Source organism: Vibrio hepatarius (assembly GCF_011806575.1).
Taxonomy (GTDB): Bacteria; Pseudomonadota; Gammaproteobacteria; order Enterobacterales; family Vibrionaceae; genus Vibrio; species Vibrio hepatarius_A.
Map to the genome: position 1 here is coordinate 115,343 of NZ_JAATOO010000005.1, position 108,356 is coordinate 223,698.

Below are 108,356 nucleotides of genomic sequence, written 5' to 3' on the forward strand. Positions count from 1 at the left end.
CTCTTTTGCTCAAATCCCGCAAGAATTGCTTGGCATGATTGGAATTAATGACCTTTCACAAACCGAGCTTCTTGTCGTCATTTCAATCGCATTTTTCATTGGCTGCATGTTTGTCGACCCAATTGTAGTGATGCTGATTTTGATCCCTATCTTCGCCCCGGTGATTAAATCTTCCGGCCTCGACCCAGTATTGGTCGGTACTATCGTCACCCTGCAAGCCGCAATCGGCTCTGCAACACCGCCGTTTGGCTGTGACATTTTTACCGCGATTGCCGTGTTTAAACGCCCTTATGTCGAAGTCATTCGAGGTACACCACCCTTTGTTTTCATATTGCTTTTGGTTTCCGTGATGCTGATTTTCTTCCCGTCAATTTCATTAGCACTGCGCGATCTTGCATTCCGCTAATCGTATTTTGAAACAGGCTGGGGATAGAAGCTAGGCTACATAGCTCTATTGATGCTGACTGGTGAATGGTTAATTCCATCGGTCAGCTTTATTAAGGCGTGTTCTGATGAGGTAAGTAAAAACACAAGTGTCTCGCTGAGCGCTTGGTAAAAGTTTAGTCACATATTCAATCTTTGATACTGAGTTGCATATAAATAAATATATGGAAATTAAGCTACAAGACATATACTTAAACCAATAGAGAATGTTACAAAATGGTTATTGTTATGTGCACAATATTTTCAGGACAAGATCCTGCGAACTACGAAATGTGTTCGCGTTCCATTCGCTTAGCAGGGCATTCAACCAGCGTGAGATTGGAAAGACAGTACTGGCAGATCATCGATCACATCGCCGATTCCCAAGGCATGAACACGGGCAAGTTCTTGACTACCTTATACGATGAGGCGCTTGATATTAACGGTGAGGTATCCAATTTTGCCTCTCTGCTACGATGCAGCTGTGTGTTATATCTCAGTGAATCGCACCAATAGCTTTGAGTGCGTTCATTTTAAAAGCTCGTCAAACAAGACCAGAATAATGAAACACTCCCGCCTTTAGATTAACATTTTCATTACATGTGGTATTCATATACCACCCCTCTCCGGCTTCCCAGAGTTACTATCTCTACAACATTACAGCTGGGAGCTACCTATGGCCAAACTCATTCACTCAATGATTCGAGTATTTGACGTAAATCGATCGATTGCGTTTTACAAAGATGCACTCGATTTAGACGTCGCACAAAGCTTCGAATTTGAAAGCTTCTCTCTTATCTATTTGAGGAACTCAAGCAGCGACTTTGAACTTGAGCTCACCTACAACCACGATAACTCCGATCACTATACACATGGTTCGGGATACGGACATATTGCGGTTTGCGTCGATGATCTTGCGTCAACGCACCAAAGACTCGTCGAACTCAATATGCATCCTACTGACATTAAGAGCATGGCTTATCAAGAGACACCGATGGCTAAGTTCTTTTTCCTCACCGACCCTGATGGATACAAAATCGAATTCTTAGAGCGATTGGGACGCTTCCAATAGAAGAAGTGCTCACTACCAACAAAGACTCTAGAACGTTGAATGTAAGGATAACGATATGAATAAGCTAACCCCCAATTATTCACGACGGAAAATTCTCAAAATGGGCGTTTTAACTGCAACCGCTGCTTACGCCTACTCGGTTTCCGGTATCTCACTGATGGGTAAATCTTGGGCGCTGACCGTGACATCGCTTAGCGAAGCCACTGCAACTTCATTGCTGCAAGTTTGCCGCTCAATCTACCCTCACCCCCAACTGGAGGACTTGTTCTACGCTGCGAGTGTAGAAAGCATCGACTCCAGCATTGCAAACAACCCAGAAATGCGCAAAGCATTGGAAGACGGGATTTCTGCGCTAATCAAAGCGGCGGGTGGCGATTGGACCAGCATCAACGCGGCGAAACAAACCGAATTACTGCAGCACGTTGCCTCCGAGCCATTTTTTCAGGCTATTCGCGGCAATATGGTGGTGTCTTTCTATGATAATCCCAACATCTGGCCCAAGTTTGGCTATGAAGGCCCCTCGTTCAGCAAAGGTGGCTACTTACATCGTGGCTTTGACGATATTGACTGGCTACCAGAAGCTAACAAGGAGAGTTGATTATGACTAAGCAGTTTGAATTATCTGATAGTAGCGTTATTGTGGTCATCGGTTCCGGTGCAGGTGGCGGGACGTTAAGTAATGAACTGGCGCAAAAAGGCGTCAATGTTGTGTGCCTCGAAGCAGGTTCTCGCCTCGACTACACCAAAGACTTTGAAAACAATGAATGGAAAATGTTTGGCAAAGAAGCATGGCTGGAGCCGCGTACCACCAGCGGCTCTTGGGAAGTAGCGCGAGACTTCCCTAACTTGCCAGCTTGGATTTGTAAAACCGTGGGTGGGTCGACCTTACATTGGGCGGGTGCTAGCCTACGTTTCCAAGAACACGAGTTTCGTGCAAAAACCATGTATGGTCATATTGAAGGCGCTCGGTTGCTTGATTGGCCATTAACACTTGCCGAGCTGGAACCTTATTATAAAAAAGCTGAGTTTAAAATGGGTGTAACCCGCACTCACGATATTCCAGGACTACCGGGCAATAATAACTTCAAAGTACTGCAAGCTGGTGCAACTAAGCTGGGGTACAAGGAAGTACACACCGGAAGAATGGCGATCAATTCTCAACCCCGTGATGGCCGAGCGTCATGCCAACAACTTGGCTTCTGCTTTCAAGGTTGTCGAATGGGCGCGAAGTGGTCGACTCTGTACACCGAAATCCCTAAAGCAGAGGCGACGGGGCATTTTGAACTGCGCCCGAACAGCCATGTACTTAAGATAACGCACGACAGTTCAGGCAAAGTAGACGGCGTTCTCTACGCCGATGAAAACGGCAACCAGCAACATCAAAAGGCAAGAGTTGTTTGTCTTGCGGGTAACTCCATTGAAAGTCCACGTGTCTTATTAAACTCAGCGTCTGCCATGTACCCTAACGGACTTGCAAATAGTTCAGGTGAAGTAGGGAAAAACTACATGCGCCATGTGACGGGTTCCGTGTACGGTGAGTTCGAAAATCCGGTTCACATGTACCGAGGTACCACCATGGCCGGCATAATAAGCGACGAAGCCAAACATGATCCGTCACGCGGTTTTGTCGGTGGCTACGAAATGGAAACTCTTTCATTGGGACTTCCATTCATGGCTGCATTCTTACGACCGGGAGCATGGGGACAAGACTTTGCTGAAGATATGGAAGCTTACGAGCGTATGGCAGGTATGTGGATTGTCGGTGAAGATATGCCTCGATCCAGTAACCAAGTCACATTAAATAGCGATGTGAAAGATAATTTCGGTTTACCCGTACCAAACGTGCACTACGATGATCATTCAAATGACATTGCGATGCGTAATCATGCTTATCAACAAGGTGAGGCGATTTACAAAGCGGTAGGTGCCGTTAAAGTCAATCGCGTTGTGCCCTATCCTTCAACGCATAACCTCGGGACCAATCGCATGAGCGCTAAGCCACAAGAAGGGGTCGTTAACAAATGGGGACAATCCCACGACATCGATAACCTCTTTATATCCGATGGTAGTGTTTTCACCACTAGTGCGGCTGAAAACCCAACACTCACCATCGTTGCACTTGCCATACGACAAGCGGAATATATCGCCGACTCGATGAACAAGCGCTTAATTTAGCGCGCTATAGATATGCCCGCCAAAAGACGCCTCAGCGGCGTCTTTTTTATTTGTGTAAGTGAGTAACTACTCACTCCGTCTGTCTTGTCTCCATTGGCTGGGCGACTTTCCCGTCCAACTGCGAAAATGACGACTGAACACCGCGGTTTCTGCATAGCCCAATTGCAAGGCGATATCGGTAATACTCTGGAGATTCTCACTTAAGCGCTGCTCTGCAAAATCCTGGCGCACTTGCTGTAAGATCTGTCGATAACTCGTACCCTGCTGCTTTAGCTTGCTCTGCAACATTCTAGGGTGTAAATCCAGCGCTCTGGCAACGCGCTCGACACTGCATTCTCCAGTCGATAGCAAACGCCCAATCATATTCGCTGCTTGGTCACTGAGATTATTGGGATAGCGGGTTTGCAAGTATTTGAGGTGCTGTTGAAAATGGCGGTCTAGTGCGTCTTCGTCTTGGTGATTCTTAGCGTTGAGCAGGCTGGCTTTGAGTAAGATGCCGTCAAACTTATCGCCAAAACGCAGCTTGTTCTGTTGAGCGAACTCGCTCTGCTCCACTTCAAGAGCCGCGTGTTGAGTCAGATGCAGCGCAAAGTGACTCGCTTCAATATCGAGTAAACTCGCGACAAACATCGCCAAATGAGACACGCTCAATTGCATCAGTTGCGCGGTGCCACGTTCACTATTCACATCAATATTAAGCGATACCCGCACCCAGTCATCTTGTGGGGTGACAGATAACGTTACGCCTGACGAATGCAAATAGAGAAAGTCATTCACCTGCGCGAAAGCCTCACCGACGGTTTCTGCGCGCGAAACCAGAATCGGTAATTCTCCCAAACTTTGCACACTTTGTCGTTGAGTCAGCAGCGCACCAAACAATGGCTGCTCGCAACGAACGGCGGCTTCTTCCAGTAATTCAGCCAACTTAGGGTAAGCGAGATAGGTGTCGGGATCGCGAAATTGCGCCGCAGACAGCCCGACGGCAGCCATAATCTCAACCGGATTCTGCCCTAATTCGGAAACCAAGCTATCAAATTTATCGGCAGCGCCACTTCGTACGATATGCATGTCTCGATTTTCAAATGTTAACAAGTTGTAAATCGCAATATATCAAATTTACTTCGCAAAAGGTCAAGTGAGTATCAATGAGTTGATCTAAGTTACATTTTGTTAACAACGACACATGAATGAGAAGCTGTATGGAACTTATCAATAAAACTGCGATTGTCACTGGCGCTGCGGGTGGCATTGGCCAAGCCATTATTCACAAACTGCTGGAACAGGGCGCGAAAGTACTCGCTGTCGACATTTCCCCACAATCACTGGATATGTACCAAGACTTCGATGCGGCTCAACTGCGAACATTTGTTGCGGACGTCACCGACTACCAAGAAGTGGAAGCCATGGTCGAGCATGCGGTCGAACAGTTCGGCACGCTCGATATCATGATCAACAACGCGGGTATAGGCGCTCCAAAACCTCTGCTAGACCACGACCCAATCGCCGACTTTGAACCCATCACTAAGGTCAACCAAAACGGTGTTTACTACGGCATTCTCGCTGCTGGGCGACAATTCCAAGCACAAGGCACACCGGGCGTGATCCTCAATACATCTTCTGTTTACGCGCAAATGGCAGCCGAGATGACCTTTAGCTACAACGTCAGCAAAGCGGCGGTCGATATGATGACCAAATGCGCTGCGTTGGAGCTAGCACCGCTTGGTATCCGTGTCTGCGCCGTCGCACCAGGACGTGTGGATACCGCAATGTTAAGGCAATACGACGAAATCGGCCTGTGGAATCACATCCGCAAAGAGCAGATGCGCCAAACCTTCACTCAACCAGAAGAGATCGCCAATGTGGTGACGTTTCTGGTCAGCGAGAAAGCCAACTGTATCAATGGCTGCACTGTCAGTGCGTCTGACGGCTTCGAGAATTTCAAATACCCACTCATGGGATAGGCGAATACGCAACATTACAGCAATAGCGAGGATGTAAGTTATGTCATTACCAGAAGTTATTCAGCATCAAGATTTCCTTTTAACGCTTAACACCAACGAAGAATCGCTCATCAAAGATGCGCTCCCGGGCGTGGATGTTTACCCACTGTTTCTCGACCCAGAAAACGGCACTTGGGTGATTCGCGCTAAATTTAAACCGGGCATCACTCTACCTAAGCACTTCCACACTGGCGTGGTGCATTTCTACACGCTGAGTGGCATGTGGCACTACCTAGAATATCCAGAGCAACCGCAAACGGCGGGCAGCTATCTTTATGAGCCAGGCGGTTCTATCCATACCTTCCATTGCCCAGAAGAATCAGGTGGTGCAGACGGTTTCATGGTGATTTCTGGTGCAAACATCAACTTTGATGAAGAGGGTAATTTCGTCAACATCATGGACGCGGGTTGGATTGAGCAAGTTGTTATTGCAACAGCAAAAGCACAAGGCTGTACTGCACGCTACATCAAACCGGGTGCGATTGCTGGCCTGAGTGACGAGCAGCCGGAGTAACCCCATGCAACAGATGAACAGTATCGTGATGCAGGATGGCAGTGTCCGCCTGCAGCAAATGGAGATCCCAAAACCCGCGGCAGGACAAGTGCTGGTCCGCAGCCTAGCCTGTGGCATTTGTGGCTCCGATCTACACATTACTCGTCACGCGGATGAAGTGTTTGAGGTATTCCACCAACTCGGGCTGATGCCTGATGAGGTGGATGACCACGCACAAGTGATGCTCGGACACGAATTCTGCGCGGAAATTGTTGAATACGGCGCTGAAACACAACAAACATTACCGATTGGTAGCCGAGTCACGTCTGTACCTTTGTTGCTCAGCCAAAATGGCGCGGGCGTAGGTGTGACTCCAGGAATCTATGGCGCATACTCGGAGTACTTCCTACTTGATGAAGCCCTACTGCTGCCGGTGCCAGATGGCGTGCCGTCTGAAGCTGCAGCTTTAGCCGAACCTCTGGCGGTCGGTTTGCATGCGGTCAATCGCAGCGACATCGAAACAGAAGAAACAGCACTGGTCGTCGGTTGTGGCCCTATTGGGCTGGCGGTAATTGCGGCGCTCAAACAACGCGGCGTGACCAATATTCTTGCGGTCGATCTGCAAGATGATAAGTTGCAGATCGCAAGCGAGTTTGGTGCGAATCGATTGATCAACCCGACTAAAGAAGACGAGATCGCCGTTGGTGAGCAGTACGCGATGAACTCACGTCTGGTCATTTACGAGTGTGTTGGAAAACACACCCTGATTGACGACTTCATGCGTCGCGCACCTGCTCAAGCACGAATCGTGATCTCCGGTATCCATACGACACCTGCAATCATTAACTACGCGTACGCAACAGTAAAAGAACTCGATTTGAGATTTTCTTACTACTACCTACCGCACGAGTTTGAGCATTGCCTTCAAGCGATTGCTGAACATAAGGTGCCGTGGCAGAAAATGCTCACCGCCAAAGTGGGAATAGACGGTGTCGAAGACGCGTTTCAACAGTTAATGACGCCAAATGATCACATCAAAGTCGTGATTGAACCGTGGCGCAGCGGTGCGTTGGAAGTCATTTAAAATAAGAACTTAAAAGTTTGGTGGAAGCCTCAACAATCGTATTTAAGTTGAGGCTTTTTTTTATAGTGCACAAACCGCAATTGTCGCACGCTCTTTTATTTGTTGAAAACCAAGAGAATATTGGGCGAACACCCAACGACAGGCAAAGCCAAATCACACAATAATTGGGATCTGAAAAGCGAACGTTGCACCACCAGTGAGGGTGAGTTCGATATCACGAACCATTTCGATTAAATATCCTGTGTCATCGACCTGATAGCCCTGCTCCTCCGCTTGCTGAAAAAGGCTGTCTATTGCGGCAATGAAAGCCACATCGGTGGCCAGGTATACGTCACAACAGAGGTAGTAGCCTTCAGGAACAAAATAATCGTATTGGTCGTTGCTGACCTGCCAGTCTCCAACAGTATATGTCATGTCTTTCCACTTTCGTTCCAGATCGGACACCGGCGTTGCACTCAGTATCCGAGTACTCTTTTTCCCATAGGTTTCAAACACCACATCCCAGTCAAAATCAGGTATCTGGCGTACTTTCATTCCTCGAGCCGGATACCAGACGAGTTCGGTCGGCATAGACTGCGCCAGTTGCTTTTCCAATGAGTGTTCTTTTCCGGGATGGGATAGTTTGTCCAATAACCGAGACGTCTCTGCTGGGGTCCCTGTCACAATTAAATGACGCAGGCTTTTGGCCGTCACGCCCAGTTCTCGTTTGAGCACTTTTGCCATCGCCTGAGATGAGGAGTAACCACATTGATAAGCGATATCAGCAATTTTCCGACAGTGATCGACATAGAGTAGATTCACGGCATATTGCAGCCTAACCCGGCTCAAGTACTGTCCCGGAGTTTCTTCGAAAAGCCGGCTAAATTGCCGGTGAAAGTGATATGGAGAAATCGCGCTTTTTTCTGCAATCTGCTCCCACGATAATCGCTCTTCCAATGAGTTATGCATCATTAGCAGAGCCACCTCAAACCGTTTTCGGTGGTGAGCCGGCAACGGTTCAAGCAGCGCTATTTCAGGGACCAGCGCATAGGGTTTATTCGCGGAGTCAGTCATAGTAGAAGTTAATATGTGTTGGTAACTTCTACTATGGCGATTGGAGTGGTTGAATGCAACTTGCCAAGTGTTAATCACACGACTGGCTCTGATTTCAGTTCAGACAGCACCTGCTTTTTATTGGTGTCTTGTTTACTCGCTGTAGATTGTCTATTACAGATACCCAAAAGAACAGGAATAAGAATCAGGGTGACCATGGTCGCAAACAACTCACCAAATACCAGAGAAACAGCGGCAGGTTTCAGATACTGAGCTTGTTCTGAGCTTTCACTCAACAATGGAAGAAGCCCGAAAACCGTCGTTATCGTGGTAAGAAAAATTGCTCTCATTCGAGTGGTTCCTGCCGTAATTAAAGCCTGATTGAGAGGTACTCCTTTGTGATACTCAGTATTAAAGCGGGTCATCAAAACCAGCGAGTCGTTAACGACAATACCCGTCATAGCCATCATGCCAAACATGGATAAAATACTGATAGGAAGCGACATCAGGTAATGCCCGAAGATAGCACCTGCAAATCCAAATGGGATTACCGCCATAATAATCAGCGGCTGCCAGTAAGACTTGAGAGGAATAGCCAATAGAATGTACACCAACAAAATGGTGAGAATCATCGCTGACTTAAACCCCTGCTGAACTTCTCCCATCTCTTCGAACTCACCACCCGCTCTAATGGTCACTCCGGGATAACGTTTTTCCAAAGTATCTAAGGTTTCACTCATAAGCGTCATGGTCGTTTCAGGAGACTGAACCGAACGATTCTGGTTCCAGTAAACATTGACCACCTGCTCGCGGTTACGGCGATACAGAACCTCAGGTACACGTTCCGTTTTCAATGTGGCGATGTCACCCAGAGAGACCGTTTTCCCATCTGGCAACATAATTGGCGAGTGGACGAGTTGTGCCTGCGTCATGCGCTCACTGACCGGATAACGGACAATCACCTTCGTTTCCTGCCCTTGTACCAGTAAGCGGTGAATTTCTCGTTGACCAAATGCATCACCGGCCAGTTGTGCTATCTGCTCCTGGGTTAATCCCAGTTGTCGGCCGTACGCATTGAGCGTAATGCGGATCTGCTCCTGACCACCTTTGCCATCATCGTATACATCAGCCACACCAGAAAGCTGTTTTAGCTTTTCTGCGACTTCTTTAGCTGCCAGTCTGGCCAGCTCGCGGTCAGCGGCAGAAATGGAGATGAAAGTTCCCCCGGCAGGCGCATCGGCCGCAGTAAACTGAACGGAATAAGCCCCTTCAATTGCGCCCGTCAGATTTCTCCAGTCCTTGGTTAGTTGGTTGCCGGGGAGAGCGGAAAGCGCTTCGCTGCTGAGTTCAGCCGTCACCTCTATTTCGCCATCACCATCGGACCAAGCAAGTAAATTGGTCAAAGGTTTCTCGGCGAGATTGTAATCCTGTTGCAGAGAGTGATTTAGCTGCAAAGCGGACTTCTCCAGTTTGTCTAATGTGTTTACCTGCAGAGGCAACGGCGCGCCATCTTCTAATGTCACTTTAGCCGTCACAAAGCGCCCCGGTATTTCAGGGAAGAGAGAACTGCGAATGGCTCCGGTTGACCACATTCCATAAGCAAGGAGGATAAAGGCGAAAAACCCAGACAAGGCAGCAAACTTATTGCACAAAGAGTACTGCAGCAATGGTCGGTAGAGCTTTTGATTAATCGTCTCCAAGCCCGACTGTGCCATCGTCTGGATACGGGCCAGCACGCTGGTTTTATTGCAACTGGTCTTCATCCCGGCAAGATGAGAAGGCAGGATAAACTTACTCTCAATAAGGGAGAAAAACAGAGCAAAAATAACGACGGCAGAAAAGCCAGCAAGTATCTTGGCGAAATCATTGTTTATCCAAAGCATCGGCGAAAACGCAGCGATGGTGGTCAAAACGCCGAATACAGTCGCGATAGATACCGAGTGAACCCCTTTCCATGCGGCCTCTTTAGGGTTTGATGTTTCCCTTCGCTTGGAATGAATGGCTTCCCCGACAACCACCGCGTCATCAACCAGAATGCCGAGTACCAGAATGAAACCAAACAGAGTGATATCGTTGATACTGTAGTTCATCACACTCATCGCACTGAACGTGCCGCACAGCGCAATGGGGATCCCTGCTGCAACCCAAAACGCGAGCTTAAGTTCAAGAAACAGCCCCAATATGATGACGACGATAAGCAGCCCCTGCCAAGCATTGTCACCTAGGCGGAAAAGCTGGTCTTCGATATACGGTGCCATGTCAGCCATGATGGAAAGAGAGACATCATCCGGCACGCGCATACGCTCTTTTGCTAGGGTCTCCTTTATTGCTTGGCTAATCCAGAGCAGGTTGTCAGATTGTCTGGTACTCACCATCAGAGCGATGGCCGTTTCGCCATTATTGCGAACAATGGCTTCGCTGTCCTGATAGCCTCTGCTTAGCGTGGCCAACTCTCCCAGTCGAACCGTCCCTGCCGGAGTCGATAGAATTTCCAACGCGCTGAGTTTGTTTAAGTCATCCGCATAGCCGTCACCGCGCAAAACCATACGTCCCTTAACACTTTTGAGCTCTCCGGTTCTTGCCTCCATTGATGACTGTTCAATCTTGAGTGCGAGTTGCTCTAGGCTTAAGCCGACATTACGAAGCTTATTGATATCAGGCTCTATCAACAGTAAAGGCTTACGGCTGCCCCAGTTGGATACCTTTGAGATCTTCGGGTGTTTTTTTAAGGCCAGTTCAATCTGGCGCGCGATAGGCTGCAGTTGACTGTCTTCTCTTGGGGACGACACAATCACAAATGCAGCCAGATTAGTAAACTCATCAAGAACAATCTGAGGACGCTCGGCCTGAGCGGGAAAGTCCCCAATGGCATTTACCTGATTTCTGACATCATCAAGCAGTTTATCCAGTTTGGCGTCTGCCGTTTTGCGAACCCGCACCGTCGCTAAACCAGCGACAGATTGGCTGGTAATCTGCTTGATCCCCCCAATGCCACTGATCGACTCTTCAATACGTTGAGTGATACTTTCATCAATCTGTTTTGCACTGCCCCCTGGGTAGGCGACATTGATAATCAAACTTGATGGTGCTATCTGCGGAAAGGATTCTATTCGTAGCTGCGCACAAGCCAGTACCCCGCTGATAATAATAGCGGCCATTAATAAGTTGGCACCAACGGGATTGTTAATAAACCATTTTGTCAGCCAGCTCATAATGGTTTCTCCCTATTTCCCTCATCTTGGGTAACGAGTTCAGGAGCCACCTGCAAGCCTGAAATCATCGAAAGCAGCGGGTAAATCACAACGCGCCTTTGACGATCTGGTTCGCTATTGAAAACGACATTGGCGAAAGATTTCGTCTCAGCTAACACACTGGTGCTCTCTAGTTGTAACTTGTTGTCATCATCAACCGTCCATATCTGATTGTCTCTGGTCAGAGCACTCAGAGGGACTTGCATGACCGAGTCACGCAAGGGCAGTGTGACCTCAACCGTTAGCTGCTGATTTGGCAATAATCTTGGCGATGTCTGGTAAGGATCTTTCACTACCAGTACAACTTGCCTCTGACGGCTGACGCTATCAACTTGTGGCTCAACATAGCGCACGCTTGCCGAACGTTTTTGCCCCTGTTTATCAATAACTTGGATCTGAGGTTGTTCCAGTGATGCTGATATTACCCCCCACTGTTGATCCGGGACGGGTACACGAACATCCAAACTCGCACTGTCAGCTAGCTGAAACAGTCTTTCTCCTTCCTCAAGCCGCTGTCCCGGGCTCACAGAACGACTCAAAACCACGGCATCAAAAGGGGCAACAATTGTGGCTTCTTTTAGGTACTGCTTTGCACTAAGCCAAGCTTTTTCAGCTTGCAGTAAATCCGCTTTTGCATAAGCGATTTGTGGCTCTCTTCTCGCATAGGCTGAACTATTTGTTTTCGATAACATTTTCAGCGCCACCGTTTGTTCATGCAGCTCGCGCTGAAAGTTAAGCTCTGCCTGTTTCATCAGGCTGTGCGCCTGAGCCAGTTGTGATGTCAGGTGTGTGGTATCCATCTGTGCCAATACTTCTCCCTGCTTGACCAGCGAACCCACCTTCGCATTTTGGTTTAACCAGTTTAGTTTGGCGCTGTTGGGGGATTTTATGTCGACTGGCCAGCGTGCGTAACTGGTACCTAATAGCGTAGTGACTGGCCTATACTCGTGCGGCGCAACCAAGACAATACTGACAGGTTGCTTGGTTTCAGTCTGAACGGTTGCTTTGACAGGCTCAGGCTCCGACATGACTACCAACCCGCCAGCACACACGATGAATCCCAGACCTAAAGCAATGGGCAGAAGTTTATTTATTCTCATTACTTACTCTCCGCACGTTGCTTTTCTGGCTCGGTTTGCCTGTTTAAACGCTGACTTATTTCTGTCAGGCGTGATAGCGTCTGTAAGGTGATCGGTAAAAGCACTGCCGCTTCTACAAATTCCAGTGAGTAAGTCACGACAGAAAAAATCTGTCCTGCGGTTGGATCAGGAACCAGTGTAGATAGCCAGAGGTTTGCGACAACGAACCCGAATAAAATTAGAAAAATCAATCCATACAAGATAGCTTCTGCATCAGAGATCAATATTTCACGACGTTTGATACGTTCGAGGTGGCGGCGAATGCCCCGGAAAGGGACAAGAGATAGAATAGTCACCTGCTGTTCCAGTCGACTATTTAAAAGACCATTTATACGAACAAAATAACCGTGAAACCAGGAATAGATGAGCATCATAATGATGCCAGCAATCACGGCGCTGATAGCAAGTTTTAGATGAAAGGCACCGAGAATAACCACAGAAGCAACCAGTTGAGTTGCTGCAGTCATCAAAGGTGGAGCGTCATTTTCAAGGAAATCGACCAGCTCTCGTGACATGTCTATTCTGGCATTTCGTACCGATATATTTTTCGGTGATGGGTGCTGATGACGCAGCTGATTATCAACGGCTTCTCCTACCTCAACACGAATATTTCCATATACACGAGTATCATAAAAACGACGTACAACAGAGACTAAGGTCAGTAGCGCCAGCACAATGGCCAGCCAATAGAGAGCCGTTAACGCTCCTGTCAGAAGACCATCAATGGCAAAGCCGATAAATAGAGGAAGCAGCACCATAAACACATTTTCAAGTGCAACCAGAAGCCAAGTAATGGCCACCTTCGCCTTGTTATCTTTCAGAATGGTCCTGACGGTAATTTCCGAACTTGCAAACAAAATAATTGCTCCGTTATGTCTATACGAAGAAATTATTCCATTTCTGAATCGTTAAAACGTGTCCCAGATTGCTGAAGTACTTTTACTCAAATTTGAAGATTGGCTCTGTTCATACCCGAGTCAGCCAACGCTTAGCTGGCTCATCTATGTCCGCGAGTGTGCTAGCAAGAACGATGATCTTTGGTTAGCATTTTAATCTAAGTGCTTAAACTGCAATGCCACCAGACGCTGATAGAGTTCGCAGCTTTGCATCAGTGACCGATGGTTACCAATATCCACTAATGCGCCGCCGTCTAATACGGCTATCTTATCTGCATGCTGGATAGTCGATAAACGATGCGCAATGATCAGTGTGGTTCGGCCTGCCATTAACGTTTCGAGTGCTTGCTGAACATGGTGTTCACTTTCGCTATCTAGTGCACTGGTCGCTTCATCAAGCAGTAGGATTTTTGGGTCTTTTAGAATGGCACGAGCAATCGCAATTCGCTGCTTCTGCCCGCCTGATAATCTCACGCCGCGCTCCCCCAAGAAACTACGATAGCCTTCGGGCAGTTTTTCAATAAACTCATGTGCATGCGCTTTTTTCGCGGCTTCGATAACTTGCTCGTCCGTGGCTTCTGGGTTGCCGTAGCGAATGTTGTGAAACACGTCGTGGCTGAATAACGCTGGCTGTTGTGGCACCAGTGCCATCTGCTGGCGAAGATCGTTTGGGTCGAACTGGCGAATATCAACGCCGCCAAGTAAAACTTGGCCTTGCTGTGGGTCGTAAAATCGTTGTAGTAGTTCGAAGAGTGTCGTTTTACCAGCCCCTGACGGGCCCACCAGCGCCAGTACTTTACCTTGCTCAGCGGTTAGGTTTAACGCCTTAATTGCAGGTTGGTCAGGGCGAGAAGGATAGTTGAAATTAACCGAGTTAAAGATAACCTCTGCGGGCATCGTTGCACTTATCGGTAAGCAGTTGTTTGGCGCACTAATATCGCTTTCTACTTGCAGGATCTCAATCAACCTTTCGGTTGCGCCTGCAGCTCTTTGCAGCTCACCCAGCACTTCAGAAATGGTCGCCGTGGAAGACGCAACCATAATGGCATAAAACACAAATGCTGCTAGGTCACCCGCAGACATTTTACCGTGAATAACATCACTGCCCCCAACCCAGAGCATGCCCGCAATGGCGCTAAACACAATCACAATCACCCCTGATATTAAAATCGCACGTTGCTTCACTCGCTGTCTACCCACCTCGAACGCTTTTTCCACCTCCACGGCAAAGGCGGCTTTTTCATGTTGCTCTGAGCTAAAGCTTTGTACCGTTTTAATGTGTTCTATCGCTTCACCTGCATAGCTGCCCACATCCGCCATTGAGTCTTGGCTTTGGCGAGAGAGTGCACGTACTCGTCGTCCATACACCAAAATGGGCACCAAAACGAATGGCACAGAAGCCAGTACAATCAACGTGAGCTTAAAGTTGGTGGCAAACAACATAATGATGGCGCCAATGCACATTAAGGCGCTGCGCATGGCCATAGAAAACGAGGAACCAATAATGCTCTGTAACAAAGTGGTGTCAGTGGTGAGGCGAGACATAATATCGCCACTACTGTGGGTTTCAAAATAACTAGGATGCAGCGAAATAACATGGTTAAACACGGCAAGGCGAATATCGGCGCTGACGCGTTCACCGACGGATGAAACAAGATAGAAGCGAAAGAAAGTACCGATAGCAATACACAGTGTGACGCCGACAATAAATTGAATCGCACTGGTCAGCTCTTGCAACGACTGCTGAGCAAACCCTTGGTCGATCAGCATGCGCACTCCATAGCCAACAGACAACGTCAAGCTTGCGGTCGCTACGAGTGCAACCAAGGCTGCGGTAACGCGCCACTTATAAGGTGAAACAAAGGTATTCAGTTTAAGAAGGATGCTGAGGTTTTTGTTATTTTTACTGCCCATGGGTGGTCCACAAACCTTTTATGATATTTGGAATAGTATGCCACTTTACCTAGTGCAACCAATAAAGAGTGACTTCCGATGAGCATTGTTATTGCAAAAGCACAAGGTTTTACCGCGCGCTACATCAAACCAGGTGCGATGCTGGCCTGAGTAACGAGCTAGCGGAGTAGCCACTTGCAACAGATCAACAGTATCGTAATGCAGGATGGCAGTGTCCGCCTGCAGCAGGTCGAATTCCCTAACCCCGCAGCGGGACAAGTGTTGGTGTCACTCCGGGTACTTATGGAGCTTACTCTGAGTACTTCCTACTTGATGAAGCATACTGCTACCTGTACCAGACGGAGTGCCGTCTGAGGCGGCGGTGTTAAAACGGCGTCGAAGACGCGTTTAAACAGTTGATGACGCCAAATGATCACATCAAAGTGGTGATCGAACCTCGGCGCAGTGGCGCGTTGGAAGTGATTTAAATTAAATCCATAGCGGATATATAAATTTAGTGGAAGCCCCAACAACGGTAATTAAGCTGGGGCTTTTTTTCAGTTCACAAATCCAAATGAACTGGTTTAGGAATCAAAACAACAGCATCTTAAATTAGACGCGGTTACTGTTTAGATTTCCACAGTTGACCTAAACGTAAAGGACCAGGTGTTGGGAAAACCCAAGACTGTGGCATTTTGTTGTCCACGTTGTTTAGGCTTTTGTTCACGATTACACCTTGGCTCAACGGCTCTACGGTACCAATCACATAAAAATTCTCTTGAGCAATATCAATAACCTGATCCATATACTTCTTCTGTTCCGATTCAGAAGAGGTATTCTCAATTTTCTTCCACAGTTCGAGTTGCTGTTTAATATGCTGTGGTGGCTCAACTCCGTTTGGATCTTGAGGGTTGATTGACCAAAGGTAGTAACCGAATGCCCATGTTGATTCAGTGCTGAAAGGAAGATAGTTGCGTGGATCATCAATGACGCCTTTACCACCTACACCTTTCAGTGGAATTAGGTCGTAGTTATTGGTTAACCGTTGGTTTGAAATGTGTTGTGAGTCGAGCAAGCGAATATCAAGAAAAACCCCAACATCTTTCCAGTGTGATTTTATCAACTCAAGTGAGTCAAAAGTGTCACCAACAAGTGTGGTATAAGTCAGTGCTTCTATGCGTAATCGTTTACCACTGGAGTCAAGTCGATACCCTTCTTCGTCTCTCTTATCCAGCCCTAGCTTATCAAGCAGTTCATTCGCTTTCTTTGGGTTGTAATCAGTGTATTGGGTCACCATACCCTTACGGTAGAATGGAGACCCGTCTGTTGGAGCCGCTTGATGTGGGTTTACAGTACCACCATAAACCGTTTCACTAATTTCATCGCGGTCTATTGCATGAGAGAGAGCAATACGAAACTCTTTGCTAGAAAACAGCTCGCGTTTGACTGGGTCCTTGTGACTTTGATTGAGCGCAATAACCAAGCTGCTGCTATCGGTGCTTGGTCGAAACTTATATTTATATCCCCCTTTCTCTGCATTTTCGATGAGCATCGGTCTATAGTTTGGGGAGCCGATATGCCTTGCTTGGTAATCAGTCAAACCTGCTGCTGCTCTTAGCGCCATCTCTTCTTTGTTTTCGCTAAAGCTAAATCGAACGAAATCCAGGTACGGAAGTTGGTTGCCTTCTGGATCAACTTGCCAGTAATACGGGTTTCTTTCATAGAGGGCATACTCAGCATTTGGACCTCTTGGAACCTTCACTTTCCATGCAGATAAGACTGGCTTATCGACGTTAGTCCAACCCTCTGTTACGTAGTGAGAGTTACATTTTGTTCCTGCATATTGGCGCCAAGAGTCAAAACCAGCTTCTTTTGCCAGATCGACGGCTCTTTGGTTAAAGGTTGGATAGAACTCTTTGCAGTAATGTTTCGGGTACATAGTAAACACTTCGCTGTCAACCGATGCGAGCGAGCGGATGAACATACCGTTTGGTTTCTTAAGTACTATTTTAAATGTGTAGTCATCCATTAATTCTATTCGTGCAGAATCATGCTTTGGCAAAGTCAATGGTCGAGGACCTGCGTATTCAGGATCGCCTAAAACATCGTTTACAAAAAAAGCGATATCGCGAGCGGTAAAGAGTTGACCGTCAGACCAACGTACTTTTTCACGCAGTTTTATCGTGAATTCGGTATTAGCGTCGTTTGCACTAAAATCTGTTGCTAGATTAGGCACAACTTTTGTGTAGCGACTATCAAAATTAAAGAGATTTTCGTAACCCAGAACTCGAATGCTGTGACCATTGTCAGTAGTCTGACCTAATAGATTTAGAGTGCCTCCATATTCTCCGACGGACTCAAAAGGGGTAACAATTAATGGATTGTCGGGGAGCCTTTGTTCAATAGAAGGAAGCTTACCCAGTTCAACGAGAACATCCAATTGGGGAGCTTGGTTGAAGGTAGAAGCATAAGCACTAACGGGCAGCGCTAAAATAATCGTAGGGATAGCGTTGATTTTCATTTTAAATTCCACTTTTTTGTTTCCTTATATGGAATGACATAGGTTTTATTGTTTAGGCAATTAGAATCTCAGATGTCATCTACCTCACAGGTTAAACAATTCATTTTTGATACGATATGTCTAAAATGATATTTTGTTTTGTTAATAGTGACACGGCGTTTTATTGATAGATATTAACTGGAGATTTAATGGAGAGGTGTTTTTATCGTCATTATCAACTTGATGGAAACTTGCATCGAATAGGGTGTGGAGAGTTCAATTGTTTAAATGAACAGTTAATCCAACATTTAGATATTAATACTCTGGACTACAGTTTAAGTATGATAGCTTCAGGCTCTTTGTGGTTTAAAGACCAAGATGGTCAAGTGAAAATTCTCAAAAAAGGGGATATATTCCAACGAAAACCGGGGTTAATGCACTCTACATGTGTTGTCCCAACAGAGGAGTATCGAGAGCAATTTTGTTTAATGTCTGGTGAGTTATATTCACATTTTAGTCAAATGGAATTAATTCCTAATGATCTTACTTTTCAAACAATGAACACACCAGAGAGCACCAAACAATTCAACCAATTAATTATTGCGCTGCAAAGTCACTCTCCGACCTGGTATAAAAAAGCCATGAACGCGATGCAAAACTGGTTGTTTTTACTTGATTCACAAAAGGTTGCGAAACATGAATCTACGGGTTATTGCAAACAAGCTTTAGCCAAAGAGGAATTACTCTCTAATTGGAGTAAGCCTATTCCCCTTATCGCGAAAGATATAGGGTTTAGCTATTCAGCATTTAGGAAATGGTTTAAACAAGAAGTGGGAATGACCCCGGGGAGTTTTAGGAAACTCAGTCGCATAAAGTTAGGATGCGATCTTTTGTTACAATCGGACACCTCCGTTACCTACGTCTCTGAGGCATTAGGCTACCCCGACATCTACAGTTTTAGTAAGCAGTTTAAGCAAGTTGTTGGATTAACTCCGTCTCAGTTTAAGCAAAAGCGCCGTTTCAATGGTGAAGGTTCTGCTCGTTAACGGATAACCCTCACCAAAACGTATGTCTACGCGAATAGGTTGATTGTCTTTAACTTCACATCTTGACGTGCAGATGTTACTTCAATGGTGACGTTTGCAGTTCTGACTAGAGGGAAACGAGCGATGGCCTTGTGACCAATAGAGTCGCCTCGGTAAACAACAATATCATTTCCGCCAGTGTATGGTGTGATCAATATCCGGTAGCTTTCTACTGCCTCTCCAAATTTAATATCTTCTTGCAATGCTACGCAATCAATAAGCTGAGGCTCAGCCAGTTGGCATTGCCATGAGTTATCTTTGCGACTAAAACGACTAATTGACGCTAGTGGAGAAGAAAACTTGTTTTGAATGCGCTGAGCGAATCCTTGTAGGCTGGTTACTTCTTCCTGGGGAAACAACCCTTGACGATTCGGTCCAACGTTAAGCAACATGTTCGCCCCACGACCTACGGAGTAATGATAAATCCCGACAAGCTCATCAGGTTGTTTCACTGTGTGTGCATTTTTTTCGCTATAGAACCAAGTTGAGTCGCGCATCATAAAATCACATTCTGCCGGTAACCACACGCCGTTTTCAGAAACCTTAATACGATTTTTAGTTTTGATAGAGAAATCAATTTCACTGATGGTATTAAAGCATGGGCTAGGGGCAATACCAGCTTCGTTTCCAATCCATCGATAATCTGGATCTCCCATATTGAACAACAGAATATTTGGCTGCATGTCTCTTATCGCCTTAGTAATACGGACCCAATCATACGTATGATTTTCCGAGCCACAGCCATCAAACCAAAGCATATCGATTTCACCATATCGACCATCAAGTAGCTCAGTCACTTGAGCAATAAAGTAATCATCATAGGCTTTTTCATCTTCATAAATTGGACAGTTGATATCCGCAGGTGAGTAATAAAGACCTACCTTGAGGTTATGTTTTCGACATGCATCAACGTATTGCCTAACAACATCTCCCTTGCCGTCCATCCATGGAGAGGACGCGACTGAATAATCAGTATACTTGCTCGGCCAATTCGCAAAACCATCATGATGCTTTGCGACAAAAACCATATAATTGGCTCCTGTATCAGATGCGACTTTTGCCCACTGGGCGCAATCTAGGTGCGTCGGATTAAATTCCGTGGGTGACATTTTGTCTTTCCCAAAGTCTTCTACACCTTCAAAAAACGTACGAATACCAAAATGAATGAAGATGCCTAGCTCCCAACTTTGGAACTCCAACTGTCTTTGTGTTGGCAGGTGTTTGTGCATTGTTTGTCCTTAAAGGTTTCCTAAATGTAGGGCAAAATTTAAGGAAACGGCATACATAAATAAATGTCAGATATGCCAATGAAATTTGTCAGAACTGATAAGAGCTTCTTCTATGTCTTAGCGACATGAAATGCTCCTAACTCCTGATCGCATAAAAAGATAAAATGAGTATCAAAACCTCACCATATTGATATCAACATCTTTATACCTACGAATTCTTGTCTCTTAGATTTCCACTAACTGTGGCTTTGTTTCCTAAATCAAGGAACTAAATCATCAACCTGTGATCGGATCAGCTAAGTTCACTCAAATACTCAAACCAATGGCTAAGCCTCGCTACAAAACAACCAATTGGAAACACTATAACCAAGCTTTAATTAATCGCGGCTCACTGACATTTTGGATTGATGAAGAGACCATTCAGCTATGGAAGCAAATCAAGCAGGGAAACCGTGGAAGACCTCGCTTGTTTAGTGACTTAGCCATTACGACGGCTCTTATGGTTAAGCGGGTATTTTCACTACCGTTGAGAGGTCTTCAAGGATTCATTAACTCTATTTTTAAGTTAGCTCAACTACCGTTGTCATACCCTCCTTATTCATGCATTAGCAAGCGAGCTAAAACGGTCAACGTCGCGTTAAAGACAAAAACTAAAGGAACAATCCAGCATTTAGCAATTGATGCGACAGGACTAAAGCTCTACGGTGAGGGCGAGTGGAAAGTCAAAAAGCATGGCACTGACGGGAAGCGTCGTGTCTGGTGAAAGTTACATTTAGCGGTCGATACAGACACGCATGAGATCATTGCCGCTGAGTTAAGTTTATTGAATGTGAGCGACGGTGAAGCGCTCCCTAATTTGCTCAAACAGACTCGCCGAAGAATCGTAGAGATATCTGGCGATAGTGCTTATGACACAAGGTTGTGCTACGAAGCCATTCGCATCAAACGAGCCGCCCCGCTCATTCCGCCAAGGGAAGGAGCTGTCTTCTGGGAACAAGGTTATCCTCGCAATCTAGCAGTCGGTTGCCAGAAGCTATATGGTTCAAACAAGCTCACAGAGCTAGGTATGCCTGAAACGATTATGATCGCCTAACAATTAGTCATGCTAGGCGCGTTTTTAATTGAACTCGAATTAGGAAACAAAGCCCAGCAAGATCTGTATTGTTTGGGCCCCATTCCAATTCAGAGTTGCTTATTGGCACTTTTACTATGGGAGCGTTTAGATAACTCCTTCTTATTCAACAGAAATTAGTATTTAGACAGTAATAAAGTCAAGTTTGATATTTAATTTATGAATAATGCTCAAGAGCTATCTCTTCAATCTCTTTTCTAAACCAGCGAATGGCTAGATCGTCATTTCTAGTCGGATGCCAATATAGACAGATATCATAGTCAATGTTTTCAAAGGGAAGTTGAACAGACTTAATAGAGAACAGATGCTTAAAAATATCGACATTAGTTTTATCAGCAAGACACACAAAGTCAGTTTTTCCAGCTAAGCATAGCGATTCAATTGCGCCACTGGTTACCACCCCTATTTTACGAGCATCAAAACCTTTGATTTGCGCGTCAGTAAATGTATTACTGTGCGTTCCCCATCTCGACACCGTGATGTGCTTCTCTGCAAAAAACTGTTGCTTCGTGATGCTACCTGTTTGAATCCTCGGGTGATTTTTCCGACAACACAAAACAAGCTTGTCTTGATAAATTTTCTTTTTATTTAGGGAGTTAACAGGGGCAATATCCATATCTATTAGAAAATCACATTCTTTATTTCTTAAACTTGCAACGATATCAGTCGATTCAATTTGTTGGATACCAATGACTATCAGAGGATATTCATGGCTAAATTTTTCTATGATTTTTGGCACCAGTGAATAATTAATGAATGAGTTGCAAGCAATCGAAAAACGATATGGTCGGGCGTGAGGATCAAAGGTAACGTTAGTCGAAAATGTGGAATTGAGAACATTCAGACCTTTAAGCAAAGAAGGATAAATCTGTTGTGCAAACAAGGTCGGTTCAACACCAGTTGCTGTTCTTACAACGAGCGGATCTTTATATTCATTTCTAAGTATTGATAGCGCCCGGCTTACTGTCGGTTGAGATACATTCATTCTCACCGCTACACGACTTAAGTTTTTTTCTTCGATAATAGCAATAAGTATTGGTAAAAGCTGGTAAGAAGTATTCATTTATCCTCCACATTATGCGCTCAGTATACCCCATTATTTAATAATTGAATAATGGTTATACGTTGCTCTGTTCTCCGTTTGAGACCACATTGTACGTGTATTGACCACTCAGGAGTTTTACCATGTTGATTACTTCAACCAAGAAGCGTGTATTTCTTATGTCGACCTTGGCCATGCTAGGTTCATCTACAGTTTGGGCTAGCGCAACGCAATATCAGTTCACAGCCGATGCGAAAGAGGCAAGCAGTTATACGAAGCAATCTAATGACGCCGTATATAAGAAATTGGATTTCAATAATAAGCAGGCATTTGAGGATGTCGACAGAGGATTTATTGCCCCTTTACCTGATGATGGATACATAAAAGGATTTGCGGATATTCCTGCGATGCAGTTTATGCAAGGTAAAGAAGCACCAGCTACTGTCAACCCAAGCTTATGGCGTCATGCTCAGTTAGTAAACAGAGGTGGTCTGTATGAAGTGTTACCTAATAAAATTTACCAAGTTCGTGGTAATGATATAACCAACTTAACCATCATTGAAACCGATGACGGTATTGTTTTATACGATATCGAATATTCACCCGAGACATTAAAAAAAGCGTATAAATTGTATGAGCAATATCGTGGTAAACGTCCACTGAAAGCGGTCATTGTGTCGCACTCACATACTGACCACTATGGCGGTATTACCGGTATTGTTGATCTTGGTTTAGCGTCCGAAAAAGATTTTGAGTCAGGTAAAGTTCCTGTTTATGTGCCTGAAGGTTTTATGAAGGACTCTGTTGGCGAAATGGTACTGTACGGAAACGTTATGAGCCGCCGCTCAATTTATCAGTACGGTTTAGTATTACCCAAGAACGAAAAAGGCTTTGTTACAAGCGCGTTGGGCCCACTTGTGGCTAATGGTACCAATGGCCTACCTAAGTACGTAAAAGAAATTACATACGATAATCAGGTTGTAAATATTGATGGTGTGAACTTTGATTTCTACCTCGTTCCAGGCAGTGAAGCACCATCAGAAATGGTATTTAATATTCCGGAATGGGGCGCAATTTCTATGGCAGAAGATGTGAACCATTTACAGCACAATATTTATTCAATGCGTGGAACAAAAACTCGTGATGCGGGGAAATGGGCGCAGTACATTCACGAAGCTATTGTGCGCTGGCAAGACAACGCTAATGTCATCTTCGGTCCACACACATGGCCAACGTGGGGCCAAGATAACGTTGTTAACTTTATGAAAAATCAACGCGATCTTTATAAAGCGATTAACGACCAGACTACGCGTTTAGCCAATTATGGTTATCGTCCTGATGAAATTGCTCAAAACATCGAAATACCAGATTCTATTATGAATCAATGGGATAACCGTGACTATTACGGTAATTTTAAAAACAATGTGATTGCAACTTACGTAAACAATTTAGGTTGGTTTGATGCAAACCCCGTAAGCATCGCAAAACATACTTATGCAGAAAGTGGTCAACGTTACGTTGAATCTTTCGGCGGTGAAGATGTTGTGGTTAATAAGGCGCTGGAATACTTTAAGAAAGGTGATTATGCGTTCACGGTACAATTGTTGAACCATATTGAGTCTTACAATAAAGATAACAAAAAAGCGAACTATCTGATGGCTGATGCGTTTGAGCAATTGGGTTACCAAGAAGAATCATCTTTAAAACGCAACTGGTATTTAACTGCAGCACAGGAACTTCGTTCTGACGATCTGTTACCTCAACCCGTTAACAGCGCAGGCCCGGACGTTCTTAATGCTCTACCTTCAAACTTAATGATGGATATGTTTGCAACACGTATCGTTCCACAAAAATCTGTCGATTATGGCCGTTTAGCATTCGTATTTAATGTCAATGGAGAGAGCTTCGGTGTTGAAATTGAAAACGGTGTCATGAATACCGCGAAAGATTATCAGCCGAAAGACAGTGTGGGTACAATCGAAACCAACAACGTCACGCTATTCTCTATCTTGAATGGTAAAACAACTATTGAAGATGCACAGAAAAACGGAAACTTGAAGCTTTCAGGTGATAAGGCTCTATTTGGCAACTTTATGTCTATGTTGGATGCTAACATTCCAAATACATTCAATTTAGTTCAACCAAGAATGAACTAATAAGAATAAATGCTTTTGAATATATGGGAGGGCGTTGTCCTCCCTTTGTTGTATTAGATTCATAGAAACTTTCCTAGACGATTTCTTTTAGCAGAGGTTATGTGACTCGATTATCGTACCCCACCCCGTATTGCCCATACCTATCTTTAAAACCTTACCAAGATTCTTTTATTGCAGTTGTTGGGATTGTAATTGTCCATTCTTGTAACTCACTGTTATTTCTTAAAATAGACACCTAGTCTTTATGCGGTGTTTACGTTGGCTTACTTTTACCGATGACTCTATTGCTCATATTTTGATGAGTACGTTAAATGATTACCAAACAATAAATACATAGATTGCATACCTCTAAATGAGCATGCATATGCGTATGAGTAATGGCTTTGATGTAAATAAGTCATTTTACTCATACATTGATTTCCATGATATTAGTGCGGTTATTGACCATCATAAGTTTTCATATGAAACAGGTTAATGCGCACAAAATCATGGGTGGTTGGCGCGTTTGATATGAGAATTAATCTATTAGAGGAACAATCTATGACTAAGCTAACCGATGACATCGTATTCCAGTCAGGAGGCAAGCTTCATAACCGAGTCGTAATGGCACCGATGACCATTCAATCTGCGTTTTTCGATGGTGGTGTAACCGATGAGATGATCAATTACTACGCTGCTCGCTCAGGTGATGCTGGTGCTGTCATCGTCGAAAGTGCGTTTGTTGAAAAATATGGCCGAGCATTCCCTGGTGCACTTGGTATCGATACTGATAGCAAAATAACGGGCTTAGGTAAGCTCGCTGAAGCAATTAAAGCCAAAGGCTCAAAGGCTATTTTGCAGATATACCATGCGGGACGTATGGCAAACCCAGAGTTCAACGGAGGACATCAACCTATCTCGGCCAGTCCAGTTGCAGCTTTGCGTGATAATGCGGAAACGCCATTGCAAATGACCCAAGAGCAAATCGAAGAGATGATTGAACGCTTTGGTGATGCCGTGAATCGAGCGATTCTTGCTGGTTTTGATGGTGTCGAAATTCATGGTGCAAACACTTACCTAATCCAGCAGTTTTTCTCTCCGCATTCAAACCGCCGAACCGACAAGTGGGGTGGAGATATTGAGAAACGCACGACTTTCCCATTAGCCGTACTCGCAAAAACAAAAGAAGTTGTTCATGCTCACGGTAAACCCGACTTTATTATCGGTTACCGATTCTCTCCAGAAGAGATTGAACAGCCAGGTATCCGCTTTGAAGACACTATGTACCTGTTAGATAAGCTTGCGACATGTGGCTTGGATTATTTGCATTTCTCTATGGGGAGTTGGTCACGTAACTCAATTGTGACCCCAGAAGACCTAGAGACGCTAATCGACAAGTACCGTCATCTGCAATCTAAGACTTTAGCGAAAGTGCCAGTGATTGGTGTTGGTGGAATTGCTCAGCGCAGTGATGCAGACAAAGCCATTGAACAAGGCTATGACATGGTAGCGGTGGGTAAAGGCTTCTTGGTTGAGCCAACTTGGGCAGATAAAGCGCTTAACAACGAGCCGTGTGCCGAGTTTGCAGACATCGCGCAACAAGAAGAGCTGAAAATCCCAACACCACTATGGGAAATCATGGACTATATGATTGTCGATAGTGCAGCCGAGGCTATGAAACACCAGCGAATTAAAGAGTTGCAGAGCGTACCTATCAAGTTTAATGCAGGTGAATACACTGCGTATGGCCGTGGTCATAACGATGACTTACCGGTGAAAGTCACCTTCTCTGAAGACAAAATCCTCAATATCTTTGTCGATTCATCAAAAGAATCTGATGGTATTGCAAACCCTGCATTTGAGCGCATCCCTCAACAAATTCTAGATGGTCAAACTCTAAACATTGATGTTATTTCAGGTGCAACAGTTAGTAGCCAAGCTGTGCTTGATGGTGTTGCAAACGCAGTTGATCTCGCTGGTGGTAACTCTGAAGCTTTACGCTGTAAGGCAAGAGAAGCGGTTGAGTGGTCAACAAAGACTATCGAAGAGACGGTTGATATTGTTGTTGTTGGCGGCGGCGGTGCGGGTTTAAGTGCAACATTAACCGCATTGGAAAAAGGAAAGTCGGTCATTTTACTTGAGAAGTTTCCTGCTATTGGCGGTAACACAGTACGTACCGGTGGCTGGGTAAACGCTGCTGAGCCAAAGTGGCAAGGTGATTTCGCTGCATTACCCGGTGAAAAAGAGACCTTAATGCAGCTGGCAAATACACCTGAGTCTGAATTTGTTGAAGAATATTTAGCAGACTTTAGAACGTTGAAGTCTCAGTTAGATGACTATTTTACGGATCTAGAGAAAGGTAAACCGTATCTATTCGATTCAGTTGAATTGCACCGTATTCAAACCTATCTGGGCGGTAAACGTACCGATCTAAATGGTGAAGCGATTTATGGTCAATATGATCTAGTAGAGACGTTAACGTCTCGTTCAATGGAATCGATTGATTGGCTAACTGTGAAGGGCATTGATTTTGACCGCAGTGTCGTTGAAATCCCAGTTGGAGCATTATGGCGTCGAGCACATAAACCAAAACGTCCGAAAGGTGTTGAGTTTGTTGACAAGCTATCAAAACGTATTCAGGAGCAGAACGGTCGAATTATCACTGATACTCGTGCGACTGATCTTATCATTGAAGATGGCAAAGTCGTTGGTATAAAAGCGGTACAGGCGGATGGTACAAAGCTTACTCTGCATGTGAATAATGGTGTGGTAATGGCGTCTGGCGGCTTCGGTGCAAATACGCAGATGATCAAGAAGTACAACACATATTGGAAAGACATTGCTGACGACATCAAAACGACTAACTCACCAGCACTAGTAGGTGACGGTATTGAGATTGGCGAAAAGGCGGGGGCAGAGCTAGTCGGTATGGGCTTTGTTCAGTTGATGCCAATTGGTGATCCAAAATCGGGCGCATTGCTGACGGGCTTGATCGTGCCACCTGAAAACTTTGTATTTGTTAACCAACAAGGTCAACGTTTCGTTGATGAGTGTGGTAGCCGAGATGTGTTATCTGAAGCCTTCTTCGATAACGGTGGTCTCGTTTATATGATTGCAGATGACAATATTCGTCAAACCGCAGCAAATACTTCAGATGACACTATCGAGCGAGAAATCAAAGAGGGAATCATTATTAAAGCGGACACCATTGAAGAGTTAGCAGAAAAAATTGGTGTACCTGCCGAAGCACTGTCGAACACCATCTCGCGATACAATCATTACGTAGATCAAGGGAGTGACCCTGAGTTTAATAAGAGTGCATTTGGCCTAAAAGTGGCTAAGGCTCCATTTTATGCGACACCACGTCAACCGTCAGTCCACCACACTATGGGCGGCTTGAAGATTGATATGCAGGCGCGTGTAATTGGTAAAGATGGAAATATTATCAAAGGCTTATACGCAGCAGGTGAAGTCGCAGGTGGTATTCATGCTGGTAACCGTTTAGGTGGCAACGCATTGATTGATATCTTCACCTATGGTCGTATTGCTGGTGAAAATGCAGCCAATCTTGTGTAACAGCATATCGGTACATTAGGCCAGACAGAGGGAAGCTTTGCTTCCCTCTTTATTCAACACTCAATGACGATATGACTATGAAAAGCTATAGCGCAAGATTCGAAATGATGGGGACCTTTATTGATTTGGTGGTTCACCATCAAAACGGTGAGCAGCTCATTAAAGATGCGTATATTCAATTAAAGGATTACGCGACTCGATTTACGGTAAATCAAGCAGATTCTGAGTTGATGCGCGTCAATCTTAACGCAGGTATAGCGCCTATCGTTGTTGCCCCCGATCTGTTTGAGCTTATTAAACTAGGTAAACATTATAGCGAAGATGTCAGTACCCCCTTCAATATTGCAATTGGCCCTTTGGTGAAAACGTGGCGTATTGGGTTCCAAGAAGCGACGGTACCGTCGCAAGATGTCATTAACGAAAAGCTGGCCTTAGTCGACCCAACTCAGATCATTTTGAATGAGCAAGAGCTCTCGGTGTTTCTAAGCCAAAAAGGAATGGAAATAGACTTAGGCTCGATTGCAAAAGGTTATTTTGCTGACCAAGTCATGCAAAGGCTGACAGAAGCTGGTGTGGATAACGGTTATATAAGCTTGGGAGGCAATGTGCTAACGATAGGACATTCACCAAACAACCCTAATAATGCGTGGAATGTGGGTATTCAGAATCCATTGTCCCAACGAGGGGATGTGATATGTATCGTACCGTTGCAAGGCATGTCGATGGTAACGTCTGGCATCAATGAACGTTTCTTTGAATCCAATGGTCAGCGTTATCACCACTTGCTGGATGGGAAAACGGGTATGCCGATTTCAACGGATATCGCAAGTCTAACGATTGTTTCTAAGAAATCCGTTGATGGAGAGATCTGGAGTACTGCCGGTTTTCTTCCTTCGGCTTCACAATCGATCAGCTATCTAAACACTATTGAAGGCATCGAGGCAGTTGTTATCTCGATACAAGGAGATGTGATGACCACGGATGGATTAATAGACCAACCTATTAATTCCACCCTACTCTTTGCTGCGTCGTGATATGGCCATGCTGATAACGCGATAATTGCTAATCTATCAAATGCTGCAACTCAGAAGTGTCCAACAACAACTTAGCTCGTTGTTAAAGAGCAATGCACCGTCAAGTCGACTTTCCCAAAGTGTCAGTTTGCGTATGATTCCGTACACTGACTTTGTTATTTAACTTATAAAGTTAACTGAACATAGCGGATTGCCGCCTTAAACGGTACTTCTTTCCGCGAGTACTTCTTTTAACGCGAACATGCCATTTAGCGCGGCGGGAAAGCCAGCGTATACCGCCATCTGTAAGACGACTTCTTTGACCTCGTCTTCACTACACCCGACATTCAGCGCCGCATTGAGATGAACTTTAAGCTGAGGCGCACAGTTCCCCAGTGCAGTTAATGCAGCAACGGTAGCAATTTCACGTGATTTTAAATCCAGTGCGGGGCGCGCATAAATGTCGCCAAACGGAAACTCAATCGTATATTTTGCTAAGTCGGGGCAAATATCTTGCAGGCTATTAATCACATTGTGCCCCGCCTCACCGTCAATCTTTGACAGCAATTCCAAACCCAAATCAAATCGAGAACGTTCCATCGGTGTACTCCTATCAGTCAATTTGAGTACACCTTACAAGTTAGAGTTCACTCTAAGTCAACGCACTTTTCCGTCTTTGTATAAATTAATTTTCTCTTCCAACGCGAGCAAATGTTGTTGCTGTTGTTCAATGTGCGCTTTGAGGCATTGTTGGTGAGACTCGAGTAACTGTTGTCTTTCCGATGTGGTTTTAGCCCCCTTTTCTCTTAACGCCGCGTACTGCAAGATGTTTTCCAGCGGCATCCCTGTCTCTTTTAGCCGCTTAATAAAGCTAACCCAATCGAGGTCTTTTTGCGTGTAAACCCGGTGTCCGCTTGAGTTACGTTGAACATTCTTTAGCAAGCCGATTTTCTCGTAGTACCGTAAGGTATGAGACGACAGTTCGACCATGCCAGAGAACTCTCTCATGTTCATTATTGTTTCCTAAGTTGAGTGTTGTACTAAGCGATATCGACAGCCAAACGTTTGAAATACCATAAGCGCGAGTTTTCTCATCGTTATTACTTCAAATCACTATCCCTGTTTTGGCTAATGAGGTTAGCAAAAGGTTTGGCGGTGATCCCGTGCAGTATTAAGCTCGCTAACACGGTCAAAGCAACCGTGAGCGCAACAAAATCACCGTTTTCAAGATTGGCATCGAGCAAAATAATGGTAAATACAATACTCGCTAAGCCACGTGGTCCAAACCATCCCATAAATAAACGTTGTTTGGCGGGGACATTGGTACCTAAGTAAGATAAATAAATCGGCAGCATTCTGACAAACGTCAAACTAAGTAGTGCGTAAACCAGCATAGATATCGTAAATTCACCGTATATTTCTCCCACCACCGCTGCACCAAACAGTATCCAAGTTAACATCGCGAGTAACTCAGCAATGCTTTCTGTCGTCAGTACTAACTCATGCGTGTGTTTATTCGCTAGATATCCAAATAACAAACCACCTGAGAATGAAGCGACATACCCACTACCATGTAAAGTTTGCGTCACGCCAAAGCAGCATAATGCGATAGCACCGACCGTCAGTTGTAGCCAAACCTCACTCAAGCCATTCTTTTTTGCACACCACTTAAGTAATGTCGCCCCTACATAGGCTATCGACAGACCCACAATCAGACCAATGCCAAGCTCTTCAACAAATATCGCCAGCGTTTCTAATGTGCTTAATGCTTCATGTGATTGGCTGGTTGCTATGGCAAGAAGTAGTAATAAAACGGGTACGCATAATCCGTCATTTAAGCCGCTTTCAACATTAAGCCCTTCACGAATTTCGGCAGGAACCTTTTGATTGGTGATCACCGCTTTCCCAAGCGCGGCATCCGTAGCCCCTAATATTGTCCCTAAAATGGCCGCTTCCAGTATAGACAACACGTCCAACAGTACCGCGGCAACAATGCAGCCGAGTAAAATGGCACCGGGCAACCCGATCAGTAACATACGTTTGGGATAGAACAACTTTTGTTTAAGCACTGCGATGTTGGAGTGTGCCGCGTCAGAAAATAAAATCAGAGCTAACGTAATATCCGCCAAGAACCGAAGGTCATTCGCGTCGGTCAATTCTCCAACGACATCAAGCCCTTTTGTACCAAGAATTAAACCGATCGTGACGTACACTATGGGGCCAGAAATGAATGAACTCTCAACACGCTTAGCAATCAAGGTATACAAAAAAACGATTCCGGCGAGTATGCCAATGAGTTTGTAGGTTTGTTCTAAATCCATTCTCTACGCTTCCTATACAAATAAGGAACGGGCACGTTAAACCCATGAACCAGTTGGAGGGGATAGTTGCAGTATGGATGCAATATGAAGGTTTTTGTGGCAAGTAGGTGTCTTCAGTACTCTAAACGATGCGAACTATTTATCTTTTTGGCTTAGAGTTGCACATTTGAGCCACAGCGGCGAGTAACGAGAATGGATGAACCTATCTAGAGTATCGTTCGCTGGCTAAAATCTTATCAACGACCTCGGACATTGATCTTACGAGTTGATTCTTACTCCGAGTTATTTTCTTTTGGTTTTATTCGCTAGCCCTTCAGTGATTTCTGGTTCAATCTTGTTGCCAACTCTGAGTTTAGACATCGCCGCTACGTTGCCAAGCAGCATCAACAGCGCCCCTAACAGAAGAGACCACTCAAACTGCTCGTTGTACAGCAAAACGCCGACTACCGCGATCGCGGGCAATCTGAAAAAGTCCATAATCACCACGCTAGTGACTTCAGCATACTGCATCGCCTTGGTCATACAAAAATGCGCAGATAGCGCCGTCACGCCAATTAAGATCAGCCAGCCCCACTGCGTATCGACTGGCATTTGCCAACTTGGCAACGCCAACACAAAACCGATAGGGAGCTGGATCACGCACATCATAAATAAGATCGTGAAAGGGTGTTCAGTGGCAGAGAGTGACTTGGTACACGCGTGAGAAATGGAATAACACATCGCAGCACCTAACACGATCAGCGAAGCGAGATTGACCACCTCAATACCCGGTTTGACGATGATGAAAACACCCAACAAACCAAACCCTATCGCGGCGAGTTTCGCTTTGGTTAACGCCTCACCTAAGAACAACCAAGCGATGATCGCTGTCCATAGTGGCACTGTGAACTCAAGTGCAAACACTTCCGCAAGCGGTAGCAAACCAATCCCCACAAACCAGCCATACTGCCCGGCATAATGAAATACATTACGCAATCCGTGCAGCCTGATTCGTCGAGTAAAAATATGTGCGGTTGTTCTTGTCGCCAACATCATTAATGAAATCGCGACTAAGCCGATAACACTGCGAAAGAACAACATCTGAAAGGTGCTGACTTCACCGCTGAGCTCGCGCGCGCCGATCGCCATCAGACAGAAAGACAGTAAAGTACCCAGCATCCATAATAGAGATTTGGTTACTTGATGCTTATTCGGGTTAAGCATATCGGCTTCGATACAACTTGACGTGCTCAAGACGGTATTCATCATCAAGCACTGCTTTCACTTCAGATTGGTCAAGCATTTCTGGTGGTTTGGCGTAGAGAAACACGTCTAGCTCTTTGCCAGATTGCAAACACGTAACCTTGATCGTTATCCTGCGATAGCCGTCTGGCTCATGGATACGCTCCAAGGCGTCCATCGCATCCAGCGCTTGGTCATCAACTTCAAATACTTGACCTTTGATTGGTTTTCCGTGCCCTTCATCCAGCACTAACCACGGAGAATGACGCTCTCCAACCAGATAAAGCGGGTAGCGTTGCTTGGTTTGAAAATCTCCCCCAACGCGAACACCTTTGTTGGTTTTAAAATTAGGGAACCCTTGCTTAAGAGTCCCGAATACAAACACTTTATGCACGAAACACTCCTTATTTCGAACGCATGATAAGGATATAGAGTAATCAGCGCTGCTTCATAAAAGCAACCGCTAAAAGGTTATCCCGCCCCGGAGTGAAGACCAGTAATAAGCAAGCCAACGTTTAGGTAATAAAGACTTTGAGTGAAACATATAACCTCGTTGTTACTGACATCCGAGCGAACGGTTTAATTGGTATACAGAATTAACCTATAGACTTGCTCACTAAAGTGCAACAAGTGGAAAAATTGAAATAAACCCGGCATGTTAGAAATGAGTCGAAATAAACGTCGAGGTTCTCGGTTCTATAGTACTAATTGAAAGCATTTTCGAGCGGTTTACCATGGTAACTTAGTTTGGAATGCACTGCTGTTTTGCTTGATAACAAGAAGACCTGCCAATGAAAAGTTCTATCGTTATCGACCATAAAGGTCGTAAATCTGTGATTAACCCATGTACAGAGCCGTGCCCCATCGAAAAAGGGATGCGCTTGATCGGCGGGAAATGGAAAGGGTCTTTAATCTATCAACTAAGAGACGGTCCCGTTCGCTTCAATGACCTTGTTCGCCTACTAGGCGGCGCGAGCAAAAAGATCATCGACCAGAGGCTTAAAGAACTTGAGAACGAAGGGATGGTCACAAGAAAAGTGCTTAGTGAACGTCCGCTAGCGGTTAGCTACGAGTTAACCGACTTTGGTAAAAGCGCGCTGAAAATCTTAGATGATTTACGTGTATGGTCTGAGACACACAATATTTAAATCAACAAATAAACGAGCCTGAAGACTTAACAGGCTCAAATCATAAGACACTAGTAATCAAAAGTACCACGGATCGGGTAGTGATTATTTGGGTCTCGAATCCACGCTAAGCCACGTGTTAGCGCACCAAGTTCCGGTCTGATAAACGGATTGTTAGCCAAGTCTACTACGTGTAAATCACCGTTTTCGTTTACCACAAACAAACTTGGTTCTGAGAAATTGTGGTCGGTCTCCTGCTCGGAGCGAGGCACCGAGATATACAAACCAAGCTCTTTCATTTGTTGCTCTGATAGACCGTATGCAATAGGAAAGCTGACGTCTAATTGCGTAACATGCTTCTGCAACTGCTGCTTTGAGTCCGCCGAGACAGCTAAGACTTCCACACCAGCATCTGAGAACGCCTGTTTGTAGCTTTCGATTTCATTAAGATATTTGGTACATAGTGGGCAATGCTTTCCGCGATAAACAAACACCGCCTGCCACAGTCCCTGCCCTTTCGGCTTTCCTAACGTTACCACCGAACCGTCGAGTAACGTCGCTTCAATATTGGGAAACTTGTCGCCTGCTTTTAATTTCGCTGAATGTGCCATACCCGCTCCTGAGTTAATAAAATGATGGCTGAACATCAACAATGTAAAAACACCACACGCAGCTTTCAAGTAGTTACCTTTTGGTAACCTAATGTTGAGGAGTTTTGGCGCTTCACTTGAAAACTCGTTTTTACTGAGACTGCTAGACTTTAATTAAATGCTTAGTAGTCACTTGGGAGGGAAAATGAGTTATCAGCATATTTTAGTCGCGGTGGATTTAACCGACGCTAGCCAAACCGTCATCAACCGGGCGATATCAATGGCCCAACAAAACAACAGCAAACTCTCGTTGATCTTTGTCGATGTCGACAGAGTGGTTCTGGAACCGAAAGATCAGCGGTCTTTCGAACAACAGTTAAAAGCGTTAGTAGAGCAAAGCCACTACCCCATTGAAGAGTCTTTAATTGTGGTCGGTGACTTGCACGTTAAACTGTCTGGAATGGTCAAAGAAATGGGCATCGACTTGGTCGTGTGCGGGCACCACCATAAATTATGGAGCCGCTTGTTTTCTACTGTACCGAAAGTCGCCAACGCAGTTGAAACCGATTTGTTGGTGGTGTATCTGAGTTGATGTTTGATTTGCAACGCGTGTTTACAGTGTAAAACATTGCAATGAACCAATCACCTAGCGACCAATGAAATAGCCGCGGAGTTAATGGGCACTTTACGGATAAGCTCGAAATAGAAAGAAACAAGCCGCTGACTCGCAGCGGCTGTTCCTGGGGAGGCGAAGACTCTCGTCTTCACACTTTGAAAAACGCTAACTCATCTCCTAATTGATTGGTCAACTTAGAGATTTCCTGATTCGATCGATTGGTATTGCCGATCCCTTTTAGGTTCTCTTGCACCAAGTGGTTGATCTCTTCAAGCTGCCTTGAGATATCTTGCGTTACTGCGTTTTGTTCTTCTGCGGCGGTGGCCACAATCGAGTTTACATCGGAGATGTCTCTAACTTTATTCGCGACATTTTCAAACGCTTCAATCAATTCTTGGGCCGCGGTTTGCGTCTCATCAATCAACTCAACGTTATGTGTCATAGACGAATCTGCTTTTTGTGACTGTTCTTGCAGCATAGAAATGATCGACTGAATATCGATGGTCGACTGCTGGGTTTTAGCTGCCAGTGCACGAACCTCATCCGCAACAACCGCAAAACCGCGCCCTTGCTCACCGGCCCTTGCGGCTTCAATCGCCGCGTTGAGTGCCAATAAGTTGGTTTGTTCTGAGATACCGTTAATCACATCAACGACAGAGCTGATTTTATCCGAGTACTCTCGCAGCTCGTTGACGATCGCTCTCGCTTCATAGATCGACTCGCTCACTCTCTGAGTGGTTGTATTAGACTTCTGCAATACTTCATTGCTGATTGCGATGATACTTGAGGCTTCTGACACCGACTCTTCAGCGCGAACCGCATTGACAGCCACATCTGAAGCGGTTGACGACAATTCTGTCGCAGCAGTCGCCACTTGCTCTACCGACGATAACTCCGCCTGAGAGTTTCGTTCGTTATTCGCAATCGACGTGGCAATGGCTTCCTGACTATCATGCAGGGCGTGCATATTATTATGACTACCAGTCACAAACTTTTGCAGCTTAGTCGAAAGCACAGACAACCTTTCACCGATGAGATCCAGCTCGTTGTTGGACTTCTTCCACTCACTATCTTTCACTTTACCGTTAGAGATATCTTCTAACCATGTCAAGAAATCTGGCAGACTACGCAGCTCTCGTTTGACCATAAATACAGAGACAAAAACCGCCAGCAACGCACTCGCAATTAGGATAATCCAACCATAAAAGTTCGCTTTGCTGAACGCTTGCTGAGAAAGGTCCAGCTCCGTTTTTGCCACGTCCAGCTGTAATTGAACTAGTTCAGATAACTCTACGCCCAAATCATCAATCATCTTGTAGAGTTCAATGATCAGTGTCTGGTCATCAATAGTGCCTGCCGTTCGCTTAGCGATAAGGGTTGGCAGAACTTTTTCCAGATTAGCGACCTTGTTATCGAGCACGGTTGCGAGTTCTTCTTCACGAGGCGTTAGCTGAGTGGCTAGGTATTGGTCTAGGATAACTCGCGCTTGTTTTACTGAGTCCTCAACTCCTGCAACGAAATCTTGGTACATGACCAGTCCAACATGCTGCTTGTTAGCGGCGTCAATGATGTTGATCGCGTACAAATCAGAGACTGATTTCAAAGAGGAGAGAGGAACTACTCGATCGACATAAACACTGTTGAAGCTATCCATGACAGCTTGAGAGGTAGAGATAGACTTAGCGTGATAGCCCAGCAGCACTGCAATAAAAAATGCAGGAATAATCAATAGCTTAATAGAAATACTTTTCATTTTTATTATTTACCAAAATAGTAATTAAATCATTTATTACCAGCGTTACCTTTCAACAAGAAAGATACATTCGGTTAACAACAACGTAGCACGTAGATACAGAAAAGTCTGTGAAATAGCGATGAACCCATCCATACACGATGAATATTAGAAATTCTAAAAACAATATTTACGCAAATAAATATTTACACAATACAACAGTAAGTTACTGCCAAAACACGCCATCTATGAGCAAGAAACCACTAATAAACCTCGAAACCTCATAAGCTTCACCAATGCTACAATAACCAGAACTTGCCAAAGAAAATAAACCGCACTACAGAATAAAAAACCAATAAAAAGAAAAAACTAAGAATTAAAAATTAAATTCACTTCAATACGAAATATTGATAACAGTACGCCTTTGTATGCATAAGAAATGAATATGACACCACACTCTTATAAGTAAATACTTTCGAACTTGCTAATATACAATAACACACATAACCAAAGAGAAGTGAGTGCGATTGGTGTTGACCAGATGGGTTTAGTTTGGGGTGAGAAACCAAAAAGCCGTTCTACAAAACAGACACTCTGTAGAACGGCTTTTAGATAGAATAGCAGTGAAATTACTGTTGTAGCTGCGCTTTCGCCGCTTCGACTTTCGAGAAATCAAGCCCTAGTTCGTTCACCGCTTCTTTGATAAGAGCAGGGTTTTGCATTACCTGCCCCATTAGCAATTGCAGCTTATCTTGAGGCAAACCCAGCTGGCTGATCGTCGCCATTGCCGCAAGTGGGTTTTGCGTCAACACTTCAAACAGTTCTTTAATTTGCTCATCGCTAATATTGTTTTCTTTTAACAGAGCTAAAATCGGGTTCATCATCTTTCCTTTTTAAACACACCATAAAACTGGACAGCAGTTTAGCATCAGCCTCGGCAAGATGGCACTCCCGCGTATATTTCTCACACTGATACTTTAGGGCAAAACAGAGGCATGGTAGAGGATTAATACCCACTACCCTCGGTTACCTTTGCCCTAAACAACATGAACACTAGCCTTTCTCAAAGCAATTATTGTGAAGTCCGGACATAGTCAACTAAATTTAGAGATGAACAACCGAATAGGTAAGTATCAGTGAGAGATTGGTTGTACGCGCTACCGAGCTGTAGATGACGTAGAAGTTCAGGTTCTTGGGCGTTGACCGACAAAGGAACGCAACATGAGTAAGAACGAGAAAAACAATCCGCAGGGCATCTATAAATACTATGAGAAGAACCCAGAATCTGCGGACGAAAAAGTCTTTGGACGCGTAAGTTACCCAGACCGACGCGGCTTTTTGAAAGGTGCTGGGTTAGCGACAATGGCCGCAGTGCTGGGTGGCGCAATACCTTTCCACCGCAATATGCCGGCTGGAATCGTCCCAGCGGCGTTTGCAGAAGGGCTCGATGATGTGATGATCGAAGGGAAAGACGACTTAACCGTTCTCAATGACCGGCCAATGAACGCTGAAACGCCCCCTCATCTACTCAACGATGACGTGACCCCAACTCGTCGTCACTTTATCCGCAACAACGGCATTCCACCAACGGAAGTAGACGCCGACAGCTGGACGCTGACCATCGATGGTTTGGTCGATAAACCAATGACGTTATCGATCGCCGATTTGAAGAAAAACTTCGAAGTGGTCGAGCAACAGCTGGTGGTCGAATGTGGTGGTAATGGCCGAGCATTCTTTGACCCTAAAGCCACTGGCAACCAGTGGACTTACGGTGCGGTTGCTTGCTCAAGCTGGACAGGGGTGAGGTTGGCTGACGTCCTACAAGCCGCCGGACTTAAAGTTGGCGCTATCTACACCGCACATTATGGCGCAGATAAGCACTTATCCGGTAAAGCCGATAAGCTGCCCATTTCTCGCGGTGTACCAATCGCAAAAGCATTGAGCAGTGAAAACCTCATCGCCTTTGCCCAAAATGGGGAGCCATTACACCCAATGAACGGCGCGCCTTTGCGTTTGGTTGTTCCCGGTTGGCCGGGTTCGTGCTCGCAAAAATGGCTGACACGGATTGAGATTCGCGATCAGATCCATGATGGTCCCAAAATGACGGGGACCTCTTATCGAGTCCCAAATCGACCAGTTGCACCCGGTGAAAAAGTGGCGACAGAAGATTTCGACATCATTGAACGCATGCCAGTGAAATCTTTGATTACCTCGCCACAAACGAATACTGAAGTGATGGGCAATGAAATCGCCGTTCGTGGCCACGCTTGGTCTGGCGACCGCAAAGTCGACAAAGTGCAGATCTCGATCGACTTTGGCGCCACTTGGATGGATGCCGATCTTGCAGCACCTGCCAATACAGGCGCGTGGCAAACATTCAACGCCAAAGTGAAATTCCCGCAGGCGGGGTATTACGAAGTTTGGGCGAAAGCGACCGACGACCAAGGTATCAGCCAGCCGTTTGCCATCGCTTGGAACCCGAAAGGTTACCTCAATAATACTTTTCACCGAATTGCACTGGTCGTTAAGGGGTGAGCATCGTGGGCACCAATCATCAATTAGGGCGGGTTATACCGCTCTCTTTTGTCGTTGCGATGTTGGTGAGCTTACCGAGCACTGCCGATGAGACGCTTATTCGAGCGGGCGAACAGCAAGCGATGGTGTGTAAAGCTTGTCACCAATTCGAATCGGATGGTGTCGCGGTTGTCGGCCCACCACTATGGGGAATCGCACAGCGTGATATCGCCAGTGCCAAAGGCTTCAATTATAGCGACGCGCTCAAAAAGCTCGACGGTAAATGGGATGCAAACAGGCTGGATGCTTTTCTCTTCGCGCCAAGCGAGTACGCACCAGGTACGAATATGGTGTTTCCCGGCATAAAAGACCCGGGAGCGCGCGCAGCGATCATCGCTTGGCTGGCAACAAAAAACCCTACTCCCGTAAATTGGATAACAGAATCGGCGGGCGCAGCGATTAAATCCGTAGGCGATGGAATATTAGCACCGGGAGAGAATATGGCTTTGGTCGCATCGGTGTGCTCGGCTTGCCACTCATTGCATTTGGTCGCCCAACAAGGGCTGAGCAAACAGAGGTGGGACGAAACGCTTAATTGGATGGTCGACGAGCAAGGTATGGATGAACTTAGTCCCGATGACCGCGAAGCGGTACTGGTCTACCTTTCGACCTATTATGGCATGTAGCGTAAGGGCATAGCATCACGCCCTAAACACCGTTGTTGGTTAACCTCGCCCATTAACTTTGCTAGAGTCTACCCAACATCAACTTAACCGTATTTTTCAGATGGAACAGATATATCTTGCAGGTGGCTGCCTTTGGGGCGTTCAGGAATTTCTCAAACACGTACCGGGCGTTATTTCAACCGAAGCGGGTCGCGCAAATGGCGTCACAAATACCACATCGAGCGACTACGATGGCTACGCGGAATGTGTAAGGGTTGAGTTTGACCCAAGCCAAGTGAATGTTGAGCACTTAGTCGACTATCTGTTTGAAATCATCGATCCCTACAGCGTAGACAAGCAAGGTAACGATGTCGGCAAGAAGTACCGCACTGGCGTTTACAGCACGAATCCTGCACACCTAGAACTTGTCAAACTGCATATTGCCGCAAGGAAAGACGCCGAGCGTATCGCGCTGGAAATCTTGCCACTGACAAACTACGTCAAGAGTGATGAAGAGCACCAGAACAGGCTAACGCTGCATCCAGAAGATCATAGCTACTGCCACCTGCCTCTAGACTTGCTGTACAAATACAAAAACCGCTCGTAACCCAGAGACAAGAAAGCCGCCAACAATTGGCGGCTTTCGCTTTTTGCTCAAACGATTTAAAACTCGTCATTCAAGTCAAGCGTGTTTGAACGCCCTTGCCCCGGGTATCAACTAACTGGGCTGTTATCCATACCGCAGAAGTAATCACCTCCCCCAATCAGGTCGCTGATTCTTCAATTCGGTTTGAGTTGGTTAGACATAACAAACACTAACAAAAATAACTATCATTTATATTTGCAATGTAAGACTAATCTTTTATAGTGGGCGAGTTGAAATAAAACTATGAAACCACTTCCTCAGATAACCAGTGGTAAGGAATGTCAACGAAGACACCCTAGCCTCTTATCTGACAAGCGGTGAAACGCGATATGAGCCCGTTACCTTTTTTTGAGCAATTGTTTGAACACGCACGACAAGTCACCCCCTACCTTGAAGGTACAGTGGCGCTATCGCCTACTCCCAACCAGACCGACTTACTCTATTTTGATCAGCCTTGCTCAGACACGATTCGAAAATTGTACGAAGAACTAAAACGTGCTCACCCTGAAGCGGGCGCGGCATACTGGTTGACCAGAACCTGGACGTTGCTTTGTTGGCAGCCAATCTACATTGCGTTTGTGGCGATTTATGCCTGTCGAGGCCTGCCTGAACTGCGTTCCATCGGGCAAATAGTGCAATCTAATTTTATCAGTGGCTTCCAGTTTACCGATACTGACTATCGTGAAGGAAAAAGAGAGCAGTTGATCAATGCTGCGGGCGAACAACTCAAGCAGTTGTTTGATTTTTATCGAGATGAGATGAATCAATGGGTGCGAGTGCGCCCGGGTTTCACCAACCATTTGTTTGCCGATGGTGTATTGGCTTGTTTGGTCAAACTCAGTCAACTAACACCAGAGCTGACTCGTGATGAGATACACGATCACGCGAAGTTGTGGCTCAGTGCCTGTGAGTTGCCCGAAAAACTGGCAGAGTCACTTAAAAGTGGCGACGATGACCGATCACTTAAACTCATTCGCACCAGTTGTTGCTTAGTTTATAAGTGCCAAGGTCGCAAACTGTGCGCAGACTGCCCTCGTCATCCCGACAATAAACAACCTAAACGCGCTGGGCGTTAAATTAGCAAACCACCGGCATAAATGCCTTGGCAGGCAAACGCAGAAAAGCCGCCGTCAAACAGCGGCTTTTATTCTCAATACACCATAATCGAACTCATACCGCGCATCGTCGCGTAATAGAGCCTAGTTCGGACGATATACTGACGACCTCGATGTAAGTGTACTTCGATTTTAGCGTTGTAATCATGTCCGCTATCGTCATCCCCTTCGATGTACTCTTCCACCCCGTCACGCAACTCAAACAGCACCATAACGGTATCCATTCTGCCGAACGTTTGTAGCGTGTACTTTCTTGTCATCGACGGGTTGATGATAAAGTCGACCTGCTCACCTGCGGCAATACTGAATCGCTGTGATTCAAATTCGCGCAGCTCGGCGACTGTCTCTTCCAGAGCCGGATACAACGCCTGAACGGTTTGGATATCGACAGGCGATAAACCACTGGCTGGGATGAGCGGTTTAATCTGATATTCAGCCGGACTTTCAATTAAACCCGCGGCAAAGCGATAGTGCATGATCGAGTCTTTGTCCCAAGCCGAACCATCCACCGTATTGGGCGCGATCTTTCTGATGATGTTCCAGTGGGTTTGCTCTCTTGACCAGTTGTTCGGCGGACCGCCCAAACTTTCGTAGACCTTTTCTTCATTCCACACGATTCCAGCGCGAGGATTTTGGTGTTCATGAGGAAAGCCCAACACGTGCCCGAGTTCGTGCAGTGCAGTGTCACGACCATATTCCGTAGTGAGGTCCCAGCCGTAGTTCGTGGTGCGCTCTTGCGGGTTTTTAGCGTGGTCAATACAATCTCGACCAACGTAAGACCACGAACCGTCATTCTGATCAAAACCAATCCTGATCATCGCTTCTTCTGGGTTTTGCACTTCTCGAAACTGCAAACCGATACCGCAGTTTTTCCACGTTGCAAACGCATCTCGAACCGCTTGCTCTTGTTCACTGCCACCACGCCAATGCGCCGGTTGTTTAAAGAAGTAATAAGTCAGTTGAGTACCGTTAACCCACATTCGGTCTAACTTGGCGATCAGTCGTTGTCGATGACCGTCGGATATATGTGCCAGACTCCGGACTTGAACTTCCGGAATAGTACAGCAACGCGCTTGGTCATCATCGGTATGAGTGTGCTTTTTCTCCCTAGCCATTTGCGTTCTCCTGTTGTTGGATTGGAGTCACTGGATAAGCAACTCCTTCACTATAAGAATAGGGAACAGCTCCACTTAGAGGGTTTCGCAAATATGCGAAATCTGGCGAATAGTACTTCAGTAAAGGTCAGACGTGTTTTATTCCGGGGGAAGTGAGCAAAGAGTAAATAACAGAGACAAAAAAGCACCCGTTTGTTCAGCAAGGCTATTGCTGACAGAACAAGGTGCTTATTCGAATGTTAAGATCAGGCGTTACAGCTTAGGGGCGCGTGACGGAAGAAAGACTTCACCCAACATACAACGAACGCTACCGCCACCGATGTTTTCTATCGTCTGCACGTTAAATGGCATTAAACGACCGTGACTAGAAAGCTGAGCAAGCTGCGCTGGCGAGAATGCATCGTAAGCAGATTGAGACATCGCGATCACTTTGTCCCCGTTAATCGTTTCAAGCTGGAGAATGTTGCCGCAGAACTGGTTCATTTGTTCTAGCGAGATCGAAATTACCTGCTTGTCTTTTGCTAGCGATTTCAGTACAAAACGACGCTCAAATTCCGGGATCACTTCATCACAAATCACGCAGAACCCTTCACCCACCGCCATCATCACGTTAGTGTGGTAAATCGGTTTACCCGAAGGTAGCGCTGTCTGGAAAGACACCACGCGCTCGTAACCAATGCGCTCCGCGTAATCTTCAAGTACTTCACGATCACAACGCTGAGAAAGCGCCGCGTAGATGGTACGGTTGATGTGATCCATCACCATCACACCTGTGCTTTCTAGGTGAGCATTAATATCGAGGTAAGACGTCAGTGAGTCCACCGATTTCACTTCGCGTCCGGCCGCTTCTAAAGCACTGCGCAGCGCGTCTGGCTTCACTTCGTGCTGGCGGTTGGTACACGCCATCGGGAAGGTGAATAATTCCCCTTCTGCGGTGGTGCTAAACCAGTTGTTTGGGAACACGGCGTCCGGCGTTTCAACGTCGCCAAGCGGGTAATCAAATACCACAACTTGCACACCAGCTTGACGCAATTCGCTCACCATAGTGGAAAACTCCTGCATCGCAAGCAAACGAATGTGCTCAGTGGTATCATTCACTTTGTGCTGAAATTCGTTGTCTTTTGCGGTTTCCGCGTTAAAAGCAAATTCTTTAGGTGGCACCATGATTACGCAGTTTGCGTTTTGCACCGTTTTTAATTGTTTTTCTGGTAATACTTGCTGTTTTAACATCGTGACAAACTCACTTTTCTCACTCAATGCAGCAAATTGTAGACATAATGTTAAATTAATATTTACTGAAGTTAACTACAATTTTCACCACTCAACAGTAAAAACAACTGCAAAAAAATCCTATAGAAGTAAAATTAACTGGAGTGATTGTTTAACAGTAGAGCTGACTGAATAGTATGCAAAGACACTGATATTCCACCAGTTACATTTTAATGACCAAACGTATACCATGGCATTCCCCCTTGCCATTTATGGATTAACACGCTCGTCTTAATAACACTCTGTTGTTTATTTGTGCGTTTAGGAAACAAGTATGTTTAAGAAATTTGAGGGATTTACTAAACCCTTCCCCGATGAAGAACCCACGCAGCCGCCAAGTGGCATTTTGGCCTTCTGTCGTTATTACACACGTGGGTTTGAAATTCCGCTGATCATCATGTCAATCATGTCGACCATCGTAGCGGTTGTCGAAGTCTCACTGTTTGGCGCAATGGGTAACTTGGTTGACTGGCTCTCCACCAGCAATCCGGAAACCTTCTGGCAAGAAAACAGCAGCCAACTGATCTTTTACGGCGTGCTGCTTGTGATCGTGATGCCGATTTTGGTGGTGGGATATTCGTTGCTGATCCACCAAACTCTGCTTGGCAACTACCCGATGTCTATCCGCTGGCTTGCGCACCGCTATTTGCTTAAGCAGAGCATTAACTTTTATCAGGATGACTTTGCAGGCCGCGTCGCGACGAAAGTGATGCAAACCTCGCTCGCGGTTCGAGAAACAGTAATGAAAACCATGGACGTGTTCGTCTATGTCTCAGTCTATTTCACTTCGATGGTGGTGTTGCTGGCGCAAGCTGACATCCGCTTGATGATCCCGATGCTTATTTGGCTAACTTGCTACGTCAGCATCCAGATCTACTTTGTCCCTAAGTTAAAGCGTGTGGCCTCTGAGCAAGCAGACGCCCGTTCTACCATGACCGGACGCATCGTTGATAGTTACACCAATATCGCAACGGTGAAGTTGTTCTCGCACAGCAAACGTGAAACCGATTACGCAGAAAAAGGCATGCGCGGCTTTCTTGATACGGTCTACCGCCAAATGCGTTTGGTTACAGGCTTTGACGTTGCGGTTGAAATCACCAACTACATTTTGGTGTTCTCAATTGGCGCATTGTCCGTCTACCTGTGGATGGATAACTCAATCAGCGTAGGTGCGATTGCCATCGCTATTGCACTGGCACTGCGTATCAATGGTATGTCGATGTGGATCATGTGGGAAGTCGGCGCGCTGTTTGAAAACATGGGGACCGTGGTTGATGGGATGAAAACGCTCGCAAAACCGGTGGATATCCAAGACAAACCTGGCGCGAAAGACCTCGTGGTGCGTGAAGGTGGTATCGAGTTCGATAATGTTAGCTTCCACTACGGCGACAAAACCAAAGGCGTGATCAGCAACCTAAACCTAAACATCAAACCCGGTGAGAAAGTCGGCTTGGTTGGTCGCTCTGGCGCGGGTAAATCCACCTTGGTTAACTTGTTGTTGCGCTTCCACGACGTAGAAGACGGCAAGATTAAGATTGATGGCCAAGTGATCTCTGACGTCACACAAGACTCGCTACGGGCGAAAATTGGTATGGTGACGCAAGATACTTCGCTGCTACACCGTTCAATTCGCGACAACATTCTTTACGGCAATCCAGACGCTACAGAGGAAGATTTGCTGCGCGCGACCAAACAGGCGCACGCCCATGAGTTTATCGAAACTCTCAGCGACCCATTCGGCAATACAGGTTACGACGCGCAAGTTGGTGAACGCGGGGTGAAACTCTCGGGTGGTCAGCGTCAGCGTATCGCGATCTCTCGTGTGCTCCTTAAAGATGCGCCGTTACTGATTTTGGATGAGGCCACCTCAGCATTAGATTCGGAAGTCGAAGCGGCCATTCAGGAAAGCTTAAACGAGTTGATGCAAGGCAAGACGGTCATCGCAATTGCGCATCGCTTGTCGACTATCGCCGCGATGGATCGCTTGATCGTGCTAGACAAAGGTGAAGTGGTTGAACAAGGCACTCACCAAGAACTTGTCCAAAGCAACGGCATCTACGCACAATTGTGGGCGCACCAGACCGGGGGGTTTATTGGCGATCAAGAAGACGCAAAACAAAGAGCCTAACTTTAGCCCTTTAAAAGCCAGTCATAAGTTGACTGGCTTTTTCATCTCAATAAAACAATCGGGGGATTCATCACCAAATTCTTCAGCGATCTTAATAAACTTTTGTTCTTGTTCAATAAATGCTCCAATAACTTCAGGGTCAAAATGCTGACCTTCACCCGCCATAATAATTTGCTTAGCGTCTTCATGCGTCATGGGATCTTTATATACCCTGCGACATCTCAACGCATCATAAACATCTGCCAACGCCATCAACCTTGCGCTCAATGGAATTGCATCACCATTATAACCATTAGGGTAACCTGAACCATTCCACTTCTCATGGTGACTATAGGCGATTTCCTTGGCGACGGTAATTAGCTCATTCTCTGCACCAGAAAGCTTCTCTGCTTTCTCCAACGCGAGTAAACCGAGAGTCGTATGCCTTTTCATGATTTCAAATTCTTCGTCGGTTAACTTGCCTGGTTTGAGTAAGATCGAGTCGACTATGCCAACTTTACCAATGTCGTGAAGCGGCGCAGCCTTAAAATACGTATCGATCATTTTTGGTGTCAGGAAGTCGCTGTAACGAGGTTTTTCAGCCAACTTTTCAGCCAAGAGTTTGACATAATGTTGAGTGCGCAAAATATGGTTGCCGGTTTCCGGGTCACGAGTTTCCGCCAAACTAGCGAGCGCAAACACCACCGCATCCTGCATTCTATCTAACTCAGAAGAGCGTTTTACTACCTGTTTCTCAAGGTAACCATTTTGATTGAGTAAGATATCTTTTGAACGTTTATTTTGCAGATGGGTTTTAACTCGCGAGCGCAGTAACGGAATACTCACGGGCTTATGTATGTAATCCGCGGCACCTAATTCAAAGCCTAGCTTCTCATCTTCTGGTGAGTTTTTTCCTGTCAGGAATACAACTGGAATATTACACGTATCACGGTCGGCTCTTACAGTTCGGATCACATCATACCCAGTCATATCAGGCATCACGATATCCAGCAAAATTAGATCGACATCAAACTGTTTCAGTATGCACAGTGCCATTTCACCACTTTTGGCCGCTTTTACATGGTAAAGATTTTTCAACCCTTGTGCCATAAAAGCGAGATTATCCGCAGAATCATCAACTATCAGTACAGTGCAATCACGTAAGTTTCCTGTAGGCATAAAAATATCCCAAAAAAGTTTATCTAATGATGAAAGTATGACTAGAGTTATTAGTAACTATTTATCAGTAATTAATCTTTAATAACTATAGACAATTTATTTCTACATTTGTCAGTAATTACTCATGGAAGATAAACTTTAGTGCTATCAATACGAACGTTATTCAAACTGCTGTTCCTCACCATGGGAATATGTGCTATTGCAATGTTCTTAGTGACGAACAAGGTCTCCGATCTGCGTATGCAAAGTCGCGCATACCAACATGACTTGCACAACTATTATCGGTTATCTCAAGAGCTCAAACAGAGCTCAGATCATTTAACCAAATTTGCACGAGCCTATGTAGTGACAAGCGACGATTACTGGGAAGAACTGTTTAACTTGGTACTGGCTATTCGCAATGGTGACATCCCTACCCCAAGCGGAAATGAATACGAGTACTGGGATTTAGTCGCAAATTCAGCGGCTCATAAGCCGGATGTCAATCAACCTCAAGGGGTACCGCTGTTAGTTCGGCTCAGAGAGTCCGGTATTAGTGAAGCGGAGTTTCTTGAGCTTAAAGGAGCACTTACGCTCTCTGATGAACTAGTCGACATCGAACGCGAGGCATTTTTGGCCGTCAAAGGTATTACTAGGCAAGAAGACGGTACGGAAATAGACACAGGGGAGCCTAACCTAGCGTACGCACAAGCCCTTCTTTACAGCAAAAAATATTTTGCCGAAAAGGCAAAGATCATGAGTGCGATTGGTTCCGCACACCAAGCGATTGTTTTGCGGATTGAAAACGACATTGCTGATGTTGATGAACAAGCGGTGGTATATAAGCAGCTCTATTTGTTATTAATGGTGGTCTTGATTACATCAATTGTGCTCTCATTTACACTTCTATGGCATCTCTACATTAATCCACTGAGCACACTACTGAACAAAGTGGTCCACCAAGTTAGAGAGAAAGATTACGCCTTCACCATTACCCAAAAAGCCTACGCTGAGCTACAGCATTTTATCGATAGTCTCAATGTGGTTTTTCACCATATCACCGAACAACTAAAGCAAAACACTCTATTTAAAGATTTCAATATTGTACTTAGAACGAGTCAATCAACACTCAACTTATGTCAGGAAGTCACCCAGTTCCTGCTACACCAGTTCCCGGTTCAACAGATTGGACTGTCACTGTACCGAGAGAATCAGTTGGTACGCATAGCTGGTGCTGGCCACACAGGCAACCAAACACAGCACATTTCCGATGCCTGCTCGACCGAGCTAAGTGTCCTGCTCTCAGGGAAACCCTATTGTATGAAATCACTCGCTGGCAAATATACTATGCCAATCAATGGTGGAACCCTTGAGCTTAATGAGCTTTATTACTTCCCTCTTTGTGTTAATGATCAGCCTATTGCACTGCTAGAAGTCGGTACCATTAGTGGCTTAACTGACACACATTACCAATGGTTGAGCCAGATGCTTGATGATTTAGCCGTCAGTATTCAGCTTAGCCAAAACGTTGAATTGCAAAGAAAAGCAGAGCAAAAAGTGTTGGAGCAATCTCAGCTAAACCAAGAGATCTTAAATGCGACTCCCAACCCTATGTATTGCCTATCACCACAGGGTAAATACCTAACGGTTAACGCTAAATTCAGTGAGCTGTGTGGCATAGCGATAGAAGATATTATCGGTAAAACACCACAAGATGTTTTTAGCCAGCAACCGGCATCGCAGTGCTTTACCGATGTTCACCAGCAGCTTAGCCGTCAAAAAGGCTCCAAGAATTACGAACTTTCACTGCTTGATGAGAATCAGCAAGAACGCGATATGTTAGTGTGTGAAGCGTCGTTCAATAACAGTCAAGGCGTGGTATCGGGCATTGTCGGAATCCTGTTGGACTTAACAGAGCGTAAACAGATGGAAACCGAATTACGTGATGCAAAAGATACCGCAGATGCGATGAGCCGCGCCAAAGGTGAATTTTTGGCTAATATGAGTCACGAGATTCGTACACCAATGAACGGCATATTGGGTATGGTGCATTTAGCGCTCAATACCGAACTCGACCCAGCACAACACAAATATTTAACCCGCATCAATGAGTCAGCCAAAAACCTACTTGGCATCATCAATGATATCCTCGATTTTTCAAAAATTGAGGCAGGCAAACTCAGCGTTGAAGAGATAGATTTTTGTTTAGATGAAGTGTTTGACAACCTCACCAACATCATTTCATTTAAGGCACAAGAGAAAAAAATCGAATTTCTTTTTGATATCGACCCACAGGTTCCGATCAATCTCATTGGCGACCCACTTCGCGTTGGTCAAGTACTCGTCAATTTGTGTGGCAATGCTATCAAGTTTACTGAGCAGGGAGAAATACTTGTTTCAGTGACTCCAGAGTTACTTACTGAGCGTGAAGTCGTACTCCACTTCGCGGTTAAAGATACGGGTATTGGGATTGACAAAGAAAAAGTGGCTCACTTGTTTGATGCCTTTTCTCAAGCAGACAGCAGTGTCACACGCGAGTATGGCGGTACAGGGCTTGGTTTAAGTATCAGCAAACAGCTGGTCGAATTGATGGGTGGCCAACTTAGCGTTAGTAGTACACCCGGGGTCGGCTCAACCTTTTCATTCACCATCATATTTGGCCTGCAAGAGGCTAAAATGCGCGATATTGCCAAACCCGTTTCCGGGCTGGCGGGTAAACGTGCGTTGGTGGTCGATGATAACGACTCAGCACGCAATATCTTAGTCACACTGCTTAACGCGATGCACTTTGACGCCAAAGCGGTCAGCAATGGTTTCGAAGCACTCGATGAAATACGCCAACATCAGTTTGACATGTTGTTTGTTGACTGGAATATGCCGGGATTGAACGGCGTCGAAATGTTACAAACCGCCCAAAAAGAACGTTTGTTGGAGCAATCAAAATGCTTCTTAGTCACCGCTTACGGACGTGAAATTTCCCTCGACCAAACCATCTCTAAAGTCATTGATTCTCTGATCGTTAAACCCGTCAATCCCTCCAATCTCCTCGATGCGATTATGAACAGTTTTGGGATTGAACAAGTCGCACACATTCAGAAATCAAAACAATTGGAAAAACCCGTATTCGCACAACAAACCATACTGTTAGTTGAGGATAATAAGATCAACCAAGAAGTGGCGCTCGGATTGCTCCATGGCACCAACCTTACCGTCCTCACCGCCGAAAATGGCCAGCAAGCGATTGATATGCTTAAACAGCACTCTATCGATCTGATATTGATGGACATGCAAATGCCAGTACTGGATGGAGTGTCAGCGACCGAGCAAATAAGACGCGACCCGAAATGGGAGAAGCTCCCCATCATCGCAATGACTGCCAATGCAATGCAAAGTGACGTGAAACGCTGTTTAGATGCTGGTATGAATGCCCATCTAGCCAAACCTATTAACGTACATAATCTTTATGAGGCGCTACACCAATATTTACGCCCAGAAGATAATAATTTAGATCTAACAACCCTCTCTGCCGACCAGAGTTCAGCAAATTTATCCGATCTCCCCACCTTGTCAGGCATCAACGTAGAACAAGCCATCTTCAACACTGGCGGTGATAAAGAGAGTTACTTAGCTATATTGATGCGTTTCTTAGAGACGCAACACCAAGAGCTCCCGATGTTTAAAGAAGTGATCATTAAGGAAGATTGGAAGATGGCCGCCAGTATGGCGCATACCCTCAAAGGTTCTTCAGCAAATTTGGGCGTCGAGTTACTTTCTCAGCTTGCCGCTAAAATGGAAGAAAGTATTGAAGACAAGAGCCAAATGGCGTTGGAAGAACTAGAGATATGTCAGTCTATGATTGATAAGTTACGCACCCAGTTGAAACAATGGCAATCAAATCAACATCAAAATAGTGCTTCAGAAGACAAGACCCAACCAGAACTTTACCAGCACGTAGTGGATCTCGTTGAAGCGTATGATGTTGAAGCTTTATCTGTAATTAAAGAGACACAACATTTTAGCGAGTGGACTGAAGATCAAAAACAACAGTTAATCGATGCAATCGAAGGATTTGAATTTGAGTTGGCTAAAGACTTACTTGAGCAGTTCCCTAAGCCCAAAAATCAAACCACTCATTAACGATAAGAGTCATTTACGTATTAGGGGCTAATACAATTAGAGCCGTTGTAACCAAGCTTAACCCACTACGTTACTAGACTAGGCTATCCCTTTACAAAATGTGACTGGTAGTATTTGGGTGTAACGGCAATGCGCTTTTTAAAGTGCTTTTGAAAGTGAGCTTGATCGGTGAATCCTAACTCGTACGCGACTTGTGCGATCTCCTGACCTGACTTGAGCATCACCTTGGCGCGTTTGATCTTTTCATCCATCAGATAAGCGTGCGGTGGTAAGCCATATTGGTGTTTGAATGCGCGTAGCAATTGATAGCGGCTCATTCCGGCTTCGTGTGAAAGCGCTTCTAGCTCGTGGTTAAGCGCGATTTGATCGAGTAATTTCTCTTTCACCCGCTTAATGGCACTTGATGGCGCAGAGGTCACTTTAGATGGTTCATCTCTCGCTAAAGACGCGTGGAGAAAATCATAAAAACGGCTTTGTACTTCCAGCAGGCTCGCATCGTTTTTTAACGCTGAAAACAACGACTGATATCGCTGCTTGATTTGGGTGTTGCACTCTAAATCCGCGTTAAACGGCGTGTAATCCAAACCGGTTTTGCCCGTCTCCGCACTGAGTACTTCTTGTTGCCAAATACCCATCTGCTCGGTATCAACAAACAGCATATTGTAGGACCACAAACCTGCTTCTGGGTTACACGAATGAACATCTGCGGGGTTAATAGTGACGATATCCCCCATGCCGATTTGATGGGTACGGTTTCGGTTACGATACAAAGCGCGGCCTTGTTCGATAATGCCGAACGAAAACTCATCATGGGAGTGCGCGTTGTAACAAGCGCTGCTTTGGCTTGCAATTCGCATTTCTACCCAAGGCAGAACGGTACTGCATTTAAAGCTCGCGCTGGTGTCCTTTTTCATGTTGTTAGCTCTTCCCTGTTGCTAAAACCAGATCATACTAACAGACGCCAGTAAAGTGATCGCCATGACGCGATTAAAAGTACGCTGCTTACTTGGCGTTTCAAGAAATTTCGTGAACACTTGCCCGAGTATCGCCCAGCAGCCAACCCCTGCTAAACATGCAACCAGCGAAACCGCGGTAAACACCAACAGCGAGTGCTGTTGATCAAGCTGACCAATCACATACAGACTCACACCCGACATCGCGACCAACCAAGCTTTTGGATTAAGCCATTGCGTGAACCAGCCGCTCCACCAGCCCGATCGCTCGTCGTGATTCATGGTGATGCGTTCAACGGGAGCAGAATAGATTTTGTAGGCGAGATAAGCGAGAAAAACACTGCCACAGACCTGCAACACAGCTTCCAATCTAGGTAGCCACTGCGCAAAACCATACAGTAACGAACCTGAAAAATAGACCACCAAGGCGTAGGACACCGACGCACCAAACACCAGTTTGCATGCTTCGGTTTTTCCTTGCTGTACCGCGGTTGAGATAGCAAGAATATTAACCGGACCGGGCGTCACCGCGCCCACAAAAGCAAAGCCTATCATCGCTACCAACACATTATCCATCGTGACCTCCTTGTAACGGAATAACGACAAGATAGCCAAGACTGGCGCAGAGTTATTGTATGAAATTGCAGGAGCGTAGATAGAAAAAAGCCACGCATGGAGCGTGGCAAGTGCTAAATAAGGGTGGCAGTGGATGTGTCACCTTGTTGCACGTAAATAAGGTTCAAAACAAACCTTAATTAATAGGTTTCAAACACACCTGAACTGTAGTCTTGGATGGTTTGTTCGATCTCTTTCATACTGTTCATCACGAAAGGACCGTAGTGAACAACAGGCTCATCAATCGGTTCACCGATAAAGATCAGCACACCGCTGTGCTCAAGTGCATTCAAGTCAACCAGCTCGCCTTTAGAGAGTAGTACCATCTTGCCTTGTTTGGCTTCGCTACCCGCAACCGTGATGCGACCTTGGTAAACATACAGCATCATGTTGAACTGAGCAGGTGTTGCCAGCTCGAGTTGTTTACCCGATTCAGCGCGCCAATCGGCAACCGTTAGCGGTACACCAGTTTTATCTAGTGGGCCTTGCAGTGCTTGTCCGTTTGCGATCAAAGACCCCGCTAAAACACGCACCAACCCCGCTTGTTCAGTCTGGTTTTCCGTGATCATTTCCGGCTGAAAATCAAAGTACTGCGCAGGCTTCATTTTGTCGCGCGCAGGTTGATTAATCCAGATTTGGAAGCCGTGTAGATCGCCGTCTTCCATAATTGGCATTTCGCTGTGGATCACGCCTCGTCCTGCCGCCATCCATTGCGCTCCGCCTGATTTTAGTTCACCGACGTTGCCCATATGGTCGCGATGTTGGAAATGTCCTTTCAACATGTACGTCAGTGTTTCAATACCGCGGTGTGGATGCGGAGGAAAACCGCCCACGTAGTCGGCACGTCGATCAGACTTCAATTCATCAACCATCAAGAATGGCGAAAAACGGGAGTTATCGAATCCGGCGACTCGCTGAATCTTCACACCGTCACCATCAGAAGTGGCGTGCGCTCTGATTTTTTGTGCGATTTCACGATAGTTGCTCATAATTCTTCTCCGTCTGAGTGATGTGATAAGTCTATTACGCAAGTAGAAAGACTATGACTGGAGAGATTAGAGCCACTTGTTCGAAAAATTTGAATTAGTTTGGACTTGACGCACCGCAACCAAGGCACAAGAAAGGTAAATAGCGCGATACTCTCTAACCAGTAGAGGTTTTAAAACCAACAATTGGTAAAGGAACGGCATCACGTTAAAATGCCCTCACCTTCTCTCAAGGACGTGATAATTACAACGATGAACGCTCTAGAATTTACAGATGCAGGGGTTCGATACACCCCACACACTTTTCAAGTTCCACTCGATTATTCTGACGAAACCAAAGGTCGTATTGAGGTCTTTGCACGCGAGCTATCACTTGTGTCAGATACGGATAATAACAAGCCTTGGCTGGTCTACTTTCAAGGCGGCCCGGGTTTTCCATCACCTCGCCAAAACGGACACAATGGTTGGGTAAAGCGCGCGCTGCAACAGTATCGCGTGTTACTGCTCGACCAACGAGGAACGGGTAACAGTTCGGTGATACACAGCCAAACGCTGAGCCATTTAAGTGCAGAAGCGCAAGCTGATTACCTGACTCACTTTCGCGCCGATAACATCGTGCGCGACGCCGAATTTATCCGCCAACAATTTAATGTCGACAAATGGGCCATTTTAGGTCAAAGCTTTGGTGGTTTCTGCTCGCTCACTTACTTGTCGATGTTCCCTGACAGTCTTTCACGCAGCTATATAACGGGCGGGGTACCTTCTATCTCTCGTCACGCAGACGACGTATATCATGCAACGTTCAAGCGCACGATGGAGAAGAACCAAGCCTTCTTGCAGCAGTTTCCGCAAGCACAGCAAATGTGTCAGAAAATTGCTGACCACCTACTGGAAAACGAAGAGTTTCTGCCAAACGGACAACGCTTTACCGTAGAGCAGTTTCAGCAGATTGGCATTAATTTCGGTGGAAGTGATACATTTTTACCGACGTACTACTTGCTGGAAAATGCACTGATCGAAGTCAACGGGAAAGCCCAGCTGCGCTACGAGTTTCTTAACCAAATGCTGAGCCAGCAAAGCTTCCAGACCAATCCGATCTACGCGATCTTGCACGAATCGATCTACTGTCAAGGTTTTGCGTCCAACTGGAGTGCTCATCGTGTACGCCAAAGCCATGATGCGTTCAACTACCAATCCGGTAAACCGTTCTACTTTACTGGTGAAATGGTCTTCCCTTGGATGTTCGAACAATACCATTGTTTGAAGCCGCTACAGCAAGCCGCGCAGATTTTGGCCGAGAAGCAGGATTGGTCACCACTGTACAATGCAGAGCAACTGGCAAACAACAAAGTACCCGTCAGTTGTGCGGTGTATGCCGATGATATGTTTGTCGAGATGGATATCAGTCGCGAGACGCTTGCGCTCATGCCAAACGCCAAAGCGTGGATTACCAACGAATACGAGCACAACGGTCTTCGAGCCGATGGTGAGCGTATCTTGGATAAGCTGATCGAAATGGGCGAACAAACCGCCGCGACACTGGCGTAAAATCCAAGCCTCAAGGCAGCCCATTTCGATTGTCTTGAGGCTCAACTATAGACAGCATTCCGTACAGTGGTGATTTTCTAAAATCGCATTGATCAATTTGGTCGCCGCCAGTGAGTGCTCGCCTTTCTCCATCACGGTTAAGTGAAACTCCGCTTCATACTCTAGTTCGGGGACAGTGATTTTCGCCAACTCGCCCCTTTGCACCCAGATCGCGGCATAGTGATCAGGTAAATAGCCGATAAAGTTGCCTGATAGCAATAGGTGAGCCGTTGCTTCCATATTGGTGGTACTGGCAATGTGCGGCATGACTTTTCGGTGGCTCAGTGGTGTGATGTGGTGAGACAAACCTCGGTCAACCAACGAAAATTCGCCAAGGTCTTCAATAGATACTGGCTTAGCCCGAGATAAAATAGGATGACACGTACTGCAATACAAACTTTGATGTTCGCTAAATAGCGGCGTGTAGATAAGTCCGTCTTTGTGTACTTCTGACGAAGTGATCCCGAGTTCAATCTTGCCGTCTAGCAGCATCATTTCGATCTGTTGGGAATCCCACACTACGGTTTCTAATGTGACTTTAGGATGGCGTTCGCAAAAGGCTCTGATTGCTTGCTGGATATGGCAATCTGGGTTGGTTGCTAAGTTATCCGTCAGCGCGAGCGTGATATGCCCGTGCGAAACTTTACGAATGTTATCTATCTGATTCTCAAAGCTGTTTATGCTCTCAAACAGATTTTTGCAAAGGGCATAAACCTTTTCTCCATCCGGCGTCAGCCTAAAGCCACGTCTTCCACGCTGGCAGAGCGTCATCCCCAACCTCACTTCAAGGTCGTGCATACGGGTGCTAATGGTCGATTGATGCATGTTAAGAGCAAACTGCGCAGCCGAAAAGCCGCCGCACTCAGTAATGGTAAGGAACACTTGTAACAGCTTTAAGTCAAAATCACTCAGTTTTCGCATAACGGCCTAACGATGGTAATACAACATGAAAAAAGCAACGCACGGGTTCCCCCGTCAGGAAGATAGTAAGGGAAAGCGATTTAACCATATGTGATTGTATTCAAAGATATAGTGAGACTTGAGTTAGTCAGAAACCAGAGATAATTTTGCCGTGCGACTAATTATCCAATCGCACCGACGAGTGGTGGCAAAAGCCTTTAATTCGACATTAATAATTCAATCCATTTGCATACAATCTCGGGCGAGAAATCAATTGTTCCAAGACCTTTTTTTCATTCTGATAACTTGTTCACATTCCGGATAACGCAAGCAAACGAGGGGGATGGAAACACGATTTAGGCGCATCATATATTCCATTCCAAAACTAATAACTCCTTTAAAATCAGTCAACAAACCACAAAAGCAAACTAACTCCAACCACAGACGACCAATGCGCACCCACACTCTAAACTGGTTCGATACATCGAGAATCGGCAAAGTATCCTCGCTCAATACGTAATTTATCTCGATAAAAACTAAGCGCTAAATAACCACTAGAACAAAAAACACAAGGTGGTGAAATGAACGCTTACCCAAGAATCAATATTCATTTAGATGCGATAACCGAAAACACCCAACACATGGTATCGGTATGTGCCAAGCACAACGTTAAACCAGCAGGGGTTACCAAACTCGCGTGCGCTTTACCTGAAGTAGCCAACGCTATATTAGCAGGCGGCGTTACCTTGCTGGCGGACTCTCGCCTTAGCAATCTAAAGAAAATTAAAAACCTACGTAGCCAAACCTTGTTGCTACGCCTGCCAGCGCTGAGCGAAGTCGATGACGTGGTCGAGTATGCAGATATCTCCCTCAATTCTGAATTGGTCACGCTTCAAGCCCTGTCTGATGCGGCGCTGGCGAAAGGTAAGCGCCATCAAGTGATCGTAATGCACGATCTCGGTGACTTACGCGAGGGTGGTTTCTTTGAAGAGGAAACGCTTGCTCTTTGCCGCGAAGCGATTCATCTGCCTGGTATTGAACTCGTAGGTCTGGGAACCAACCTCGCCTGTTATGGCGGTGTTGAACCAACTTACGACAATCAAAATCAACTCGTCGCCTTAGCGCGTCAAATAGAAGAAGACAACGACATCGCTTTCCAGGTCATCTCCGGCGCGAGTTCCGCTGGTCTTGGGTTGATGATGCGCAGTGAGTTGCCAAGTGGTGTGAATCAACTCCGTTTGGGGGCGTCATTGCTGATGGGTATAGGCTTGAACGACGATCCCGTGCCGCACACGCGCCAAGATACCTTCCAGCTTGAAGCTGAGATCATCGAGATCAAAGTGAAGCCTTCTGTACCGGTAAACTCCACCGCACTTGATGCCTTTGGTAACAAACCTGAATTCGTCGATCGTGGATTTCGTCGCCGCGCGTTGTGCGCCATCGGTAAGCAGGATGTGGATATCAGCCAAATCACTCCAGTAGACAAGAACATCATCGTGATTGGCGGCAGCAGTGACCATCTGATCCTCGACATCAACGATTGCAGCCAAGATTACAAAATCGGCACGCCAGTGAAATTCGATTTGTCATACAGCGCGGTGCTGCAGTGTATGACCTCAGAATACGTTTATAAGCATATGATTTGAAACCTTAACACGCGCCCAATTTGGGTAGCTAAGGAAGCCCCATGTTTAAAATTAAAAAATTTCCCAACACTTTTACGATCCTTTTCTTTCTAATCGCACTATTTGCTCTGCTCACTTACATTCTCCCAGCGGGGAAATATGTCCGCGAAATGAACGCACAACTTGGTCGAGAAGTGCCGATTCCAGGCTCTTACGAGATTATTGAAAGCTCGCCACAAGGTGTTTTCGAAACCTTAATGGCACCGATTTCTGGCTTTTACGACCCTGTTTCAGGTGTGATCGGCGCAATAGACGTCAGCTTGTTTGTCCTTATGGTGGGGGGCTTTTTAGGTATCGTGACCAAAACAGGTGCGATCGATACTGGTATTGCGCGCATCATGGTGCTACTCAAAGGGCGCGAGATTTACATGATCCCGATTCTAATGGTTTTGTTTGCGTTAGGAGGGACTTCCTATGGTATGGCAGAGGAGTCCCTCGCTTTTTACGGTCTGATGATCCCCATCTTTATGACCGCGCGATTTGACCCATTAGTGGCTGGTTCCGTCAGCGGGATCGGAACAGGGGGGGGGACGACGCGTTCAAAAAGGAAAAAAGGGGGGAAGGGGATCGCCTCCAACGCAGCAATTGTCGATTTCATTAGTGGTATCGAGCTACGCTTTATTATTCTTGCGATTGCTTTGGTGGTTGCGACTGCCTACGTAATGCACTACGCAAGAAAGGTTCAGCGTGACCCAAATGCGTCATTGGTGGCGCACCTACGTAAAGACCACGAAGCACATTTCCTTGCGGGCAAACCATCTGGCGATGACCTTGCGCCGCTGACTTTGGCACAAAAAGGCGTTCTGGTGCTTTTCATCCTAACCTTTGTGATCATGATTTACGGAGTATCCGTGTTAGGTTGGTGGATGGCCGAAATGGCAACGCTGTTCATCTTTATGGGGATTCTGTGTGGCTTAGTTGGCCGACTAAAAGAAGATGATTTGATCAACTCTTTTGTCGCGGGTGCAGCGGATCTTATCGGCGTGGCATTGATTGTCGGGGTTGCTCGCGGGATTGTTGTGGTTATGGAAGCGGGCAACATCACCGATACCATCTTAAGTTACGCAGAGAGCCTAGTCGCAGGCAAAAGCAATGTGTTGTTTATCAACACGGTTTACTGGATTGAAATGCTGCTCTCATTTATCGTGCCGTCCACCTCTGGTTTGGCGGTGATGAGTATGCCAATTTTGGCGCCGTTAAGTGACTTCGCCAATACTGGTCGCGAGTTAGTGGTAACCGCATTTATGAGCGGAATCGGCACCATCTTGTTTGTGACACCAACCTACGGCGTTCTGATGGGTGGCTTAGCCATCGCCAAGATCCCGTATATCACATGGCTGAAGTTTATCGCTCCACTAGTCGCATTCTTTATTGTGCTAAACAGTATCGTACTGTCCGTCGGTGTTTCACTTTAACCTCATTACTAGAGTCCAGTAAAAACAAAGCCCTCAATGTTACTTGAGGGCTTTTTGTTTTCTAGAGAGACCAGCCAGTCACCTATTACAAGAATGCTTTGTATGGTAATTCTGGTTCATTCTTGAAAATATCGCTAAAGCCACGGAAATGTTGATAATGCATGCGCCCTTTATCCGTCGGGAACGTGTACTTACCGCCAACTTGCCAGAAGAACGGCGCAAATTTGTATTGCAGACGGTCTTTCTTCATGTTCCACAACACTTCGATCTCTCGCGGATCATTTTGGAAGTTCGCCCAAATATCATGGTGGAATGGCACGACGACGTCACAATCTAGTGACTCAGCCGCACGTAGAATATCGGATGACGTCATCTTATCGGTCACACCGCGTGGGTTTTCACCGAACGATAATAGCGCGACGTCAATTTGATACTCGTTACCATGCGCTGCGTAGTAGTTTGAGTAGTGCGAGTCACCCGAGTGGTAAACGGAACCGCCAGTGGTTTCAATCAGATAATTCACTGCGCGTTGGTCCATGCCGTCGAGTATTTCTTTGTCATAGGACGAAACACCTTCAGGCAGCGTCACTAGTGCGGTGCGGTCGAACGAATCCAGCACGCGGATTTTCATGTCGCCCACTTCCAGTACGTCGCCCACTTTAGCCACCACACAGCGCTCTTCCGGCACTCCCCAACCTCTCCATAAATCAACACAAGCTTGAGGGCCGATAAACTTAACGTGCTCGCCACAGTTTTGCAGCACAGCAGCCGCAACATTGACGTCAATATGGTCACCATGATCGTGCGAAGCCAGAACCGCGTCTAGCTCTTTGATTGCAAAAGGGTCAAGCGGGAAGATTGCGGTACGCAAGTTCGGTTGAAGGGCTTCTACCCCTCCCATGCGCATCATTTGATGTTGGTTTTTCATAAAGGCGTTTTTCTGGGTTTTCTTACCAGTTCCGCACCAAAAGTCGATGGAGATATTGGTATTGCCTTCACTCTTCAACCAAATACCAGTACAACCTAACCACCACATCGAGAATGTGTTGGGCTCGACAACCGTATTTTCAATCTCTTCATTTAACCAAGTTCCCCATTCAGGGAAAGTGCTTAGAATCCATGACTCACGTGTAATTTCATTTACTTTACTCATAGCAACACCTTCTTGTTTCACAATTTTCGTTAAATTTTGGATGTAGGGAGCCGAGCGCCTTAATAGATGGTTAAGGCACTGAGCTGATATTTGGTTTGAGAGAGGAGCGCGTTACACGAGTATGACTTGTGTTCCTTGGGCTTCTATCGCTTTTATCACGTCTTGATTAGCGCTCTTTCCCGTGATCAAAATGTCAATTTTCTGAGCTGGACAGAAAAGCATGCCGGTTCGTTGACCGACTTTAGAGCTATCCACGACCACAACTAACTTGTCAATTTGCTCAAGCATCTGCTGCTCTGCTACCGCGGTGAGCATGTCAGCTTTATAGAGTCCCGCTTCGGTTAACCCTTTACCGGAAGTGAACATCCAATTGCCGGCATAACTGCTCAGAGAGTTTGGCGCAGGATTTAAGAATATGTTTTGCGCGCGGTTGTATTGGCCGCCGATGATGATGACATCGTCATGGTCTCCATTGATAAGATAACTCGCCAGCGGGAAGTAGTTGGTGACGATTTGTACGTCTTGACCACACAGCTTTTGTCCTAACAAGAATGCGGTCGAACCGCAGTTGATCACGACACTATCGCCTGGCTGACAAAGTTCAGCCGCTTGCAAGGCAATCAAAGACTTTTCTTCGTAATGTTCGGTGCTGTTAATGTTCAGCGGGGTCCATTTTTTCTTTTTCGCTTCAACACGCTCCGCACCATTGCGCACTTTACGCAACTTACCTAACTCATCTAACTTTGAAATATCGCGTCGAGCTGTCGCGGGTGAGACGTTGAAACGCTCAATGATGTTCGCGACATTAATCGTCTGATTTTCTTCTAATAAAGACAGAATACCGTTGTGTCTCTGCACTTCGTTCATTTTTATCACCCTATTCAATTCAAACTCACCGAAATGTCTATCTAGTGATTACATGGTGATTACCTGTGATTCATTTTGATTCTATTAATCATACATCTGATTGTCAAACATACGAACGAAGAAAACGTCACCCTCATCACATAAAATCATAAGCTATTGTTTTTATTAAAAATATTAAATTTAGACGTGATCAATGTATCAATTATTTGGATTTTTAGAGCGCTAAATTGACAAAAATCAAAATAATCACAAATGAGCATTGCGTGATTACTTTTGATTGTTAAAGTTTAATTCGTGAGCAATAACTGAGTGGATTCTTACCGATTTAAGGAATCACCTCTGACCTACAAACGATTACAAATACAATTCAATCAAGGGGTAAAGATATGGAGTTCTTATACGACATCTTCTATATTTTTTACAGCCAAGTAATGACCAAGGCCCCACTGCTACTGGGCTTGGTGACATTCATTGGCTATTGGCTGCTGAGAAGAGACACCACCACCATAATCAAAGGAACGATCAAAACGATCGTGGGTTTTATGCTGGTGCAAGTGGGTGCTGGCACCCTCGTTGCGGGTTTTAAACCTGTGATATCAAAACTATCCGAGTTTCATGGATTAACGGGTTCAGTGATTGACCCATATACTTCTATGATGGCCACAATGGAAGCCATGGGCGACAACTACTCTTGGGTAGGCTATACCGTTCTTATTGCGCTTGGCATCAATATCCTTCTTGTTCTATTCCGTCGCTTCACCGGTATTCGAACTATTATGCTGACTGGTCATATCATGTTTCAGCAAGCGGGTTTGATCGCGGTCTTTTACCTTGTGCTTGGGGCAAGCATGTGGGAAACCATCATTTACTCAGCGGTACTCATGGCACTGTATTGGGGCATTTCGTCCAACATCATGTTTAAGCCGACTGAAGCGGTCACTGGCGGAGCAGGTTTCTCGATTGGTCACCAACAGCAAGTTGCCTCTTGGATCGCCACCAAAGTGGCACCGAAACTCGGCGACAAGAATGACAGTGTTGACCACCTTGAACTGCCAAAATGGCTACACATTTTCCATGACAGCATCGCCGCGACTGCTATCGTGATGACCGTCTTCTTTGGCATTATCTTACTGTCGTTCGGCCTTGATAACCTTCAAACAATGGCGGGAACTACGCACTGGAGCATCTACATTGTCGAAACTGGTCTTAAGTTCGCGGTGGCAATTCAAGTGATTGTCGCTGGTGTACGTATGTTCGTTGCAGAACTTTCTGAAGCATTTAAAGGTATCTCAGAACGCGTAATTCCTAATGCAGTCTTAGCGATTGACTGCGCCGCTATCTACGCATTTTCTCCTAATGCGATGGTATTTGGTTTCATGTGGGGTGCATTAGGTCAGTTTGCCGCAGTACTCGCGATGCTGGCATTTGATGCGCCAATTATGATTATCCCAGGCTTTATTCCTATGTTCTTCTCCAACGCAACGATTGGCGTTTTTGCCAACCACTTTGGAGGCTGGAAAGCGGTCATGAAAATCTGTTTTGTGATGGGGATTATCGAGGTACTCGGTTCTGCTTGGGCTATCCACCTATTAAGCCAACAAGGCACAGAGTTCAGCGGTTGGATGGGTATGGCTGACTGGGCGTTAGTGTTCCCACCAATCATGCAAGGTCTATCAGCATCGAAAATGTTCTTCTTCGTCTTGGTTGGTCTGTCTTTTGTTTACATGTTCTTTGCCTCTCGCCAATTACGTGCCGAAGAAGATGCACAGGGCACAGTGGCAGTCAGCGAAGAACCAGAAGTGCTCGAAGCCGTAGAACAAGCGATCAAAGCCAGCGACGGTATCCGCCCAGTGAGTATCTTAGCGGTGTGTGGTAACGGCCAAGGTTCGTCAATGATGATGAAAATGAAGATTGGCCAATACCTCGAGAAGAAAGGCATTCCTCATGTGATGGATTCGTGCGCAGTCTCAGATTACAAGTCCAAGCTTGCCAGCACAGATATTATTGTCTCGTCGAAGCACCTTTCGGCGGAGATGGACCCAGGTGAAGGCAAGTATGTTCTTGGAGTACAAAACATGCTTAACCCGAACTCCTTCGGTGACGAACTACTCGACATCATCAATAAGAACTTTGCATCCGTAAAATAAATGCATCACCTAACCATAGATAACAACGCAGGTGCCGGGACACTGGCACCTACTCTGGAGATAGAACAATGGGATTGAAACAATCATTGATCGATAACAACTCAATCAAGTTGCAAGCACAAGCCTCCAACTGGCGTGAGGCCATCAAAATTGGCACCGACATGTTGGTTGCTTCTGGCGCAATCCAACCGTGTTATCACGATGCGATCATCAGCAGCGTCGAAGAGCTTGGTCCATACATCTGTATTGCTCCTAACTTAGCTTTGCCCCATGCGCGCCCAGAAAATGGCGTTCTTCGTACCGCTTTCGCATTAGTGACGCTTGAAAAGCCCATCTTTTTTGAAGGGGAAGAGGAACCTGTCGATGTGTTGATCACGCTGGCAGGCAGCTCTTCTGATGAGCACATGGAAGGGCTGATGGAAGTGACGCAAGTGCTTGATGATGAAGAGAGCGAAACTGGCGTCGATCTGGATAAACTTCGTCACTGTCGAACCACATTGGATGTATTCAAAGTGATTGATGATGCTCTCGAGACTAACGCTTAGGGGGAAATCATGTACAACGAACTGAAGCAACGTGTGCTCGACGCCAACCTCAAACTGCCAAAGTACGGTTTAGTCACTTTCACTTGGGGCAACGTGTCCGAAATTGACCGGGAATCTGGCGTGATTGCAATTAAACCTTCTGGTGTTGAGTATGACGGCATGTGCGTAGAGCACATTGTGGTCGTGGATCTCGATGGCAACATCGTCGAAGGCAACATGAACCCATCGAGCGACACCGCTACGCACATCGAAATCTACAAAGCGTTTCCAAACGTTGGTGGCGTGGTGCACACCCATTCACGCAGCGCGACAATTTGGGCACAAGCGGGCATCGACATTCCGGCTCTCGGTACCACTCATGCAGATTACTTCTACGGTGACATTCCATGCACGCGCAAGTTGTCACAAGCAGAGATTGCCGAAGATTACGAAAAAAACACCGGCTTAGTGATTGTCGAAGAGTTTTGCCATCGCCGCGTCGACCCAATGGCGGTACCAAGCGTGATTGTCGCCGGTCATGCCCCATTTTCTTGGGGGAGTGATGCCGATGATGCGGTGCACAACGCGGTTGTGTTGGAAGAAGTCTCAGCGATGGCTTTAGCGACGCGTTCACTTAACAGCGGTATTAAAATTCAGCCTGAGCTTTCAGATAAGCATTACCTGCGCAAACACGGTGAAAACGCTTATTACGGGCAGAGGTAGCAATTATGTATAAAGTGCTTGCTCTTGATCTTGATGGGACCGTACTCACCGATGACCACAGTATTCACCCTGAGGTAAAAAAGGCGATTCAAGAAGCGCAGAAAAAGTGCCATGTCGTGATCGTCACCGGGCGTCATCACACGGCTGCGCGCCCCTACTACTTTGAGCTCGGTCTTAGTACGCCGATCATCTGCTGTAACGGCACCTATGTATACGACTACCACAATGACCGAGTACTGACACACAACTCAATCAGCAAAGACGATGCGCTGGCCTTCATTGCTTTGGCTAAAGAGTTTCAGGTCAAAATGGTGATGTACATAACCGATGCCATGACGTACTCAAACTACAACCCCATTCACTATATGGAAGCATTGGAAAACTGGGCGAAATCCGCTCCAGAACATCAAAAGCCAAAGATCTACAAAATCGACTCATTCAGCGACGAAGTCCACAACACAGAATACGTGTGGAAATTTGTGGTGGAAGGTTTACCAAGCTCTGTCGAGCGCTTGCTTGAGCATCCCTGGGTGAAAGAGAAATTTAATGGCGAACGTTCTTGGTCAAATCGCATCGACTTCGCCGCAAAAGGCAACAGCAAAGGACTCAGACTGGCAGAGTATGTCTCTGAACTGGGTTACCACCCCAACCATGTCATTGCCGTGGGCGATAACCACAACGATATCTCCATGCTCAAATACGCGGGCTTAGGCGTTGCCATGCATAACGCAGATGAAACGGTACGAGCTCACGCCCGTTTGGTATGCGAAACCGATAACAACCATGACGGCCTTGCTCGTCTGATACGTGAAAAAATTCAAGGATAAGCATCATGACTAAACCAATGATTCAAATTGCGCTAGACCAAACTAACCTCACCGATGCCGTCGCAGTGGCGAGCAACGTTCATAGCTACGTCGACGTTATTGAAGTCGGCACCATCTTGGCGTTTGCAGAAGGGATGAATGCGGTATCGACCTTACGCACCAATCACCCCGACCACATTCTTGTCTGCGATATGAAAACCACCGATGGCGGCGCGATTTTATCTCGGATGGCGTTTGAAGCCGGAGCCGATTGGATCACTGTCTCCGCCGCCGCACACATTGCAACGATTGAAGCGTGCAAGAAAGTCGCAGACGAGTTCAACGGTGAAATTCAAATCGAAATCTACGGTAACTGGACGATGGAAGACGCCAAAGCTTGGGTCGCGTTAGGCATCTCTCAGGCGATTTATCACCGCTCTCGTGACGCGGAATTAGCCGGAGTTGGCTGGACTGACGCTGACCTCAACAAAATGCGCGCACTGTCTGACCTTGGCCTTGAGTTATCGATTACTGGCGGCATCGTGCCAGAAGATATTTGCTTATTCGAAGGCATCAAAGCAAAAACTTTCATTGCAGGTCGCGCTCTCGCGGGTGAAAAAGGTCAAGAAACCGCAGAAGCATTAAAAGTACAGATCGACCGCTACTGGAACTGAAGGGGGTAACATGTATCAGAACCTACAACGCCATCGAGTGGGATTGTATGAAAAAGCGCTGCCGAGTGAATTAAGCTGGGAAGAGAAACTCAGCATAACTAAAGAGCTTGGTTTTGACTTTCTCGAAATCTCAGTCGATGAATCTGACGAGCGCCGTCAACGCTTGGATTGGGATGACAGCACCATTTACAAACTGCGCCATCAATGCGAGCGCTACAATATGCCCCTGCAATCGATGTGTCTGAGCGCTCACCGCAAGTTTCCATTCGGCTCGGCTGATGCAAACATTCGCCAGCAAGCGGTATTACATATGGAAAAGGCGATAGCGCTGGCGTACAAGCTGGGTATCAGAACTATCCAGTTAGCCGGTTATGACGTTTATTACGAACCAGCAAATCAAGGCACACACTTGCGCTTTATTGACGGAATGAAGCAAGCTGCCAAGTTAGCAGAGCGCGCTGGGGTGATGTTGGCAGTCGAAATCATGGACACCAACTACCTCAACTCTTTGAGCAAGTTTGAAGTGCTCAATCGCGAGGTTAATTCTCCTTACTTCACGGCTTACCCAGACGTTGGCAACATCTCTGGCTGGAACTATGACGTGTGTACTGAGCTTCGATTGAGCAAGCCTCACATCACTCAAATCCACCTAAAAGATACCTACCGAGTAACGCCTGAGTACCAAGGTCAGTTTCGAGACTTAGTGATTGGTGATGGCGAGGTCAACTTTGATGCGATCTTCCTTACTCTCAAAGAAATGGATTGTGTGGTGCCTTTGGTGATTGAAATGTGGGCACACGATGAAAACTGGCGCGCGCACATTCAAACCGCCCAACAACGCTTAAACACCGCGTGTGACCATGCGGAACTACCGAGATTGTTTGCCGCTTAGACGCCTATTCCTGACACTAAAAATAACAATATTTACGCTCTCCCCGTGCTCTTCGTTGGAGCACTGTTTCCCCTTTTTAGGAACGTGCAGTTTTAACCCCCCGTAAAAGCTGCACTCTTTCATTTGATAGGTTGACTTAGCTCCTTGGTTGACGCAAAGTTGCGCTTTAAAGAGATAAAACCCTGTTGAATTGAATGAAATTACTCCATCTACAACTTTTCTGGTACGAAAAACATCACACCTTATTAGAGATGGAGAATCTACCCACCCTCACTCCAGCACAAGAACAAGAACTGCGCGAGTGGGCGAAAACACGCCGTAAAATCCTCAGTTACGAAGTTCACCAACAGCCTTGGGTTAAAGTGAATGTCGACGGGTTTTCCTCTATTCTAGAACTCAAACCAAATGGCACGCTCGTCGAGAAAGATCTGTTTAGTGAACGTGGGTTGCAAGGCTTATGGAAAGTGAACGACGGGTTTCTTTTCGTCAAAGTGATCAGCGGTGAATTTATCGTTGAATACCAAATCGTCGGGTCTACCGAGACAAATATTCACAGCGGGATTGAGTACATTAACGGCAAAGTGAGCACTTACAGCAAATTCGTCAAAGCCGCAAACTCATAACGGGTGACGATTAGTTTCTCACTTTAAGTCATAGTTTCTTCAGCAGCTCGCCCATCATACTTATTGATAGCACTCCCTAATCAGCCTGTTTAAAATTTGCATCAAAGGGCTATGTCTTTCGGTTTGTAAACAATAAAACGAATACGCAATATCAAAACTCACGCCTTGAGGGTAAGCGATGATAGAAAATTCGTCGTTTAAATAGCGAGTTGGAGATTGAATCGCTACTTTTGAATTGGCGGCGATTTGTAGCGCCGAGCGCAGTTTATCAACTCGTACCCCGTATGAGATGTCTTCTCGATGCTTCTTTGGTAACACTTCTTGAAATCGATAACTGAACTCATTCCACCCTGATACATCAATAAAAGCAAACGGCAGCGTTTTGATTTCGTCCCAATCACCAACCTCATATCGCTTGTGCACCGCCGCGACAATTTGGTCTACTTTGAGCGTCTTTTGATAAATATCTTTCGAGACGTGCTCATTCTGTAAATGGATGCCACAGTCGATGTTACCTTGGATGAGGTTTTCTGCGCTATCTGGTCCCCAAGTAATAAAGTTGAGTTTCGCGAGGGGAAATAGTGCGGCTAACTTGGGATACAATCGAGACACAATGAGATCATATTCGGGGTCAACAATCGCAATCGTAATCAGTTCTTGGTAGAGGTGTGGTTGAAACTCTATTGGCTTATTAACGACACTCACCAACTGCAAGTAAGCCGATTCAAGCTCCTGATAGATTTGACTTAAGTAATGAGTAGGTTCAAAACCATTCTGCGTTTTTACAAACAATTGTTCAGAAAATTCACCACGCAGTTTAGCGAGATCTTTACTCACCGCACTTTCCGATTTGCCCAGCACTTTTGCTACCGTCCGCATACTTCGGTACTTCTTCAACAGTATCAGCGTATTAATCAGATTAAGGTTAATCCGGTTTTCCATATTGTCATACCTAGTATTCCAAACCTGAGTACTTTTCATAGCATACACTAATCTTATCTTTTGTACGCAGATGAGAGAATTAGAAACACAAAATTTAGTGAGCATTGCATCACCTAAATTACAACTGCCGAAGCTTGAGAACGACGTTTATCGTTTTCATGCCGTGTCTAAACCCTCTGCATCGCGTTGTAATTTGGACTGTAGTTACTGCTTTTACCTGCATAAAGAATCACTGCTAGATCAAACCCCTCACGCAGGGATGAGCGACGAAACGCTTGAGCTCTACATCAAGCAATACATCGAAGCGCAAACGGGTGATGAGGTTGTGTTCACTTGGCAAGGTGGCGAGCCTACACTAATGGGTTTAGCGTTCTTCGAAAAAGTGATCGCCTACCAAAACAAGTATAAAAAAGCCGATCAAGCCATCCTTAATGACTTACAAACCAATGGCATTTTACTCAACGACACTTGGTGCCAGTTTCTCAAACAGCAACAATTTTTGGTGGGGATTTCCATTGATGGGCCCAAACACCTGCACGATCTTCATCGTGTCAATCGAGCAGGAAAATCATCGTTTCATAAAGTGATGGCGGCAATCGAGCTACTCAAGAAACATCAAATTCCATTCAACGCATTATGTGTTGTTAATCAAGATAACGGCACGTTTCCTCTTGAGGTTTACCGTTTCCTGAGAGATGAAGTTCAGCCTCAGGTGATTCAGTTCATCCCTTGTGTAGAACCCAAAGACTTTACCCAGACCGCTCCTGCCAAATGGGAGAACCAAGAGCTTATCCAGATCGGCAACAAGAGCTTATCTCCTAAGGATGAAGATACTTACCTAACAGCGTGGTCAGTGGGAGCCTCTCAATGGGGAAACTTTTTAACCACCATCTGGGATGAATGGTTCAAGCACGATTTCGGACAGGTTTTCGTCGATCAGTTTGAGAATGTCATCTCGCAAATGTTTGGCTTTGGCGCTCAGAAGTGTGTATCCGCGGAATTCTGCGGTAAAGCAGTCGCAATTGAGCACAACGGTGATATTTATTCCTGTGACCATTTTGTCTATCCCGAATACCAGCTTGGGAACATCTTTAATACCCATATGGGTGACTTAGTCTTCTCATCCAGACAGCAAATTTTTGGCAAATCAAAAACCGCGAACTTACCGTCTGATTGCCGACAGTGCTTTTTCCTCTCCTTGTGTTTTGGTGAGTGCCCAAAAAACCGTTTCACCAAAACTTCGCAAGGGGAACCAGGATTGAACTATCTGTGCCCAGGCTTGAAAAAGTTCTACAGCAAGGTTGTCAATCACCACGCTCCACTCCAACAACGTCTACAACCCTAAGGAACCTTTATGAAAACTAAAATAAAGCCCGTAGTCGCCCTCACCAGTCTGATTATGTCGGCCACAAGTTACGCAGCTCCCGCAAACACGATTGATCGTACCGTACTGCCTATTCAGCAAGCAGCTCAGTTTAATGGTCAAATTGGCAAAACGTTTGATCAATCAAAATCGGACTATTCACAACCTATAAAAGCTCCAGCTGGAGCACCTAACGTTGTGGTGATCATGTTGGACGATCTTGGTTTTGGTCAAGCGGGCCGATTCGGTGGTCTCATCCCTACACCAAATATCGATAAACTAGCCGCGCGCGGGGTTACATACAATAACTTCCACACCACAGGTATCAGCTCACCAACTCGGGCAGCGTTGCTTACTGGACGCAACCACCACCAAGTTGGTTTTGGTACCATTTCAGAACTCTCTACTGGCTTCCCTAGTTACAACTCAATTTGGCCCAAATCGGTGGCGAGTATCGCCGAGGTACTGAAAGGTAACGGCTATAGCACCAGTGCGTTTGGTAAATGGCACAACACGCCAGATTGGGAAACCTCACCAGCAGGTCCATTCCAACAATGGCCGACTGGCCTTGGCTTCCAACATTTTTATGGCTTCCAAGGTGGAGAAACCAGTCAATGGGAGCCTCAACTGTTCAACGATATTACGCCAGTTGAGCTGACCAAGAAGCCAAAAGATGGTTATCAGCTCAATGAAGATTTAGTCGACAACGCCATCAAATGGATTGACCAACAGAAATCGATTGCACCAAATAAACCCTATTTCACCTACTTTGCACCTGGCGCCGTCCACGCTCCACTTCACGCGCCAAAAGAGTGGATTGACAAGTTCAAAGGTAAATTCGACATGGGTTGGGATAAGTACCGTGAAGAAGTCTTCGCGCGTCAGAAAGAAATGGGGGTCATCCCGCAAGACACCAAGCTCACTGCTCGACCAAAAGAAATCGAAGCGTGGGATAGCTTAAGTCCAGATCAGAAAAAACTCTATGCGCGTCATATGGAAGTTTTTGCCGGATTCTTAGCGTATACCGATTATGAAGTGGGTCGTTTGATCGACAAGATTGAAAGCATGCCTGACGCCGATAACACCATGATCATGTATATCGTTGGGGATAATGGTGCAAGTGCAGAAGGGTCACCAACGGGCACAACGAACAACGTTATGACGCAAAATGGTGTACCAGATACGGTAGAGTCTCAGATGAAATATATCGATGAACTCGGCAACGAAAAACACGAAAACCACTACCCAGTTGGCTGGGCATGGGCAGGCTCCACACCATTCAAATGGATGAAACGTGTACCTTCTCACTTTGGTGGCACACGTAACGGTTTGGTCGTTTCATGGCCAGCCAAAATCAAGAATACAGGAACCATTCAAAACCAGTTCCACCATGTTGTCGATATCACACCAACCATTCTTGAGGCAGCGAAACTGCCAGCACCAACCATGGTAAACGGCGTGAAGCAGAAACCAATGGCTGGCACCAGCATGATGTACACGTTTAACAATCCAACGGCAAAATCTCGCCGTACCGTTCAGTATTTTGAAACAGGTGGTCACCGCGCGATTTACAAAGATGGATGGGTAGCAGCCTCATTCCACGGAATCCCTTGGCAGCTAAGCGGTTCCAAAGGCTTTAAAGATTCTAAATGGGAGCTTTACAACGTCGAGGAAGACTTTTCACAAGCCGTTGATCTAGCTGATAAAATGCCAGATAAACTGCAAGAAATGATCAAAGAATTCGACAAACAGGCTAAGCGAAATGAAGTTTACCCTCTAGATGACCGCTTCGCAGAACGCTTCACAAACCCAGAACGACCATCATTGGAAAAAGGAAGAACGAAGTTTAGCTATACAGCGAATGTGAATCGAGTTCCTGAAGGTTCAGCGCCGGATGTATACCAACGAGACCACCGCATCGATGCATATGTAACTGTAACAGGCGGGGAAAAATCTAATGGTGTGCTGTTAGCTATGGGCGGAAGCGCTGCAGGTCTTTCATTCTACGTTGACAATGGGAAGCTGACGTACGGTTATAATTATTTTGGCAAAAACTATTATACCGTTACATCCAAAGACACTATCCCAAGTGGAGAGCTAAAACTATCAGCAGTTTACACTCAAAAACCATTCCGACGACTAAAAGAGATGACCGGAGGAACCCTTGAATTGTACGTTAATGATAAAAAAGTAGGTTCAGGTAGTATTGACAATGTTGTACCTGTACGTTTTTCAGGAACAGAAACGTTAGATATTGGCGTCGACTTAGGCGCGCCAGTAATGCCCGATTATACTGAAAAAGCGCCATTTAAGTTTAACGGTAAGATTAACAAGGTCGATATAGAAATTGCTCCAACGCAACCTCTAATTCAATAACTTTAGATGCAAATAGTGCCAACCTTGGGGTTGGCACTCTATTTTTTTGGCAGTTTTTCACAATGACTCTCTCGTCCGATTTGAGACGGTGAAGTTGCTCACTAACCTAGACTTTTATCTACTTAAACCATAAACGCCATAGTCACTTCAGCGGTATCTTTGACGGATTCCTCATACTCTTGGTACTCGGCGACTAGCTGGTTAATTAGAATATCAACCAGAAGCAACGCACTGACTTTAGAAGCAAAAGCACCACCAGTAAGCGGACCTTCTGGTCTTGCAGCAACCAAGATTTCATCTGATGTCGCCGACAATGGACTGTGGCGAATATTGGTCAAACTGACCACCGATGAATTCTGACTTTTCGCTCGCGACGCAGCATAAACGACATCTTTGGTTGAACCAGAACTTGAGATTGCAAACCACAAATCGCTTGGCTTTGATTTGATTGCCCGCATCGCAGCAATGTGGCTATCTTCAAACATCGATGAGCTTTTACCAATTCGCGTCAAACGAAAGGATAAGTAGCGGCCAACAATACTAGACGCCCCCACTCCGATACAGTTAATGTTGTCTGCTTCATGGATCATCTGGCAAATTCGGTCTATCTGCTGACGGTCAATCAGTGTGCTGGTGTCTTGCAGACTGGTGATCGCGTTTTGAGTGGCGACATCAATACGATCGCTATTTTCTTTGGGCGTATCGCTTGCTTTTATTGTCTTTGGTTGACTGATTTCTATCGCCAACGCCATACGAAAATCTGAGTAACCTTTAAAACCCAAATCTCGACACAAACGAATGACTGTCGCTTCACTGGTCGCGGTATCTTTTGCCAACTCAGTGATCGTCATATATTGAGCATCCTCTGCGCTAGAGACAATAAAGTCAGCCACTTTCTTTAGTTTGGGGCTGAAACCTTCCATGCCATAGCGAAGTCGAGAGAGCAGATTTTTAGGTTGTGCGTTCATAGCGTTCTTCAGTCGATAACTAACGGAGCGAGTATAACCCAATAAAATACAAAAAGAACAAGAACCCAGCCGAAACTGGGTTCATTACACAATGGGTTGTTATAATTGATATTTTTCTATTATTTGATTCTTATAGATTTCAGCTTGAGTACCGTAAATCAATTGAATCCCATTTCCTGAACGAATCACACCTTTTGCATCAAGTGACTTCCAAACCTCATCGCTTGCGGGTAAAGCACTATCTTTAACCGTGATACGTAAGCGAGTAATACACGCGTCAATCGAAGCAATGTTCTCTTTCCCACCGAGATTTCTCACAATCTCGTCAATCAGTTCAGAATCTTTGCCGTTGTAATCCTTACGCGTGTAAAGTTTACTGTCGGCATCGTTTCGACCTGGCGTTGAGTAATTGAACTTACGAATCATGAAACTAAACACGAAGTAGTAAATCACTGAGTAAACAGGGCCAAGAATTAAGATCCATTGATAAGAGGTCTTCGCCGTACCCTGCAGTAAACCAAAGAACGTAAAGTCAATAATTCCGCGAGAGAAGGTGATACCCACAGCGACATCAAGCATGTGCATGAGCATGTAAGCCACACCTTCTAACACTGCATGCACGGCATACAAGACTGGCGCCACAAATAAGAAGGTGAACTCCAAAGGCTCAGTAATACCTGTTAGGAAAGAGGTCAACGCTGCCGAGAACAGAATCCCTTTCACTTTCGCTTTGTTCTTGTCGTCCGCGCATCGGTACATCGCCAATGCTGCTGCTGGCAAACCGAACATCATAGGTAAGAAGCCGCCCGTCATGGTGCGCGTCGCTTCTGAACTAAAGTGTACCGTCGTTGGATCGGCTAACTGAGCGAAGAATATCTTCTGACCACCCGCAACCATTTCGCCCGCGACTTCTTGTACGCCGCCAAGTTCGGTGTACCAAAATAGTGGGTAAATCGCGTGGTGCAAGCCAAATACATTCAATAAACGCATTAACGAGCCGTAGAAGAAGGTTCCGATATAGCCCATCGCTGAGAACGCTTCACCGGCAAAAACGATAGATTTAAAAATAGGTGGCCAAATGAAAGGGAACAAGAATGCTAACGGAATAAAAAACAGCATTGTCATGACAGGAACCAAGCGGTTACCACTAAAGAATGCTAAGTAGTCCGGTAGTGTGACGTTAGAGAAACGGTTGGTGACAAACGCAGACATCAGGCCACAGGTAATACCACCAAACACGCCAGTTTGCAGAGTAAATATGCCTAGCTCATGGGTGTACATGGAGGCCAAACCAACGGCTTCATCGGCATTCGCTCCGGCGGCAATCAACGCGTCGACGCTGGTAGTGTCTGGCGACAAGCCTTGGAAGCTCAACACGGCACCTATGACCGTATGGAACAACAAGAAACCGAGCACCGCAGAAAGCGCCGCTGTTTCTTTGTTGTTATTTGCCATACCAATGGCAACACCCACCGCAAACAGCAACGGTAAGTTAACAAACACAAACAAACCCGCTTTAAAGCACAGCACCAAAAACTGGTTCGCAAGAGTCCCCGGAGCAAGGAAGGTCAAGTTGTAGGTTTCGATTAATGGCCCACTGGTGAATGCACCTCCGACACCCAACAGAATACCCGCCATTGGCAGTACGGCAATAGGCAACATGAATGCCCTACCGATTTTTTGTAGTACAGAAAAGATACCGTTCATGTATCCTCCAAACCCTTTGAATTATTAATATTGTATTCCAAACCGCAAAGCAGCTTCCCGTAGTCGACTCAATTATCAACATAATGAAAATTTCCTTCAAACCAAATGAAGAAAATTTGTGATCAAAATAAAAATAATTTTCTTTATTGTAGATAAAAATAATCTTCAAATGTATAAATGGAATTAGAAACAGAACAGAGAAATCGTCATACGAAGAGGCATATAATGAAAAACTGGGATATCAATGAAATTGCCAAGAAGTTGGCCAATACCGTTGTCGTTTCGATTCAACCAGTTGAAGGAAGCCCGTTAGATACTACAGAGTTTGTTGTCGCGATGGCTAAAGCCGCAGAAAATGCAGGTGCACCGGCATTAAGAATTGAAAGTGTTGAAAGAGTGGCTGCCGTGACCAAAGTCGTATCTATCCCGATCATTGGGATAGTAAAACGCGACCTAGCCGATAGCCCGGTGCGCATTACTCCCTATGTTGAAGACGTAAAAGCACTCGCAGCCGCAGGTGCAGCTGTCATCGCCTTTGATGCCACTGACCGAGCAAGACCAGAAAGCCGCGAGACCATTGCAAATGCCATTATCCAATCGGGTTGTATCGGGATGGCTGACTGTGCAGAATTTTCAGACGGCCGCTGGGCACATTCCCAAGGCATTGAATTAATTGGCACAACCTTGTCGGGCTACACCAATAATGTCACGCCTGAAGAACCAGATTTGGCGCTTGTAAGAGAATTTGCTCAAGCTGGGTACTTAACGATGGCCGAAGGCAGATACAACTCACCGCTGCAATGCAAACAAGCGATAGAAGCTGGCGCACTGTCGGTGACTGTCGGTTCAGCATTGACTCGCTTAGAAGTTGCAACTTCGTGGTTTCTCGATGCCGCAGCGCAAGCAAAGAAAGTCTCAAGTTAATAACTGCACCTTGTTACAAGAGCTAATCTGCGTCCTTAAAGTCGCGGGTTAGCTGTTTAACGCCTATCTAAACACTCCATTTCATTACGTTGTCTTGAAGTCTCGCTTCTCGGAAACAAAGATGAAAACAACCGAAGAAAGCACGAGCAACGCACCGCTAATGATCCAGCTTGCTGATATGCCGAAGCGCTCTGCAATCACACCAAAAGCCAGTGAAGCTAAAACTCCGCCACACGTCACCATGAACGAGCTGATGGACAGCATCGTCGACCGCATCTTCTCTTCAGTATTCTCATGTAGCAACACGCTCTCTGAGTTGTTCCCTACCGTTAAAAGAAAGAAGAACAACAAATAGCAAAGCGTAAAACTCAGTAGATGCCCTGTGTACGCCAAGAAAATAAAGCAGACACCAGCGAGCGCTCGAGTCGTAAACATTAAAGTCTTGTGCAAGCCGCTAAAGACTCTCAACAAGGGGACTGATATCAGTGACGAAACCGCCGACATGATAAAATACAGCGCGGAGACAGCACCGAATGCGATAACGCCACTAGACGTCCCGTGCAGGATATCCGCTAAATACGGTTGCCAGTAGTTTTCGACGCTACTTAGTACCATGCCAAATACTACGGTTGCTTGCATTAATCTGCTGAGAACGTCGTGCTTCCAGCAAACTTTAAGTGCCTGCGTACAAAGTTGAAAAGCATTCTTTCTCACCTGTTTAGGTTGTGTATTCCGCTGATGTCTTCTGTCATCGATCAACATCAAAGTGATCACAATTAAGGTAATATTCGCGATACAGGCACCGAGAAGATTGATGTCGTAGATACTGGAGAAGACATTTGGCGAGTTAGACGCGATGTCCGGCAGCCACCCACCAATTAGTGAACCAACCGCTAAACCAATCGTGACTGCGACATTGATTTTTGCCAGAGCAGAATGATAAGTCTGCTTACCTTGCGCTTGGTGAAATGCGTCATAGAACCATGCGTCGAGAGTCCCGGAATATACCGCTCGGGAAGCCCCCAGCAATGCCGCCGCCAAAAGCACGAAAGTCACCTCATTGGCTAAGTAGAGTACAAAACAGCCGAGAGTGTTGAGCAGTAAAGAGACTAGGTACGTTCCTCTGCGGCCGTACGTATCTGCGAGACTACCTAATGGGATTTCAAGCAGAGTGGTACTTCCTATCCAAACCGCCATAACAAAACCGATCTCTCGTAAGTTGAGCCCCTTTGATTGAAAAATCAGCGTGATCACCGGGATCATTAGCCCAACAATCATCCAATGTATGCTTTGCTGAACCGCGAAACGTAAGGTTGCCTCTTCTTGCTTCACTATGAACTCCTACGCTGTCCTAGATGCGCAAAAAGAATCTCATAACGACCATCAACTTCAATCAATTACTAAAAAGATTACTATTATGATACTTTCAAGTTCGTATTGTGATGCGGAGACAACCACATGGACGATAGATTGTCACAAGAAGTCTGTTCGATTATCAAAAAGGAACTGAAGAGATGTAATCTCTCCTATCGAAAACTGGCAAGCGAGCTCGATATCTCTGAAGTGAGCATTAAGAGGTTACTTAACAACACTCAGCCGCTTTCAATGCAAAGGTTGATAGCGATTGCGCGTTTGATTAATTTCCCTCTTTCGAAGCTACTTGAAGAAGCAGAAAAGAATATCTATACGGTTCCTGTTTTTACCAAAGAACAAGACCAGGCATTTGCAGAACATCCACCTTTGTTCACTTTTTGGAGTGAGTTAACCGAGCGTCGAACCGTCGACGACATTGCCCAACGATACGGGCTGAATGACGCCTCAGTACATTTGTATCTCAGACAATTAGAAATGCTCGAGCTGGTAGAACTAGGGCTGAACAACGCCTGTAAGCTACTCGTTCCCACTCATACGTCCTTTGAAAAAGGCTCCAATTTCCCGTTGTTCTTCACCAGCCAAGTGCTTAATCGACTTCAAGAGAGAGTGATCGATTTACCCAAGGACGACGACCAAGCATTTCTCATCACCTTAAAAGCGGAACTCACCGATGATGAGTTCATTGAAATTACCCATAAGTTAGATGATTGGATGTTTAACAAACTGCGTGAAAGTCAGGATTTAAGAGCGCGTGAGGGGTTAGTCGTTGCGCCCTACACATTTGGCTTTATGGCGGCAAAAGGGGCATTTCACGATAAGCTACCCCCTATCCCAAACCTTACCAACACTCAATGTACCAACACGCAATAAGACGAACTATGCTTGCTCACGCCTAGGAAAGTCTGATCTTAAAATATCAACTCAAGATCGGATTCTACTTCCATAACGCTGCCAGAGACGACCATCGATAGCCGATAGTCCAAAGGCGATCAACGCCATTCCTAATAAATGAATTAACTGCAAAGATTCGTTCAGGAATAGCGCCCCCAGCACAATAGCAGAGACTGGAACGAGCAATGTCACCAGCAGTACATTGGTTGCACCTGCCAGCTCTAGAATTCTGAAATAAAGAACATAAGCGCAAGCGGTCGATGCGACGGCAAGCGCAGCAATCGAGGTCCAGGTGCTCGCGCTTATAGCGGTAACAGCAAGAGGGCCATCAACCAATAATGCCATTGGAAGTAGCACAAGCGTTGACGCGGTGACTTGCCCTGCTGCTGTAATGATGGGACTAATACCGAGTGATTTAAATCTTCGCCCATACACACCTGCAAAGGCATAAGATATGGTGGCTGCGACGATAGCAAGTTGCGCCAACAGGTTATTTTCCCCACCGAGTGTGGGAACGCCTATCATCACTGCGACACCGACAAAACCCAAAATAACACCAAGCCATTTAAGCGGGGTCGGTTGCTCGTCAGGCAGCAACACACCAGCAACTATGACAGCGAATATCGGTGTAGCCGCATTAAGAATAGAAGCGAGCCCAGATGCAATTTGTGTTTGTCCCCATACGATCAACACGAAAGGGAAAACGTTGTTCAACAGCCCCATCCCTAGAAACGAAGTCCATACTTTCAAAGATTTAGGAGGACGCAAGCCAATCATAATTGCAATTGCCCACAAGGTAAGCGCGGCAATTCCAACCCTAAGCGTCACTATCGTCAACGGTGGAAGTTCATTAACTGCCACTCCAACAAAAAAGAACGAACCTCCCCATAATATGGAAAGTAGAGCAAGCATGGCCCAGACTTTCGGCGTCATCGCGTGGTTAATAGAAGCTGTCATTGTTAGTGTTATCCTTTCTACTGACTGTTCAGTTCATATTAGTGACAGCGATGACCGCAAAACATCCGAATATTGCGCCACATTCCAAATTTAGGGTTTATACCAATCAGAAATTATCCGGCAAGAATCAGATGGTAACACCGACCATGATGTGCTGAGATAGTCTTAAAACCTATTAAAGTGATCACAGTTATGCCGAAGTTATCTGACAACGAAATGAAACAAGCAGTAGAGCAAAGAGACGCTTCCTTTAATGGGCTGTTTTACTACGGTGTAATCACTACAGGTGTGTTTTGTTTGCCTTCATGCTCAACCAAATCGGCGAATCCTGAAAATCTAAGATTCTTTGTGGATATCGAATCCGCCATGCGCGCAGGGTTTCGTCCTTGTAAACGTTGCAATCCAACAGGACAAGATAAGCGTATCAACAACCTCATTGATGTCGCTCGTTACATTGAAAATAACGCCGAAGATAAAATGACGCTTGCCCAGTTAAGCAACATCGCAGGGCTTTCCCCTTCCCGACTACAACGCTCTTTTAAAGATCTATTCGGCGTGTCGCCAAAACATTATAAGGACGCAGTACGAATGCAAAAATTCAAGCGTTCCTTAAAAAACGGAGACGGGGTTACGGACGCGATTTATTCATCTGGCTTTGGTTCAATCAGTCGGGTCTATGGCGATGCGACCAGAAATATAGGTATGACACCCAAAGCTTACCGAGCAGGAGGCAAAGATGAGATTATCCATTACGCCTGTCGAGACACCGCTATTGGATGCATGATAATGGCCGCAACAGATAAAGGCGTGTGTTCAGTACAATTTGGTGATGACAGCGATTCTCTCGTTGCGCTTTTATCTGATGAATTTCCCAACGCTGAACTTGTCCATTCGATGGCACAAAATGCACCCGAGCTGGATAACTGGATGATCGCGCTAGATAAGCATATTAGCCAAGGCGCGCCAAAACCCGATGTCCCACTGGATATTAGAGGCACTGCATTCCAGTTCAAAGTATGGCAATTTTTGCTCAGCATCAAAGAGGGGGATGTCATGAGTTACGGCGAAGTTGCCGAGCAAATTGGTCGCCCGAAAGCGGTTCGTGCTGTCGGAACTGCTTGTGGAAAAAATCGGATCGGAATACTTATTCCTTGTCATCGCGTATTGAGAAGCAATGGAGAATTAGGTGGGTATCGCTGGGGACTTGAACGGAAAAGAATCCTCTTGGACAAGGAACGGACAAAGCGCGAGTCGTAATGCTCATAACACCAGCTTAGTTGCTCGTATTCGATTCAAAAAACAGCAGACCGAATACAAGCTACTGCTTCTTCACTGCATCGAGTGCAAACCGATCATATTGCCCTCGGTATCACTGACAATCGAGATACAACCGTACTGCCCGATGGAAAACTTGGGATGAATAACGCTGCCTCCCGCGTCGGCGACGCGTGATTCTTCCGTGGCGCAATCGTCGCAAGCGAAGTAAACCATCGTGCTGTTGCCCCCCGCTTGCACCCCGTCCATTTTCGCCAGTGCGCCTGACGCGCCGTAATCTTCCATAGATGACGGAAAGCCAAGCATCTGAACACCGACATTCGCTTCATCTCCGATTTTCTCTAACGTGACCTTAAATACCGCCTCATAAAACGCTTTTGCTCGTGCCATGTCATCGACATAGATTTCGAACCACGCAACTGGATTTTGCATGTTATCTCCTAATTTCATTTCGTCTTGCCCGCCTTTAAAACTAGACCAACGCGCCTCAGTTGCCACTCGCATTGTGTAAATCTGTCCGGCTTTCTCATCAATAATAAAACCCTAACATCGTGCACAATGTGCGATAGAATGGAGCGAAATTGAACACAACCCAATTGATTGACTTCTTTATGCTCAAGATATCCAATACCGTTACCCTACAAGACTGGGAAATCCAACTCACAGCGATTCGAGCGCAAGGTTCGGGCGGTCAGAATGTCAACAAGGTATCTTCCGCGATCCATCTTCAATTTGATGTCAAACATTCCACTCTGCCAGACATCTACAAAGAGCGCATTCTGGCATTGAGCGATTCCCGGATTTCAAAAGACGGCGTGATAACGATTAAAGCGCAGCAGTTTCGTACCCAAGAGCAAAACAAAGAAGACGCGTTGAATCGACTGGCTGAATTGATCCGCGCAGCAATGGTGGTACAAAAGAAACGTCGAGAAACCAAACCGACCCGTGCATCCAAAGAACGCAGACTGAAAGGCAAAAACATCAAATCGCAAACCAAATCTTTACGAGGCCGGGTGAAGCATTGATTGACTCCAATAAAAAAGGCTAAGCAGATTGCTCCGCTTAGCCTTTTTTGTTTTCCCTTTTACTCGGATTTATCTGCGTCCACTTTCTCTGCTTTGTTGCTCTCAGGATTAGGCAGCTCTTTACCAATCATCTTATGGCCTTTTTCCCTGAAACGCTGGAACACTACGTAAAGTGGCGGGATGATAAAGATAGCGATCAGTGACGAAGCAAGCATGCCACCAAACACCGCCGTACCAACCCCACGACGGCTCAACATACCCGCGCCGATAGCAATAATCAGTGGGATAAGACCAGCGATAAACGCAAAACTGGTCATCATTACCGCTCTGAAACGTAATCGCGCGCCCTCCACAGCCGCATCGACAATCGACATGCCGTGCTCCCGCTGTTCTTTAGAGAACTCGACGATCAAGATACCGTTCTTCGCTGACAGAGCAATCAACACCACGATACCTATCTGGGCGTAGAGGTTGAGTTCCAGATTGGCCAACAACAAGGTCACTAGCGCGCCGAGCAAGGCGACCGACACCGACAGCAATACCACCGTTGGGATGGTCCAGCTCTCGTACAGCGCAACTAAGAACAAGTACACAAACAGCAAGGCGAACGCCAAAATTGGCCCAGTCTGACCTGCAGCGAGTTTTTCTTGCAACGCGTTGGTGGTCCACTCAAAGTCATAGCCCGGTGGCAGCGTTTCCGCCGATAGGTTTTCCATCGCGATCAGCGCATCACCAGACGCTACGCCAGTAGCCGGGCCACCATTGATAGTGATAGAGCGGTTGTTGTTATAACGAATGATCGATTGAGGGCTCAGCGTCAGTTTCGGTTCGGTAAACACCCTAAGCGGCACCATCTCACCTTTGTTGTTTCGCACGTGAATACGCAACATATCGCTGAACTCGTTACGATCTTCTTCGTCCCCTTGAATGTTGACCTGCCACGTACGACCAAACAAGTTGAAGTCGTTGACATAGAAGCCACCAAGCGTGGTTTGCAACGCCATAAACACATCCGCTACATTGATACCCAATGTCTGCACTTTGTCTCGGTCAATTTCTAGGAACACTTGCGGCGTATCGGCGGTGTAGGTGGTAAACACGTTGGCGAGCAAGGTATCTTGATTCGCCGTTGCCACCAGCCCGCGTCCAACAGCGGCTAAGTCAGCCGCACTGCGGCCTTGCAAGTCTTTAAGTTGATATTCAAAACCCGAACCGGTACCTAAACCGATGATTGGCGGTAGGTTGAATGGAAAGATATTCGCACCTTGGATCGCAAGAAACTCTTTATAAAGGTTTTGCATGATCGGGTGAACATCTAACGCAGGGTCTTCACGCTCTTCAAACGGGTTAAGCGCCACCGCGAAGAAGGCGGAATTTGATTTCGCTTGGCCGTCAATCACACTGAAACCAACCACGTTGATGAAACTTTCAACCCCTTCTGTTTTGAGCAAGATGTCTTCAACTTTCTCAGCAATTGCCGCAGTTCGGTTCACAGAGGCACCTTCAGGTAACTGAACCTCAATCATAAACGCACCTTGGTCTTCATCGGGTAAGAAGCCAGACGGCACTTGCTTACCCACCAAGTAAATTGCGCCGAAGACAAGGACTAACGCAACCAAACTCAAACTCGAAACCCGCACGAAACGTTTTACCACTCCCACATAGCCGTCTCGGGCGTAATCAATCCCCGCCATCAGCTTACTGATAAGGCCTTTTTTGTTGTGCGAACCCGGTTTTAGCATAATCGCACACAACGCAGGACTGAGCGTTAGTGCGTTAAGGGCCGAAATCAGCATTGAGCCAGACACCGCTACCGCAAATTGTTGGAACATCTGCCCGGTAATACCCGGGATAAATGCCACCGGCACAAACACCGCAAGTAACACGGCGGTAATGGCGAGAATAGGACCGGTAATTTGTCCCATGGCTTTTTTCGCCGCTTCTGCAGGTGTTAACTCGGGCTCGGTTTCCATGATGTGTTCAACGCTTTCCACCACGATGATCGCGTCATCCACTACGATACCGATCGCCACCACCAGTGCCAATAGCGACACAGTGTTGGCGGAAAAACCCAGTGCCGCCATGATGATAAACGTACCGATGATCGATACAGGTACGGCAACAATCGGAATCACCGTCGCACGTAAGTTGCCAAGGAAGACAAACACCACGATGACCACCAGCACCAAGGCTTCAAACAAGGTATGTTGAATCGACTCAATACTCGCTTCAACGAATTTGGTCGTATCGTAGTTAACATCATATTCGAGGTCATCAGGAAAACGCTCTGACAAACGTGCCATTGCCGCCCTGATCCCTTGTGCGGTTTCAATTGCGTTCGCACCCGGCGATTTATAGATACCAATTACCGCCGCCGAACCACCGTTAAAACGACCGTAGGCATCCGCCACTGCCGCGCCCAACTCGGCTCGACCGATATCTTTGATGCGAATAAATGAACCATCCGGATTGGCGCGAAGCACAACGTTCTCGAACTCTTTGATGGTGGTTAAACGACCTTGAGTATTGATGTTGAGCTGGAATTGTTGGTCGTCTGTCATTGGCTGAGCACCAATTCGACCGACCGCAGCTTGTATGTTTTGCGAACGAAGTGCACCAACCACATCGTTGGTGGTTAACGCCAGATTGGTCATCTTATTGGTGTCTAACCAGATCCGCATACTGTAGTCGATACCATAAAGAATCGCGTCACCAACCCCTTTAACCCGCTTCAACTCATCGAGAACATTGATGTTAGCGTAGTTACTTAAGAACAGCGTGTCATACGTCTGGTTGGGTGAGTATATTGGAATGGTTTGCAGCATCGCCGACGATTTTTTCTTGGTTTCAACACCGCTTTGTTGCACTTCGGCTGGCAACTGCGACATCGCCAAGTCGACCCGGTTCTTCACGTTTACCGTGTTAATATCTGGATCCGTACCGACTAAAAACGACACCGTAAGCGTGTAGCTACCATCACTACCACTGGTGGACTTCATGTAGAGCATGTTGTCCACCCCGATAACGCGTGACTCAATCGTCTGTGCCACGGTCGCTTCGATAACTTCGGAGCTGGCGCCGGGGTAGAAAGTGCTCACCTCTACCTGAGGCGGAACGATGTCAGGAAACTGCGCGACAGGTAAACGCGTTAAGGAGACAAGGCCGGCAACCGTTATCACCAAAGAGATAACGATTGCGAATCGAGGCCGATCAATAAATACGTCAGATAACATTACATGCCTCCTCCTGCTGAAGAAGCCTCAGTCGCGTTGACTTTCATCCCAGGACGAACTCTTTGCCCACCCTGAACAACGACTTTTGCACCTTCTTCAAGCCCACTGACCACCACAACCATACCTTCTACACTGTCCCCCAACTCAATACGGGTGACTTGAATAGTATCGTTGTCATCGACGGTCAATACATACGCACCAATCTGGTCGAGCAACAAAGCCCGCTGAGGTACAGCCAGCTTCATATCAGCGTCACTTTCTTCCAGCACCACATCAAGCAGTTGTTGGTGAACGAGTAAGCCATCAGGGTTAGGGAACTCCGCCCGTACAATGGTGGTATCGGTACTAGGGTTAGAAAGCACATCGATAAAATTCACTTTACCGACATGAGCATAATCATCTCCGTTGGCGAGGCGAATTTTGACCACCGCGCCACCAAAGTCGAGTTCACTGTTGGTTGACTGTTCGCGAAATGACAGCAGTTGTCTTTGACTGACCGGAAAGTTAACGTACATCGGGTCTTTACTAACGATAACCGCCAAGTCACCGCTAAGTGGGCTCACCACATCGCCGACGTCAAAATAGGAAACACCAATCGTGCCAGTAAACGGCGCTTTGATTTCTGTGTAGCTTAGGTTCAGCTCAGCTTGCTCTAGATTGGCTTGCTCACTTAGCAGTTGACCTTGCGCTTCGGTCACACCCGCTATCGCTCGATCGAGCTCTTCTTGGGAGACCTGTTTTCTTCTCACTAACAGTTGGCGACGATCTCGCTCAATTTCTGCCAATTTTAGCGTCCCGCGTAGACGGAATACGTTACCTTTGATGGCATCGACTTGCGCTTTGTATTGCGCTTTCTCAATACCGAAGAGTACTTGGTCTTTAGTGACCACATCCCCTTCATTGAAGCTGATCGACTCCAAAAAACCACTCACACGGGCTTTGAGCGCAACACTGGAAACCGCCTCAGCCCGACCATTAAACGTTACGCTCGGCGTCACGGATATTTTTTCAATCGATTGTACTGTGACTGTGGGCAACGCTTCTTCTTCCGCCGCATAGAGTAACGTCGGAAAAGAAATGAGCAATGAATATGAAACTACTAGAAATGTCAGTGCAAAGTGCCGAGTGTACATTTTTCACCCCAAATAAAATCAGTCCGGTTGAAGCAACTATAGTAAGAAAACGCTCACTAACTGGTCTCATTTATAAGAGTGACGAAAGGAAGCTCAGGAATAACATTTTTTATCTATCAATTGAGGAAAAGGTCACTGATAAAGTGCAATTTGTTACGCTTCAACAATAGACATATTTCAACTTTTTGGCATGGAGTTAACCTGAATCAGAGCCGTGAAAATGACAGGTCAGAACTCAATAAGGCGAGACCAAAAAAGCCCCAGTTCGATGTGCTGGGGCAAAAAAGGCAATGAATATATAAAACAAACGTAGAAAGGATAAACCGTTAGTCCAATTGGTCTTGGAAAATAAACCCTTGGCTCTCAAGTGATTTCTTAATATGCGGGAAGTAAATCTGACCGTAGTATTGGCTGGTCGATTCCGCGTAACTTGGCATGTCTTTCAAGCCAATATTATCCCACCATTCACGTAGCTCTATGTCGTACTCACGCATACCTTGAATGACAAGTGCAGAGTCGTACTTTTCGTACATCGCGAATGATTCCACAGGTACACGAGGCTTCACAGGAGAAACAGACGCAACGTCAGTCACACCAATCGTAGTGCCCACCAATGGGAATGTATTTGCAGGCAAGCCTAATAGCTCAACCATTTTGTCTGGGTTAGCACGAATACCGCCGATGGCCGTTGTGCCGTAGCCGAAAGACTCAGCTGCGGTTTGCAACGCGTTAAGCATAATGCCCGCGTCCACCGCGCCAGCCATAATGCCTTCAGCAGAGCGGTTGATCACGATCTCTTTGTCCACATCCGCCATTGCAAATGCTGCACGGTGGTAATCGACAACAACAGTAATGAACACATCCGCTGATGCAACTTGTGGCTGACCTCCAGCAAATTCAGCGATCTTCGCAATGGTATCTTTATCTCGGATCACGACTAATGAGATTTGTTGACCGTTAACTGATGTCGGTGCTTGTTGCGCCGCCTTCAGGATCTGATCCAAATCTTCCTGTTTTACTGAATCACCAGTAAAGTTGCGAACTGAACGACGATTCAGTTGCTGTTCAATGATAGGGTTCATAATGCTTATCTCGACTTACCTTAAAAACGCCGTTCATAATACAAACTTCCCCAAATACTGGTAGTATCAAAAGTAGCAAAACAGTTTTAACTCAGAGTAACAAGCATGGATAATCTAGAGCTGACCAAATACCTCCCAGCATTCCTTAAAACCGCTTCTGCGTTGAGCTTTTCTCAAGCGGCACGCGAGCTTGAAGTCACTCCTGCTGCGGTGAGTAAATCGGTTAAAGCGTTGGAATCTCACTTGGGTGTGCGGTTGTTCCACCGAACGACTCATGCACTATCGTTAACCGAAGACGGCGAAGTATTTTATCGCTCAGCTTATCCTGCCGCTCATCAACTTAACCTCTTGTTTGAAAACACTCGTAACCTAAAAACCACAGCCAAAGGGCGCTTAAAAGTCACTGTACCCGAAGGCTTTGGCAAACTTTATATTTTGCCGCTGGTTGGCAAGTTTATTGAGCAATATCCAGAGATTGAGCTCGACTTACACTTGGGCGACCGAGCCGTGGATTTGGTCGAAGAAGGCTTTGATGTCGCAATGGGCAACCGGATTGCCGATGACGTGAATATCGTCGCGCGAAAATTAACTAACGTGAAGATTAGCTGCGTTGCATCGCCTTCGCTGTTGGAAAAATATGGCACGCCAACCAGCCCAGAAGAGATCGGTGATATACCGTGCGTGCTGTTTCGCTCCGCAACAACCAGCAAAATATTGAAGTGGTATTTTGTGAACGCCGATGGTGAGCTTCAGCTCTATGAACCAGCCAACCCGGTTGTGACTGTTAATAACGTTGAGTCATTGTGTGAGCTAGCGAGCTATGGAGTCGGGATCTCGGTAGTCGCGACTTTGCAGGCAAGTGAATATATCAAAGCAGGTAAACTGGTTTCGATCTTACCGGAATTCAACCTCGAACTTCCCCCGCTGCGCATCTACTACGCATCGAGGGATAATCTACCTGCAAAAGTGCGAGCCTTTATCGACTTTATCGTGGAGCACTTGCAAGTCGAGTTATAGCCATCACCCTACAGGTTTTTCCACGCTGTAAGATTGCAGCGTCGCGCCATAAAGATGTAATAAAGGCTCATCAGTAACGCATACGCACTGGTGCCTAGCATCACTTCGTTTGCCAGTGTTAGGTAAGTGGTGGTTGGTGGGTCGTAACGGAAGATTGCGCTGAAGGCAAAAAACAACACGAAAAATTCCACACTCAAAACCAGGAAGTTACGCCAAATCGGTTCGTAGTAAGAAGGTCTTACCTTAATGCCCAGCTTACGCAAAAATCGGTGGGAAAATGCGTTGTGGCTAGAAGAGCGAATGCCCGCACTTTCCAACTCTGCAACGGCTATCTCTAGCTTAGTTTCGTAACTCATAACTCGTATATCTATCAATAAAAAATGGAGTCTACTGTAAGCGTTGAAAAACGACACCGATTAAGCTCAAAGTTTTTAAGACCTTAGCAATTAAAGTCGTATCGAATTGTTACTAAGCTCGCGCAAAGTCTGCAAAACAGTATGCTCTATCTATAATTAACTAAGTTACTAAGGTGGTAAAAGGAAGACCACATGAACACCTTAATTTTGTCTGTATTGCTGCTGTCTACACCCGCTCCCACCGTAGACGCTAGCGCTCTGCCATTGAAGTGTCGCTTACTTAAAACCGCTGATAATTTCTGGTTTTATCGCGAGCAAATGATCTACAAAACAGACCAATTTGCGATCTTTCAAAACTTTAAAGGCCGCGCAGTAACCCAAGTAGATTTGAAAACCAGCGAGCTAATAAGAACGACGTACATCGGCTCGCCGTATGATCCTAAGTATCAGATCTTAATGGGTAAATGCACCGATACCCAGCATGTTATTAAAATATGGGATGTCAGCCAGCCACCTTATGATAACTAGAGCGTAAGCAGAAAATCCTTCTGGCTCGCAAATGTGGATGTTCATTTTATTGCGCCTATATGATCACAAATTGATAACATTTTCTCCTGTAGCGATAATTTCAAATTAGAATAAAAGCTCAGCCAAAAATAAACACAAGGAAGAATGATGGAAGATTTGCTTAAAGGGTTTCCGGTGATCACGGAAATTCCTGTCGCTTGGGGCGAAATGGATGCGCTACAGCATGTTAATAACGTGGTGTATTTCCGCTACTTCGAAACCGCTCGACTTGAGTACTTCAACGCGATCAACCTGCTTGTGAATTTAGGTCAAAGCCAGATCGGCCCGGTACTAAGCGAAACCAACTGTCGTTACAAACTGCCGATAACGTACCCTGATACCTTGCTAATCGGCTCTAAAGTCATTGATATTAAAGAAGATCGTTTCACGATGGAATATCGCATCGTGAGTAAAAAGCTCGGCAAAGTAAGCACTGTCGGTCATGCCACTGGTGTGATGTTTGATTTCAAAAACAACTGCAAAGCAACACTACCGGAATCGATTAAAAACTCGATTCTTGAACTTGAAGCAAAAGCGGATTAATCAATGAATTGGCACTGGTTTGCTCTCCACTCGCCAGTGCCAAATTTGACCACAGTTATTCCAGTTGATATTCCTCACTCACACCGCACTCGGCAACAAACTCATCATCATGGCTAACTAACACAAATGCACCTTGGTATGCACGCAACGTGCACGCTAACAGCCGTTTTGAATCTAAATCGAGGTGGTTATCGGGTTCATCAAGCAGCAATAGCGGCGACTCGGCTTGGTGCCCGACTACCAACATCGCCAGCTTCATTTTCTCGCCGCCACTGAGTTGTTCAACTAGCCGAAACACACTATCACGTCGAAACCCGAGCCCCGCCAACAAAGTTCGTGCATCCGATTCCAGCAATCCAGCACAGAACTGCATCATGTTATCAAGCATTGAACAAGACTCGTCTAGCAGGCCAAAGTGCTGGTCAAGATAGAACACACGGGTATTCATGCGTATTTCGCCATCCAATAAATTTTGCCTACCAGCAATGACATGGAGCAACGTGGATTTACCGCAGCCATTACGACCGCTTAAGCGTAAGCGAGCTTTTGCACTGAGTTGTAAGGTGATTGGTTGAGCACTACCAGCTGGCAACTGCGCGTTTATCATCGTCACCAACTTGCTGCCACTCTGATTACCCTCGTTCAGCTGCATCTTCTGAGGTTTTAGCCGTTCTTGACGCGCTTGCAAGTCCTGCGCTTTTGCTTGCAGTAAATCCTTGCGACTGGTTTCGTTCTTTAGGCGATTTGAAGCAGCTGCGGTGGCTCGACTGCGCATGCCATTTAGCAATATCTTGGGCTGACCACCCTGTTTACGGATTTTATTACCTTGAACGGCGCGTTGCTCAGCCTTTTCTCGGTTCAATTGTGCTTGCTGCGCCAAATGCTTTTGCGCTTTTTGTATACTGAGAACCTGTCGTTCAACCGCGTCATTTTCTATATCCTTTTGCTTACGGTAAAAATCATAGTTGCCACCATACTCGGTCAAACCCAAGTTGCTTAACTCCCAGATATGTTCCATCTCGCGGAGCAACTGGCGATCGTGACTAATCAATAATATTGCATTGGGATAATCGCGGATCTGTTGCAATAGCCACTCTCGAGCTTGACTGTCTAAGTGGTTGGACGGCTCATCAAGCACCAACAGGCCCGCTTGTGACCTAAACAGTTGCCACAATTGTAACCTCGCCAATTGTCCACCGCTGAGTTGATGACAGTAAAAGTCAGGGTTATCTGGCAATCCCAAAGCAACTAACTCACTGCTTAACGCCTGCCTAAGCTGCCACTGTTCACCGACGATATCGAACCACTTTTGGTTGCAGTCACCAGACTCAATCTGCGTCAGTGCTTTGAGAACAGAGTCGAGCTTAAGATACTGCGCGATGGTCAACTCGCTCGACAATAACTCAGAAGGTAGCTGGGAATAACGGGCGACGCTGGTGTGCAGCTCTACCGTGCCTTCAGTGGGCGTCAGAGTTTTGGTTAAGAGTGCGCTCAGTAGCGACTTACCGATACCATTTCGGCCGACCAAACCGACGCGACGCTGGTTTAAGGTGCAAGAGAGCTGGTCAAACAACCGCTCACCGTTGTCGAATTGATAGCTGATTTTATTTGCTTGTAGCAATGGCATAACTTGCCTCCTGTTGAACAGGATTATGCGTAGCAATACAGAAAGGCGCACAAAGCACTTGAAAAATAACGTGGTGTGGAAGTTCTGTGTCCGCAATTCAGCGGGAACGAAGCTACGCCGACTAACCCTGTAAATCCGATTAATAAAAGTAAAATTGGATGTCAGGTGTTAGTTGTTCATCGTGGCGTAATCTCCGAGAAAAGTGATGCCGTGAGTATAGGCGTTTTTTTAAGCAAATGGCAAGTCATTGACTCGGGGAAGCGTGTGAACTCCCCCGAACGATTTATTTGGCGATACACATTGGACTGCTGGCAATCGGGTCATTGACAACGTACTCGTTGCGAAAGATTCAGTCCAACTGTTTGACGGTAATCCGGTTACCAAACTCAAAGACTTTTTCCGCGCACACGTCGATACAGCGTCCACAACTGATGCAGTCCTGACTCATCACTCGGCGGTCGCCTTCTTTAAGTGGCTGCCTGAGTACTTCTGGCTCAGGACATACGTAGTAACAGTCCATACATTTAGTGCAGTCTTCGCGGCGAACCGCCGTTACGCGCAGTAAGCTCTTACGGCCAATCACACCATACGTCGCGCCTAGCGGACACAAGTGCCCACACCAGCCGTGTTCAACCAGTAACAAATCCAACGCAAACACTAAACCGATCAAAATCCAGCCTGCGCCCATGCCAAACACCAATCCGCGATGAAGCGTTGCAACCGGGTCTATCCACGCCCATAACACTGTACCGGATACCGCGCTGCCAACCAGCAAAACCGGAATCAACCAATAACGGATTTTAGGTGACCAACGATAGCTGGTTTTTAAATTCAATTTACGTCGCAACCACGCCGCCAAGTCGGTGACGATATTGAGCGGACAAACCCAAGCGCAAAACGCACGTGGACTGATTAGAGCGTAAAAACCGACCACCACGGCAAAACCAATCAGTGCGGTTAGCTCTGGCATATGCCCCGCGGCGAGTGATTGAAGAATGATCAGCGGATCACTAAATGGGATCACGTCAAACAAGTTGCTTGATGAAAGATTCCCTTTGAGAATGCCGACGGTCGGTCCAGCGATAAACAACCCGATGATGGTTAACTGACACAGGCGACGAAGAATCAAAAAGCGGTGTGCACGCCACCAGCCCAACTCGCGAATCGCATCTCTACCGGCATCTTTTGCTAAGTTCTTGGCCATTACAACTTACCTCCCAAGCTCTCTAGCGCATCCGCGGGAACTTCAGGCGCAGAGTTCTCTAACGGTTTGGTCAACTCTTCCCAGCCCAGCTGGTAGTGTGAGCCCATTTTACCTTTTGCCAACTCAGTTGGAATGATCTTAATCGCGGCAATTTCGGTTACGCACGCCTGTTCGCATTTGCCGCAACCGGTGCACTTATCCGAGTGAACCGTCGGGATCAACTTGGCGTGATAACCCGTGCGTTCATTTCGCACGTGTTCTAAGGTGATGGCTTCATCGACTAATGGGCAGACACGGTAGCAAACATCACATCGCAGCCCTTGCCAGTTGAGGCAGCTTTCGTGGTCGATCAGAACCGCAGTTCCCATCCGCGCGTCATCAATATTGGTCAGATTCGGATCCAGAGCCCCCGTTGGACATACGGGGACACACGGGATGTCTTCACACATTTCACAGGGAATATCTCTCGCGTTGAAATACGGCGTGCCTGATTCAACTGACGAAAGTAAGGTCGCAAGTTTTAGCGTATCGTAAGGACAAGCCTGCACACACAACCCGCAACGAATACACGCTTTTTCAAACTCACCTTTGGCCAACGCACCTGGCGGCCTGACAGGTACACCTGCGCCGCCTCGCGCCTGACTTTGTGTCGATTGCAAACCCAGCACCGTTGCTGCCGCACCCACACCCACAGCGGTTCTCGCCGCGTCACGAAGAAAACGGCGTCGACTTTCCGATGTTTTCGATTTCGACGAACTCATAACCCACCACCTTAGCCAGTACATCTTGTGTACCGGATGACGTATTCATTGCCTCAGTTAAATTTAGCAACCACAAACTATTTATGGGCATTTTCTTTAGTGATTTGTAGTGGTGATATACCCCTAAAGAGGTGTATCCAAGCTGGATTGATGCTTATCAATAAAGCGAAGTGATTAGGCGCTCATATTAACGAATTAACCCATCGACCAAACAAGACAAGGATGACTTATTAACCTCACCGAAATAACTGCATAGTGAGTTTTTTGTCACACGAACTTTCCTTGCAAGAGGGTATCCTTATAGAATGTATGGTTTTATTAAATCTGCGAGGGATGACATGATTGAAATCATCATCGACGGAAAATACCGAATTGTTGAAGAAGGCTCGACCTTGCTCGAAGCCGCTAAAGTCTGTGGTGTAGACATTCCTTCACTGTGCGGATTAAACAAATCAGACGAAAAAGTGCCGTGCGATTTGTGCATGGTTGAAGTAGAAAGCGGCAGTATGCAACGCGCCTGTGAGCTGGGCGTGTATCGTGGACTGAACGTAAAAACACAGTCTGACGCACTCAGTGCACACCGAAAACAGGCGCTCAACCGCATCATGCAAGACCACTACGCCGACTGCGAAGCGCCGTGCAAAACCGCGTGTCCAGCGGGTGTCGACATCCAGTCTTACCTCTATTTCATCGCGCAGAACGACCATCAGAAAGCGATCGAAATCATCAAACAAACGCTGCCGATGCCACTGTCAATTGGCCGTGTATGCCCAGCATTTTGTGAAAGTGAATGTCGACGCGCTTTGGTTGATGAGCCGCTCGCTATTCGTCAATTGAAACGTCATGCAGCAGATGCAGATCTCGCTGCGCATGAAGCGTACGTTCCTGAGAAAAAACCAGCCAAACCTTACTCGATTGCGATTGTTGGTAGCGGTCCTGGCGGACTGACTGCGGGGTATTACCTGTCGAACGAAGGTTACCAAGTCACCGTTTTTGAGGCGATGCCGAAAGCGGGTGGTTGGCTGCGCTATGGCATTCCTGAATACCGATTGCCAAAAGATATCCTCGACAAAGAGATCGAGTTGATGTGTCGCAACGGCATGACAATCAAAACCAATCATAAACTCGGCGAAGATTTTACTCTGTCGCGCTTGAGTGAAGAATACGATGCGGTCTGCCTTGCAGTCGGCGCGTCGCAAGCGGTTGAAATGCATTATCCAGGTAGTGAATTGAAAGGTTGTTACTTGGGTGTCGATTATCTCAAAGACTACGTCACCAACCAGCAATACAAAACTGGGGAAAAAGTCGCAGTCATCGGCGGCGGTAACACTGCGATTGACTGCGCGAGAACCGCTCGCCGAGCGGGTGCCGAAACCACGCTTATCTATCGTCGTACCCGCGAAGAAATGCCCGCGGAAGATTACGAAATCGAAGAAGCCGCACACGAAGGCGTCAACTTTTTATTCTTGACTAATCCGGCAGAAAACCTCGCCGATGAGCACGGCCATGTCCAGGCGATCCGCCTTGAACGTATGGCACTGGGTGAACCAGACTCTTCCGGCCGCCGTCGCCCTGAAGCCACCGGCGAGTATTTCACAGAAGCATTTGACACTGTGATTGCCGCGGTGTCACAAAAGCCCGATTTAAGCTTTTTGGAGAACGACGATTTGTCGATTCCACTCACGCGCTGGAATACGTCTGAATCCGACGATTCCACCATGCACACCGGAACAGGCAACTTATTTAGTATCGGGGATTTTCGCCGTGGCCCAGCCACCGCAGTAGAAGCGGTTGGCGATGGAAGAATCGCAGCCAAAGCCATCGACCTGTTCCTCAATGGCGACATGATCGACATGCCAAGACCAGCGTTTAACTCACGTAAAGAGAAAAAGCTCTCGCAGGTCGACCCACTTCAGTTTGAAAACATTCAGAAAGTCGCTCGTACCATCATGCCAGAGCTGACACCTGCACAACGAGAGCAGAGCTTTGCTGAAGTCGAGCTAGGTTTTGATAACCATGACGCGATCCAAGAGGCGGCGCGCTGTTTGGAATGCGGCTGTCAGGCAAACACCAGTTGCGATCTGCGCGACTACTCGACCGAGTATGGCGCAGAGCAACACTTTAACCACTCGGTGGAAATCAAAGACCATCAAGACTGGTTAACCTTACGTGCCAAAGACCCACGGCATAAATTCGCGGTTGACCGTAGCTCGCAGTTTATCAAGTTTGATGCCAACCGCTGCATCAGTTGTGGTCAGTGTATTCAAGCCTGCCGAGAGCATGCGGTGCATGGGGTGCTCAACTTTGTCACCGACCAACACGGCCGCCCCGCTCTAAGGCCGGATGACCGTCCGCACTTTGGTTCTAACAAGAACGGTAAAGTGGCGATGGGCGATTCGCAATGCGTGCAATGCGGCGCGTGTGTACAAGCCTGTCCGACGGGCGCGATGGTCGATAGCCGCGATAAATCGCAAGGCCGCAGTGAGACGCTGAAAAAAGTCGATACCATCTGTACCTACTGCGGTGTGGGTTGCAAACTCACCATGCACGTGGATGAAGCCGCCAATACCATCCGTTACGTTACGGGAGCGAACTCTCCGGTAAACCAAGGTATGTTGTGTGTGAAAGGTCGCTTTGGCTTCGATTTTGTCGCCAACGATGCGCGCCTGACTACGCCGCTGATCCGCAAAGACGGTTGGCTACAACCCGCTAGCTGGGACGAAGCCATCCAGTTGATTGCCGATAAGTTTACCGCGATTAAACAAGGCTTTGGTGGCAACGCACTGGCAGGCTTCTCTTCGGCAAAAACCACCAACGAAGATAACTACGCGTTCCAAAAATTCATTCGCCGCGAGCTAGGAACCAACAACGTTGACCACTGCGCGCGCTTATGTCACGCCTCCAGTGTAACTGGGTTAGAAGCCTCATTGGGCAGCGGCGCGATGACCAATGACATCCCGAGCATCAAACACTCGGACGTGATTTTCATCATCGGCTCGGATACAACATCGGCGCACCCAATCATCGCCTCACACATCAAGCAGGCCATTCGCCACCACGGCGCGCGTCTTATCGTCGCCGATCCAAAACGCATTGATATGGCGGAACACGCCGAGTTGTATCTCTCCCACAGACCGGGCACCGACGTGATGCTGCTTAACGGCGTAATGCAGCAAATCATCAAACACGGATGGTATGACCTTGAGTACATTGAAGAGCGTGTCGACGGTTTTGATACGCTGTTGCAAGAAGTGATGTCTCCTGCCTATGCGTTAGATAAAGTTGCGCTGGTGACTGGCGTTAGCGCCGATGACATTTTCGCAATGGCGCGGATGATAGGTACCGCAAAACGCACCGCGGTGTACTACTCCATGGGCATTACCCAGCATACGACAGGTCACGATAACGTGCGCTCGATTGCCAACCTGCAATTGCTGTGCGGCAACATTGGTATTGAAGGCGGCGGTATCAACCCATTGCGTGGTCAGTCAAATGTGCAAGGTGCGTGTGATATGGGCGCCTTGCCAAACTGCTACCCAGGCTATCAGAAGGTCTACAATCCACTGGTCAGCCAGAAGTTTGCGATTGAATGGAATGCGCCAGATCTACCTAAAGAACCCGGACTGACGCTGACCGAAATCATCGATGCAGCGTGCAAGCGCGAAATTCGTGGCATGTACATCATGGGCGAAAATCCGGTCTTAAGTGACCCGAACCAAGCACACGTCATCGAGGGGTTAGAAGCGCTCGATTTCTTGGTGGTACAAGACATCTTCCTGACCGAAACCGCGCAGTACGCCGATGTGGTGTTGCCGTCATGCTCGTTTGCTGAGAAATCAGGGCATTTCACCAACACCGAACGCCGCGTACAACGCATTAACCCTGCGGTAAGAGCGCCGGGTGACGCGAAAGAAGATTGGTGGATCATCCAACAAATCGCCAATGCGATGGGCGGAGACTGGCATTACAACAAAGTTGCCGACATCACCGCTGAAATCGCGCGTGTAACGCCACAGTACGCCGGATTACTGTGGAACAGCATTACACCAGATGGCGTGCAGTGGCCGAGCAACAAAAACAACCCGAATGGTACTCGCATCATGCACCAGACTCAGTTTACCCGAGGCAAAGGGCAGATGGTTGGAGTACCGTTCCGCTATGCCGCAGAGCTGCCAGATGAAGAATACCCATTGGTACTGACTACCGGACGTGTTCTGGAACAGTTCCACACTGGGACGATGACGCGCAAAACCAAAGGACTCGACAAACTGGCTGGGCCAAGAGCGATGATCAGCGTGCAAGATGCTGAAGCACTGGGCATCAGCAATGGTCAAAGACTGCGCGTTTCCACCCGCCGAGGTGAGATTGAAATTGATGCATTTGTGACCAAACGTATCCAACAAGGGGTGATTTTTATCCCGTTCCACTTTGTCGAGTCGCCGGTCAATCGCTTAACCACAACTGCGACAGACCCACACGCTAAGATCCCTGAGTTCAAAGTGGCGGCGGTCAAAGTGGAACCATTGGTTGAGTGCACTGCCGAAGATGCGCAAGTACACTAAATCCTCTTCTCTCTAACGGCAAAGCCAGCTCATTTTGAGCTGGCTTTTTAATTTCCGTATCGCATTATTTAATCAGCGAAAGTATCTCTTTAAACTCTGGGTTTCGGCAGTCTTTCACCAGCTCGTACAAACACATTTCCAGCCCAGTTAATTGAGCACCTTGGCTAACCAATTTATTAATCCCCAACTGTTTGTTTTGTATTGTTCGTGAAGAAACACAATCCTCAACGAGCTGCACTTCATAGTTTTGCTTTATTAAATTCACTGCGGTTTGATAAACACAAATATGGGTTTCAATCCCACAAACCAACCATGTTTCAATATCGGCTTGGTGGATCGCTTGCATGATTTCGGGCTCTGAGCAGCCGTCAAAGGTAAACTTAGTGATCGCTTTTTGCTCAGAGAGTAAATTCGATAACTCTTCAACTGTTGCACCTAGTTTCTCAGGATTCTGCTCCAACCAAACAATCGGTAAGCCTAATATCTGCGCCCCCTTAATTAACTTAGTGCAATTCTCAATCAATAAATCACTGTCGCTTACAATCCTTGCTAACTTACCTTGTACATCGACAACGATAAGTCCAGTGTTATTTTTATTTAACATTACTCTTCCCTTCACCAACTTGTTCTATTTATACAAATACGTGGAATGAAATGGAGGTTTAATCAACCACGAACTTTTATTAAACGATAAGTATAGTTGGACTTTCTTCTAACCAGAAATATCACTTTAAAAAAGAGGGAACTTATACTTGGGGTGTCTGTCTCACTAATGTTATCTGTCACAAGTTTCGCATCAACTTGCGCTTAAAGGTGATCAAATTCCCACTCAAAAACCTCACTTTGCCCCTTTCTTCGCAGGGGGTATAGGCAAATTCTTACAAAAAACAATAAAACGACGTTCAAAATCAATTGAACACCGTACAAAATAGACTAAAGAATCCAACCAATAAATTCAATAACTTACATATAAAAACAGATTCAATGTGTCTAAAAATTTATTCTTTTATAATAAAAAGTTATTATTTTACTAGTCGTTTATAAGAAAATTCCTATCATGGCAACATAATTACAACACCGAGCGACTTCTTATGGTTTATTTAAGTGATGACAGCAAACTGGGTAGAGGAACAACCAGAACTTGTTATCAGCATCCTGAGAATGAAAATTTATGCATTAAAGTGATGCACGGTCATTCAAAGCTGAAAATAAATTTCTTGGAATTCAAATTTTACCAGAAGCTAGCAAGAAAAAAGGTTCCTCTAGAACATCTACCTCAATGCTATGGTTTCGTTGAAACCAATTTGGGTAAAGGGTTGGTCTACGAAAGAATAAAATCTGATTATGCGGACAATCTTGAGCAAATTGTCAAACGTCGACTTTTGCCAAAGAACAAGATTATTTCGATGCTGAAGGATTTAGAGAATTACTGTTTAGATAATATTATTAGCATGTGCGATCGTGGGCTACGTAATATTATTCTAAGTAAGAATAAGCTGTATTATATTGATGGCATTATTACCAATAAAAAACGCAAGTCATTTTTATATACTGGGTTATCTTTTCTTTCTCGTAGAAAAACCCGTAAGACCATTCGAACCATGATTCATACTCTGGAACAGGAGTATTAAATAAGTGAGATAGTGGCATCGAAATATGAGGATTTCCTCGTTGACGATGCCACTATTTGATTACGCAGTCTCTAACTCTACCAAGCAATCAATTCTACTCATCTCGCCATTTTCAATCATGAAAAACGCATCTTGTGGTAAATCTTGCTCCCAGACTTGCTCGTAACTCATATCCATCAAAGCGCCGCGCAATACCGCTCCTGTCAGCGCGTGGCTGACCACCACTACATCACCATCTTCGGGTAAGTCATTCAACCAAGATACTAGTCTCGCTTTCACCGACTGATACGACTCTGATTTTGGCGCCTGAAGATACCAATCGCTTTGTGATAGCAAGTTAGGCTGCTCTGCCTCTAGGCTAGGAATGGTTCTTTGTTCCCACTCCCCTAAAGCGAACTCTTTGAGCCTCTCGTCTTGGACGATTTTAGAAGCACAGTGGCCAACTTGTTCACACACAATCGTCGCCGTCTGAACGGCACGACCCAACGGGCTGGCATACACTCGATACGTTCGCTCACCTAGATATTCACTTAGTGCTTCACCAACGCTGCGTGCTTGAGCGAGTCCTTTAGCGGTGAGTGGTGAGTTGCAGTGTCCTTGGAGTTTTTGCTCCGCGTTAAACTGTGTTTGACCATGTCTTAATACAAATATTCTTCTTGTCACTTTGATTCCCTGTCTTCGGCTGTAGCCCATAAAAAATATCGTAAATGCTACGGCGGTGCAAAAAGCCATATTTGGGTCAGTTTTGACTCACGGTCCAACCTTAAACCATGATTAGCGTGCTGCACTCGTCCACTGCTTCTGCACTCTGTGCATGCTTTTCCCGACTAAAACGATCAGCACTGAGCCAATCAGCACTGGCGTGAAGATAAAACTCCAACCTTGCCCAGCCAACATAATCAGCATCGGGTTGGCACCTGCAGGTGGATGTGTCGTTTTGGTCAGTAACATCACACTCACCCCCAAACCTGTCGCCAATGCCAAGGTCAACGGAGTCACTCCCACATATTGGGTAAAGGCGACACCAATGATCGCCGTTAGCAAGTGACCGAATATCACATTCTTAGGCTGGGCCAGCGGGCTATCTGGCACGCCAAACACCAATACCGTCGTTGCACCAAAGGGGGCCATTACCAATGCGACTTCACTCATCGACACTTCCAAAAATGACAGTAGACCTATCGCCAATGCAGCTCCAATTCCAGCAATTACCGACACGTTTAATTGATTCATCGTTTGCTCCTTCAAAAGTAGACCGATTTGTCTACAAAATTAAAATAGACAAGTCGGTCTACTTTTGTCAAACTGTTTTTAAACGCGGAGGATTTATGAGTAAAAAGCGTCAGTTGCTGATCGATACAGCGCTCGATCTGTTCTATAAAAATGGAATTAACTCGATTGGTATCAACGAGATATTGAAAGTCTCGGGGGTGGCAAAGCGTACGCTCTATACACACTTTGACAGTAAGGAATCACTGGTTTTAGCGGCGCTGACACAAAGACATCAGATCTTCTGCACTTGGTTAGCCGACCAAATCGCCGACTCAAACGATGATCAGGAGCTGATAGAAGACCTATTCAAGGCTCTTGAGCGATGGTTTAACAGTGCAGAAGCGGCACTAGGCGATTTTCGCGGTTGTTTCTTTATCAATACCGCCGCGGAATTTAGCGATGTGAACAGCGAAATCGCTCGCTACTGCGCGCAGCACAAGCAAACAGTGCGAGAGATCATTCAGCGTCAAATGACCACGAATAACCCACTATTGTTGGATGCCATTTGCCTACTAAAAGAAGGCGCGATCACAACAGCGTACATGACAGGGCAAGGGAAGCAAGCAAGTGAGAAGAGCATCCAAATTCTAAATGCTCTAAGGCAAGAGTCGTCTAGGTCGTGTTGACTTAGTTAATCGACGTGAATTTCAGTTTGCGGATACTCAGCGTGTTGAAACATCAGCTCAATATCACTTTTCAGCACGCGACTTTCAGATAATGGCGGTAACTCATCCAAGGCGAAAAAGCCGATATCCGAAATCTCAATATTAGTTTGTGGCTGACCAGATTCAAATCGACAGAGGAAAAACATCTTATAGATGTGTTGTGGGTATTTGGGTAGATAGGCATGCACATCGCGGTCTTTAATCGCCACCAGTTTGGGATGGCTGACGTGATAACCCGACTCTTCCAGTACTTCTCGAATCACACCAGTGGATGGGGTTTCGCAGACATCTGCCCAACCACCCGGCATGGTCCAGCAGTTATCTTCCCGCTCACGAACTAAGAGGATTTTACCGTCTTTGATCACACCAGCGCGTAAGTCCACTTTGGGAGTTGGGTAACCGACCTCTGGCACAAAAAGCTGTTCGACTCGCTCCACCGACATATTCGCTAACTGTGCGATCATTTGATGTGAAATATTGGCAATTTCGTCGAAACGCTCTAGATCGAACTTGTCTTTTGAATAGGCTTGCCCCGCTTGGCTTAACGCCTGCAACTGCTTAGCCCAGTTCATCCATTGGCTCATATGACCTCCCCCGTTTTTCGTCTTAAATTGTAAGCCGAGTGGTCACTTATCTGATGGATGTGCTATCCCATCGGCAATCCTAACAGGTTCCAACTCGTACGGATTAACTCCTTCAAGACAAGCTACATTGATCGCAAATTGATGCGGGTTTGAACGACGTTGGTGATGAGTGTAGATACCACAAGTCTTACAAAAATAGTGCTTCGCCGTCATAGTATTGAATTGATACAAAGTCAGGTTTTCTTCTCCCTGAACAATGCGAAGATTTTCCAGCAATATCGACGCGGCAATTGCGCCCCTTTTACGGCACATCGAACAGGTACATCGCCTTGGGTCTTCCAAGCCATTGGGCATAGTCAATTCCAGTACCACCGCACCGCAATGGCAACTCGCTCTATGTATTGGTTTGATGTCCATATCTATACTCCTTGTTTCGCTAGATAAACTGCAGCACTAAGCAGGTAATGAACGCAGGCATACCCGCGATAAACAGCACAAAGCCAGTTTGATAGTTTTGGCGGTAGTGCTTTTGTTGCTCTTGTTCGAAATCGTGCCCTTTGACCATGCTGTAAACTTTATCGGTGCGTGAATTATCCAAACGTGTCGTTTTACTGTGGATTCCACCTTCCCACATCAGCTTGGCGCAAATCCAAATTACGATGACGATAAAGAACAGAAAATCGACAAGATTGGTCGCTTTGAAAAACGCCACATATTGGGAAAGGACAAACACCACCAAGGCAGCCGCGAGATTGATCAACACGACTGTTTTTAACAGATGCAACAACTCAATACCTCCATTTAACTCAGCACGCGATACGTGCTGAGCGTGTCAGTGCAGCCTAGCTCACCGACAGCGACATCATTTTGTAGTCCGAATCGTTAAAGCCAATTTTTTCGTACGCTCGTTTGGCGATTGCATTGCTTTTGTGTACATAGATTCGTAATTCGAGTCCGCCTTTACGACGCATCTCATCTTCAACCACGTTAATCAACTTGCCCATCAAACCTTGTCCACGATATTCCGGTTTGATGTACATGCTTTGAATCCACCAATAGTAACCCGCGTTCCAGTCACTCCATTCTTTGACCGCAGATACGTTGCCACAAGGACAATCATTCTCGTCGACAAGCACCCAATAAGTCGCGATCGAACTGTCATGTAACGCAGCGCTGATTCCTCGTTCGAGTGTCTCTGGAATCTTGGTAACATTCTCAGCTTCGCGCGCTTCTTCTACAGTAAATTCAATAAGATCGGGTAAATCACTTAAGTCGGCTTTTCTTACTTCCATCATCTGCACTCCTTGGCTTGCTAGGATATTTTTTATTTGGGTGAGTATTTTTTCCTGCTTAACCACTTTGCCTGATAAAAAGTCGCTTAGTCTACGCTTTCTGGTCAGCTATTTATGCCGAAGTACGATAGTTTGAACTGAGTCATCTCATGGATAGTGCGTATCTAGTTTTTTGTTGACCTACATCACTGGTGGGTCACGTAATTCTCTTTGCTTTGCCACTGTTGTCGAGTGATACGATACAAACAGTGTCGCTCTAGTGGATGACCAACTTCGAGTTTCGGGTGGTTAAAATCTTGTCCAGTATTTTCCATTCCTAACTTTTGCATCACTCGTTGCGATGGTTGATTTGGGAGCGCGGTAAAGGCGTAGACTTCTGCACGCTTCAAGGTATCAAATGCAAACTCTAGGACCTTTTCGGCCGCTTCTGGAGCGTAGCCAAAACCCCAAAACTCAGCAGCTAATCGCCAGCCGATTTCAACAAAAGGCGCGTTTGGAATATCACTGTTTTCATCTTGATAATGCAAACCGACAAAACCGATTAATTGCCCAGTAGCTTTCAACTCCACCGCCCAAAATCCCCAACCACGCTCTGCAATTAGGCGGCGCATCAAATCCAATTGGTCATCGCTTTGCTGCTTGGATAATGTATGGGGGAAATAGCGCATTACCTTGCTATCTGAGCATAGCTTTGCGTAAAACTCATAATCACTTTGCTGCCAATCTCGGATTCGTAATCGCTCAGTTTCCATCATATTATGCACCTTTACGCTCAACAGGAACTGATACTCTACCCACTTCATTCTTCAACCCCAAGCCTTGTTTAAGAAATCTTCAGTGGTGAGGGTGAAAGCGTGCTCGGACTAAAGATCCGCGTGAGTCATTATTGCTTTTATTATTAGAAGCGATAGAATCCCAACGCTACTTAGCAAACGTTTAATTTATTCTCAGGGCGGGGCGAAATTCCCCACCGGCGGTATACCTGTTTTTTAGGTGAGCCCGCGAGCGCTCGATTCGTCGAGGTCAGCAGATCTGGTGAGATGCCAGAGCCGACGGTTACAGTCCGGATGAGAGAGAATGAAAACACACCAACGCTTTAGGCCTATTGTCCTAGCAAGCTTGGTGTATTTCGTTTTGACTGAAGTATGGAAATTGCATCGAGTTGACGTCTATCTGTTATCTGTGTGCCTAAGGTACGAGATAGCTGCGTCAAAATTTCACAGATGTGCGATTGTGCGTTGAGCACTTCGTGTAGCTTTTTGTGTGCTTTTAATCCATTCTTCAATCCTCATGTATGCCCTGATTCTGGTGATATTTAGGAGTAACCATGAATCAGTCATCACTACTTGCCGAATTCGGCGACCCAATCACTCGCGTTGAAAACGCACTGATCGCACTTAAAGAAGGTCGTGGCGTTTTGCTTCTTGACGATGAAGATCGTGAGAACGAAGGCGATATTATCTATTCTGTTGAACACCTTACGACTGAGCAAATGGCGCTGATGATCCGCGAATGCAGCGGTATTGTGTGTCTGTGCTTAACGGGTGAACAAGCAGATAAACTTGATTTGCCACCGATGGTCGTCAACAACAACAGTGCGAATCAAACTGCGTTTACCGTTTCTATCGAAGCGAAAGTCGGTGTAACCACTGGCGTGTCTGCACAAGACCGCGTAACAACGATAAAAACCGCAGCAAACCCAACCGCTCAACCAACAGACCTTGCTCGTCCAGGCCACGTTTTCCCATTACGTGCGCGTAAAGGCGGTGTGATGACTCGTCGCGGTCACACAGAAGGCACAATCGATCTAATGCAAATGGCAGGGCTACAACCTGCTGGCGTATTGTGTGAGCTCACCAACCCAGACGGTTCAATGAGCAAAACGCCGGAGATTATCGCTTTTGGCAAACTGCATAACATGCCAGTGTTGACCATCGAAGACATGGTTGAATACCGCAAGCAGTTCGATTTGAAACTCGCTTAATCCAACAAGGCCAAGCTGATAAACTTGGCCTTTTTGTTATCACTTTAAAAGCGACCCCACCTTGGCAAACCATCTCGACAATCACATCATACGACTCATCGAACAAGACCCAATCAGGCGTGAGGCACTGGGGCATGTCGCAAGCCTTCATTTACCCGATTGCTATCTTGCCGCTGGCTTTGTTCGTAATCTGGTGTGGGATCATTTGCATCACAAGACTCAAGCAACGCCACTCAATGATGTCGATGTGATCTACTTTGATACCGATGAAGTAGAAAACGATGCCCACCTCGTTTACGAAGCAGAACTAACGCGCCGAATGCCGACGCTCAATTGGCAAGTAAGAAATCAAGCCAAGATGCACCAAAGAAATGGTGATACGCCCTACTCCGATTCACTGGATGCGATGAGTCATTGGCCAGAAAAAGAAACAGCGGTCGCGATCAGACAGATCAAAAAAGGCAGCTACCAGTGTATTGCTGCCTTTGGTTTTGAGTCTTTGTTTGAGCTTAAGATTAGCCACAATCCCAAGCGTTCGCTCGCGCTATTTGAACAACGTGTTACTGCTAAGCAATGGCGAACGATATGGCCAAAACTAACCGTTATGACTCACTCAAATTAGGATGCCGTAGAGCTCGCTTCGATTGGTTTACTCCGCGCTTGACTGCTTTTGATTGAAAACAATATCAACAACGCAAAAGCGATAACTGACGAAACCAAACTTACGTACAAGGTGCTGTAGTAGTTAAACAGCTCACCGACAAATCCCACCGATAAACTCGCGACCAACATGGCGATGTTCATCATACTCGAGAATAGAGTTGACGCTGTACCTAGACGATCCCGCATCATATCTTGCAGCACCACCATACCCAGAGTCGCGCACACACCAATATAGAAGCCATTTAGCAACTGCGCCGCTAACATCGCTGAGAACGAAGTATTAAACATCATCACTAGATAGAACACGCAACCAATCGCAACGCCTAGCGTCATCACCTTAATTGCACCAAACTTCTCAGCCATCTTGCCCGCACTTAACATGACTGGGATTTCAAACGCAGCCGCCGCGCCAAACAGCAGTCCGAGCCAACTTGGATCGACTTTCAATTCTTGTGATAAATAAAGCGGCATACTGGTGATATAGAGATTGTTCGCAGCAAAGGTACACACCACGATCACGCAATAAAGCACAATCATGGCGCTGATTCCGCCTGACATAGAAGCAGGTTGATCGCTTTGCGCTTCTTTGGTTTCTTTCGCCACAACACTGGACGGAAGATACTTAACAATCACCAAGATAGCCAAACTGACCACGGCAGCAGACACACTAAACGCAGCGCTAAAACCATAAGTCGCCTTCAATATAAATGCAGCAGGAGGGCCAAAAACCCACGCAATCGCGATCCCTGCACGCATCGTCGAGAGGAAAGTCGTGCTGTCTTTAACATAGCGGTCGCCATACTCTCGCCCTAGTGCAAATAGTTGGCCAAACGACGCGCCACTTACGCTACCAAACACCGTTGCGACAGCCACAGCGGTCCAATAGTCACGCACAAAAATGAAGCTCCCCACAGTGACCAAATAACAACTCAGCGAGACCACTAAAATCGCTTTACGTTGCCAGTTACGATCCGACTGCCTTGCAATCAACTGCGATACAATCACTGAACTGACAATCGCCATCACCATGTAGACGCTGAGCATCATTGGCGAGGCACCAAGTTCTTCAACAATAAATAGGCTGGATAGTGGATAGAAAAATGCACCGCATAGACCGGTGACGAATGCGGTAAGGACGAACAATAAAGCGGTTTTGTCTTTAAACATTTAGGCTCCTATAAGCGAATGACCACTTTGTTACAACCCTGACAGTCTACTCAAATATCAGTGGTGCAATTGATAGTATTCGACCCACCTCTAATACTAATCATTCAAGATAACGAGTTACTTTGACAGCAGAGAAACAGCTGATCTAGCCTAAACAGCGAAAGTCAGGAGCAACGAGCATGAAACCATTCATTGAAAATGTCCTTAACGCCACCAGTCGCGACTGGACGGTACGTGAGTACCACTGCCGAGTGCATAAACAAGAGTTTTCATGTTCGTGGCACTACCACAATGAGTACGAATTGGTACTTTATCAAGACCCTCATGATGTATTTAGCGGCAGCTATCTAGCTGGTGATGCCATTGGCGAAATCCACCACAATACCGCCTTGCTTTATGGGCCGGGGTTGCCCCATATGCTCACGGGACAGATTCTGGGAACAGAAGAAAAAGCGCACCATTCGATCATTGTCTGGTTTAAACAGCCTTGGATAGAAAGTCTGCAAGCCACGATTCCTGAAGCGCGCAACATTAAACGCCTATTGGAACAGGCTTCCTACGGAGTAAAATTCAGCGCAGACACATCACAAAAGGTCGCGGAGCTGTTATCAGGGATTGACGCAGTCGAACGCCAATATCAAGCGGTTCGCGTAATCGAAGTACTACTGTTACTTTCTAATGATAGCGAGTACTTACGTCTCTCCTCTTCTCCTTACCGACTCAAACAACTATCCGGTGACCAAGACGCTTATCAAAAAGTCGAACGTGCCACTCGATTTATCGAAGAAAACTACAACACATCAATAAAAATATCTGACTTATGTAAGGCACTGCACATCAGCGAGAGTTCTGCCTATCGACTGTTTGAAAAGCACTATGGAATGAGTTTTTCTGACCATGTGAAGCAATTTAGAATCGGCAAAGCCTGCGAGTTGCTCGCCAGTACGTCACTCCCAATTTCACTCGTTGCAGAAAGAACCGGATTTCAGAACCTGTCCAACTTCAACCGCCAATTCAAAGCGGTTAAAGAGATGACACCGAGTACGTTTAGAAGTCGGTTTTAGTCTAAAGTCAGGATTACGCAAAAATGAGATCTTGCTTCGGGCGGATTTTTGCTCGCGCGGGCAACTTCTTGCTCGATTTAAGCAACTTATTGCT

Annotated in this window: 92 protein-coding genes, 3 pseudogenes and 1 riboswitch (1 of these 96 cut by a window edge); of the genes and pseudogenes, 46 read left to right on the plus strand and 49 right to left on the minus strand. The window is 46.2% G+C overall.

All coding sequences use genetic code 11. The annotated features are described in order from the left end of the window. The 5 genes from HCZ42_RS05385 to HCZ42_RS05405 form a co-directional block, all read left to right on the plus strand. Positions 1 to 406 carry the 3' portion of a TRAP transporter large permease gene (locus HCZ42_RS05385; RefSeq protein ID WP_167419712.1) on the plus strand. It extends 872 nt beyond the left edge of the window, so 406 of the gene's 1,278 nt are visible here — the last part of the coding sequence; its start codon lies off the left edge, out of view; the stop codon is at positions 404 to 406. Positions 407 to 672: 266 nt separating this feature from the next. Beyond that, the gene (locus HCZ42_RS05390; protein ID WP_072161223.1) at positions 673 to 939 is read left to right on the plus strand and encodes a ribbon-helix-helix domain-containing protein; all 267 of its coding nucleotides are present in this window, start codon (positions 673 to 675) and stop codon (positions 937 to 939) included. Positions 940 to 1,099: 160 nt separating this feature from the next. Further along, the gene (locus tag HCZ42_RS05395) at positions 1,100 to 1,495 is read left to right on the plus strand and encodes a glyoxalase superfamily protein (RefSeq protein WP_167419713.1); all 396 of its coding nucleotides are present in this window, start codon (positions 1,100 to 1,102) and stop codon (positions 1,493 to 1,495) included. 55 nt (positions 1,496 to 1,550) lie between these two features. Next, positions 1,551 to 2,093 (plus strand): gluconate 2-dehydrogenase subunit 3 family protein, encoded by a 543-nt coding sequence (locus HCZ42_RS05400; protein ID WP_167419714.1) that lies wholly within the window; start codon positions 1,551 to 1,553, stop codon positions 2,091 to 2,093. Positions 2,094 to 2,095: 2 nt separating this feature from the next. Then, a complete protein-coding gene (locus HCZ42_RS05405; protein WP_167419715.1) occupies positions 2,096 to 3,670 on the plus strand; it encodes a GMC family oxidoreductase in 1,575 nt (524 codons plus the stop codon). Between the two features lie 66 nt (positions 3,671 to 3,736). On the opposite strand, the gene HCZ42_RS05410 is transcribed toward HCZ42_RS05405, so the two are convergent. Continuing rightward, positions 3,737 to 4,738 (minus strand): AraC family transcriptional regulator, encoded by a 1,002-nt coding sequence (locus HCZ42_RS05410; RefSeq protein WP_167419716.1) that lies wholly within the window; start codon positions 4,736 to 4,738, stop codon positions 3,737 to 3,739. A 131-nt stretch (positions 4,739 to 4,869) separates the two neighbouring features. Between HCZ42_RS05410 and HCZ42_RS05415 the strand changes: the two genes are divergently transcribed. Genes HCZ42_RS05415 through HCZ42_RS05425 form a run of 3 tightly spaced genes read left to right on the plus strand, consistent with a single transcriptional unit; the run spans position 4,870 to position 7,247 of the window. After that, positions 4,870 to 5,631, plus strand: coding sequence for an SDR family NAD(P)-dependent oxidoreductase (locus HCZ42_RS05415; protein ID WP_167419717.1), 762 nt, complete (start codon positions 4,870 to 4,872; stop codon positions 5,629 to 5,631). Between the two features lie 40 nt (positions 5,632 to 5,671). After that, complete coding sequence (locus HCZ42_RS05420; protein ID WP_167419718.1) at positions 5,672 to 6,184, plus strand: 2,4'-dihydroxyacetophenone dioxygenase family protein; 513 nt, start codon at positions 5,672 to 5,674, stop codon at positions 6,182 to 6,184. A 4-nt stretch (positions 6,185 to 6,188) separates the two neighbouring features. Continuing rightward, a complete protein-coding gene (locus HCZ42_RS05425; RefSeq protein ID WP_167419719.1) occupies positions 6,189 to 7,247 on the plus strand; it encodes a zinc-binding dehydrogenase in 1,059 nt (352 codons plus the stop codon). 153 nt (positions 7,248 to 7,400) lie between these two features. On the opposite strand, the gene HCZ42_RS05430 is transcribed toward HCZ42_RS05425, so the two are convergent. From HCZ42_RS05430 to HCZ42_RS05455, 6 genes are all read right to left on the minus strand, one after another. Beyond that, a complete protein-coding gene (locus tag HCZ42_RS05430; RefSeq protein ID WP_254868896.1) occupies positions 7,401 to 8,198 on the minus strand; it encodes a helix-turn-helix transcriptional regulator in 798 nt (265 codons plus the stop codon). 176 nt (positions 8,199 to 8,374) lie between these two features. Further along, entirely contained in the window at positions 8,375 to 11,491 is a 3,117-nt protein-coding gene (locus HCZ42_RS05435; RefSeq protein ID WP_167419721.1) for an efflux RND transporter permease subunit, read from the minus strand. Beyond that, entirely contained in the window at positions 11,488 to 12,630 is a 1,143-nt protein-coding gene (locus tag HCZ42_RS05440) for an efflux RND transporter periplasmic adaptor subunit (protein WP_167419722.1), read from the minus strand. The genes HCZ42_RS05435 and HCZ42_RS05440 overlap by 4 nt, the downstream gene beginning before the upstream one ends. Beyond that, the gene (locus HCZ42_RS05445; protein WP_167419723.1) at positions 12,630 to 13,526 is read right to left on the minus strand and encodes an ABC transporter six-transmembrane domain-containing protein; all 897 of its coding nucleotides are present in this window, start codon (positions 13,524 to 13,526) and stop codon (positions 12,630 to 12,632) included. Before HCZ42_RS05445 ends, HCZ42_RS05440 begins: the two co-directional genes overlap by 1 nt. Before the next feature lie 192 nt (positions 13,527 to 13,718). After that, entirely contained in the window at positions 13,719 to 15,479 is a 1,761-nt protein-coding gene (locus tag HCZ42_RS05450; protein ID WP_167419724.1) for an ABC transporter ATP-binding protein/permease, read from the minus strand. Between the two features lie 601 nt (positions 15,480 to 16,080). After that, positions 16,081 to 17,979, minus strand: coding sequence for an ABC transporter substrate-binding protein (locus tag HCZ42_RS05455; protein WP_167419725.1), 1,899 nt, complete (start codon positions 17,977 to 17,979; stop codon positions 16,081 to 16,083). Positions 17,980 to 18,167: 188 nt separating this feature from the next. On the opposite strand from HCZ42_RS05455, the gene HCZ42_RS05460 reads away from it, so the two are divergent. Next, entirely contained in the window at positions 18,168 to 19,004 is an 837-nt protein-coding gene (locus HCZ42_RS05460; RefSeq protein WP_167419726.1) for an AraC family transcriptional regulator, read from the plus strand. Between the two features lie 26 nt (positions 19,005 to 19,030). On the opposite strand, the gene HCZ42_RS05465 is transcribed toward HCZ42_RS05460, so the two are convergent. After that, positions 19,031 to 20,272: an alpha-L-fucosidase gene (locus HCZ42_RS05465; protein WP_167419727.1), complete on the minus strand. Its 1,242-nt coding sequence runs from the start codon at positions 20,270 to 20,272 to the stop codon at positions 19,031 to 19,033. Positions 20,273 to 20,594: 322 nt separating this feature from the next. Between HCZ42_RS05465 and HCZ42_RS05470 the strand changes: the two are divergent. Further along, positions 20,595 to 21,323, plus strand: a pseudogene (locus HCZ42_RS05470) (IS5 family transposase); the annotation flags it as partial. 238 nt (positions 21,324 to 21,561) lie between these two features. Here the strand turns inward: HCZ42_RS05470 and HCZ42_RS05475 are convergent. Next, on the minus strand, positions 21,562 to 22,467 hold the full coding sequence (locus HCZ42_RS05475) for a LysR family transcriptional regulator (protein WP_167419728.1): 906 nt from the start codon (positions 22,465 to 22,467) through the stop codon (positions 21,562 to 21,564). 122 nt (positions 22,468 to 22,589) lie between these two features. Here HCZ42_RS05475 and HCZ42_RS05480 point away from each other — a divergent pair, with 122 nt between their 5' ends. From HCZ42_RS05480 to HCZ42_RS05490, 3 genes are all read left to right on the plus strand, one after another. Beyond that, positions 22,590 to 24,602: an alkyl/aryl-sulfatase gene (locus tag HCZ42_RS05480; RefSeq protein WP_254868897.1), complete on the plus strand. Its 2,013-nt coding sequence runs from the start codon at positions 22,590 to 22,592 to the stop codon at positions 24,600 to 24,602. A gap of 540 nt (positions 24,603 to 25,142) precedes the next feature. Further along, on the plus strand, positions 25,143 to 28,157 hold the full coding sequence (locus HCZ42_RS05485; protein ID WP_167419729.1) for an NADH-dependent flavin oxidoreductase: 3,015 nt from the start codon (positions 25,143 to 25,145) through the stop codon (positions 28,155 to 28,157). 71 nt (positions 28,158 to 28,228) lie between these two features. Then, positions 28,229 to 29,191 (plus strand): FAD:protein FMN transferase, encoded by a 963-nt coding sequence (locus HCZ42_RS05490; protein ID WP_167419730.1) that lies wholly within the window; start codon positions 28,229 to 28,231, stop codon positions 29,189 to 29,191. Positions 29,192 to 29,389: 198 nt separating this feature from the next. On the opposite strand, the gene HCZ42_RS05495 is transcribed toward HCZ42_RS05490, so the two are convergent. The 5 genes from HCZ42_RS05495 to HCZ42_RS05515 form a co-directional block, all read right to left on the minus strand. Further along, complete coding sequence (locus HCZ42_RS05495; protein ID WP_167419731.1) at positions 29,390 to 29,770, minus strand: carboxymuconolactone decarboxylase family protein; 381 nt, start codon at positions 29,768 to 29,770, stop codon at positions 29,390 to 29,392. A 57-nt stretch (positions 29,771 to 29,827) separates the two neighbouring features. After that, positions 29,828 to 30,184 carry a MerR family transcriptional regulator gene (locus HCZ42_RS05500; protein WP_167419732.1) on the minus strand — a complete coding sequence of 119 codons (357 nt, stop codon included), beginning with the start codon at positions 30,182 to 30,184 and terminating at the stop codon, positions 29,828 to 29,830. A gap of 86 nt (positions 30,185 to 30,270) precedes the next feature. Continuing rightward, positions 30,271 to 31,491 carry a cation:proton antiporter gene (locus HCZ42_RS05505; RefSeq protein WP_167419733.1) on the minus strand — a complete coding sequence of 407 codons (1,221 nt, stop codon included), beginning with the start codon at positions 31,489 to 31,491 and terminating at the stop codon, positions 30,271 to 30,273. Positions 31,492 to 31,773: 282 nt separating this feature from the next. Beyond that, positions 31,774 to 32,694 (minus strand): DMT family transporter, encoded by a 921-nt coding sequence (locus HCZ42_RS05510; RefSeq protein WP_368484167.1) that lies wholly within the window; start codon positions 32,692 to 32,694, stop codon positions 31,774 to 31,776. After that, a complete protein-coding gene (locus tag HCZ42_RS05515) occupies positions 32,687 to 33,106 on the minus strand; it encodes a gamma-glutamylcyclotransferase family protein (protein WP_167419734.1) in 420 nt (139 codons plus the stop codon). Before HCZ42_RS05515 ends, HCZ42_RS05510 begins: the two co-directional genes overlap by 8 nt. 397 nt (positions 33,107 to 33,503) lie before the next feature. Between HCZ42_RS05515 and HCZ42_RS05520 the strand changes: the two genes are divergently transcribed. Further along, positions 33,504 to 33,860 (plus strand): winged helix-turn-helix transcriptional regulator, encoded by a 357-nt coding sequence (locus tag HCZ42_RS05520; protein WP_167419735.1) that lies wholly within the window; start codon positions 33,504 to 33,506, stop codon positions 33,858 to 33,860. Between the two features lie 50 nt (positions 33,861 to 33,910). Here HCZ42_RS05520 and HCZ42_RS05525 read toward each other — a convergent pair whose 3' ends face one another. Then, the gene (locus HCZ42_RS05525; RefSeq protein ID WP_167419736.1) at positions 33,911 to 34,450 is read right to left on the minus strand and encodes a peroxiredoxin family protein; all 540 of its coding nucleotides are present in this window, start codon (positions 34,448 to 34,450) and stop codon (positions 33,911 to 33,913) included. 184 nt (positions 34,451 to 34,634) lie between these two features. Between HCZ42_RS05525 and HCZ42_RS05530 the strand changes: the two genes are divergently transcribed. Continuing rightward, entirely contained in the window at positions 34,635 to 35,021 is a 387-nt protein-coding gene (locus HCZ42_RS05530) for a universal stress protein (protein WP_167419737.1), read from the plus strand. A gap of 172 nt (positions 35,022 to 35,193) precedes the next feature. Here the strand turns inward: HCZ42_RS05530 and HCZ42_RS05535 are convergent, their stop codons facing one another. After that, on the minus strand, positions 35,194 to 36,798 hold the full coding sequence (locus HCZ42_RS05535) for a methyl-accepting chemotaxis protein (protein ID WP_167419738.1): 1,605 nt from the start codon (positions 36,796 to 36,798) through the stop codon (positions 35,194 to 35,196). 608 nt (positions 36,799 to 37,406) lie between these two features. After that, positions 37,407 to 37,658 carry a DUF2999 family protein gene (locus HCZ42_RS05540; protein ID WP_167419739.1) on the minus strand — a complete coding sequence of 84 codons (252 nt, stop codon included), beginning with the start codon at positions 37,656 to 37,658 and terminating at the stop codon, positions 37,407 to 37,409. 340 nt (positions 37,659 to 37,998) lie between these two features. On the opposite strand from HCZ42_RS05540, the gene HCZ42_RS05545 reads away from it, so the two are divergent. The 4 genes from HCZ42_RS05545 (at position 37,999) to HCZ42_RS05560 (ending at position 41,678) form a co-directional block, all read left to right on the plus strand. Then, positions 37,999 to 39,312: a molybdopterin-dependent oxidoreductase gene (locus HCZ42_RS05545; protein ID WP_167419740.1), complete on the plus strand. Its 1,314-nt coding sequence runs from the start codon at positions 37,999 to 38,001 to the stop codon at positions 39,310 to 39,312. Between the two features lie 59 nt (positions 39,313 to 39,371). Next, complete coding sequence (locus HCZ42_RS05550) at positions 39,372 to 39,977, plus strand: c-type cytochrome (RefSeq protein WP_167419806.1); 606 nt, start codon at positions 39,372 to 39,374, stop codon at positions 39,975 to 39,977. Between the two features lie 100 nt (positions 39,978 to 40,077). Next, entirely contained in the window at positions 40,078 to 40,563 is a 486-nt protein-coding gene (locus HCZ42_RS05555; RefSeq protein ID WP_167419741.1) for a peptide-methionine (S)-S-oxide reductase, read from the plus strand. 368 nt (positions 40,564 to 40,931) lie between these two features. Beyond that, the gene (locus tag HCZ42_RS05560) at positions 40,932 to 41,678 is read left to right on the plus strand and encodes a siderophore ferric iron reductase (protein ID WP_167419742.1); all 747 of its coding nucleotides are present in this window, start codon (positions 40,932 to 40,934) and stop codon (positions 41,676 to 41,678) included. Between the two features lie 74 nt (positions 41,679 to 41,752). On the opposite strand, the gene HCZ42_RS05565 is transcribed toward HCZ42_RS05560, so the two are convergent. After that, the gene (locus HCZ42_RS05565) at positions 41,753 to 42,832 is read right to left on the minus strand and encodes a matrixin family metalloprotease (protein ID WP_167419743.1); all 1,080 of its coding nucleotides are present in this window, start codon (positions 42,830 to 42,832) and stop codon (positions 41,753 to 41,755) included. Positions 42,833 to 43,084: 252 nt separating this feature from the next. Beyond that, positions 43,085 to 44,062 (minus strand): arginine deiminase-related protein, encoded by a 978-nt coding sequence (locus HCZ42_RS05570; RefSeq protein ID WP_167419744.1) that lies wholly within the window; start codon positions 44,060 to 44,062, stop codon positions 43,085 to 43,087. Positions 44,063 to 44,375: 313 nt separating this feature from the next. Between HCZ42_RS05570 and HCZ42_RS05575 the strand changes: the two genes are divergently transcribed. After that, positions 44,376 to 46,229, plus strand: a complete 1,854-nt coding sequence (locus HCZ42_RS05575) for an ABC transporter ATP-binding protein (RefSeq protein WP_167419745.1) — start codon at positions 44,376 to 44,378, stop codon at positions 46,227 to 46,229. A gap of 21 nt (positions 46,230 to 46,250) precedes the next feature. On the opposite strand, the gene HCZ42_RS05580 is transcribed toward HCZ42_RS05575, so the two are convergent. Then, positions 46,251 to 47,387, minus strand: a complete 1,137-nt coding sequence (locus tag HCZ42_RS05580) for an HD-GYP domain-containing protein (RefSeq protein ID WP_167419746.1) — start codon at positions 47,385 to 47,387, stop codon at positions 46,251 to 46,253. A 141-nt stretch (positions 47,388 to 47,528) separates the two neighbouring features. Here HCZ42_RS05580 and HCZ42_RS05585 point away from each other — a divergent pair, with 141 nt between their 5' ends. After that, positions 47,529 to 51,503 (plus strand): PAS domain-containing hybrid sensor histidine kinase/response regulator, encoded by a 3,975-nt coding sequence (locus tag HCZ42_RS05585; protein WP_167419747.1) that lies wholly within the window; start codon positions 47,529 to 47,531, stop codon positions 51,501 to 51,503. An 83-nt stretch (positions 51,504 to 51,586) separates the two neighbouring features. Here the strand turns inward: HCZ42_RS05585 and HCZ42_RS05590 are convergent, their stop codons facing one another. The 3 genes from HCZ42_RS05590 to HCZ42_RS05600 all read right to left on the minus strand — a co-directional run bounded on the left by HCZ42_RS05590 (position 51,587) and on the right by HCZ42_RS05600 (position 54,060). Beyond that, entirely contained in the window at positions 51,587 to 52,417 is an 831-nt protein-coding gene (locus HCZ42_RS05590; protein ID WP_167419748.1) for an AraC family transcriptional regulator, read from the minus strand. Between the two features lie 21 nt (positions 52,418 to 52,438). Further along, positions 52,439 to 53,032 (minus strand): LysE family translocator, encoded by a 594-nt coding sequence (locus tag HCZ42_RS05595; RefSeq protein ID WP_167419749.1) that lies wholly within the window; start codon positions 53,030 to 53,032, stop codon positions 52,439 to 52,441. Between the two features lie 179 nt (positions 53,033 to 53,211). After that, positions 53,212 to 54,060, minus strand: a complete 849-nt coding sequence (locus tag HCZ42_RS05600) for a pirin family protein (RefSeq protein WP_167419750.1) — start codon at positions 54,058 to 54,060, stop codon at positions 53,212 to 53,214. A gap of 249 nt (positions 54,061 to 54,309) precedes the next feature. Here HCZ42_RS05600 and HCZ42_RS05605 point away from each other — a divergent pair, with 249 nt between their 5' ends. Next, complete coding sequence (locus HCZ42_RS05605; RefSeq protein ID WP_167419751.1) at positions 54,310 to 55,605, plus strand: alpha/beta fold hydrolase; 1,296 nt, start codon at positions 54,310 to 54,312, stop codon at positions 55,603 to 55,605. Between the two features lie 45 nt (positions 55,606 to 55,650). On the opposite strand, the gene HCZ42_RS05610 is transcribed toward HCZ42_RS05605, so the two are convergent. Continuing rightward, on the minus strand, positions 55,651 to 56,565 hold the full coding sequence (locus HCZ42_RS05610; RefSeq protein WP_167419752.1) for a LysR family transcriptional regulator: 915 nt from the start codon (positions 56,563 to 56,565) through the stop codon (positions 55,651 to 55,653). Between the two features lie 560 nt (positions 56,566 to 57,125). Here HCZ42_RS05610 and HCZ42_RS05615 point away from each other — a divergent pair. After that, positions 57,126 to 58,190 carry an alanine/ornithine racemase family PLP-dependent enzyme gene (locus HCZ42_RS05615; RefSeq protein ID WP_167419753.1) on the plus strand — a complete coding sequence of 355 codons (1,065 nt, stop codon included), beginning with the start codon at positions 57,126 to 57,128 and terminating at the stop codon, positions 58,188 to 58,190. 41 nt (positions 58,191 to 58,231) lie between these two features. Beyond that, positions 58,232 to 59,644, plus strand: coding sequence for a YfcC family protein (locus HCZ42_RS05620; protein WP_167419754.1), 1,413 nt, complete (start codon positions 58,232 to 58,234; stop codon positions 59,642 to 59,644). 85 nt (positions 59,645 to 59,729) lie between these two features. Here the strand turns inward: HCZ42_RS05620 and ulaG are convergent, their stop codons facing one another. Both ulaG and ulaR read right to left on the minus strand, forming a co-directional pair. Next, positions 59,730 to 60,797, minus strand: coding sequence for an L-ascorbate 6-phosphate lactonase (gene ulaG / locus HCZ42_RS05625; RefSeq protein ID WP_167419755.1), 1,068 nt, complete (start codon positions 60,795 to 60,797; stop codon positions 59,730 to 59,732). A 111-nt stretch (positions 60,798 to 60,908) separates the two neighbouring features. After that, positions 60,909 to 61,664 carry an HTH-type transcriptional regulator UlaR gene (ulaR, locus tag HCZ42_RS05630; protein ID WP_167419756.1) on the minus strand — a complete coding sequence of 252 codons (756 nt, stop codon included), beginning with the start codon at positions 61,662 to 61,664 and terminating at the stop codon, positions 60,909 to 60,911. A 386-nt stretch (positions 61,665 to 62,050) separates the two neighbouring features. Between ulaR and HCZ42_RS05635 the strand changes: the two genes are divergently transcribed. The 7 genes from HCZ42_RS05635 to HCZ42_RS05665 all read left to right on the plus strand — a co-directional run bounded on the left by HCZ42_RS05635 (position 62,051) and on the right by HCZ42_RS05665 (position 68,053). Further along, positions 62,051 to 63,811, plus strand: coding sequence for a PTS ascorbate-specific subunit IIBC (locus HCZ42_RS05635; RefSeq protein ID WP_167419757.1), 1,761 nt, complete (start codon positions 62,051 to 62,053; stop codon positions 63,809 to 63,811). Between the two features lie 68 nt (positions 63,812 to 63,879). Beyond that, on the plus strand, positions 63,880 to 64,356 hold the full coding sequence (locus HCZ42_RS05640; protein WP_167419758.1) for a PTS sugar transporter subunit IIA: 477 nt from the start codon (positions 63,880 to 63,882) through the stop codon (positions 64,354 to 64,356). A 9-nt stretch (positions 64,357 to 64,365) separates the two neighbouring features. After that, a complete protein-coding gene (locus HCZ42_RS05645; protein WP_167419759.1) occupies positions 64,366 to 65,058 on the plus strand; it encodes an L-ribulose-5-phosphate 4-epimerase in 693 nt (230 codons plus the stop codon). A 5-nt stretch (positions 65,059 to 65,063) separates the two neighbouring features. Next, a complete protein-coding gene (locus HCZ42_RS05650; protein WP_167419760.1) occupies positions 65,064 to 65,885 on the plus strand; it encodes a Cof-type HAD-IIB family hydrolase in 822 nt (273 codons plus the stop codon). A gap of 5 nt (positions 65,886 to 65,890) precedes the next feature. Continuing rightward, complete coding sequence (locus tag HCZ42_RS05655) at positions 65,891 to 66,538, plus strand: 3-keto-L-gulonate-6-phosphate decarboxylase UlaD (protein ID WP_167419761.1); 648 nt, start codon at positions 65,891 to 65,893, stop codon at positions 66,536 to 66,538. A 10-nt stretch (positions 66,539 to 66,548) separates the two neighbouring features. After that, entirely contained in the window at positions 66,549 to 67,430 is an 882-nt protein-coding gene (locus HCZ42_RS05660) for an L-ribulose-5-phosphate 3-epimerase (protein ID WP_167419762.1), read from the plus strand. A gap of 194 nt (positions 67,431 to 67,624) precedes the next feature. Continuing rightward, positions 67,625 to 68,053 carry a hypothetical protein gene (locus tag HCZ42_RS05665; protein ID WP_167419763.1) on the plus strand — a complete coding sequence of 143 codons (429 nt, stop codon included), beginning with the start codon at positions 67,625 to 67,627 and terminating at the stop codon, positions 68,051 to 68,053. A gap of 60 nt (positions 68,054 to 68,113) precedes the next feature. On the opposite strand, the gene HCZ42_RS05670 is transcribed toward HCZ42_RS05665, so the two are convergent. Then, positions 68,114 to 68,995, minus strand: a complete 882-nt coding sequence (locus HCZ42_RS05670; RefSeq protein ID WP_167419764.1) for a LysR family transcriptional regulator — start codon at positions 68,993 to 68,995, stop codon at positions 68,114 to 68,116. A gap of 70 nt (positions 68,996 to 69,065) precedes the next feature. Between HCZ42_RS05670 and HCZ42_RS05675 the strand changes: the two genes are divergently transcribed. Together HCZ42_RS05675 and HCZ42_RS05680 are read left to right on the plus strand one after the other, a co-directional pair. After that, the gene (locus tag HCZ42_RS05675; RefSeq protein ID WP_167419765.1) at positions 69,066 to 70,340 is read left to right on the plus strand and encodes an anaerobic sulfatase maturase; all 1,275 of its coding nucleotides are present in this window, start codon (positions 69,066 to 69,068) and stop codon (positions 70,338 to 70,340) included. Between the two features lie 9 nt (positions 70,341 to 70,349). Continuing rightward, positions 70,350 to 72,734 carry an arylsulfatase gene (locus tag HCZ42_RS05680; RefSeq protein WP_167419766.1) on the plus strand — a complete coding sequence of 795 codons (2,385 nt, stop codon included), beginning with the start codon at positions 70,350 to 70,352 and terminating at the stop codon, positions 72,732 to 72,734. 122 nt (positions 72,735 to 72,856) lie between these two features. Here the strand turns inward: HCZ42_RS05680 and HCZ42_RS05685 are convergent, their stop codons facing one another. Both HCZ42_RS05685 and HCZ42_RS05690 read right to left on the minus strand, forming a co-directional pair. Further along, positions 72,857 to 73,702, minus strand: a complete 846-nt coding sequence (locus HCZ42_RS05685; protein ID WP_167419767.1) for a MurR/RpiR family transcriptional regulator — start codon at positions 73,700 to 73,702, stop codon at positions 72,857 to 72,859. 99 nt (positions 73,703 to 73,801) lie between these two features. Further along, on the minus strand, positions 73,802 to 75,409 hold the full coding sequence (locus HCZ42_RS05690) for a PTS transporter subunit EIIC (RefSeq protein ID WP_167419768.1): 1,608 nt from the start codon (positions 75,407 to 75,409) through the stop codon (positions 73,802 to 73,804). 225 nt (positions 75,410 to 75,634) lie between these two features. On the opposite strand from HCZ42_RS05690, the gene HCZ42_RS05695 reads away from it, so the two are divergent. After that, positions 75,635 to 76,333 carry an N-acetylmannosamine-6-phosphate 2-epimerase gene (locus tag HCZ42_RS05695; protein WP_167419769.1) on the plus strand — a complete coding sequence of 233 codons (699 nt, stop codon included), beginning with the start codon at positions 75,635 to 75,637 and terminating at the stop codon, positions 76,331 to 76,333. Between the two features lie 84 nt (positions 76,334 to 76,417). Here HCZ42_RS05695 and HCZ42_RS05700 read toward each other — a convergent pair whose 3' ends face one another. Beyond that, entirely contained in the window at positions 76,418 to 77,665 is a 1,248-nt protein-coding gene (locus HCZ42_RS05700) for an MFS transporter (protein WP_167419770.1), read from the minus strand. 126 nt (positions 77,666 to 77,791) lie between these two features. Between HCZ42_RS05700 and HCZ42_RS05705 the strand changes: the two genes are divergently transcribed. Next, entirely contained in the window at positions 77,792 to 78,577 is a 786-nt protein-coding gene (locus HCZ42_RS05705; RefSeq protein ID WP_167419771.1) for a helix-turn-helix domain-containing protein, read from the plus strand. A 51-nt stretch (positions 78,578 to 78,628) separates the two neighbouring features. Here the strand turns inward: HCZ42_RS05705 and HCZ42_RS05710 are convergent, their stop codons facing one another. Further along, complete coding sequence (locus HCZ42_RS05710) at positions 78,629 to 79,555, minus strand: DMT family transporter (protein WP_167419772.1); 927 nt, start codon at positions 79,553 to 79,555, stop codon at positions 78,629 to 78,631. Positions 79,556 to 79,747: 192 nt separating this feature from the next. Here HCZ42_RS05710 and HCZ42_RS05715 point away from each other — a divergent pair, with 192 nt between their 5' ends. Continuing rightward, positions 79,748 to 80,812 (plus strand): bifunctional transcriptional activator/DNA repair enzyme AdaA, encoded by a 1,065-nt coding sequence (locus HCZ42_RS05715; protein ID WP_167419773.1) that lies wholly within the window; start codon positions 79,748 to 79,750, stop codon positions 80,810 to 80,812. Positions 80,813 to 80,884: 72 nt separating this feature from the next. Here the strand turns inward: HCZ42_RS05715 and HCZ42_RS05720 are convergent, their stop codons facing one another. Further along, positions 80,885 to 81,262 (minus strand): VOC family protein, encoded by a 378-nt coding sequence (locus tag HCZ42_RS05720; RefSeq protein WP_167419774.1) that lies wholly within the window; start codon positions 81,260 to 81,262, stop codon positions 80,885 to 80,887. Between the two features lie 179 nt (positions 81,263 to 81,441). Here HCZ42_RS05720 and arfB point away from each other — a divergent pair, with 179 nt between their 5' ends. Further along, positions 81,442 to 81,855, plus strand: coding sequence for an alternative ribosome rescue aminoacyl-tRNA hydrolase ArfB (gene arfB / locus HCZ42_RS05725; protein WP_167419807.1), 414 nt, complete (start codon positions 81,442 to 81,444; stop codon positions 81,853 to 81,855). Between the two features lie 59 nt (positions 81,856 to 81,914). Here the strand turns inward: arfB and HCZ42_RS05730 are convergent, their stop codons facing one another. The 3 genes from HCZ42_RS05730 to HCZ42_RS05740 form a co-directional block, all read right to left on the minus strand. After that, on the minus strand, positions 81,915 to 85,088 hold the full coding sequence (locus tag HCZ42_RS05730; RefSeq protein WP_167419775.1) for an efflux RND transporter permease subunit: 3,174 nt from the start codon (positions 85,086 to 85,088) through the stop codon (positions 81,915 to 81,917). Next, the gene (locus HCZ42_RS05735; protein WP_167419776.1) at positions 85,088 to 86,221 is read right to left on the minus strand and encodes an efflux RND transporter periplasmic adaptor subunit; all 1,134 of its coding nucleotides are present in this window, start codon (positions 86,219 to 86,221) and stop codon (positions 85,088 to 85,090) included. The genes HCZ42_RS05730 and HCZ42_RS05735 overlap by 1 nt, the downstream gene beginning before the upstream one ends. 326 nt (positions 86,222 to 86,547) lie before the next feature. Then, positions 86,548 to 87,303: a nitroreductase family protein gene (locus tag HCZ42_RS05740; protein WP_167419777.1), complete on the minus strand. Its 756-nt coding sequence runs from the start codon at positions 87,301 to 87,303 to the stop codon at positions 86,548 to 86,550. A gap of 105 nt (positions 87,304 to 87,408) precedes the next feature. Here HCZ42_RS05740 and HCZ42_RS05745 point away from each other — a divergent pair, with 105 nt between their 5' ends. After that, on the plus strand, positions 87,409 to 88,320 hold the full coding sequence (locus HCZ42_RS05745) for a LysR family transcriptional regulator (protein ID WP_167419778.1): 912 nt from the start codon (positions 87,409 to 87,411) through the stop codon (positions 88,318 to 88,320). Positions 88,321 to 88,328: 8 nt separating this feature from the next. Here HCZ42_RS05745 and HCZ42_RS05750 read toward each other — a convergent pair whose 3' ends face one another. Next, complete coding sequence (locus HCZ42_RS05750; RefSeq protein WP_167419779.1) at positions 88,329 to 88,676, minus strand: DUF6404 family protein; 348 nt, start codon at positions 88,674 to 88,676, stop codon at positions 88,329 to 88,331. A gap of 192 nt (positions 88,677 to 88,868) precedes the next feature. Between HCZ42_RS05750 and HCZ42_RS05755 the strand changes: the two genes are divergently transcribed. Both HCZ42_RS05755 and HCZ42_RS05760 read left to right on the plus strand, forming a co-directional pair. Then, the gene (locus tag HCZ42_RS05755) at positions 88,869 to 89,204 is read left to right on the plus strand and encodes a hypothetical protein (protein ID WP_167419780.1); all 336 of its coding nucleotides are present in this window, start codon (positions 88,869 to 88,871) and stop codon (positions 89,202 to 89,204) included. Between the two features lie 147 nt (positions 89,205 to 89,351). After that, a complete protein-coding gene (locus HCZ42_RS05760) occupies positions 89,352 to 89,786 on the plus strand; it encodes an acyl-CoA thioesterase (RefSeq protein WP_167419781.1) in 435 nt (144 codons plus the stop codon). A 55-nt stretch (positions 89,787 to 89,841) separates the two neighbouring features. Here HCZ42_RS05760 and HCZ42_RS05765 read toward each other — a convergent pair whose 3' ends face one another. The 3 genes from HCZ42_RS05765 to napG all read right to left on the minus strand — a co-directional run bounded on the left by HCZ42_RS05765 (position 89,842) and on the right by napG (position 93,378). Then, positions 89,842 to 91,413, minus strand: a complete 1,572-nt coding sequence (locus HCZ42_RS05765) for an ATP-binding cassette domain-containing protein (RefSeq protein WP_167419782.1) — start codon at positions 91,411 to 91,413, stop codon at positions 89,842 to 89,844. 349 nt (positions 91,414 to 91,762) lie between these two features. Further along, positions 91,763 to 92,617: a quinol dehydrogenase ferredoxin subunit NapH gene (napH, locus tag HCZ42_RS05770; RefSeq protein WP_167419783.1), complete on the minus strand. Its 855-nt coding sequence runs from the start codon at positions 92,615 to 92,617 to the stop codon at positions 91,763 to 91,765. Further along, positions 92,617 to 93,378, minus strand: coding sequence for a ferredoxin-type protein NapG (napG, locus tag HCZ42_RS05775; protein ID WP_167419784.1), 762 nt, complete (start codon positions 93,376 to 93,378; stop codon positions 92,617 to 92,619). The genes napH and napG overlap by 1 nt, the downstream gene beginning before the upstream one ends. A gap of 338 nt (positions 93,379 to 93,716) precedes the next feature. Here napG and fdhF point away from each other — a divergent pair. Next, positions 93,717 to 97,898, plus strand: a pseudogene (gene fdhF / locus HCZ42_RS05780) (formate dehydrogenase subunit alpha); the annotation flags it as partial. Here the strand turns inward: fdhF and HCZ42_RS22095 are convergent. Both HCZ42_RS22095 and HCZ42_RS05785 read right to left on the minus strand, forming a co-directional pair. Beyond that, positions 97,875 to 97,937, minus strand: a pseudogene (locus HCZ42_RS22095) (hypothetical protein); the annotation flags it as partial. The pseudogenes fdhF and HCZ42_RS22095 sit on opposite strands and share 24 nt — an antisense overlap. Positions 97,938 to 98,004: 67 nt before the next feature. Beyond that, positions 98,005 to 98,544: a hydrolase gene (locus HCZ42_RS05785; protein WP_167419786.1), complete on the minus strand. Its 540-nt coding sequence runs from the start codon at positions 98,542 to 98,544 to the stop codon at positions 98,005 to 98,007. Between the two features lie 487 nt (positions 98,545 to 99,031). Here HCZ42_RS05785 and HCZ42_RS05790 point away from each other — a divergent pair, with 487 nt between their 5' ends. Beyond that, positions 99,032 to 99,571 carry a YrbL family protein gene (locus tag HCZ42_RS05790; RefSeq protein WP_167419787.1) on the plus strand — a complete coding sequence of 180 codons (540 nt, stop codon included), beginning with the start codon at positions 99,032 to 99,034 and terminating at the stop codon, positions 99,569 to 99,571. Between the two features lie 60 nt (positions 99,572 to 99,631). Here the strand turns inward: HCZ42_RS05790 and HCZ42_RS05795 are convergent, their stop codons facing one another. Both HCZ42_RS05795 and HCZ42_RS05800 read right to left on the minus strand, forming a co-directional pair. Further along, entirely contained in the window at positions 99,632 to 100,234 is a 603-nt protein-coding gene (locus HCZ42_RS05795; RefSeq protein WP_368484166.1) for a histidine phosphatase family protein, read from the minus strand. 111 nt (positions 100,235 to 100,345) lie between these two features. Then, positions 100,346 to 100,804, minus strand: coding sequence for an HPP family protein (locus HCZ42_RS05800; RefSeq protein ID WP_167419788.1), 459 nt, complete (start codon positions 100,802 to 100,804; stop codon positions 100,346 to 100,348). 95 nt (positions 100,805 to 100,899) lie between these two features. Here HCZ42_RS05800 and HCZ42_RS05805 point away from each other — a divergent pair, with 95 nt between their 5' ends. Then, the gene (locus HCZ42_RS05805) at positions 100,900 to 101,469 is read left to right on the plus strand and encodes a TetR/AcrR family transcriptional regulator (protein ID WP_167419789.1); all 570 of its coding nucleotides are present in this window, start codon (positions 100,900 to 100,902) and stop codon (positions 101,467 to 101,469) included. Positions 101,470 to 101,474: 5 nt separating this feature from the next. Here the strand turns inward: HCZ42_RS05805 and HCZ42_RS05810 are convergent, their stop codons facing one another. The 5 genes from HCZ42_RS05810 to HCZ42_RS05830 all read right to left on the minus strand — a co-directional run bounded on the left by HCZ42_RS05810 (position 101,475) and on the right by HCZ42_RS05830 (position 104,139). Next, entirely contained in the window at positions 101,475 to 102,092 is a 618-nt protein-coding gene (locus HCZ42_RS05810) for an NUDIX hydrolase (protein WP_167419790.1), read from the minus strand. Positions 102,093 to 102,134: 42 nt separating this feature from the next. Next, positions 102,135 to 102,509, minus strand: coding sequence for a GFA family protein (locus HCZ42_RS05815; RefSeq protein WP_167419791.1), 375 nt, complete (start codon positions 102,507 to 102,509; stop codon positions 102,135 to 102,137). A gap of 19 nt (positions 102,510 to 102,528) precedes the next feature. Next, a complete protein-coding gene (locus HCZ42_RS05820) occupies positions 102,529 to 102,879 on the minus strand; it encodes a hypothetical protein (protein ID WP_167419792.1) in 351 nt (116 codons plus the stop codon). Between the two features lie 55 nt (positions 102,880 to 102,934). After that, positions 102,935 to 103,387 (minus strand): GNAT family N-acetyltransferase, encoded by a 453-nt coding sequence (locus HCZ42_RS05825; RefSeq protein ID WP_217702282.1) that lies wholly within the window; start codon positions 103,385 to 103,387, stop codon positions 102,935 to 102,937. Positions 103,388 to 103,569: 182 nt separating this feature from the next. Continuing rightward, a complete protein-coding gene (locus tag HCZ42_RS05830; protein WP_167419793.1) occupies positions 103,570 to 104,139 on the minus strand; it encodes a GNAT family N-acetyltransferase in 570 nt (189 codons plus the stop codon). 184 nt (positions 104,140 to 104,323) lie between these two features. Next, positions 104,324 to 104,467, plus strand: a riboswitch (FMN riboswitch). A gap of 244 nt (positions 104,468 to 104,711) precedes the next feature. Between HCZ42_RS05830 and ribB the strand changes: the two genes are divergently transcribed. Together ribB and HCZ42_RS05840 are read left to right on the plus strand one after the other, a co-directional pair. Further along, positions 104,712 to 105,368, plus strand: coding sequence for a 3,4-dihydroxy-2-butanone-4-phosphate synthase (ribB, locus tag HCZ42_RS05835; RefSeq protein ID WP_167419794.1), 657 nt, complete (start codon positions 104,712 to 104,714; stop codon positions 105,366 to 105,368). 61 nt (positions 105,369 to 105,429) lie between these two features. Continuing rightward, a complete protein-coding gene (locus HCZ42_RS05840) occupies positions 105,430 to 105,990 on the plus strand; it encodes a nucleotidyltransferase family protein (protein WP_167419795.1) in 561 nt (186 codons plus the stop codon). Here the strand turns inward: HCZ42_RS05840 and HCZ42_RS05845 are convergent. Continuing rightward, the gene (locus HCZ42_RS05845) at positions 105,987 to 107,198 is read right to left on the minus strand and encodes a sugar efflux transporter (RefSeq protein WP_167419796.1); all 1,212 of its coding nucleotides are present in this window, start codon (positions 107,196 to 107,198) and stop codon (positions 105,987 to 105,989) included. The two genes, HCZ42_RS05840 and HCZ42_RS05845, sit on opposite strands and share 4 nt — an antisense overlap. A gap of 179 nt (positions 107,199 to 107,377) precedes the next feature. Here HCZ42_RS05845 and HCZ42_RS05850 point away from each other — a divergent pair, with 179 nt between their 5' ends. Further along, on the plus strand, positions 107,378 to 108,262 hold the full coding sequence (locus HCZ42_RS05850; RefSeq protein WP_167419797.1) for a helix-turn-helix domain-containing protein: 885 nt from the start codon (positions 107,378 to 107,380) through the stop codon (positions 108,260 to 108,262). The last annotated feature ends 94 nt before the right edge of the window (positions 108,263 to 108,356 follow it).

Excerpts from the sequence above, each read along its gene's own strand:
- HCZ42_RS05390 (WP_072161223.1), top strand. The coding sequence starts at position 673 with ATGTGCACAATATTTTCAGGACAAGATCCTGCGAACTACGAAATGTGT.
- HCZ42_RS05395 (WP_167419713.1), top strand. The coding sequence starts at position 1,100 with ATGGCCAAACTCATTCACTCAATGATTCGAGTATTTGACGTAAATCGA.
- HCZ42_RS05400 (WP_167419714.1), top strand. The coding sequence starts at position 1,551 with ATGAATAAGCTAACCCCCAATTATTCACGACGGAAAATTCTCAAAATG.
- HCZ42_RS05405 (WP_167419715.1), top strand. The coding sequence starts at position 2,096 with ATGACTAAGCAGTTTGAATTATCTGATAGTAGCGTTATTGTGGTCATC.
- HCZ42_RS05410 (WP_167419716.1), bottom strand. The coding sequence starts at position 4,738 with ATGCATATCGTACGAAGTGGCGCTGCCGATAAATTTGATAGCTTGGTT.
- HCZ42_RS05415 (WP_167419717.1), top strand. The coding sequence starts at position 4,870 with ATGGAACTTATCAATAAAACTGCGATTGTCACTGGCGCTGCGGGTGGC.
- HCZ42_RS05420 (WP_167419718.1), top strand. The coding sequence starts at position 5,672 with ATGTCATTACCAGAAGTTATTCAGCATCAAGATTTCCTTTTAACGCTT.
- HCZ42_RS05425 (WP_167419719.1), top strand. The coding sequence starts at position 6,189 with ATGCAACAGATGAACAGTATCGTGATGCAGGATGGCAGTGTCCGCCTG.
- HCZ42_RS05430 (WP_254868896.1), bottom strand. The coding sequence starts at position 8,198 with ATGATGCATAACTCATTGGAAGAGCGATTATCGTGGGAGCAGATTGCA.
- HCZ42_RS05435 (WP_167419721.1), bottom strand. The coding sequence starts at position 11,491 with ATGAGCTGGCTGACAAAATGGTTTATTAACAATCCCGTTGGTGCCAAC.
- HCZ42_RS05440 (WP_167419722.1), bottom strand. The coding sequence starts at position 12,630 with ATGAGAATAAATAAACTTCTGCCCATTGCTTTAGGTCTGGGATTCATC.
- HCZ42_RS05450 (WP_167419724.1), bottom strand. The coding sequence starts at position 15,479 with ATGGGCAGTAAAAATAACAAAAACCTCAGCATCCTTCTTAAACTGAAT.
- HCZ42_RS05455 (WP_167419725.1), bottom strand. The coding sequence starts at position 17,979 with ATGAAAATCAACGCTATCCCTACGATTATTTTAGCGCTGCCCGTTAGT.
- HCZ42_RS05460 (WP_167419726.1), top strand. The coding sequence starts at position 18,168 with ATGGAGAGGTGTTTTTATCGTCATTATCAACTTGATGGAAACTTGCAT.
- HCZ42_RS05465 (WP_167419727.1), bottom strand. The coding sequence starts at position 20,272 with ATGCACAAACACCTGCCAACACAAAGACAGTTGGAGTTCCAAAGTTGG.
- HCZ42_RS05475 (WP_167419728.1), bottom strand. The coding sequence starts at position 22,467 with ATGAATACTTCTTACCAGCTTTTACCAATACTTATTGCTATTATCGAA.
- HCZ42_RS05480 (WP_254868897.1), top strand. The coding sequence starts at position 22,590 with ATGTTGATTACTTCAACCAAGAAGCGTGTATTTCTTATGTCGACCTTG.
- HCZ42_RS05485 (WP_167419729.1), top strand. The coding sequence starts at position 25,143 with ATGACTAAGCTAACCGATGACATCGTATTCCAGTCAGGAGGCAAGCTT.
- HCZ42_RS05490 (WP_167419730.1), top strand. The coding sequence starts at position 28,229 with ATGACTATGAAAAGCTATAGCGCAAGATTCGAAATGATGGGGACCTTT.
- HCZ42_RS05495 (WP_167419731.1), bottom strand. The coding sequence starts at position 29,770 with ATGGAACGTTCTCGATTTGATTTGGGTTTGGAATTGCTGTCAAAGATT.
- HCZ42_RS05500 (WP_167419732.1), bottom strand. The coding sequence starts at position 30,184 with ATGAACATGAGAGAGTTCTCTGGCATGGTCGAACTGTCGTCTCATACC.
- HCZ42_RS05505 (WP_167419733.1), bottom strand. The coding sequence starts at position 31,491 with ATGGATTTAGAACAAACCTACAAACTCATTGGCATACTCGCCGGAATC.
- HCZ42_RS05510 (WP_368484167.1), bottom strand. The coding sequence starts at position 32,694 with ATGCTTAACCCGAATAAGCATCAAGTAACCAAATCTCTATTATGGATG.
- HCZ42_RS05520 (WP_167419735.1), top strand. The coding sequence starts at position 33,504 with ATGAAAAGTTCTATCGTTATCGACCATAAAGGTCGTAAATCTGTGATT.
- HCZ42_RS05525 (WP_167419736.1), bottom strand. The coding sequence starts at position 34,450 with ATGGCACATTCAGCGAAATTAAAAGCAGGCGACAAGTTTCCCAATATT.
- HCZ42_RS05530 (WP_167419737.1), top strand. The coding sequence starts at position 34,635 with ATGAGTTATCAGCATATTTTAGTCGCGGTGGATTTAACCGACGCTAGC.
- HCZ42_RS05535 (WP_167419738.1), bottom strand. The coding sequence starts at position 36,798 with ATGAAAAGTATTTCTATTAAGCTATTGATTATTCCTGCATTTTTTATT.
- HCZ42_RS05540 (WP_167419739.1), bottom strand. The coding sequence starts at position 37,658 with ATGAACCCGATTTTAGCTCTGTTAAAAGAAAACAATATTAGCGATGAG.
- HCZ42_RS05545 (WP_167419740.1), top strand. The coding sequence starts at position 37,999 with ATGAGTAAGAACGAGAAAAACAATCCGCAGGGCATCTATAAATACTAT.
- HCZ42_RS05550 (WP_167419806.1), top strand. The coding sequence starts at position 39,372 with ATGTTGGTGAGCTTACCGAGCACTGCCGATGAGACGCTTATTCGAGCG.
- HCZ42_RS05555 (WP_167419741.1), top strand. The coding sequence starts at position 40,078 with ATGGAACAGATATATCTTGCAGGTGGCTGCCTTTGGGGCGTTCAGGAA.
- HCZ42_RS05560 (WP_167419742.1), top strand. The coding sequence starts at position 40,932 with ATGAGCCCGTTACCTTTTTTTGAGCAATTGTTTGAACACGCACGACAA.
- HCZ42_RS05565 (WP_167419743.1), bottom strand. The coding sequence starts at position 42,832 with ATGGCTAGGGAGAAAAAGCACACTCATACCGATGATGACCAAGCGCGT.
- HCZ42_RS05570 (WP_167419744.1), bottom strand. The coding sequence starts at position 44,062 with ATGTTAAAACAGCAAGTATTACCAGAAAAACAATTAAAAACGGTGCAA.
- HCZ42_RS05575 (WP_167419745.1), top strand. The coding sequence starts at position 44,376 with ATGTTTAAGAAATTTGAGGGATTTACTAAACCCTTCCCCGATGAAGAA.
- HCZ42_RS05580 (WP_167419746.1), bottom strand. The coding sequence starts at position 47,387 with ATGCCTACAGGAAACTTACGTGATTGCACTGTACTGATAGTTGATGAT.
- HCZ42_RS05590 (WP_167419748.1), bottom strand. The coding sequence starts at position 52,417 with ATGAAAAAGGACACCAGCGCGAGCTTTAAATGCAGTACCGTTCTGCCT.
- HCZ42_RS05595 (WP_167419749.1), bottom strand. The coding sequence starts at position 53,032 with ATGGATAATGTGTTGGTAGCGATGATAGGCTTTGCTTTTGTGGGCGCG.
- HCZ42_RS05600 (WP_167419750.1), bottom strand. The coding sequence starts at position 54,060 with ATGAGCAACTATCGTGAAATCGCACAAAAAATCAGAGCGCACGCCACT.
- HCZ42_RS05605 (WP_167419751.1), top strand. The coding sequence starts at position 54,310 with ATGAACGCTCTAGAATTTACAGATGCAGGGGTTCGATACACCCCACAC.
- HCZ42_RS05610 (WP_167419752.1), bottom strand. The coding sequence starts at position 56,565 with ATGCGAAAACTGAGTGATTTTGACTTAAAGCTGTTACAAGTGTTCCTT.
- HCZ42_RS05615 (WP_167419753.1), top strand. The coding sequence starts at position 57,126 with ATGAACGCTTACCCAAGAATCAATATTCATTTAGATGCGATAACCGAA.
- HCZ42_RS05620 (WP_167419754.1), top strand. The coding sequence starts at position 58,232 with ATGTTTAAAATTAAAAAATTTCCCAACACTTTTACGATCCTTTTCTTT.
- ulaG (WP_167419755.1), bottom strand. The coding sequence starts at position 60,797 with ATGAGTAAAGTAAATGAAATTACACGTGAGTCATGGATTCTAAGCACT.
- ulaR (WP_167419756.1), bottom strand. The coding sequence starts at position 61,664 with ATGAACGAAGTGCAGAGACACAACGGTATTCTGTCTTTATTAGAAGAA.
- HCZ42_RS05635 (WP_167419757.1), top strand. The coding sequence starts at position 62,051 with ATGGAGTTCTTATACGACATCTTCTATATTTTTTACAGCCAAGTAATG.
- HCZ42_RS05640 (WP_167419758.1), top strand. The coding sequence starts at position 63,880 with ATGGGATTGAAACAATCATTGATCGATAACAACTCAATCAAGTTGCAA.
- HCZ42_RS05645 (WP_167419759.1), top strand. The coding sequence starts at position 64,366 with ATGTACAACGAACTGAAGCAACGTGTGCTCGACGCCAACCTCAAACTG.
- HCZ42_RS05650 (WP_167419760.1), top strand. The coding sequence starts at position 65,064 with ATGTATAAAGTGCTTGCTCTTGATCTTGATGGGACCGTACTCACCGAT.
- HCZ42_RS05655 (WP_167419761.1), top strand. The coding sequence starts at position 65,891 with ATGACTAAACCAATGATTCAAATTGCGCTAGACCAAACTAACCTCACC.
- HCZ42_RS05660 (WP_167419762.1), top strand. The coding sequence starts at position 66,549 with ATGTATCAGAACCTACAACGCCATCGAGTGGGATTGTATGAAAAAGCG.
- HCZ42_RS05665 (WP_167419763.1), top strand. The coding sequence starts at position 67,625 with ATGAAATTACTCCATCTACAACTTTTCTGGTACGAAAAACATCACACC.
- HCZ42_RS05670 (WP_167419764.1), bottom strand. The coding sequence starts at position 68,995 with ATGGAAAACCGGATTAACCTTAATCTGATTAATACGCTGATACTGTTG.
- HCZ42_RS05675 (WP_167419765.1), top strand. The coding sequence starts at position 69,066 with ATGAGAGAATTAGAAACACAAAATTTAGTGAGCATTGCATCACCTAAA.
- HCZ42_RS05680 (WP_167419766.1), top strand. The coding sequence starts at position 70,350 with ATGAAAACTAAAATAAAGCCCGTAGTCGCCCTCACCAGTCTGATTATG.
- HCZ42_RS05685 (WP_167419767.1), bottom strand. The coding sequence starts at position 73,702 with ATGAACGCACAACCTAAAAATCTGCTCTCTCGACTTCGCTATGGCATG.
- HCZ42_RS05690 (WP_167419768.1), bottom strand. The coding sequence starts at position 75,409 with ATGAACGGTATCTTTTCTGTACTACAAAAAATCGGTAGGGCATTCATG.
- HCZ42_RS05695 (WP_167419769.1), top strand. The coding sequence starts at position 75,635 with ATGAAAAACTGGGATATCAATGAAATTGCCAAGAAGTTGGCCAATACC.
- HCZ42_RS05705 (WP_167419771.1), top strand. The coding sequence starts at position 77,792 with ATGGACGATAGATTGTCACAAGAAGTCTGTTCGATTATCAAAAAGGAA.
- HCZ42_RS05710 (WP_167419772.1), bottom strand. The coding sequence starts at position 79,555 with ATGACAGCTTCTATTAACCACGCGATGACGCCGAAAGTCTGGGCCATG.
- HCZ42_RS05715 (WP_167419773.1), top strand. The coding sequence starts at position 79,748 with ATGCCGAAGTTATCTGACAACGAAATGAAACAAGCAGTAGAGCAAAGA.
- HCZ42_RS05720 (WP_167419774.1), bottom strand. The coding sequence starts at position 81,262 with ATGCAAAATCCAGTTGCGTGGTTCGAAATCTATGTCGATGACATGGCA.
- arfB (WP_167419807.1), top strand. The coding sequence starts at position 81,442 with ATGCTCAAGATATCCAATACCGTTACCCTACAAGACTGGGAAATCCAA.
- HCZ42_RS05730 (WP_167419775.1), bottom strand. The coding sequence starts at position 85,088 with ATGTTATCTGACGTATTTATTGATCGGCCTCGATTCGCAATCGTTATC.
- HCZ42_RS05735 (WP_167419776.1), bottom strand. The coding sequence starts at position 86,221 with ATGTACACTCGGCACTTTGCACTGACATTTCTAGTAGTTTCATATTCA.
- HCZ42_RS05740 (WP_167419777.1), bottom strand. The coding sequence starts at position 87,303 with ATGAACCCTATCATTGAACAGCAACTGAATCGTCGTTCAGTTCGCAAC.
- HCZ42_RS05745 (WP_167419778.1), top strand. The coding sequence starts at position 87,409 with ATGGATAATCTAGAGCTGACCAAATACCTCCCAGCATTCCTTAAAACC.
- HCZ42_RS05750 (WP_167419779.1), bottom strand. The coding sequence starts at position 88,676 with ATGAGTTACGAAACTAAGCTAGAGATAGCCGTTGCAGAGTTGGAAAGT.
- HCZ42_RS05755 (WP_167419780.1), top strand. The coding sequence starts at position 88,869 with ATGAACACCTTAATTTTGTCTGTATTGCTGCTGTCTACACCCGCTCCC.
- HCZ42_RS05760 (WP_167419781.1), top strand. The coding sequence starts at position 89,352 with ATGGAAGATTTGCTTAAAGGGTTTCCGGTGATCACGGAAATTCCTGTC.
- HCZ42_RS05765 (WP_167419782.1), bottom strand. The coding sequence starts at position 91,413 with ATGCCATTGCTACAAGCAAATAAAATCAGCTATCAATTCGACAACGGT.
- napH (WP_167419783.1), bottom strand. The coding sequence starts at position 92,617 with ATGGCCAAGAACTTAGCAAAAGATGCCGGTAGAGATGCGATTCGCGAG.
- napG (WP_167419784.1), bottom strand. The coding sequence starts at position 93,378 with ATGAGTTCGTCGAAATCGAAAACATCGGAAAGTCGACGCCGTTTTCTT.
- HCZ42_RS05785 (WP_167419786.1), bottom strand. The coding sequence starts at position 98,544 with ATGTTAAATAAAAATAACACTGGACTTATCGTTGTCGATGTACAAGGT.
- HCZ42_RS05790 (WP_167419787.1), top strand. The coding sequence starts at position 99,032 with ATGGTTTATTTAAGTGATGACAGCAAACTGGGTAGAGGAACAACCAGA.
- HCZ42_RS05800 (WP_167419788.1), bottom strand. The coding sequence starts at position 100,804 with ATGAATCAATTAAACGTGTCGGTAATTGCTGGAATTGGAGCTGCATTG.
- HCZ42_RS05805 (WP_167419789.1), top strand. The coding sequence starts at position 100,900 with ATGAGTAAAAAGCGTCAGTTGCTGATCGATACAGCGCTCGATCTGTTC.
- HCZ42_RS05810 (WP_167419790.1), bottom strand. The coding sequence starts at position 102,092 with ATGAGCCAATGGATGAACTGGGCTAAGCAGTTGCAGGCGTTAAGCCAA.
- HCZ42_RS05815 (WP_167419791.1), bottom strand. The coding sequence starts at position 102,509 with ATGGACATCAAACCAATACATAGAGCGAGTTGCCATTGCGGTGCGGTG.
- HCZ42_RS05825 (WP_217702282.1), bottom strand. The coding sequence starts at position 103,387 with ATGATGGAAGTAAGAAAAGCCGACTTAAGTGATTTACCCGATCTTATT.
- HCZ42_RS05830 (WP_167419793.1), bottom strand. The coding sequence starts at position 104,139 with ATGATGGAAACTGAGCGATTACGAATCCGAGATTGGCAGCAAAGTGAT.
- ribB (WP_167419794.1), top strand. The coding sequence starts at position 104,712 with ATGAATCAGTCATCACTACTTGCCGAATTCGGCGACCCAATCACTCGC.
- HCZ42_RS05845 (WP_167419796.1), bottom strand. The coding sequence starts at position 107,198 with ATGTTTAAAGACAAAACCGCTTTATTGTTCGTCCTTACCGCATTCGTC.
- HCZ42_RS05850 (WP_167419797.1), top strand. The coding sequence starts at position 107,378 with ATGAAACCATTCATTGAAAATGTCCTTAACGCCACCAGTCGCGACTGG.